This window comes from Mesorhizobium sp. CA10 (assembly GCF_020165285.1).
Taxonomy (GTDB): domain Bacteria; phylum Pseudomonadota; class Alphaproteobacteria; order Rhizobiales; family Rhizobiaceae; genus Mesorhizobium.
On sequence record NZ_JAIUHV010000001.1, the window covers coordinates 227834 to 338592 of the forward strand.

Below are 110759 nucleotides of genomic sequence, written 5' to 3' on the forward strand. Positions count from 1 at the left end.
ATGACCTCGGCGCGCGCGATCAGATCCTCGAGCTCGTTGATGCGGCCTTCATTGAGGCTCTGCGACTCTTTCGCCGCGTGATACTCGGCATTTTCGGACAGGTCGCCATGCGAGCGCGCTTCGGAAATCGCCTCGATGATGCGAGGACGCTCCTCCTGCTGGCGCCAGCGAAGTTCTTCCTTCAATGACGCGAACCCCTCGCCTGTCATCGGGACCTTGATCATAGCCTGACCTTTCTGCCGCCACCCCCGTTTTCGGGAGGGACCTTGTCAATAGGTACAAAAAGAAAACGGTCCGGCAGCCTCGGGCTAACGGAACCGTCTCACCACAATTTCCCTGAATATAGCGATCTTTGCGCGATTTTCACGCCCAAAAATTGAAGTTCGGCAAAATGATCACCGCTTTCGCGGGTCCGGGCTGACGGCGAGCAATAAAAAACCGGCTGCGATTGCCCGCAGCCGGTTCGAGAGGCTTCGAGCCCTGTTCAGCTCCTCAGGAAATGATCGATCTGCTCGGACAGCATGCCGTATTCGCGCGAGCCCTTGCCGGTCCGCTTTTCGATTTCCTGGAGCTGCTGCTGCGCGCCGGCGAGATCGCCGATCTGCAGATGCGCCTCGCCGAGATATTCGCGCACCAGCGTGTAATTCGGGTCGATCCGCAGCGCTTCCTCGTAATAGCCGAGGCCGACCGTGACGCGGCCCGAATGGCGATGCGAATAGCCGAGATAATTGAGGATGCGCGGATCCTGCTTGTTGGCGGCGAGCGTCAGCACCGAGATCGCTTCGTCATAGCGTCCGGCCATCGCCAGATCGTGACCGGCCTCGTAGATGCTGTCGTCATCCAGCATGCCATATTGCGGCTTTACGCATTTGTTCTTCTTCTTGTCCCAGACCTCGCCCTTCTTGCAGGTGGTGGTCGTCTGGCCACCGCTGCTGCCGCCTTCACCAGCCGCAAAAGCCGGCGCAACGAACAGCGGCAGCGCCGCAATAGCCATGACCTGAACAAGCAAACGTCTGCGCATCGAAGCCTCCGTGAGTGTGACAATGCCAGATTAACGCCGCCTTGGCGCGGTTTCATCCCGAAATGCGGGCGACTACCGAACTATTTTGAACGGCCGGACAGAAGCCGATAGCTGCGGACGTGACGCGCGCTTTAATTCCGCTATCATCGGACCAAGCGCATCACGTGGAGAAGGACCGTGCAGCAGCGCCTCGAGAAGGAGTGGGAACTTTCGATCGATCCGGACACGGTGCGCCTGTTCATCCTCAAGGCGAAGGCGCTGAGTGCTGCCGTTAACGAGGACTATGATGACGGCGCTGAGCACGAGGTCGAGTTCGACGGCGACACCCATGACAGCCACCATCATGACGGCCTTGTCGAGGAAGCCTCGGAAGACCTGACCGGGGAAGAATTGCGCGAGTTGATCAACGATCTCAATATCGACGAAGCGGCCGAGCTCATCGCGCTCGCCTGGGTCGGGCGCGGTGACTATGAGGCATCCGAATGGACGGACGCGGTGGCCGCCGCCAGGGAGCGTCCCAGGAAGCGCGCCGCCAAATATCTGCTCGGGCTGCCGATGCTTGCCGACTGGCTGGAGGAAGGCCTTGAAGCCATCGGGGCGTAACGCGCCGGTAACCGATTGTGATCGGCAAGGCAGCCGACACAGGCAACTTCGCAACGCGACCGCCGTTTCCGGGCGATGGCAACGCTGAGCCTTTCACGACTTTGCAGATTGGCGCTGCCTTTGGCGGCTGCGGCGTTGCTGGTTACGCCGGCCATGGCCAAGCATCATCATCGGCATAAAAGACACCTGCCGCCGGCCAGCCAGAGCGCCGCTCCGGCTCCGGAAACGCCGCCGGCGACCCCGGTTCCAGGGTCGCGTCCGCAGGATCTGGAGAACGGCACTGAGAAGTCCGGGCAAGGCAAGCCGCGCGCGGACGGCAGCGACGACTTCCTCAACCAGCAGAAATCGGATCCAAAATGGGACGCCCGTCCGCCGCGTTCGAAGAGCGCTCAATCCGCGCCGCGGATGGAGTCCGAGCCGCAGACGCCGGATGTCGTGCCGACGCCCCCGCAGAAGCCCACCGAACTGGAGCCTGAGCCGCCGGAAACCGCGCCGCAGCCAGCGGAGAAACCCGAACCGCCGGGCGAGGAAAAGATGCTTCCCGATCCGCGCTCGGCCGACATGCCGGCCGAAACGATGCCGGCGGAAGAAACCGCGTGCCGCGAGCGGCTGAAGGCTCTGGGCGTCGAGTTCGAGGAGCACAAGGCCGAGCACGATGCGGAAATCGGCTGCTCGATCCCCTATCCGATAATTCTGAAAACGCTCGGCAAGTCCATCGGCATCAGTCCCGGCACCGAGCTCAACTGCCAGATGGCCGAAGCGGCGGCGCGCTTCATGGCCGAAATCGTCCAGCCCACGGCAAAGGCCGAGCTCGGCGCCGATTTGAAGTCGATCGACCAGGGCTCGGCCTTTGTCTGCCGCCCGCGCAACGGCACCCGCAAACTGTCCGAACACGCCTTCGGCAACGCGCTCGACATCGCCAGCTTCACCTTGTCGGATGGCAGGAAGATCGAGGTCGGGCCGGCGCCGCCGGAGAAGGACGCAAAATTCCTCGACGCGGTGCGCAAGGCCGCCTGCGGGCCGTTCAAGACGGTGCTCGGACCAGGGTCCGACCCCGACCACGCGCTGCATTTCCACTTCGACCTGGAACCGCGCCGCCAGGGCGGCACCTTTTGCCAGTAAGCACGATTTCGAAAGTTTCGGTCACGTCCGGGCAAGTTCAGCGCCGCAATTCCGCCCCAGGCATGAATGCCGGCGCTGATCTTTCCTTTACTGTTGAGGGTTAACCTTGTGTCATTTGGATCATGATCCCAACAGGGATCAGATCTTGGGGACAAGGACGCCTTTCGATGGCTCGAAGACTTGGCGCCATGCTGGCGGCGGCGCAACGGACCAAGCGTGCGCGCATCATGCTCGTCGGGCTGGCCGCGGGCGTCGCCATCGCGGCGATATCGGCCTGTACGACCGGTGACGTCTTTGCGCTGCAGCCGGCAGTCGATGTCGGCAGCCAGACGGCAGCCGTGCCGCAGCCCGACGCGCCGCTATATTCCGGCATGCAACGCCTTGTTCCGTCCAACCCTTACATGACCCAGGCCGCCTATCCGCGCATGGATGAGCCGATGTCGCCGACCGTGCAGATGCCGGCCAGCGAGATCGACTGCCGCAACGAGTTGAAGCGGATGGGCGTGGTCTATCAGGACATTCAGCCGATCCATGAAGGCCAGTGCGGCATCGACTATCCAGTGAAGGTCTCGGCGATCGGCAGCGTCGCCATGAAGCCGGCGGCGACGCTGACCTGCAACATGGCCGCCACCTTTGCCGCCTGGACGAAGAACGAGCTGCAGCCGGCTGCCCGCTGGCGCTATTTCTCCGGCGTGAGGGCGATCCACCAAGGTTCTAGCTATTCCTGCCGTAACATCGCCGGCGAAGGCGTTCTCTCCGAGCACGGCAAGGGCAATGCCCTCGACGTCATGAGCATCGAGCTCAACAATGGCGACGACATCGACGTCCGCAAGCCCGGCCTGTTCGCCTTCCGCACGCGCGGCTTCCTCAACAATGTGCGCGCCGACGGCTGCGAGTATTTCACCACGGTGCTCGGCCCAGGCTACAATTACGACCACCGCAACCATTTCCATTTCGACATCAAGAACCGCAAAAGCGGTTACCGCGCCTGCCGCTGAGGCTGCCTGCCCAAAACGGCCAACGCCGCATAAAATGGTCGCGAAAGGATTTGGGAGCGGTCGGTCGTGGGTGAACGAAGCCTGAGGCGGCGCGCGGCGATCTGGCTGGCGGCGGTTTGCGCCTTCTATCTGGCGCTCGCCTATCTCGCCGCGCCGGAATTCTGGACCTGGCGGGAGCGCGGCTTCCGCACCCGGCCCTTCGAGATGGTGACGCATACGCCGCAGGGCATTCCCGGCGATCCGATCAATGTCGGCCTGATCGGCACCGAGAAGGAAGTTGTCCACGCCTTCGCCGTCGCCGGCTGGGACACGGCCGATGCCGTGACGCTGCGGACCGCGATCGACATCGGCGAAAGCGTCTTGTTTTCCCGCCCCTACCCCGATGCGCCGATGAGCCGCCTTCTGTTCGAGGGCCGAGCCCAGGACCTGGCCTTCGAGAAGCCGGTCGGCGACAGCGCCGACCGGCGCCACCACGTCCGCTTCTGGCAGACGGACACGGTGGGCGACGGCCGCCCGCTCTGGCTGGGCGCCGCGAGCTTCGATCGCGGCGTCGGCCTCAGCCACGATACCGGCGCCGTCACCCACCATATCGGCCCCGACATCGACGCGGAGCGCGACTTCCTGATCGGCGATCTGAAGGCCGCCGACCTGCTGGCCTCCACCAGCGAGATACCCGGGATCGGCGCCACCAAGGCCGGACGCAATGGCGGCGGCGACCCCTATTTCACCGACGGCATGGCCCTTATCGGCGTTCTGAAGACGCAGCAGTGACGGCGCACCGTCACGCGCGCGCTGACGCCGAAGGTGCGCTTCGTGGTCGACGCGCTTGTCGGGCATTTTTCGGCGCCGCTTTGGGATGCCGCCTGAACTGCGCGCCTGTCATGTTCCAAAAATACCCGCGGGCTATTTTCGAACGCACTGCAGCAATGCTATTGACCGCCCATGCTATATGTTGAAATCGCCGTCGTGGCCGTCCTCATTCTGGTGAACGGCCTCTTGTCGATGTCGGAGCTAGCCATCGTCTCGTCGCGGCCCGCCCGCCTCAAGGCGATGATCGACCGCAACGTCAGGGGCGCGGGCCGCGCGCTGGCGCTCGGCTCGAACCCCGGCAAGTTCCTGTCCTCGGTGCAGATCGGCATCACCCTGGTCGGCGTTCTCTCCGGCGCCTTTTCGGGCGCCACGCTCGGCGAAAGGCTGGCGCAATATCTGGCGTCGACCGGCATCCGCGAAAACATCGCCGATCCTGTCGGCGTCGGCATCGTGGTCGCTTTGATCACCTATGCCTCGCTCATCGTCGGCGAGCTGGTGCCGAAGCAGATCGCGCTCAAGGATCCGGAGCGCGTCGCGGTCAGAGCCGCGCCGGCAATGACCATCCTCGCCACCTTCTCGGCGCCGCTGGTCTTCCTGCTCGACCTCTCGGGCCGCGCGGTGCTTTGGCTGCTTGGGCAGGCCGGCGAGACCGAAGAGAAGGTCACCGACGAGGAGATCAAGATGCTGGTCGCCGAGGCCGAGCATCACGGCACCATCGAATCCGACGAGCGCCGCATGATCGCAGGCGTCATGCGTCTCGGCGACCGCGCCGTGCGCGCCGTCATGACGCCGCGCACCGAGGTCGACTGGCTGAACCTGCAGTCCGACGAGACCACGGTCAAAAAACTTCTGATGGATACCCAGCACTCGCGCCTGCCCGTCGGCGACGGCAATGTCGACGCCATGGTCGGCGTCATCCAGACGCGCGACGTGCTGGCCGCCCTTCTCGCCGGCAGGGTGCTGGATCCGCGCCAGCATGTGCGCGCCGCCCCCATCGTGCATGATCAGGCCGACGCGCTCGACGTCCTGCAGAAGCTGAGGGAATCGGACGTGCCGATGGCGCTCGTTCATGACGAATACGGCCATTTCGAAGGCATCGTCACGCCGGCCGACATCCTCGAAGCCATCACCGGCGTGTTCCGCTCCGATCTCGAGGCCGGCGAGGAAGAGAACGCCGTCAAGCGCGACGACGGCTCGTGGCTGCTCGCCGGCTATATGCAGGCCGACGAGATGGCCGAGGTGCTTGGCATCGACCTGCCCGAAAACCGCGACTACGAGACCGTCGCCGGCTATGTGCTGTCGCATCTGCATCATCTGCCGACCACCGGCGAATGCGTCGACGCGCAAGGCTGGCGTTTCGAGGTGGTCGACCTCGACGGCCGCCGCATCGACAAGCTGATCGCCACCCGCCTGCCAGACGGCCATCGCCCCGTGGCGCGCTGAGGCGAAATTTATGTGGTGATCAACTCGCCGTCAGCTTTGAACGGCCAATCTGCTTTCCGGCAAACCGCCACAAGCTGCCGCTCCCGACCATACAGGGTCGCCTCATAGAGAAGGCGCAGATAGCGTTTCGATCATTCCGTCTCATCCGCCGATATAGGCCGCCAATTCGTCAGGGGTTCCCTTGGGAAAGGCCTGCTTCAAATAGTCGAGGAACGCCGATACGCGGACGCTGAGCAAGCGTCGCGACGGATAGAGCGTCCATAGGGCAATGTCCGGGCCGTCCACATCGCCCCAATGCACCAGCGTTCCAGCAGCCAGATCATGACTTACAAGCGAGATCGGCAAACGTCCGGCGCCGACGCCCGCCCGGACGGCATCGCGGAACATTAGGAGCGACGAAAGGCGAAGGACCGGCTCAATCGCGATGCGCGATCGTCCGGTCGGCGTCGCGATGTCCCAGGCTGCAACGCGCTCGCCGGACTCCCGCACGACGGCCGGGACGGCGAGATCGTCAGTCGGTCTGGCGAGGTCCGGACTCGCGACCACGACCAGCCGGTCGCGCAGGAACACCCGTCCGACAAGACTTTCATCGGGCTCGGGATCGACCCGGATCACCAGATCGTATCCCTCCTCGATCATATCGACGGTCCGGTCTTCCGTCGTGACCTCGAGCCGGACTTCCGGATATTTCAGCGCGAACCCGGCGGCCAGCTTCCCCATCGCAGTTTGGGAGAAGAGCAGCGGCGCGCTGATCCGCAGCCTGCCCCGCGGCGTGCGTCCGCCCGAAGCGATCGCCGTCGCGGTTTCGTCCAATTCGGTCAGCAACGCTCCCGTCCGCTCGAAGAGCGCCCGTCCTTCCTCGGTGAGCTTCAGCGCACGCGCCCCGCGCTCGAACAGACGCAAGTCGAGGGCGGCCTCCAGTTCCGCGACTCGGCGAGACAGGGTCGCCTTCGGGCGCCCCGCGGCGCGCGCCGCCTTTCCGAACCCTCCATGCCGGGCAACCAGATTGAAATCAGCGAGGGCGAGAAGGTCCATCTGTTCCACCATTGAGACGATGTGTCCAGATATAGCGCCTATCGGTTCGAATGTGGATCACTCATTTACGGGATGTCTTTTGACCCAAACCCGGAGTGAACCCCATGACCATTCTCGTTACCGGCGCGACCGGCAATGTCGGCAGCCAAGTCGTCAACCAGCTCGTCAAGCGCGGCGCCGATGTCCGTGCGCTTGTCCGCGATCCTTCCAAGGCGAACTTCCCGGCGGGCGTCGCCGTGGTGCAGGGCGACCTGCTCGACGCCGATTCCCTGCGCAGCGCCTTCTCGGGCGTCTCCACTTTGTTCCTGCTTAACGCCGTGGTGCCCGATGAATTCACCCAGGCGCTGATCGCCCTCAACTTGGCCCGCGAGGCAGGCATCGAGCGCATCGTCTACCTGTCGGTGATCCACGGCGAGCTTTACGTGAACGTGCCGCACTTCGCCGGCAAGCTCGCGGTCGAGCGGATGATAGAGCAGATGGGCCTCAACGCCACCATCCTTCGTCCGGCCTATTTCATGAACAACGAGCTCATGATCAAGGACGTGATCCTCAGCTATGGCGTCTATCCGATGCCGATCGGCAGCAAAGGCTTGGCAATGGTCGATGCGCGCGACATCGCCGAGGTCGCGGCAATCGAGTTGCTTCGCCGCGAGCAGGCCGAAATTGCCCTCCCGCTCGACCGGATCAACCTCGTCGGTCCCGACACGCTGACCGGCACGGATGTCGCCGGCGTCTGGACAGAGGTCCTGGGTCGCCAGATCGCCTACCCCGGCGAAGATCTGGCAGGCTTCGAACAGAACCTGCGGCAGTTCATGCCGAGTTGGATGGCGCTCGACATGCGCCTGATGGGCGAGCGCTTCATCAGCGAGGGCATGATTCCCGATGCTGGCGACGTCGACCGCCTGACCAAGCTGCTGGGTCGGCCGATGCGCACCTATCGCGACTTCGCCGCAGAAATCGCTGCCTCGGCCTGACGCCGGAGACAGCCTGCCACCCCAACATCAATCCTAAGGATACAATTATGATCTACTCAACCGCCACCGTCCCGGTGAACCCGGAAGGCGCGACCAGGCTGACCCGTGCACAAGCCTGGGCTGGCCTGGAGCTCAAGGCTCGCGACGCCCGCGAATTCCTGCCGCCAGGCCTCTGCACCCGCTGCGATGTCGTGGAGGAAAGCGCGACGTATTTCGTGCGCGAAGCGACCATTGCGGGTGCAGATCTGCGCGAGATCATCACGCTTGAACCGCAGAGCAAAGTCACATTCTTCCAGGCCGCCGGGCCGCGCGAGGGCGCGATCGTCAACGAACTGTTCGAGGGCGCCGACGGCACGCTCCATCTGCGCTTCTACTGCTATCTCGGCCTGCGCGGCAAAGAGCCGAACGGCCCCGAGGAGCAGGCCGAGCAGGCGCAGTTCGACGGCGACCAGGGCTACAAGGCTGCCCTGCTGTCCACACTGAAGCGCACCCGCGAGCTGCTCATGGAGGGCCGGCTCTGACCATTACTCATGAACATCAACCCGGGACCTTCTCTCGTCCACGGCGCAAGGCAGACAAGTCTCACGATCGGCCTCTGGGAATTTGTTCTGCCGTCAAGGCACTAACACGGCCTTGCCGGTGCGGCGCAAACGCCGCCCCACGTCCTTAGGAGGATATTCGAAAAGCCACTCAGGCCGCCTGGGCTTCGTCGGCGAACACGTCTACCTTGCGCGCCGCACGGCCTGCTAGACGTAGACTCATTGCTGCGTAGCCAGATGCGGATTGAGACGAGTTTGAGGGCGGCGAGACAGCCAGCTCGTCGTATCGGGTGACAATACGGCGGAACTGCTTGGCAGGTCATATGGGCTCATGCTGAGCCTGAATCAGATTCAGCCGCGATATGAAAGTCTCGGTCGGAAACGACCTATTGCGAACCTACGCCAAAGAAGGATATGTTGCCGCGGCGCGCGCAGGCATCCCGCTTCATCATCGCGCATGTTCCATGAAAGCAAAGAATAGATTCGACTCGCTCATGCACGCGGTCTGTGTTGGTCATGGCTATTGTGGAGGAAGGCACGGCGACAAGTTCATGCATGTCACCGATTTTATTCCTCAATCCGGCGATGTTACAGCGGATCAATTCGTGGAATGGGTATTTCTAGCTGAATATGAGAATGAGAGTGAGCGAATGTCTCCCAGATGGGATCGGCATCGCCAGAGGATACGAGGCTATTTTGTTGAGCACATGGGATCAGACGTCGTCGATGCCAGCCAACTAAAATGGGGCGTGGAGGGCTAAGCCAACCCTTTACTCTGCTTCCCACTCATCTCGGTCATACCACATTTATGAGTTCACGACCTAGGATGAACTTCCGGCTTTGGCCGACGTTCACCTGAATGGTCACGAACGTCTTCGTCTTTGGCACCTTGAAAAGAGGGTTTCCCCTGCACGAGCAGGGGTTTGAACGGGGCCGCGTTTCTTGGCAATTGTCGGACGCGTGAGCGGTTTCCAATGCTGATTGCTGGACCTCGCTTCGCTCCGATGATGTTCAACGAACCGGGTGTCGGGTTCCAGGTCGCCGGCGAACTCTACGAGGTCGATGATCGCACCCTCTCGCGCCTCCATGCCATCGTATCCGTGGGCGCGCCCGGCAGTTTGCGCCGATCGAGGTTGAGGCTCTCGAGGGACCGTCGCCCGTAGCGCAGGTCTATATGAAATCCCGGCTTCTCGCAGATCCCGTGCATTCGGGATATCTCGCCTGTTACAATGACCGGCGCTTCGTTCTTCCTGGGAGAACGTAGCGGCTTCGCCCGCCTCCGGACGTTTTGTATTTTCGGTTCAAGAAACGGTTGGCCTGCCACCGCTGGAGCTTTCCCATCCGGCGGCAGCGATCGTGATCAGAGCGGCGCCGAGCAGCAACGGCCTGCGCCGCTTCCTGACGACTCGAGGCCAGTTAGCTTGGCTATTCCCGGACAAAGGTGTCGAGGCTGATGCCGAAGGCGCGCCAGGCTCCTACCTGCTTGCGGGAAGCGGTTTCGCCCTCCTTGCCGGTGATGGTGCTGCCGGCCACTGTCAGCCACATCGTCTCCAGCTTGCCGTCCCGCAAAATGCCAGTGTAGCTCACGGCGGCGGGGCCGGCCGTACCCTCGCCGGCGGCCGTTACTCCAATCACGTCGCCATGCGCGATGCCGGATATCGGCACGGTCTGTCCATGGAAGCTGCTGTCTTCGAGCGCCGTGCGAAACGTGCCTTCAATCCGGCCGCCCTCCTCGCCGGTGATGTCGAGGACAGACCCATACTGATTGCGCCATCTGCCAAGCCAAGGCATTCCGCTCCTCCACGACTGTGCTGTCTTCGTCTTCGGTGGATACGGGCCTGCATCTAACGCGCCGTTCCGAGCGGTCAACAGCGCGGCGGCAAAGGGATCAGCCTGGGATCCAGGCAAGACAGACAGCTCCGCAAATGGAAAGGGGCAGCGCTGGCGCCGCCCCTTTCTCATTGGGAGGACAGTGTCGATCGACCGCTCAGGCGGCCTGGGCTTCGCCGGCGATCGCGTCGGCGGCGCGGGCCGCTTTCAGCACCCTTGCCCACCAGGCGACGTCATTGACCAGCGCGGCGGCCGACTGGTTCAGGTGCTCGAGATCCTCGAGCTTCTTCTCGCCCTGGCGAACCGCAAGGAAATCGCCCCAGGCGATGTGCACCGCCGACTTGACCGGCGCCATCTGCAGCTCGACGGCGATCAGCCGAAGGTGCTCGATCGCGCGCGAGCCGCCGACGCTGCCATAGCCGACAAAGCCGGCCGGCTTCTTGTTCCACTCATTGGCGGCGTAATCGATGGCGTTCTTCAGCACAGCGGTCGGGGCGTGATTGTATTCGGCGGCGGTGAAGATGAAGCCGTCGAACTCGGCGACCTTCTTCTGCCAGCGCTGCGCCACTTCGTTCTGCGACGGCGCCCAGGCGGAGGAAGCGACCTCGTCGAAGAAAGGCAGCGGCCAGTCGCGCAGATCGACGATCTCGACATCGATATCGGCGTGCGACTTGGCGATCTTGGCGATCCACTGCGTCGGCACGTCGGCGAAGCGGGCGGCGCGCGTCGAACCGACGACAATGGCGATTTTGGGCTTGGACATAAGGGGCTCTCCTTGCGGGAATTTCTGGTATCGTTTGGATACCGGCGCTATATGTGATACTGACAAATCGACGCGCAAGGAGGCACTTCTTTGTTACTGAGGCACCCGCACAACACCGAGGACTGCCGGGCCGTTTCGGAAATCCTGCAACGGGTCGGCGACAAATGGACGGTGCTCGTCGTCGGCAAGCTCGGCGGCGGACCAATGCGCTTCAACGAATTGCGCGCCGCTGTCGGCGGAATTTCGCAGAAGATGCTGACCACCACCTTGCGCGGTTTGGAGCGCGACGGCTTCGTCACGCGCAAGGTGTTTCCGACCATTCCGCCACGTGTCGATTACGAGCTCACCCAACTCGGTCACGAGCTCCTCGTGCCGGTCGGCGCGCTCGGCGAATGGGCGCGCAAGAACACCAATCGGGTCCGCGAAGCACGCGCGAAATTTGACGGCCTACAGGCCTGAAGCCCTTGCAATGCAAGGGTTTTTAGCCTGCCGATGAAACCATGGGCCTCAGCGCCGGTTGCATCGCGCTTTCGATTTTGATCGGAGCCTTCGCGGTTCCGCTGGCGGCGTCGCCGGGCAGCCGCTTCGCCAAGGAGACCCGTCTTTAGCCGCCACCGATCAGACGCTTGGGGCAGTGCTGTCGCAGCACGCCGTCGAGCAGCTCTTGAATTGCGCGGCCATCTTGCCGACCGCCGTCCGGTCCCGCATGCAGGCGAGGTGTGGAAGACCTTTGCTGAATTCCATGTAGGCCGTTACGCCGAGCAGGCAGACCAGAGCAACAAGGGCTGCCACGAGCCAGCCGTTCAGCATATGTTGACGCATTGTCTTTCCCCCCGCGCCCACAAGGTGGGGCGTGAAGGCAACCATTGGATGTCGCGAAGCAAATCTCCCACGCCGGCGTTGTTACAGAGCGGCAAGTCTGGGGAGAATCAGTAATCCCGCCGGAGCGTCAGCTCTCGGCCGGAACCGGCTTCGGCTTGCCTTCGCCGTCGAGCGCCACCATGACGAAATCGGCATGGGTGACCTTCTCCATCAAGTCGGAAAGGTAGCGCTGCGCCCAGGCTTCGACCTTGAGCACCATCGAGGTACGGCCGACGCGCTCGACATGGGTGTAGATGCAGAGCGTGTCGCCGATCTTCATCGGCTTGGCGAAGGACATCTCCTTGACCGCGGCGGTGACCACGCGGCCCTTGGCGCGCTCGGCGGCGCGGATTCCGCAGGCAAGGTCCATCTGCGCCATCACCCAGCCGCCGAAGATGTCGCCGGCCGCATTGGCGTCGGACGGCATGGCGAGCGTGCGCAAGGTCAGATCGCCAAGGGGTTTTCCGTCCGCGTAATGCACCATGGCAAAATCCTCAAAGGGCAGCTTATGTTGCGTATCAATGCGACCGCCATGTCGCAAGCTCTGGTAAAAGCGAAATGTGCCCCACCTGCGCCGGTCGCTTTTTTCACAAGCCATGCCGGAAGCCACGGCGACGCCGCAAGCCGGCAATGTCTAGGGTAAGCGCAACAGTGCGGAGCCCGCTTTTCCACCATGCAGACTTACGACTTCATCATCATCGGCTCCGGCTCGGCCGGTTCGGTCGTTGCCGACAGGCTGTCGGCCTCGGGCCGCTTCTCGGTGCTGGTGCTGGAGGCCGGCGGAACCGACCGGCGCTTCTATGTTCAGATGCCGCTCGGCTACGGCAAGACCTTCTTCGACCCGGCCGTCAACTGGAACTACAAGGCGGAGTCCGACCCCGGCCTGGCCGGCAACAGCGACCACTGGCCGCGCGGCAAGCTGCTCGGCGGCTCGAGCTCGATCAATGCCATGGTCTTCATCCGGGGCGCGTGCGAGGATTTCGATGCCTGGGCCGCCGCAGGCAATCCCGGCTGGGCGTATGACGACCTCCTGCCCTCCTTCAAGGCGATGGAAGACAATGCGGCGGGCGCCGACCCGTGGCGCGGCGTCGGCGGCCCCTTGCACATCACGGACTGCACGAACGCGGTGCATCCGCTGACCAAGCGCTATCTTGCCGCCGCTCAGCAGGCCGGGCTGCCGCTCAATCCGGACTTCAACGGCGCCTCCCAGGAAGGCGTCGGCGTCTATCAGATCACGACGAAGAACGGACGCCGCATGTCTGCCGCCCGCGCCTTCCTGCGGCCGGCGATGAAACGCGGCAATGTCCGTGTGGAAACCAACGCCCTGGCGACGAAAATCCTGTTCGAGGGCAAGCGCGCCGTCGGCATCGAATACGAGCAGAACGGGCAGAAGAAGACGGCTCGCGCGGGCCGCGAGGTGATCCTGTCGGGCGGCTCGATCAACTCGCCGCAGTTGCTGCAGCTGTCCGGTATCGGCCCTGCGGCATTGCTGGCCGACCTCGGCATCCCGGTCGTCCATGCCAACGACAACATCGGCGCCAATCTGCAGGACCATGTCGGCATCAACTACACCTTCAAGGGCAAGCTGCCGACGCTCAACCAGGTCCTCAGGCCATGGTGGGGCAAGCTGCTCGTCGGCATGCAATACATCCTCTTGCGCTCCGGTCCGCTGTCGCTGTCGATGAACAATGCCGGCGGCTTCTTCCGCACCGACCCCTCGATGACGCGGCCGAACATGCAGCTCTATTTCCAGGCTTTCTCGACCGTCATCCCGAAGAGCGGCGAGCGTCCGATCCTGACGCCCGACCCCTGGCCGGGCTTCTCGATCGGCCTGTCCAATTGCCGGCCCTCGAGCCGCGGCGAGATCATGATTCGCTCGAAGGACCCGCGCGAGTATCCAAGGATCACGCCCAACGCCTATTCGACCAACGCCGATGTCGACGAGATGCTGGCGGCGGTGAAGTTCGTGCGCAAGATCGCCTCGATGCCGGCCATGGCCGAGATCATCGAGGAAGAGGTTCTGCCCGGCCCGTCGATCCAGTCGGACGCCGACCTGATCCAGGATTTCAGGAAACGCTCCGGCACCGTCTATCACCCTGTCTCGACCTGCCGCATGGGGCCTGATGCGGCGCGCGCCGTCGTCGACCCGCGGCTTCGGGTGCATGGGCTGGACGGTCTGCGCGTCATCGACGCTTCGATTTTCCCCGACAACATCACGGGCAACACCAACGCCGCCGCGATCCTGACCGGATGGAAAGGCGCCGACCTGGTTCTGGAGGATCACAAATGAAAATCACCGACGTGAAGACCTGGGTTGTCGGCAACCCGCCGCCCGGCATCGGCGGCAAGTATTTCATCTTCGTCAAGCTCACCACCGATGGCGGCGTGGTCGGTTATGGCGAGGCTTACAACGCCACCTTCTCCGCGCATGTCACCGCGACGATGATCGAGGACATGGCCGAGCGCTATCTCGTCGGCCGCGATCCGCACGACATCGAGAATCTCTTCCGCCGTGCCTATTCCTCCGGCTTCACCCAGCGCCCCGACGTTTCCGGCATGGGCTGCTTCTCGGCGCTCGAAATGGCCTGCTGGGACATCGTCGGCAAGGAGGCCGGCAAGCCGGTCTACAAGCTGCTCGGCGGCCAAGTGCACGAGACCCTGCGCTCCTACACCTACCTTTATCCGCACACCGGCAGCGTCCATTCGGAAGATGCGCGCGGCAAAAATGTCTACAACGATCCAGACCTGGCTGCGGCCTGCGCGCTCGAATATGTCGAGCAGGGTTTTAATGCCGTGAAGCTCGATCCGGCCGGCCCCTACACCGCCTATGACGGCCATCAGCCGCGCTTGATCGACATCGACCTGTCGGCGCGCATGGTCAAGGCGATCCGCGAAGCAGTCGGTAACAGGGCGGATATCCTGTTTGGCACGCATGGCCAGTTCACCGCCTCGGGCGCGCTGCGCCTCGCCCGCGCCATCGAGCCCTACGATCCGCTCTGGTTCGAGGAGCCGGTACCGCCTGATATGCCCGAGGTGATGGCGCAGGTCGCCCGCGGCACATCCATTCCGATCGCCACCGGCGAGCGGCTGACGACGAAGTTCGAGTTCGCGCGCGTCATCGAGAACCGCGCCGCGACCATCCTGCAGCCGGATCTCGGCCGCTCCGGCGGCATCCTGGAGACCAAGAAGATCGCCGCCATGGCCGAGGCCTACCACATCCAGGTCGCGCCGCACTGCTACTGCGGCCCGATCGTCGGCGCCGCCAACATCCAGCTTGCCGTGACGCTGCCCAATTTCCTGATCCTGGAATCGCTCAAGCAGTGGGACGGTTTCCACGAAAAACTGCTCAAGAAGAAGATCGAATGGCAGGACGGCAACGTCATCCCCTCGAAGGAGCCCGGCCTCGGCGTCGAGCTCGACGAGGCTGTCTGCGACGCCCATCCCTATAGCGGCAAGGAGCTGCATCTGCAGATGATGCAGACGCCGCTGATGCCGTGAGCCTCGCTTACGCCTTCGTCGGCCTTGGCCATCTCGGCGGCAACCTTGCCGCCAGCCTGCTGCGCAACGGCTTTGCCGTCACCGTCTTCGACCGCGACCCGGGGGCGGTCGAGCGCCTTGTCGCGCTCGGCGCCACGGCGGCGGCGAGTCCGGCGGAAGCCGCTGCCCGCGCCGGCAACGCGATCACCTGCCTGCCCTCGCCGAAGGTCAGCGAAACAGTGCTCGCCGGCCCCGACGGATTGCTCCACGGCCTGCCCGCGGGCGGCACCTGGATCGAGATGTCGACCAATGGCCGTGACGAGATTTTACGGCTCGCCGCGCTGGCATCGGCACAAGGCATCGAGACGCTCGAATGCCCGGTGACCGGCGGCGTGCATCTGGCGGCGGCGGGCAGGATCACGGCGCTCGTCGGCGGCGATGCGGCGCTCTACGAACGCCATCGCCCGGCCATCGAGGCGATGTGCGCGAAGTCCTTCCTGATGGGCCCGGTGGGCTCGGCGGCGGTGATCAAGGTCATCACCAATATGCTCGCCTTCATCCATCTCGTCGCCGCCGGCGAAGCGTTGATGCTGGCGAAGCAGGGCGGCCTCGACCTTGCGCAAGCCTACCACGCCATCGTCGCCTCGTCCGGTAACAGCTTCGTCCACGAAACCGAAAGCCAGCTGGTGCTCAACGGCTCCTACGACATCGGCTTCACCATGGACCTGGCGCTGAAGGACCTGGGCTTCGCGCTTGCCATGGGCAGGGATTTCGGCGCGCCGCTCGACCTTGCCACCCGCGTCAACGCTATCTTCGAGGAGGGCAAGCGCGCCTATGGTGGTGGTGCCTGGTCGACCCAGATCGTCAAGCTGCTTGAGGATGCAGTCGGCGTGGAGCTTCGCGCACCGGGCTTTCCGGCGAAGCTCGAACTGTAACCCGGCAGAAATTAGCCAGCTGTTCCAATCGCCTGACCACACCGGCTGAATCGGCCTCTTAACCCGTTGCTTCAACCTCTCAGCGTCAGCGCGCCGGGCAGGATCTCGAATGTCGCCGGAATTCGGCCTGGCGACTCGCCGTCTATGTCGACCAGCGCGCCGTTCTTCTCGGCATCGCCGAGCGGCTCGACCAGCACCTTGCGGCCACGCAGGATGGTGATTGCCGGATGGTTGCGGTGGCGCCCGCCGTAGAGCAGGCGGAGGTCGCGGATCAGCCCAAGCTTGCCGGCGGCCCGCAGGATGATGATATCGAACTGGCCGTCGGCGAGCTCGGCGTCCGGCGCGATCATCATGCCGCCACCGAAGAATTTGCCGTTGGCCACCGCCACCAGCGCCATGCGCGCCTCGACCGGCTCGCCGTCGTCGATGGTGATCCTGACATCCTGAAAACGGTAGCGGATGAACTCCAGCACGGTGCGCCAGAAGAACAGCGCCTTGGCCGAGACCCTGCCCTTGCGCTTGTCGGCATTGACGGCGCGATCCGTCGCGCCGGACAGGCCGAGGCTGGCGATGTTGATGAAGTGGCGGCTGGCCAGCGCGCCGTGGTCGTCGATGTAGCAGATGCGGCCGGCGTCGATTTTTCGCGCCTTGGAATCGGCGATCCGCTTCAGCGCGGCATCGATGCCGCGCGGCAAGTCGAGCCCGCGCGCGAAGTCGATGCCGGCACCACAAGGCAGAAGCCCAAGCGCGGTTTCCTTGCCGGTTTCGTTCCGTGCCTGCAACAGGCCGTCGGCCACCTCGCTGGCGGTGCCGTCGCCGCCTGCCGCGATCACCAGGTCGCACCCGCCGGCGGCGAGATCGATCGCCAGCCGCTCGGCGTCGCCGCTGGCCTGAGTTTCCCGCAAGTGGAAATCGCCGAAATTCCTGTTGAGCGATGCCGCCGCCTCCGCCCAATACCGCTTGAGCCTGCCGCCTCCGGCTATCGGATTGAGAACCACTCCGACTTTCAAGTCGACCTCCCTCGAGGCAAGTGGCGCAAAATGTGCGGCGGCCCTGTGCGGGCATCCAAAGTCTTTTGCCGGCCCAAACTCTTTTGCCGACATTGAAACGCGGACCGGGCGACGGAGCAAGGCTCCAACGTCCAGCGGTCACAGAAAAGCGGGGCAGGCTGTCTAAGCGGTTCGGCCGGCGGATTCCGCGGCTTTTGCCATTGGTCCCCGATAATCCCGCTATCCACAGGCGCGCCGGCATTCCCCAGACCCCTTACCCGGCGTACATTCAACCCATCTCAGGCGGCTACCGAACGCCCAGCCGAAAGGCAAAGCGCAAGGCGGATTTCCTGAGGCCCGTACGGCCCAGAACGAGAGCAGGCTCGCCTGTTGGAGGGACGGATGCCGAGACCTACGGGTGCCGCGGAAAGCGTGCCAACGCCGACGGCGGACCGATGCTGCCATGAAGGCCGGTAAAAACCTTCGATGGCACGCTGGGCGAAGCCCGCAAGGGTGGAGATCGGCGTGGTCTGGAACGGGCGCTGCCCTCGGGTGGCGACTGGCAGGACCGTCAAAATCAAGGCCGGGCTGGCGCGACGACTTCACGGAAGTTGCTGCCGTAACCGGTTCCTGATCTGACAGGGAGGCGCTGGGAGAAATCCCAGCGCCGACTGTCTTTTTGGCCCGCCTCACAGGCTACCGCGCCTCTCGGGCCGTCCGCTGCTGATGCTTCCCGGCCACAGTCGCCGGCCAAGCAACCTTCCGTAACGCATCGACACGCACAATCCACAATCGCGGCCAAATCCCGCCTTGTTCCCCGGCGATTGATCGGTTTGGGAACATTTAAAGGGACAAGACCGTGATCAAGACCGCCCTTGTCGCCATGACCATTGTCGGCTGCGACTGCGACGCCAAGCTCTGCGAATATATCGGCGAGACGCCGGCCAAATGGGCGACGCTCGCCGACTGCGAAGCGGCGATGAAGAGCCAGATGCTGCACCAGCGCAATTTCGACTATCCGCTGGTTTCGGGCATCTGCCGCGTCAAGGGCTCAGCCGCTTCGTCCGAGCTCGCCGCGAAAGCCTCCAGGCCGGATTTGAAGCCCAAGAACCGCGTCGTCGAAACCATCGCCCCGCTGCCGCCCGAGCTCGACCATCGCCCGAGCGCTCCGGTTGGCGCAACGGTGACCGCCAGCGAAACGGAATCGGCAAAGCCCGTGGCCTTCGACGGGTCGGTCGATGGCGGCCGCGCCGTGCTTTACCGCACCAAGGCCGGCTATGCTGTGGTCAAGACCGACCTCAGCCGCGCTGCCGGCGCAACGGTGGACGCGGCGAAGCGCTCGGCAAGCTGGCTGGCCGGATTGACCGGGCTGTAAGCCTGCCCAAGGTTCAGGTCGGCCCGAGCAGAACTGAAGCCATTCCCTTATCATTGCCCGATGACAAAGGCGTAGGGCCGCTTCGCAACCGCCGATCGGATTGATTAAGCCGCCACATTGCCCGAAGATAACGCACCAGGATGTTGGCCTTCACCGGGGGGTGTCATGACAATTGCCGTTCGTATCGCGTTATGCCTGCTGCTGGCGCTCGCCCCCTTGCATGCCAGGGCGGAAGGCGACGACAAGGCTATGGTGATCGCATCCGACGACGCCGAGATGGCGGCGGCGGTCGAGAAGGCGCGATCCAGCCTGGATGAATTCCTGAACCTGTCCGACGCTCCGCCGCCGGGAACCGACAGGTTCAAGCTGAAGGTGATGATCGTCGACGGCAATGCGACAGAGCATTTCTGGGTCATTCCCTTCAAGCGGACCACCAACGGCTTCGTCGGCATATTGGCGAACGAGCCGGAAATCGTCCGCAACGTCGTCCTTGGCCAGAACATAGAATTCACCAGGGACGACATCTCCGACTGGGGCTACACCAGGAACGGCCGCCAGGTCGGCAGCTTCACCGTCTGCGTGATGCTCAAGAAGATGTCGAAGAAAGAGGCCGAGTACATGCGCGCCCAATACGGCTTCGATTGCTGAGGTCTATCGCCCACTTCCCGCCATGGGAAAAATCGCCACCAGTCGGGCCGCGACCCGCTGCTTGAGCACTCCATCCAGAACTTCGATCGGCAGCAGCCGCTCATGGTTGCCTGCACGCAGCCGCACGAAGAAATGCATCCGGTAGGCAGCGATCCTACCCCGCGTGGCCGGATCGGCGCTGACATCGACAACGAATATCGAGCCGATGCGTGCCGGCCATGGCAGTCTGGCGAGCGCAGTGCCGAGGAAATCGCCAAGGCCGTAGGCGATCACGCTGTCGCCGACACGCTCGATGGGCTGCAAGACATGCGCGTGATGCCCGGCGATCAACCGGACGCCGTGATCCGCCAGCCGTCTCGCCAGCGCCCGCGTCGCGAGTCGTGGAAAATGCCGGAACTCCCAGTCCCAGTGCGGCACGGCGCAGATGAGATCGATGCCGGATACGGCGTCGCGCGGCCATTCCGCCGCGCGCATTGAGATGCGCTCTTCGAACGGCGCGGCGTCCGTGTTGCGCCACAGCGTGAAAGCCGCAAAGCCGATCGTCAGCGATCCGGCCGCATGACTCTGGACAGGCCCGCCGGCAACTGTGCCGATGGTCCGGACCCCGAGCCGGTTCAGCGCAGCGAGCGTTTCGTCGAAACCGGCGATGCCCTGATCGAGCACGTGGTTGTTGGCCAGGGACAGAACGAGCCTGTCGCGCGCGATGCCGGCGGCTGCGAGCGCATCGGCCAGGAAATGCTCGCTCATCGCATGATGCGTGCCGAGCCGCGTGCCCATGACCGCGCGTGCTCGTTCGACGATCGGACTTTCGCAATTGCCGATCACGAGGTCGGCGGATGAAAGCAGCGTCGTGATCGCCGGATCGCAATCCGGCGCATCGCGATTGGCGACTGCCGAAATGTCGCCGACGAAGGCCAGCCGCACCTTCCGTGTGGGCTGCGGATCGAGCAACGTCGCCGCGGGCGCCGCGAAGCCGCTTCTGTCGCCGGCAAGCGACGGTCTCAGCAGGCGCGGCAGCCATGACAGTTTATAGGCAAGCGGATAGTTCGACACGGGCCCATCCAGTTTCGCTTTGTGTAGACTGTCTGATGGGCAGGTTGAAGCGGGTTGCTGGCGATGCCGCGGCGGGCATCTCGGACTGACCGAAATCCGTGTATGCTCGCGACGTGGAGCAGTGGAGGGCGAAGACGATGCGTAGAACGATCCTTGCAGCAGCCTTGCTTGCATTCCTGCCGGCGTCCGTCGCCTGGGCCGAGATGCCGGACGAAGCCAAGTCCATGTTCGAGGCGAAGAGCGTGGCCGACCGGAACACGGCGCTGTCGACGTTGGAGGCGGCAGCGGCCAAGGACCCAGCCTCAGCCTATGCGGCCGGCGCCGGCGAATTCTTCACTGCGCTCGAGCTCCTCGCCGGCGGCCTGCATCGCCACGGTTTCGAGAGCCCGAGATCCTTCATGCTGCCGCTGATGCGGTTGCCGGTGCCCGACAATCCCCACCCGCAGCCGCTGACCTACGAAGAATTCCGCGCCATCCTGGTCGCCTTCCGTAACCGGCTGGAGAAATCCGCCGTCACGCTTGGCTCCGTGCCAAAGGATGCCGATATCGGCATGATTGTCGACCTCACCCATGTCGGCATCGACCTCAACGAAGATGGCAAGCTCGCGCCCGACGAAAGCATCACCGCCATCATGGCGTCGCTCTCACGCGGCAGCGTCGAACCGAGCGATGCCGCGCCTTCGCTCACCTTCCGCTTCGACCGCGCCGACGGTTTTTGGCTGCAAGGCTATGCCGAGTTCCTCATGGCGCAGGCCGATTTCTGGCTGGCGCATGATTTCCGCAATGCCTTTGACGGCTCGTTCCACATGCTGTTCCCGCGCGCGAAACTGCCATTGCAGGATACGCTTGTGCCGCTGGACGGCGGCATGAGCGGCAACATGTTCGCCTCGGAATGGCGCTTCGCCGACTTCATCTCGCTGGTGCATCTCGTCAACTGGCCGGTGGTCGAGCCGGAACGCCGGCAGGCCGCGCGACGCCACCTGCTGGAGATGATCCGACTGTCGCGCGAGGACTGGAAATCGATCCTGGCCGAGACCGACAACGATCGCGAATGGCTGCCGGGACCCCAACAGAAAGGCGTCAATCCGCTGACCGGCCTCGAGGTCGGCGAGGAACAGGTGCAGGCCTGGCTCGCCACGTTGACCGTGGCCGAGGATCTTCTTGAAGGCCGCGCGCTGCTTCCGCACTTCCGCATCACCGGCAAGGGCATCAACATGAAGCGCTTCTTCGACGAGCCAAAACCTTTTGACCTGGTCCTTTCGATCACCGGTCCCGGCATCGCGCCCTATCTCGAAAGCGGCAAGATCCTCACCAGCGACGATTTCGACCAGATCCAGCGCGAGTTCGGCGGCGCCGGCTTTTTGACGTTTGCGCTGTGGTTCAATTGAGGACCGCGGTCTTAGGTTCCTCGCCCCCATGAAATGGGGGAGAGGTGGCTCGGCGAAGCCGAGACGGAGAGGGGGGCGCCGGTCCCGCGCGGCGAAAGCGCTTTGAAGAGAAGGGCTTCCGCCTTACGAAACCCCCTCTCCGTCCGCTTCGCGGACACCTCTCCCCCGCCTCTGGCGGGGGAGAGGAACCGAACCTTCGAGGTCGACGCCGTCCCCCTGGCTATCGTCAGAAAATTGCGCCCTGATAAAGCACAGCTTCGGCTTCTTCCGGCGCGAAGCGCCGCGCCAGGGTGCGGAAGGCGCTGTGGACGCCGTCGCGGTCGAGATTGCAGCTTCTGAGGTGGCGGACGGCCAGTGTCGGATCGAATTCGGTGCGTCCGTGCAAGACCCGCTGATTGTCGAAGACCAGCACCTCGCCGGGCTGCAGCTGATGCCGGAACTGGTTCGCCGGATCGCAGATCAGCCGCGTCAGCTCGGCAAGCGCCTCGATCAGACCGTCGATCTCATCGACCGCGCCCGTCTGCGGCGCCAGGCAGCGGTCGTTGAAGCGTATGCCCGTGACGGCGCCGCTCGCGTCGAGGCTGATGACATGCGCCTCGGCGCTGAAGAACACGTCGCCGGCATGCTCGCGATGGAATGTCACGCCATGTCGAGCGAGCAGGTCGAACAGCTCCGGACTGTTTGTACGCATCCGTCCGGCAATTTGAAAACCGTCGACCATCAACGAGGTGCCGCCGCTGCCGGCGCCGGTCCTGATCGCATGGAAGAAGATGAAGCCCGGCGGCGAATAGCGGAACGGCTCGTCGGTGTGCGGAATTTGCGCGCGCGCCGTTTCCCCGGCCACCCGGGCGTCGGGCCGTGAGATGAGATCGAAAACCTTGCCGTAACTAGTCTCGCGCACGGGCCCGTAGCGGCCGGCGACGCGCAGCGTCGCCTCAGGCTCGGCCGGGACGCCGGTCAGCATGGCGATACCATGGTCGCGCAAGGCGCGCAGCGACTGGAAAAGCGCCGCGTCATCCTCCACCACGGCGTCGAAGGCGAAACGCCCAAGCCGCGCGCCGAGATCGCTATTCCACAGTTCCGGCTGAAAGCGTGGCGCGCCGAAATCGCCGCCGCGTCCGGCATGGGCCGCCAGAAAGCCCGCCGCGAAGCGCGAGACATGGCCGTCCCGCCAGACCACGTCCGTCGTCCCATCCGTCGAGATCTCGATCGAGGCCGCGCGAATATCGGCCGGAACATCGGCAGGCGTCAGCCAGCGCTTTCCGGAAGCGGTGTCGCCGCATATCCCGCATTCGCAGGCAAGCCGCAGCCAGCGCATCGACAGCCGACCGACGCTGCCGTCGTCGAATTCCATGGCGATGTGCGGTCCTTCGTTGCGCATCGATCGCAAGGAGCGCGTTGCGAGTGCCTGGCCGGCGGGGACGGACTGCATTTGCATGTCGAGCATGACGACCGCTTTCCTGGATTGAGTTGTCTTCAACAACGGTAGGCCGCAGTCACCTTTTTCTGCAAACGAGTTTGTTTTCGCCAGTTTTGAGATAAGCTCAATCCATGACGCTTCTTCGCGACCTCCCGCTGTCGGCCCTGCGTGCGCTGGCCGCCGCCGCGCGCACCGGCAGTCTGACGCGCGCCGCCGACGAGCTCGGCGTCACGCCGGGCGCCGTCGGCCATCAGCTGCGGCAGCTGGAGGACCGGCTTAGCGTCAAGCTGGTCAGGCGCGAGGGCAACGGCATCGCGCTCACACGCATCGCCGAGGCGGCGCTGCCAGACATCGACCGCGGCTTCGACGCGCTGGCCTCCGGATTGCGGCGGCTGCGGTTCGAGCGCCGTGCCGATACGTTCACCATCGCCGCCGATCCGTCCTTCGCCTCGCTTTGGCTGGCGCCGCGCCTTGGCAATGTCCGCGCGGCTCTCGGCAGGCTGGACGTGCGCATCGTGGTGTCGATCGCGTTGGATTCGATGCTGGAGGAAGGCATCGACCTCGCCATCAGCTACCGCAACAGCACGGCAAGAGATCTCGCATCGGCCGATCTCTTCACCGAAAGGGTGGTTCCGGCCTGTGCCCCGGCGCTGATCCGCAACCGCGCAGATCAAGACAGCGCCGAAGTGCTCGACCGCCTGCCCCTCCTCCACATCGACCAGACCATGGGCGACGACGTCTACCCCACATGGGCAAACTGGTTCGCCGCCGCCGGCCGCCAACGCAAGAACATCGACCACGGACCGCGATTCCCCTTGACCGTGCTGGCCGCGCATGCCGCGATTTCCGGCATGGGCGCGCTGCTTGCCAGCGAACTGGTACTGAGGGAGCATTTCCGCTCCGGCCAACTCGTCGAGATCGCCCGCGTTATTCCCGCGCTGACCATCAAGCGCCGTCTGGTCTGGCCGGTGGATGGACCGAAGGCCCGCCGCGCCGCCGTTGTCGCCGCGGCGCTTGCCGCAATCGCAGACGCTCCCCAGTCCATCGGGTCATGACCCCTCTCCTGACAGCCTTCTGTCAGCAGCGTCCAAGCGCGGCCGGAGCCCTTTCACTCGGCTCTTTCCATTTCGGCCGAGTCCACCCATATTCGGGCCATGGCCAGACATCCTGACAAGAAGACGCCTTCGCAAGACGGCGCGCCGAAGCGGCGCAGCCCGCTGACCGAATTCCTCGATGCCGCCGAGCCGCTGGAGCCCGGCGGTTTCGCGGAAGCGCCGCAGGCCGGCTTTGCCGGCGCGCCGCTGACCGGCTCGATCTCCGATTGGGCCGGGCAGATCGAGCGTGAAGCTGAAAAGCAGCCGAAGGCAAAAGCGCCGAAGAAGATACCCGAGCGCTCGTCGGCGCCCGGCCGCACCGCGCGCGGCACCTCGATGGGCGGCGCTGCCTCGGCGAAGGAGCGCGCGGCCGCTGGCCTCAACCCTGTGGCCGGCCTCGACATCAGCCTGGAGGATGCCGAGTCGGTTTCGTCCGGCGGCGTCACCGCGACGGTCGCGGCGCTGTCGGCGCTGATCGAATCCGGCAATCCGCTGCACAAGGACGGCCAGCTGTGGACGCCGCACCGTCCGGCCCGCCCGGAAAAGTCTGAGGGCGGCATCGCCATCAAGATGGTCTCGGATTTCGAGCCCGCCGGAGATCAGCCGACAGCCATCAAGGACCTCGTCGAAGGCGTCGAGCGGAACGACCGCACCCAGGTGCTGCTCGGCGTCACCGGCTCGGGCAAGACCTTCACCATGGCCAAGGTGATCGAGGAGACGCAGCGCCCTGCTTTGATCCTGGCGCCGAACAAGACGCTTGCCGCGCAGCTCTATGCCGAGTTCAAGAAATTCTTCCCCGAGAACGCGGTCGAGTATTTCGTCTCCTACTACGACTATTACCAGCCGGAAGCCTACGTCCCGCGCACGGACACCTATATCGAGAAGGAATCCTCGATCAACGAGCAGATCGACCGCATGCGCCACTCGGCGACGCGCTCGCTGCTCGAGCGCGACGACGTCATCATCGTCGCCTCCGTGTCCTGCATCTATGGTATCGGCTCGGTCGAGACCTACACGGCGATGACGTTCCAGATGCAGGTCGGCGACCGGCTCGACCAGCGCTCGCTTCTCGCCGACCTCGTCGCCCAGCAATACAAGCGCCAGGACATCAACTTCGTGCGCGGCTCGTTTCGCGTGCGCGGCGACACCATCGAGATCTTCCCCGCCCACCTGGAAGACCGCGCCTGGCGCATCTCGATGTTCGGCGACGAGATCGAACAGATCACCGAGTTCGATCCGCTCACCGGCCAGAAGACCGGCGAATTGAAGAGCGTCAAAATCTACGCCAACTCGCACTACGTGACGCCGCGCCCGACCTTGAACCAAGCCATCAAGTCGATCAAGGAGGAGCTCAAGCATCGCCTGCAAGAGCTTGAAAAGGCTGGCCGTTTGCTGGAGGCGCAGCGGCTGGAGCAGCGCACGCGCTTCGATCTGGAGATGCTGGAGGCGACCGGCTCCTGCGCCGGCATCGAGAACTATTCGCGTTACCTGACCGGACGCCAGCCCGGCGATCCGCCGCCGACCTTGTTTGAATATGTGCCCGACAATGCGCTGATCTTCATCGACGAAAGCCACGTCACCGTGCCGCAGATCGGCGGCATGTATCGCGGCGACTTCCGCCGCAAGGCGACGCTGGCCGAGTATGGTTTCCGCCTGCCGTCCTGCATGGACAACCGGCCGCTGCGCTTCGAGGAATGGGACGCCATGCGCCCGCTGTCGGTGGCGGTTTCGGCGACACCCGGCGCCTGGGAACTCGAGCAGTCCGGCGGCGTCTTCGCCGAGCAGGTCATCCGCCCGACCGGCCTGATCGATCCGCCGGTCGAGGTGCGCCCGGCCAAGAGCCAGGTCGACGATGTTGTCGGCGAGATCCGCGACACGACCCGGGCCGGCTATCGCACGCTGGTCACGGTGCTGACCAAGCGCATGGCCGAGGACCTCACCGAATATTTGCATGAGAACGGCATCCGCGTCCGCTACATGCATTCCGACATCGACACGTTGGAGCGCATCGAGATCCTGCGCGATTTGCGCCTCGGCGCCTTCGACGTGCTGGTCGGCATCAACCTATTGCGCGAGGGCCTCGACATTCCCGAATGCGGCTTCGTCGCCATTCTCGATGCCGACAAGGAAGGTTTCCTGCGTTCGGAAACCTCGCTGATCCAGACCATCGGCCGCGCCGCCCGCAACGTCGACGGCAAGGTCATCCTCTACGCCGACCAGATCACCGGCTCGATGGAACGGGCGATGGCGGAGACCAACCGCCGCCGCGAGAAGCAGATGGAGTGGAACGCCGCCAACGGCATCACGCCGGAATCGGTCAAGTCGCGCATCGCCGACATCCTCGATTCGGTCTACGAGAAGGACCATGTCCGCGCCGACATCTCGCAGTTCACCGACGATGCCGGCGCGATGATCGGCAACAACCTGAAGACGCATCTCGAGGCGCTGGACAAGCAGATGCGCGACGCCGCCGCCAACCTCGACTTCGAGAAGGCGGCGCGCGTCCGCGACGAGATCAAGCGGCTGCGCGAGATGGAACTTGCCATCTCCGACGACCCGCTGGCGCGCGAGGTGGAAAGCCAAAGTCCCGCATCAGGCCGCGAGAAGGGCAAGCACAACAAGGGCGTGGCCAAGCATCGTACGGTCGAGGAACAGGAGCGTTTCCGCAAGCTCGATGAGGCACGCGCCGCCGAGGAGGCGGCAAAGGCTGCCCGGCCCAACCTCTTCCGCAAGCCGCATCTGGACGAGATGGGCGCTGACGGCGCCGTGCCGGTGAAGAAGCCGCTCTTCGCCAAACCGTCGATCGACGACATGGGGCCGGGCACCGATATGACGACCCCGGCCGGCGCGGTGTCGCGTTCGCTGTTCAAGAAGCAGAGCGCGCAGGAAGCGCACGGTTCCGATTTCGGCATCCCCGGCGAGCCGATCAAGCCCCTGTTCAGGAAGAACTCGCTCGACGAGATGACGGTGCGCCGCACAGAGAAACCGGTCGAGGGCAAGAAGCCGGCGAAGCCGCAGCCAACGCCTCCTCAGGCGGGGGAGATGTCCGGCAGGACGGGCGCGAAGGAACGCGACGATAAGCCGATCGTCCGTCAGCGAGCCGGCATCGGCTCCTACGAGGACCCTGGCGACGAGCGGCGTCAAAACCGCCGGCCGGGCAAGACCGGACGGCCGGGGCAGTAGCGCCTTTTCCTTCTCCCCTTGTGGGAGAAAGTGTCGCCGAAGGCGACGGATGAGGGGTGCTCCAGCTTGGCGACACCGTTTGTCCAGCGAAGAGGTCGCGGCCGTCTCACTCCGCTGGAACACCCCTCATCCGTCTCGGCGCTTCGCGCCGATCCACCTTCTCCCACAAGGGGAGAAGGGAAGTGCGGACCACTTGCCTCCGCCCCTCCCCCGGTGTACCCAATTCCCAACTCGAACATCTGGAAAGGAGGGCTGCGTGAACTACTGCCACCACCGTCAGCGCGGCCCTGTCTTTGCCCTGCGAGCTTGCTTGCAGGGCTGACCAGGACGGTCCGGGTTTTCCCGCTTCGATTTTTGGTCTGCCCTTCGTAGTGCCGCTGAACTTGGCCTGATGGCCTAGGGGCGCACCGTCAAAGTGCATTGAGCCGGATTTTCCGGACAGACCAGAGAAATCGACATGGCCCTGATCAGCCTCAAATCCCTCGGCGTCACCATGAGTGCGCCGCTCTTCTCCAACCTCGACCTCATCATCGGCGCCGGCGACCGGCTCGGCATCGTCGCGGCCAATGGCCGTGGCAAATCCACACTTCTCAAATGCCTGGCCGGCGAAGTCGAAGCCACGACCGGCGACATTACCCGGTCGCGCGGCCTGCGCGTCGGCCATGTCGGGCAATCCATCCCTGACGCATTCCTCGGCCGCAGCTTCCATGACGTCGTCGCCGATGCCTTGCCGCCCGAACAGCGCGACAGCGAGTTCTGGCGCGTCGACGTCGTGCTGGATTCGCTCGAGGTGCCGGAAGACATGCGCGGCCGGCCGATGCGCGCGCTGAGCGGCGGCTGGCAGCGTCTGGCGCTGATCGCCCGCGTCTGGGTCACCGATCCCGACGTGCTTCTGCTGGACGAGCCGACCAATCATCTCGATCTCGCCAGGATCAGCCAGCTGGAGGCATGGCTCAAGGCGCTGCCGCGCGATGTGCCGGTCATCATCGCCAGCCACGACCGCGCCTTGCTCGACGCGGCCACCAACCGTACCCTGTTCCTGCGCCCGGAAGAATCGCCGGTGTTCGCGCTGCCCTATTCGCGCGCCAGGCAGGCGCTCGACGAGCTCGACGCCTCGACGGCGCGCAAGTTCGAGCGCGACATGAAGATCGCCCAGCAGCTGCGCAAGCAGGCCGCCAAGTTGAACAATATCGGCATCAATTCCGGCAGCGACCTTTTGACGGTGAAGACTAGGCAGCTCAAGGAACGGGCCGAGAAGCTGGAGGATGCCGCCATACAAGCGCATCGCGAGCGCTCGGCCGGCGCGATCAAGCTGGCGAACCGCGGCACCCACGCCAAGGTGCTGATCACGCTGGAGGACGCGGCGGTCGAAACCCCTGACGGCACGCTGCTGTTCAGGACCGGCAAGCGCCACATCTGCCAGGACGACCGCATCGTGCTGCTCGGCCGCAACGGCGTCGGCAAGACGCGCTTCATCGCGATGATCCGCGACGCCGTCGCCGACCCGGGATCGGTCGCGAACGTCAAGGTGACGCCGTCGACCGTGCTCGGTTACAGCGATCAGGCGCTGTCGGGCATCGATGGCGGCGACACGCCGCTGGCGATGGTCTCGCGCCGCTTCGAGGTCGGCGAGCAGCGCGCCCGCTCGTTGCTCGCCGGCGCCGGCGTCGCGATCGAGATGCAGGAGAGGAAGATCGGCGCTCTGTCCGGCGGACAGAGATCGAGGCTGATGATGCTGGTGCTCAGGCTCATCCATCCCAATTTCTATCTGCTCGACGAGCCGACCAACCATCTCGACATCGACGGCCAGGAAGCATTGGAGGACGAATTGTTGAAGCATCAGGCGAGCTGCCTGCTTGCCTCGCATGATCGCTCCTTCATCCGCGCCGTCGGCAACCGCTTCTGGCTGATCGACAGGCAGCGGCTGACCGAGGTCGACGACCCGGAGGCGTTCTTCCGCTCGGTCGCCGAGATGCCGAACTGAGGCGATACCTCTGTTGGGCCGGCACTGCCGGTCCAACAGGCGTTGCTGCCGGCCTGGCGATACTTTTCCACCTGCTAAAAAAAGCGCATGCTGAACTGCTTAGCCATGGAGGGAATGGGCCATGCGTGCAGTGGAAATCGTCAGCAATCTTTATCAGGCCTACGCGGACCGCGACATCGAAGGCGCCTTGTCTCGGTGCGCTGAAGATGTCGTGTTCCGCTGGATTGCCGATCCCCGGCAATCGCGTCATGCCGGCACCGCGCACGGCAAGCAGGAATTCCTCGCCAGGCTCCTGGCGCTCGATGACGACTTCGAGTACCGGCATTTTGTCCCCGTCGAGCTCATCGACGGCGGCGACAAGGTCGCCGCGCAAGTCGAGATCCACATGACGCGCCGCGCCACCGGCGAGGAGTTCATCATGCGTACCGCCAATTTCTGGACGGTCCGCGACGGCGAGATCATCGAGATGGTGGAATATTACGACACCGCGCTGGCCGCGTCGGTGCTCTGAAAAAAAATCGAGGGCGACCTGTCGGATCGCCGATTGCCGCCTCGTCCTTGGGATGCCGACACGATGATGCCGGCATCAACCAGGGAGAGACATCATGTCGGTACTGTCATCCATCGGCCGTCTTGCCAACCGCTACGTCCAGGCGCGCGCCCGTCATCGCAGCGAGCGCATCCTGCTGTCGCTGCCGGCCGAGCTGCGCAAGGACATCGGCTTTCCGGAGATTTTCGAAACGCGCGAAAGCCGCCGCGCCGCCACCTTCTCGGCGAAGGTCATATAAGTCGTAACTTCGACGCGATCGTTTGCAGCCGGCGCTTGTCGCCGGAGCTGTCTGGGCCAGCTACTCCAAAAATAATTGGCGGGCCATGTAGGATCGCCGCCGCTTCATCCGTCCTGGGGTCGCAAAACCGGATCAACCCGTGAAGAGGAACACGAGAATGAACGACCAGACCCCGCCCCGCGCCAAGGTCCTTGGCGGATTGACCCCCTACCTGCAGGTCGACGGCGCCATCAAGGCCGCCGAGTTCTACAAGAAGGCTTTCGGCGCGGAGGAAGTGTTCGCCTATCCGCCTGACGACAAGGGCCGCACCATGCACATCCATCTCTACGTCAACGGCTCGACGCTGATGCTGGGCGATGCCTATCCCGAACACGGTCATCCGCACCAGGCGGCGCAAGGCTATACGCTGCAGCTGCATCTCGGCAGCGACGACATCGATGCCTGGTGGCAGCGCGCGGTGGATGCCGGCTGCGAGGTCGTCACGCCGCTGCAGGTGATGTTCTGGGGCGACCGCTGGGGCCAGGTGAAAGACCCCTTCGGCGTCGCTTGGGCGATGAATGCTCCGGTGAAGTGAGCCCGCCCACCTCTCCCTGTGGGAGAGGTCGGATTGCCCCAATTTGCCCTTCGCAAATCGGGGCAATCGGGGTGAGGGCTAGTTACCGCCAAGCTGGAACACCCCTCATTCGTCTCGGCGCTGCGCGCCGATCCACCTTCTCCCACAGGGGAAGAGACGCCACAAAGAGGAGAACCGCCATGTCCTATGTCGATGGCTTCGTGCTCGCCGTGCCGAAGGCAAATCTCGATGCGTACAAGAAGATGGCCGAGAACGCCGGCGCCGTCTGGATGGAGCACGGCGCGCTCGCCTATGTCGAATGCGTCGGCGACGATGTCCCCTATGGCGAGCTGACCTCGTTCCCGCGCGCCGTGCAGGCGAAGGACGACGAGGTCGTCATCTTCTCCTGGGTCGTCTACGAGTCCAGGCAGAGCCGCGACGCGGTCATGGCCAAGGTGATGGCCGATGAGCGTCTCAAGATGGACTGGTCCGCCATGCCGTTCGACGGCAAGCGCATGATCTTCGGCGGCTTCCAGCCATTCATCCAGCTTTGAGGAACTCGGCCCTTGCTTCGTCATCCTATGGCGAAGCAAGGAGCGAAGCGACGTAGCGCAGACCATAGGATCCATTCCGTGACCTATGAGTGTTGCAGCGGTGCGGAACAATCTCCGTTCTGTCCTGCCTTTACTCTTCGCGTGAGGTCACGGAATGGATCCTCGGGTCTTCGCGACGCCGCTTCGCGGCTGCTCCGCCCGTGGATGACGAAGCTGAGAGGCTTCGCCAATCCGCTACGCTAGCTTGTCGAGCAGCGGCTTCAGCCGCTCCCCATACCTCTTCCACAGATCGACCGAGCCCTGATACATCGGCTGGCGCACCTGCGCGGCGGAAGCGGTGCGCACCGGCCGGTCCGTCTCGTGGAAGGACAGCACCTTGTCGTCCCAGGGCAGGCCGAGATACGCCATCAGCGCCCGCGACTGCCCTTCCTGGTCGGCGACGAAATCCTCATAGCGCACATCATGCACGACGCCTGGCAGCACCTGGTGCCAATGCGCCATGATGTCGGTGTAGAGATTATGGAAATCGGCGAGTTCGCCGAGGTCGTAGCCGTAGCGGTGGCTGTCGCCGCGGAAATGCACCTTGAAGATCGACAGGCACGTGGCCGCCGCATCGCGCGCGCAATGGACGATCTTGGCCTTCGGCAGCATCATGTGCAGGAAGCCGACCAGCAGGAAGTTGCCCGGCATCTTGTCGGTGACATGGCGGTAGCCCGGATAGCGGCTATGCAGCATGTCGAGATAGGCCTGGCCCGCCTCGGCGAACGCCTTGTCGGGCATATCGGCGATACCGGCGGGGAAGCCGCCCGGCATGCTCATCGGAAACTGCTTGCCGACGGCCGTCTTCAGGATGTTCAACTCGCCCGCGCCAAAGACCGTCGGGTGGCTAGCGATGATCTGCTCGACCAGCGTGGTGCCGGAGCGCGGCATGCCGACGACAAAAATCGGCGTGTCGTCGGAAATGCCGCTTGGCCTGCGCTTCTCGAAGAAGGCTGTATCGAAGGCCGCCTTCATCGCCTCGAATTCGCCGCGCGTGCGCGCGGGATCGTAGTCGATCGCCTTGCGGCGGATGGCATTGCCCTCGGCGAAATAGTCGAAGGCGCGGCCGTAATCCTTGAGGTCGTCATTGACCTTGCCCAGTCCGAAGGAGAGCTGCATACGCGCGAGGCTGCCTTGCGGCGCCTTGGCGTGCTCGGCCTCCATGCCGGAAAGCTCCTTGTCGCGCTCGGTCTGGCGCTTGACCTGCGAGAGCAGCAGCCAGGCTTTCGACATGTTCGGGGCGATCGCCAACGCCTGGCGGGCGAAATCGGCCGCCTCGCCGAGCTTGCCCTTCTCCATCATCGCGACGCCAAGCCCATAGAGCAACTCGGCGTCCTTCGGCCGGATCGACAGCGCCTCGCTAAACAGCTTGATCGCCTCATCCAGCCGCCCGGCCTCCTGCATCGTCTCGGCAAGGCCGATGCGCGCGCGGACATGGAACGGGTTGCGGCCGATGGTGCCGCGATAGATCTCCTCAGCCGCGTCGAGCTGTCCGAGCTGCTTCAGCGACGAGCCGAGATTGTCGCGCGCGGCCAGTTGGTCCGGCCGGATATCCACCGCGCCGCGGAAGAAATCGATCGCGGCGGCGACGCGCCCGAGATCGCGCATGACCGTGCCCATATTGTTAAGGAAGTCGGCATTCTGGGGCTGCAGCGTCACGGACTGCTCGATGAGATCGAGCCCTTCCTCGCTCCTGCCGCTCTGGTGCAGCAGCAGCCCGAGGAAATGCAGCGCAGCGGCATGGTTCGGCTGCTGCCCCAATACCTGCCGGTAGAGGCCCTCGGCCTCCTGGCGCCGGCCGGCCTGGTGCAGCTGCAGCGCCTTTTGCACATAGGGATCGAGCGGGTTCACCGAGCCACCTGGCCTGCCACCGGCGTTTGCCGCTCTTCTGCGATCTTTGTTAATGGGAAACCTGCCGTATTTGTTGGTCCGCCGGACCTAAGCCATGCGGGCAAGAGATTCAAGACAAAGCGTCAGCGCGCCTCGCGGTGTCCATCTGCGCGAATGGACACCGCGGTCCTCTCAGCACGGGCCGTCGCCGACGATGCGATAGTCCGCCGCGCGCGCCTCGCAGGCGTTCGGGAAGGTGCGCATCTGCCCATGGCGCCTGGCGCAGACCGGCGCGTATTCGCGCGTGCAGAAGGCTTGTTCGCCACCACCGCCACCGCCGTCGCGGCAAGGACCGTCCCGCACGATGCGGTAGCCTTCCCTTTCAGCCAGGCAGGCATTGGCAAAGGTCTGCCGGTCGCCGCCGCGCCGGGCGCAGACCGGTTGGTACTGCATGGTGCAGAGCTGCGGATGCGGCCGGGACGGCAGCGGGCGCGGCTCATCGTCGACGACGACGGTGCAGGCTGCCAGCAGCGCCGACAGCGTGAAAACGACAACGCCCTGCCATAACACCGCAAGAAGCCGCATATACCCCTCCTCCATCCCCGACGCGTGATGCCGGCTCGCGGTATCCTCGCATCCTGCGCGCTAAACGCAACCGTCGTTTGTGGAGCCGCGGAACCTGTCGTCGCTGCCTTGGCCCATGCTTGGCTCGCCTCTGGCCGATGACCGGTGATGGGGCGGGGTCTATCGAGGCCCAGCGTTGGACGTGCCGCTGGCCGCCCGCGAGCGTCGTCTTGCAACCATCACGTTTCCGTGTAATAAAAATCATGTTCGGGCATTTGCGACCCGGAGAGCGGAACGTTTTGGACGACCTTTCCCCGATAAGTGTGAATCTCTGACAACCCCGTTTTTCGGCGGGGGGTTTGACCATGCGCGAATGCATGACCGCCGAAGCAACCACCGGGATTTGCCCAAGGCGCGAGGCAGCGGGCAAACCACCAAGACTGACACGGGTGAAGGAGTTTTCCCCAATGGCCCAGACCGGTACTGTAAAGTTCTTCAATGCCACCAAAGGCTTCGGCTTTATCACGCCGGATGGTGGCGCCAAGGACGTGTTCGTCCACATTTCCGCGATCGAGGCCTCTGGCCTGCGCACGCTGGTCGACGGCCAGAAGGTCACCTTCGACGTCGAGCCGGACCGCATGGGCAAGGGCCCGAAGGCGGTCAACCTGCGCGCCGCCTGATCCGCCGAGACAGCCTATCGTTGCGGATGCAATGGTGCGGCAGGATCATGAGCCGGCTTCAGGACAGGCCTGAATTTGCGAAGGCGCGACCGAAAAGGTTGCGCCTTTTTTGCGCGCAAATGCTTGGATCGGCAGGCGAAAACTTTCTCTTGCCGATAGCGCTAAAATAAAGGACAAATTTCCTCTCGGGCAGTTTGCCGGCCCGAGACTTGACTTGATGGGATCAAAGGAGTTTCCCATGCCGCAGACCGGCACCGTCAAATTCTTCAACCATGCCAAGGGCTTCGGCTTCATCACGCCCGATGATGGCGCGAAGGATGTCTTCGTCCACATCTCGGCTGTGCAGGCGTCGGGCCTTCCCGGTCTTGAGGATGGGCAGAAAGTGACATTCGACACCGAGCCGGACAAGCGCGGCAAGGGTCCGAAGGCCGTCAATCTGTCGGTCGGCTAAGCCGGCTCGCGACGGATCCGGCGGAAGCTTTTCAGGCGGGACCGCTCCCGCCCCGGAACGGATTGTGCCTAGGTCCGGAAAGGTCGCCGGCTTCGAAAATCGCCAAGCCTCGCAAACCGCCGAGGCTCGAAAAATCCCCAGGCCTCGAAAAATCGTTTACGCCGATTTCTGTTCAGCCTCCGTTCAGCCACGGTCTTCTATTAACCTTGCTAAAGCCGGTCCGTATCCCCCGAAAAACGCGCGGGTCGGCGCTAAGGAGACCGAAAATGAACCGTTTTCTCAGGACCGCCATCCTCAGTGTTGGCATTGCCGCGACCACCTTGGCCACCTTCTCGGCGGCCAATGCGGACGACTGGCGCTGGCACCATCATCGTCATCATGGCGGTGACGCCCTCGCCGCCGGCGTTGTCGGCCTCGCGGCCGGCGCTCTGATCGGCAGCGCGCTCAGCAACCCCGGGCCGCGCTATTACGAACCGGCCTATGGTGACGATTATTATGTCTACCGGCCGGTGCGCCGCTACTATGTTCAGCAGCCGCGTGTCGTCTACGCCGACCGCTACGCCGAGCCGTGGACCCGCGGCTGGTACGAGTATTGCTCGGACCGCTACCGCAGCTTCAATTCGCGGACCGGCACTTTCACCGGCAGTGACGGCGCTCAGCATTTCTGCGTCGCCAATTAAGAAAACCCAGGTTCCCTACCTTAAAAAGCGCCGCCCTTGGGCGGCGCTTTTTTGAATAACTCGCCAACGATGGCTATGCCGAGATTCAGGTCAGGCCGAGCCGAGAGCGATGGGTTCCGAGAACCGGAGCGGAGCGTACTTACAATACGTGAGCACCGGAAGCGCAGGAAACTGACGCTCGCAGGCCGGCATCACCTGAATATCGGCATAGCCTAGGTCAGAAACGGATTGGTCCGCCGTTCATCGCCAAGGCGGCTACCCGGGCCATGGCCGCAGATGAAACCTATGTCGTCGCCTAGCGGCAGAAGCTTGTCCTTGATTGAGGCGATCAGCGCTGCGTGGTCGCCGCCGGGCAGGTCGGTGCGCCCGATCGAGCCGCGGAACAGCACGTCGCCGACATGCGCGAATTTGGCCGCCCGGTTGTAGTAGACGACATGGCCCGGCGCATGTCCCGGGCAATGCAGCACTTCGAACACATGGTTGCCGAACGACACCGTTTCGCCTTCGGTGAGAAAACGGTCCGGCACGCAATTGCGCACCGGATCGGTGAGGCCGAAACGTTTGGCCTGGTTCTCGAGATTGGCAAGCAGCGGCTTGTCGGCCTCATGTGGGCCGATAATGTCGATACCCAGCGCGTCCTTCAGGTCCATCGCGCCGCCGGCATGGTCGATATGACCGTGCGTGATCCAAATTGCGCCGGCGGTGATGGCATTGTCCTTCAGCGCCGACAGTATCTGGTCGACATCGCCGCCGGGATCGACCACGACGCCCGACCTGTCGTCCATGTCGAAGAGAATGGTGCAGTTCTGCTGGAAGGGCGTGACCGGCACGATACCGGCATTGAGCTGACCCATGGCATTCCTTTCCCTTCCTTCGAAGTGTTCCCCTGATGTAGACAGCCCGGCGAACCTCGTCCACCATTGTCCGAACTTCGGGAGGAAATGCGCGGCCGAGGCCGCTGGCCATGTTTCCAAAGGAATGGGCGGCCGAGGCCGCCGGCTTGGTAATAAAGAATGGGCGGCCGAGGCCGCCCATGGCAAAGTCCGAAAGACCGGACCTATTTCTTCATCGCATTCATGACCGCGCCGACGATGCCGGTCAGTATCGCGCCACCGCCAACGCCGCCGAGGAGGTTCTTCAGGTCGAGCGCGCTGCCGATGCCGCCCGCCGCCGCTGCCGCGTCAACGCCGCCGCCGCCGAGCAGGCTGCCGAGAATGGCCGCGCCGCCGACGCCGCCGATCGCACCGCTGAGGATTTTGGTAAGTTGGCCCATCGCCGCCTGCTTGAACGCCGCGCCAACCGCCTGGCCACCGATAACGCCGGCAATTACCTGTACAACGATCTGAATAATCGTGTTGCTGTCCATGTAACTAGTCCCTCCATAGCCGCCAGCCTCCTCGGGCCGACGCCATCATGAGACGCCGAATTGTTCGAAAGTCAAATGCGCGCGCGCTTAAATAAAAGGGGCGGCTCGAAAACCGCCCCTATTGCATAAAAAAGCTGTGACTATCTCTATTCTGCAGCGATTGCGTGCTTTGGCTGCACCGCGGCGGAATAGTCATTCATCAATGTCTTGGCGATCTCGCCGACCTCGAATCGGTATGGACCGATCTCGGAAACCGGCGTGACCTCGGCGGCGGTGCCGGTGAGGAAGCACTGCTCGAAACCTTCGAGCTCCTCCGGCATTATGGCGCGCTCGATCACCTCGAAACCGCGGTCCTTCGCCAGGCCGATCACCGTGCGGCGGGTTATGCCGTCCAGGAAGCAGTCGGGCGTCGGCGTATGGATCTTGCCGTCCTTGACGAAGAAGATGTTGGCGCCCGTCGCTTCCGCCACCTGGCCGCGCCAATCGAGCATCATGGCGTCGGCGTAGCCCTTGGCCTCGGCGGCGTGCTTGGACAGCGTGCAGATCATGTAGAGGCCGGCGGCCTTCGACTTGGACGGCGCGGTGCGCGGATCGGGCCGGCGCCACTCGGCGACGTCGAGCCGAATGCCCTTGAGCTTCTGCGCGGGATCGAAATAGCTCGGCCACTGCCAGATGGCGATGGCGCAGTTGATGCGGTTGTTCTGCGCCGAAACGCCCATCTGCTCGCTGCCGCGCCAGGCGATCGGACGCACATAGGCGTCCTGAAAACCCTGCTTCTTCAGCAGCGTGCGGCAGGCCTCGTCGATCTCGGCGACCGGATAGGGAATCTTGAAGCCGAGCAGGCGCGCCGATTCATGCAGGCGCTCATTGTGCTCGGTCAGCTTGAAGATCTGGCCGCCATAGGCGCGCTCGCCCTCGAAGACGGCACTGGCATAGTGCAGGCCATGGGTCAGCACATGGATCTTGGCGTCGGCCCATTTGACGAACTCGCCGTTCATCCAGATGAAGCCTTCCAATTGATCGAAGGGAACGGATGCCATGGAAACCTCCCGCGGGCAGGCGCCCGCAAATCGTTGTGTTTATGACCTTTCGAACCGGCCCCGCACAGGATCCGAAACGCTGGCCAATGCTTGAAAGCGTAGGCGGATATTCAATCCGTGGCAAACTCAGGAAGTTCCGGAAAAACGGCTTCCTCTTGCCTTTTTGTTCGCAATCCGCCGAAAAGCTTGTCAAAAATTATCATTGCCCGGAAATTACGTCAATAGTACTGACGTAATTCCCGCCTCGCATGGAGAAACGATGACGAGCCCCGCAGCCGGAAAACCGATCAGGACGGCCATTGCCGATGAGGACGGCATCGACTTCGCCATCATCGAGCTGTTTTTCTTCGCCTATCGCGATTTCACCTCCGACCCGGACCAGATCCTCGCCGATTACGGCTTCGGCCGCGCCCATCATCGCGTGCTGCACTTCGTCAACCGCAGGCCGGGCCTCACCGTCGCCGAGCTGCTCGATGTGCTGAAGATCACCAAGCAGAGCCTGGCGCGGGTTTTGAAGCAGTTGATCGACACCGACCACATCGTCCAGGTGCAGGGTCCGCGCGACCGCCGGCAGCGCGAGCTTTACCCGACCGCCAAGGGTCGCGCCCTAGCCCTGGCGCTGGCGCGGCCACAGTCGCGCCGCATCCGTGCGGCATTGGAGGATTCCGGAACCACCGAACGCGCCACGATCGAGCGTTTCCTGGAAGCGATGGTCAATCCGGAACTAAGAGCGCAGATTGACATTGTGCCTGCGCAAACATCGGGGAAGAACCATGGAGACCATTGAGAAGGTCGATCATCCGTCAGCGCCCGACGATGACGCGCCGCATCTTCTGGTCGTCGACGACGACACGCGTATCCGCAACCTGCTCAAGCAGTATCTGTCCGAGAACGGTTTTCGCGTCACCGTGGCCGGCAATTCCGGCGAGGCCAGGCGCAAGCTCGCCGGCCTCGACTTCGACCTTCTGGTGCTTGATGTGATGATGCCGGGCGAGACCGGCGTCGACCTCACCAAGGCGCTGCGGGCCGAGAAGAACGTGCCGATCCTGATGCTGACGGCGCTGTCCGAGACCGACAGCCGCATCACCGGACTGGAAGCCGGCGCCGATGATTACCTGCCGAAACCGTTCGATCCGCGCGAGCTGATCCTGCGCATCAACAACATCCTGCGCCGTGGCGGCCCGGCGGCAACGCCGAAGGTGGAGCAACTGGTGTTCGGGCCCTACACATTCCAGATCGCCAAGCGTGAATTGAAGCGCGGCGGCGAGGCGCTTAAGCTGACCGACCGCGAGCAGGAGATCCTCGCGATCTTCGCCGCGCGGGCGGGCGAGACCATACCGCGCCATGAGCTGGTGGGCGATGAATCGGATGTCGGCGAGCGCACCATCGACGTGCAGATCAACCGGCTGCGCCGCAAGATAGAGCGCGATCCATCCAATCCGGTGTGGCTGCAGACGGTGCGCGGTATTGGGTATCGGCTCAGCGTCGAATAGGTTACCGTCGAAGGCCCTTTGCTGAACGGCCATCGACGAGCGGAAGGGCGAATGGCGACCACGCAACTGGACAAGCCGAAAGGAAGCGGTCCCGGCGATCTCGCATTGCGGACGCTGAGGGCGATGCCGCGTGCCTGGAACCGGTTCTGGCGCCTGGTCGCGCTCTATATGCCGAAACGGCTTTACGCCCGCTCGCTGATCATCGTGATTGCGCCGATGATCCTGCTGCAGTCGGTGGTCGCCTTCGTCTTCATGGAGCGCCATTGGCAGACGGTCACGCAGCGCCTGTCGCAGGCGACCATCTCGGACATAGCGGCCGTCATCGACATGATGGAGACCTATCCGCACGACGCTGACTACGCCAACATCATCCGCATCGCCCAGGACCGCATGCAGTTGAAGGTGGATCTGCTGCCGCCGGACCCGCTGCCGCCGCCCGGTCCCAAACCGTTCTTCTCGATCCTCGACGAGGCCTTGTCGTCGGAGATCACGAAGCAGATCAACCGTCCGTTCTGGATCGACACCGTCGGCAACTCCAACGTCGTCGAGGTTCGCGTCCAGCTTGAAGGCAAGGTGCTGCGCGTCTTCGTGAGGCGCAGCCAGGCTTATGCCTCGAACACCCACATCTTCCTGATCTGGATGGTCGGGACCTCGCTGGTGCTGTTGATGATCGCCATCCCGTTCCTGCGCAATCAGATCAGGCCGATCCTGACGCTCGCCGAGGCCGCCGAGAGTTTCGGCAAGGGTCGACCGATGCCGCGCGATTTCCGCCCGCGCGGCGCCGAGGAAGTCCGTCGCGCCGGCTTCGCCTTCATCCAGATGCGAGAGCGCATCGAGCGCCAGATCGAGCAGCGCACCGCGATGCTGACCGGCGTCAGCCACGACCTCAGGACCATTCTCACCCGCTTCAAGCTGCAGCTGGCGCTGGCCGGCGGCAAGTCCGAGACCAAGGCCGCGCTGAACCAGGACATCGACGACATGCAGTCTATGCTGGAAGGCTATCTCTCTTTTGCCCGCGGCGAGTCCGCGGAGGATACAGGCCGCTTCGACCTTGAGACCTATTTCCAGAAGCTCGGCGAGGAAGCGCAATTGCGCGGCTGCAAGCTCGCGACGACGCTGGTCGGCGATCCGACCGTGCATGTGCGGCCGAACGCCTTTGCCCGTTTGCTGTCGAACGTCATCGGCAATGCTTTCCGCTATGCCAAGACCGTCGAGGTCCACGCCAATCATGGCCGCGGCTCGCTCACCGTCACCATCGACGACGATGGACCGGGCATCGCGCCCGACAAGCGCGAAGAGGTGTTCAAGCCTTTCCTGCGGCTCGACGAGGCGCGCAATCTCGATGCCAGCGGCACCGGCCTTGGCCTGTCGATCGCCCGCGACATCGCCCGCAGTCACGGCGGCGACGTCGGCCTCGAGGACAGCCCGCTCGGCGGCCTGCGCGCAGTGATCAAGGTGCCTGCGTAAGTCCAGCCGAGACAGGCTTCATCCGCCCGTCATGAAATCATGGTCAAGAGCGCGCATGAAGCGCGCGACCTCTGTTGATTCGGCCCTGCCGCATCGCTTCGATCCGGCCCCTGCCCGGGTGCGCTGGAGCGAGGCGCGAGCGGCTGCCTGGTTGCCGTTCCGGCACCGCGCCGGCGCGCTCAGGAATTATTACGGCAAAGGATCGCCATGCGTATCGGGATCGCCATGCGTATCCTGATGATCACCGACGCGTGGCGGCCCCAGGTCAACGGCGTGGTGCACACGCTGGAACGCCTCACCGAGGCGCTGAAACCCTTCGACGTCGAGCTCGATTTCCTGACGCCGAACCTGTTTCGCACCTTGCCGATGCCGACCTATCCCGACATCCGCTTGGCGCTGACCACGCCTAGCCGCGTCGCGCGCGTGATCGAGGCCGCCAAGGCCGACCACATCCACATCGTCACCGAGGGTCCGCTCGGCATCATGGCGCGCCGCCATTGCCGAAAAGTGGGCCGCCCCTTCACCACCAGCTACCACACGCGCTTTCCCGAATATCTCAGCGCCCGCCTGCCGGTGCCGGAGAGCTGGGCTTACAATTGGCTGCGCGACTTCCACAATTCCGGACAGGGCACGCTTGTCGCCACGCAATCGCTGGCGGACGATCTCGCGGCACGCGGCTTCAACAAGCTGAGGCCCTGGACGCGCGGCGTCGACACCGACCATTTCCGGCCCAACAAGCGCAAGGAAACCGGATTCCCCCGCCCGGTATTCTTGTCCGTCGGCCGTGTCGCAATCGAAAAGAACCTGACCGCCTTCCTCGATCTCGACCTGCCCGGCAGCAAGGTTATCGTCGGCGAAGGACCGGAACTGGCAAAGCTCAAGGCGCGCTATCCCAACGCGCATTTCCTCGGCCACCGCCCGAACGACGAGCTGGCCGAGATCTACGCGTCGGCCGATGTCTTCGTCTTTCCGAGCCGCACCGACACCTTCGGCAACGTCATCATCGAGGCGCTGGCCAGCGGAACGCCGGTCGCCGCCTATCCGGTGACCGGACCGATCGACATTGTCGGCGATGGCGTCGGCGGGGCCGTGTCGAACGACCTAGGCGAGGCGGCGATGAAGGCGCTTCACGTCGATCGCGCCGAAGCGCGCCAGCGCGCGATGCGCTACAGCTGGCAGGCCTGCGCCGAAATGTTCATCGACGCCGTCGACGAAGCGCTGGGCATGCCAAGCAAGCGCGCCGATCAGGACAGAGCGGCTCCAGTTCGCTCCAGGCTCGCCCTAGAATAGGCGCCCGCCGTCCGGCACCTTGCGCTCGATGGCACCGAGCACGACCGCGCCCTCTTCGTCGGGAAAACCCAGCGTCAGCACTTCCGACATAAACGGGCCGATCTGGCGCGGCGGGAAATTGACCACCGCGAAGACCTGGCGGCCGATCAGCGTTTCCGGCGCGTAGTATTTGGTGATCTGCGCCGACGACTTCTTCACCCCGATCGCCGGGCCGAAATCGATCTTCAGCTTGATCGCCGGCTTGCGCGCCTCCGGAAACGGCTCGGCCTCGATGATCGTGCCGGCACGGATGTCGACACGGTCGAAATCGGCAAAGCTGATCTCGGGCTTGCGCTCGCTGCTGGAGCTCATCGGTGATATCGGCTTGGTTCAGGCGTTACCATGGGTCTCAAAGAGCACGCTGGACAGCGCGTCCTTGGCCGATGTACCCGACCAGACGACGAACTGGAAGGCCTGGAAATAGCATTCGCAGGCCTCCAGCGCCGACGACAGAAGCACCTCGACCTGCTGGCTCGACGGCTCGACCCCGCCGGCAAGCAGCAGCGACTGCCGGAACATGATCGCGCCTTCCTGCTCCCACAGATCGAAATGCCCGAACAGCATCTGCTCATTGATCAGCGAAAGCAGCCGCATCACTTCCAGCGCGCGCGTCTCCGGCACCTTGATGTCGAAGGCGCAGGCCAGATGCAGCGCCTCGAAATCCTCCATCCAGGAAAAGGAGACGTGATAGTCGGTCCAGCTGCCGGCCACCGAAATCGAAATCTCGTCGTCGCCGGCGCGCTCGAAGGACCAGTCGTTGTTGTGGGCCACCTGCTCGATGACATCCACCGGGTGGATTTCGCGGGAGAATTCGAGTTCGAGGAGTTCCATGAATGCTTCCTGTGTTCAGGGGAGCGCCACACGCTCCGCGGGGCACACACGACGAACAATCTTGTCTAGAACTCGGACGGTCAGGACTTTCCAACACAAAGACCCAACCGGACCCCACCGCCCGGCGCATGACCCTGCTTCGAATCATGCAACAAATTCAGTCTATTGATCGGGAGTCGCGTGAACAGCCCAATTTTTCGCACTGCGCCATCCGCATGTGGAAAGGTGGCTGTCACGAAGATTCATGCAATGCCGGTAAACGATTCACGGCAAAGCGATTTTTCGGATCGCGCTATGTGGAAAAGTTTAACGATTATTTTTTTGCGCGGGGCTTCGCGGCACCCGCTGGTGCGGCTTGTCCGGTCAGCTCGGCGAGCCTGGCCTCGAGCGCCTCGACGCGCGTCGCCAGCTGAATGTTGTCTTCCCGCGCCTTGACCGCCATCTCGCGCACCGCCTCGAACTCTTCGCGCTGCACCACATCCATGGAATTCAGCATGCGCTCGGCCTGGGCCCGGAACGCCGTCTCCACTTCGCGCCGCACGCCCTGCGCGGCACCCGCGGCATCGGTCATGATCTTTGCGAATTCATCGAGAATGCGGTTCGGTCCAGTCGCCATGGCAGATCCTCGCTTGTCGTTTTGACGTAGTGGGGCGCGGCGCGGAATGCAAGCGTGCCTGATGACGAGCGGTTCATGTTAGCGCAGCGCTCAATACCTATTATTACGTCGACAAGAGCCCCTAGGAGCATGTCATGGCAATCAGTGCAGATCTCGGTGACCGCCTGGAAGACGTCGTGAACCGGCTCGTCAAAACCGGTCGCTACAATTCGAAAAGCGAGGTGTTGCGCGAGGGTGTCCGCCTCGTTGAAGAAAGGGAGAAACGACTCGCCACGCTCGATGCAGCCCTCGCGCGAGGCGTCGCTGACGCAGACGCAGGACGCGTGAAACCTGGCGTGGACGTGTTCGATCGCCTGGAGAGCAAATATAAGGCGATGGCCGAGAAGCGTAGGTGAAACTGCTGGTATTTGCCGACCAGGCCGAGGGTGACCTTGAGGCTATCGGCGATCACATCGCCAGCGACAATCCATTCCGGGCGATGACCTTCGTTCGCGAATTGCGCAATGCCTGCATTGAGCTATGCACAATGCAGGAACGTTGTCAGTTGGCCCCACGCCATCAGTCCTCCGGTATCGTGACGGTCGGCTGCGACATTGACCTTGCCTTGACCGCGCCAAAACCCTGCCGCATGGTCCGCGCCCAATCGTGACCGTCACCGGGGACCCGTTTTGAGCGAATATTTCCTGCTGCCGCTGGCCTCCCTGCCCTTCCCCAATATCGATCCGGTCATTGTCCATATCGGGCCGCTGGCGGTGCATTGGTACGGCGTCGGCTATATCGTCGGCATCCTCTTTGCCTGGTGGTACGCCAAGCGCCTGGTCACCAACCCGCGCCTGTGGCCCAACGGCAATCTGCCGATGAAGCCCGAGGTTCTCGACGACTTCATTGTCTGGGCGGCGATCGGCGTCGTGCTCGGCGGGCGCACCGGCTACGTGCTCTTCTACGACCTGCCGCGCTATATCGCGCATCCGCTCGACATCTTCGCGGTCTGGCAGGGCGGCATGTCGTTCCACGGCGGCCTGCTTGGCGTCATCCTCGCCATGACGCTGTTTTCGCTCAAGCGCCGCATCCCCACCTGGACATTGTTCGATGTGGTGTCGGCGGGCGTGCCGGTTGGGCTGGGCCTGGTCCGGGTCGCCAACTTCATCAATTCGGAGCTTTGGGGCCGGCCGTCGGACGTGCCCTGGGCGATCGAATTCCCCAATGGCGGCCCGTTCACCCGCCACCCCAGCCAGCTCTACGAGGCGCTGCTCGAAGGGCTCGTGCTTTTCCTGGTGCTGCGCTTCCTCACCAACTCGCGGCTCAAGCTGAAGACGCCGCGCTTCGTCGGCGGCGCCTTCATCTGCGGCTACGGCCTGTCACGCATCTTTGTCGAGTTCTTCCGCGAGCCCGACCAGCAGCTCGGCTATCTGCTCGGCACCGGCTGGCTGACCATGGGCATGATCCTGTCCACGCCGATGCTGCTCGCCGGTATCTGGGCCATGGTCACCGCAAGGCCGGCGGCCGAGCCGCGGGCGGCATGACCCGGCTGAAGGAGCGCATCATAGGCCTGATCGGCGCGGCGGGGCCGATCCCGGTCAGCGAATATATGGCGCTCTGCCTGTTCGATCCCGACGCCGGTTACTACACGACGCGCGAGCCCTTCGGCGCCGCCGGCGACTTCATCACCGCGCCAGAGATCAGCCAGATGTTCGGCGAGCTTGTCGCCGTCTGGCTCTATCAGGCCTGGCAAGGTGCCGGCCGGCCGTTGCCCGCGACCTTCGCCGAGATCGGTCCCGGCCGCGGCACCCTGATGAACGACATGCTGCGCACCTGGTCGCGGCTCGACCCGGCGCTCACCGGTAAGGCTTCGTTTGCCCTCATCGAGACCAGCCCGCGCCTGGCTGAGATCCAGAAGCAGACGCTTGCCGACCAAGACGCAAAGCTAGCCTGGCACCAGACCATCGACACGCTGCCGCGGCAGCCGCTCTTCATCGTCGGCAACGAGCTGTTCGACGCGGTGCCGATCCGGCAGTTCGTCCATGTCGGCGAAAGCTGGCGAGAGCGCGTGGTCGGCCTCGATGGCGCCGATGAACTCCGTTTCTTCGCCGGCGCGGGGTCTGTCGATCCGGCACTGCTGCCGGCCGCCGCGACCGATGCGCCGCAAGGCGCCATCGCCGAAATCGCGCCCGCCCGTTCGGCGCTGATGGCGGTGATCGCCGAACGCATCGCCGGCCAAGGCGGTGCCGGCCTGTTCATCGACTACGGCCACCTCCGGCCGGGGATCGGCGACACCTTCCAGGCGCTGCGCCGGCATCGGCGCGAAGACGTGCTGGCCAACCCAGGTGAAGCCGATCTCACCGCCCATGTCGATTTCACCCCCCTTGCCGATATGGCGCGCGCTCACGGCCTCGATGTGCAATTGTCGACCCAGGGCGAATTCCTGCTCGGCATGGGCTTGCTCGAGCGCGCCGGCACGCTCGGCGCCGATGCCGATGCCAAGACTCGTCAAGCCATTTCGGAAGCGGTCGAACGCCTGGCCGGCCGCGACGCGATGGGTGAGCTGTTCAAGGTCATGAAGGTCCTGCCGGCGGCCAAAGCCGCCTGAGATCGACGAGCGGCTTCACCGGCTGGTCCGCTTCGTACTCCGAACTTCGCCTTGACGAGACCGCCCCGCACGGACGACAAACCCACCATGCTGAATCAGACCAGACCCGATCCAGTGCGCTCGCCGCTGCTTGAAAAGGCGCAAGGCATGCGCCACGGCTATTTCACGCGCATCGGCGGCGTCTCCGACGGCATCTATCGGGGGCTCAACATCGGCACGGGCTCCAGCGACGATCAGACACTGGTCGCCGAGAACCGGCGGCGCGTTGCCGCCTGGATGGGCGTGCCGGCGGATCATCTGTTGACCGCGCACCAGGTCCATTCGCCGGATGTCGTCGTCGCCAGGGAACCCTTCGCTGGTCCTCGCCCAAAGGCCGACGCCATCGTCACCGACCGTCCGGGCATCGCAATCGGCGCCTCGACCGCCGATTGCGGGCCGGTTCTCTTCGCCGATGCCGAGGCGCGCGTCATCGGTGCCGCCCATGCGGGCTGGAAGGGTGCCTTCACCGGCGTGCTCGAGAATACCGTCGCCGCGATGGAGAGCCTCGGCGCCAGCCGCGAGCGCATCGTCGCCGTGCTCGGTCCTTCCATCGGCCCCGACAATTACGAGGTCGGGCCGGAATTCGTCGCCCGCTTCGTCGAGGCCGACACCGGCAATCATCGCTATTTCAGGCCATCGAGGACCGCCGGGCACTCGATGTTCGATCTCAACCGATATACGGTCGACCGGCTGCGCAAGGCCGGCGTGACCGCCGAGGGGCTTGGCCGCTGCACCTATGCGGAAGAAGACCTGTTCTATTCCTACCGGCGCACCACACACCGCAAGGAAGCGGATTACGGGCGCCAGGTTTCGGCAATCGTTCTGGAGAAAGAATAATGGCGCTGCATTTCGAACGTTCGGAATTCGACGCGCGGCGCGACCGGCTGCTGATCGAGATGGCCGAGAAGAAGCTCGACGCCGTGCTCCTGTTCGCGCAGGAGAGCATGTATTGGCTGACCGGCTACGACACGTTCGGCTTCTGCTTCTTCCAGTGCCTGGTGGTGAAGGCCGACGGCTCGATGGTGCTGCTCACCCGTTCGGCCGATCTGAGACAGGCGCGCCATACCTCGACCATCGAGAACATCGTGCTGTGGACCGATCGTCAGGGCGCCAATCCGGCGATCGACCTGCGCAACCTGCTCAACGACCTCGATCTGCTCGGCGCCCGCATCGGCGTCGAATACGACACCCATGGCTTGACCGCCTACAATGGCCGCCGCCTGGACGAGCAGTTGCAGACCTTCGGCCAGATCGCCGATGCTTCCGGCATCGTCGGCCGGCTGCGCCTGTTCAAGAGCCCGGCCGAGATCGCCAAGGCGGAAAAGGCCGCCAATCTTTCCGACGACGCGCTGGATGCCGCCCTGCCCCTGATCAAGCAAGGCGGCGACGAAGGGCTGATCCTTGCCGCCATGCAGGGCGCGGTCTTTGCCGGCGGCGGCGACTATCCCGCCAATGAGTATATCATTGGCTCCGGCGCCGATGCCTTGCTCTGCCGCTACAAGGCCGGCCGCCGCAAGCTCACCAAGAACGACCAGCTGACGCTCGAATGGGCCGGCGTCTTCCACCACTACCATGCCCCCATGATGCGCACCGTTTTGACCGGCAAGGTATCGAAACGTCATCAGGAATTGTTCGACGCTTCCCGCGCCGCCCTGCTCGCGGTCGAAAAGGCGATGGCGCCGGGCAACACTTTCGGCGATGTCTTCGACGCGCATGCCCGCACGCTCGAAGCGCACAATCTGACCAAGCACCGGCTGAACGCCTGCGGCTATTCAGTGGGCGCCCGCTTCACGCCGTCCTGGATGGACATGCCGATGTTCTACCAGGGCAACACGGAACCGATCGCGCCCAACATGACGCTGTTCGCGCACATGATCATCATGGACTCCGAGACCGAAACCGCGATGACGCTTGGCCGCACCTACCTCACCACGGAATCGGCGCCGAAGCCGCTGTCGCGCCATGATCTCGACTTGATCGTGCAGTGAATCCATAATCGTTCGTTCACGCGGGGGCGTTCGCCAGCAGGGAGTTTTCAGGCAAATGAGACGATCGCAGGTGACGACCGTGTCATTGCTTGCGGCGCTGGCGCTTGGCGCCTGCACCAATGCCAAGGACGTCCTCGAACCTTCGGCGATCACCCCGCCGGCGGGCTCGGCCCAGTCCTCGGCCGCTTCGCAGGGCACATCGACGACGGCCACAACCCCGACCACGACCGCGCCCGCCCCTTCGCCCGCGCCTTCCACCACAGCATCGCCCGCGACATCCAGGACACCGGCCCAGACCGCGGCTGTCGCCAAGACGCGGCTGCAGGTGGCCCCGATCGTCGGCGCGTCCGTGGAGGCTGCGGCGCCCTTGACGGCGGAACTGCAGGCCCGTGCGCGGCAACGCGGCCTGACGCTTGTCGGCAGCACCGACCAAACGGCCACGCATGTGCTGAAAGGCTATTTTTCGACAATGTCCGAGGGCAAGGACACGACCGTCATCTATGTCTGGGACATCTACGACCCCTCCGGCAATCGCCTGCACCGCATCAATGGCCAGCAGAAGGCGCCCGCGGCCGGCAGCGGCGAGGGCTGGCCCACGGTGGCGCCCGCGACCATGCAGGCCATTGCCGACCAGACGATCGACCAGTTCGCCGCCTGGCTCGGCAGCGGCGGCGCCGGTTGACCGGACCGGCGCGGGCCGAACTGTTGCCGGCCAAACTGTTGCCGGCTTGCGATGTTTTCCGTGTTTGTTGCGGTCGCCGGAAGGATTCCCCACGACGAGGCTTGCAATACCGGCCCGGCCCGCTAAAAGCCCGCTTAAAAGGCGCATGAGAGTCTCTCCGGCCTCTCCATCCTTCACCAGGAACGGTGCATGAAGCTTTTCGCGGGCAATTCCAATCGGGTGCTGGCCGAGGCGGTCGCTCGCTATCTCAACGTCCCGCTGGGCAAGGCCAGCGTCAGGCGCTTCGCCGACCAGGAGATCTTCGTTGAGATCCAGGAAAACGTGCGCGGCGAGGATGTCTTCATCCTGCAATCGACCTCTTATCCGACCAACGACCATCTGATGGAACTGCTCATCATGATGGATGCCTTCATGCGCTCCTCGGCGCGGCGCATCACGGCGGTCATCCCCTATTTCGGCTATGCAAGGCAGGACCGCCGCGCCTCGGGCCGCACGCCGATCTCGGCCAAGCTGGTCGCCAACATGATCACCCGCGCCGGCGCCGACCGCGTGCTGACGCTTGATCTCCATGCCGGCCAGATCCAGGGTTTCTTCGACATCCCGACCGACAATCTGTTCTCGGTGCCGGTGATGGCCCGCGACGTGAAGGCCAAGTACAAGCAGCTTGGCAATGTCGTCGTCGTGTCGCCGGACATTGGCGGCGTGGTGCGGGCGCGCGCGCTGGCAAAGCGCTTCGACGCGCAACTCGCTATCGTCGACAAGCGCCGCGAGCGTCCCGGCGAATCGGAAGTCATGAACATCATCGGCGCCGTCGCCGGCAAGGACTGCCTCCTGATCGACGACATCGTCGATTCCGGCGGCACGCTTTGTAACGCGGCCGACGCGCTGCTGGCCAATGGCGCGACCTCCGTCACCGCCTACATCACCCATGGCGTGCTCTCCGGCGGCGCCGTTGCCCGTATCGCCGGCTCGAAGCTGCAGGAACTGGTGATCACAGATTCCATTCAGCCGACGCAGGGCGTGCTCGACGCCCCCAACATCCGGGTCATTTCGATCGCCGACCTGCTGGGCGAAGCGATCTCGCGCACCGCGACGGAAGAATCGGTCTCGAGCCTGTTCGATTGATCAGAAACTGGTTTCCGCGGGCGCATAGCGCAGCAGCGTGACCCCTTGGGCAAGGCGCTTCGTGCCGAGCGGCATTAACGCCAGCGACCGGCCGGACTGGAAATAGGGCTTGCCGCCGCCCAGCACGACCGGATGCACGTAAAGCCGGTACTCGTCGATCAGGCCGGCACGCGCAAGGTGCCCGGCAAGGTCGGCGCCGGAGACCGAAATCTCGCCATCTGTATCCGTCTTGAGGGTCCTTGCCACCGCCTCCGCGTCAGCCTTCACCAGGCGGGCATTCGGCCCGACCTCCTGAAGCGTGGTCGAAAACACGACCTTCGGCGTCTCCCGCCACGCGCGGGCAAAATCCCGCTCGACCTCCCCAGCCGCGATATCGCGTTCCGGGTTGTCCCAGAAGCGCATGGTTTCATACATTCTGCGCCCGCAGAGCGCGATCGACGTCCGCCTCATCTCGTCGTTGAAATGCCGATGCAATTCTTCCTCGGGAACCGGCAGGTCGATGTCTCCGCTCGGCCCGGCGATGTAGCCGTCCAGCGATGTCAGCATGGCATAGACGAGCGTTGCCATGGGGGCCTCCGATTTTGCGTTTCTCGGAAAAGAAACATAACTGATTGCAAATTGCAATCAGAATTGGCGCCTATGCCGAGAACCGGCACACCGGCTCAATGCCGCCGGGCGCTGTTTCACGCGGCGATCGGACCGCCTGTGCGGCGCGGGTTCTCACCGGCATCGCGCGCCCTGCGCATATAGCCGCGCGGCGATGTGCCGAGCATGCGCTTGAACATCGTGATGAAGGCCGGCACGCTGTCATAGCCGAGATCGAGCGCCACCCTGGTGATCGGCTCGCCGTCGGCGAGCCTTGGCAACGCCGCGAAAAGGCAGGCCTGCTGGCGCCAGGTCGACAGCGACAGCCCGGTCTGGCGATGGAAGGCGCGGGTGAAAGAGCGCCGGCTCATGCCCGCGGCATCCGCCCATTCGTCGATCGTCGCATGCGGCGAAGGGGCCGCCACGAAACGCCGGCAAAGCGCCGCGAGCTTCGGATCGGACGGGAAAGGCAAGCCGAGCGGCCGTTCCGGCAGGTTCGGGATCTCGTGCAGCAGCAGTCCCATGACGAGCGCCGCCCGCCCTTCGAGCTCGCCGCCCTGCGGCAGCTTCTCCGATTCGACGATCAGGCTGTGCATCAGCTCGGTAATGCCGACGACGCGCAAGCTGTCCGGCAGGCCGGCAATGGCGCCCGGCATCACATAGACCGAGCGCATCGAGACGTCGCCCAGCATCTCGACGGAATGCTCGATGCCGGCTGGTATCCACATCGCATGGTCGGGCGGCACCATCCAGCGCCCATGCCTGGTCGTCACCAGGACCACGCCGACCAGCGCGTGCAGCAACTGGCTGCGGCTGTGGCGGTGCTGCGGCACGTGATAGCCGTCCGGGTATTCGGTCGGCAGCGCGACCGCCGGCCCGACAGCCTGTTCCAGCCATTGCCAGCGGCTTTCATGCAGCCGGCCGAGCTCGGCGGCGTCGCCCTTGAATATCTCCTTGCCATGCGGCATCGATGTGGCCCACTTGCGAAACTATTGGACCAAACCACGAAAGAAGTCGCTTGGCAACGGGCCTATAAGGCCGGCTGCGGTTCGGCCCGCCCAGAGCATGATCCCGAAAAGTGGGAACCGGTTTTCGGAAAAGATCATGCTCCAACAAGAGACTACGGAGCATTGCCTTGACTGATACGACCGCCACCTCCGTCGCCGCACCGGCGTCGGCAAGCAACATCTCGGCGCAAGCGACGGCCTTCACCGTCATTCTTGCGGTGAGCTTCTGCCACTGCGTCAACGACATCATGCAGTCGCTGCTTTCGGCGATCTATCCGCTGCTCAAGGACAATTACGGTCTCGATTTCTGGCAGATCGGCCTTTTGACCTTCACCTTCCAGGTGACGGCCTCGCTGCTGCAGCCGGTGATCGGCATGATCACCGACAAGAAGCCGATGCCCTACTCCTTGCCTTGGGGCATGGCCTCGTCGCTGGTCGGCCTGGTGGTGCTCGCCCATGCCGGTCATTACTGGCTGCTCCTGATCGGCGCCTCGCTGATCGGCATCGGCTCGGCGATCTTCCATCCGGAATCCTCGCGTATCGCCCGCTTCGCCTCGGGCGGCCGCTTCGGCCTGGCGCAATCGCTGTTCCAGGTGGGCGGCAATTTCGGCCAGGCCATGGGCCCGCTGCTCGCCGCCTTCATCGTCGTGCCGTTCGGCCAGACCAGCATTTCCTGGTTCGCCGTCGGCTCGCTGATCGGCATCGTCGTGCTGTGGCAGGTCGGCGGCTGGTACAGCCGGCTGCGCGCCTCGCTGGCAACCCGTAAGCAGGCTGCCCATGTCTCGCCCTTCGCGCGCAAGAAGGTCATGTGGGCGTTGGCCGTGCTGACGCTGCTGGTGCTGACCAAGAACGCATATATCGCCTCGCTCTCCAGCTACTACACCTTCTACGCCATGCATAAATTCGGCGTTTCGGTGCAGATGAGCCAGGTGATGCTGTTCCTCTTCCTCGGCGCCTCGGCGCTGGGCATCCTGCTCGGCGGCCCCTTCGGCGACCGCTACGGCCAGAAGGCGATGATCTGGTTCTCGATCGTCGGTGTGCTACCCTTCACGCTGGCGCTGCCCTACGCCAATCTGGAATGGACGATGGTGCTTACCGTGCTGATCGGCCTGGTCCTGTCGTCGGCCTTCTCCAACATCGTCGTCTTCGCGCAGGAGCTGGTTCCGGGCCGCGTCGGCATGATCGCCGGCATCTTCTTCGGCTTCGCCTTCGGCATGGGCGGCATCGCCGCCGCGGTGCTCGGCGTCGTCGCCGACATGAAGGGCATCGACTTCGTCTACCAGATCTGCTCGTACCTGCCCTTCCTCGGCCTGCTGACGGTGTTCCTGCCCAACATGAAGGAAGCGCGGAAGGCCTGAGCCGATCGGGTCAGCGGCCAAGCTGCCGTTCAACAAAAGATCGCCGCCGGGTTCGGAGCCTTGAAGGTTTCGGAGCCGGCGGCGGCGTCCCATGGCGCGACGCTTGCTTTATCCAACAAGCAGCTTCTTCCCTCGCCGCCCTCGCGACGAGATCAGCTCCTTCCCCTCAAGCCCAGGCGTTGCAAAAGGCCGTGAAGAAAGCGACCCCGGCCATCGGGTGGCTTCGCCGCCGGCTGGCGTTGCCGCCTCGGCAGCGCTGCGAACAGCTCGGGAAGCTTTCGGAGCGTCGAACTCCAAAGCAGCGTGTCGAGCTGTGCGATGTCCGCCGAATTCAGCTCTTCAGGCTCGCTTCTGAGCGCCTGGGCAAGCACATCCCGGAAGTCTTCCGGCCTGTCCGCCAGCCGGACATTCGGCCAATGCTGGAATTGCTCGTAGCCGCGCAACGCGAAGGATGTCGCCACGACCGGCTTGCGGTTGTACAGCGCTTCCGCGGTCTTGATGTTCGTGCCGCCGCCCTCGACGATCGGAAGCATCACGACGTCGGCAAGCTCGATCAGCGCGCCGAGGGTCGCGCCGTCCTGCATGCCGAGCAGCTCGATCCGGGCATTGTCGGCGCCACGGTGCCGCAGGAATCCGGGATCGTTGCGGATCTGGTCGGCAACGCCGCCAACCACCACAATCCGTTCCGAGGCTGAGAGAAAACCAAGGTCCGGATCCGTCATCTGGAGAAAACCGCGGGCGTTGGGCGGATGGCCCGACCCGACGAACAGCGCCGTGCGCACGCCGGCGAACCGCGATGCCCAACGATCGAGGCCGACGGGCGTTTCCCGCGGCCATACGCCGTTGGCGGCGACCACCACCCTTGGATTGAGCTTGCGAAAATGGGCTGCATCCTGCTCACTGACCGCGACCACCAGGTCCGCCTTTGCGGCAAGATCGGACTCGATGTCCGCCGCACGTCGAGCGCTCCAGAGGTCCGTTCCCGCGCCGGCAATCGCGGCCTCTTGCGCCAGCAAGTGCTGTTCGACATTGTGCGAGCTGTAGACGATTGAAAAATTCGCCTCGGGCGAGCACGTTTGAACATACTCACGCAAAGCCGGCCAAAGCCAGCCCTGCTCCACGGCAATGACATCCGGCCTGAAGTCGTCGAGAAATCTTGCGATTTCAAGGCGATGGGAGCTGCTGCGCGCGATGAATTCGGCGGTGGCGACATCGGAACGCCATTTGCGCCTGGCCATCTGCTTGCGAAACCGGCGCGGCATCTCGATGAAAAGATCGCCGGCCTCCATTTCCCGCCTGGCGCCGCGGTTGGGAGTAACGAGGACATGGCCTGTTTCCCATCCACAATCCCGCAGGACCTTGTGGATGGCGTTCGCCCGCAGCTGGCCGCCCTGGACCGGCTGCCGGATCGGATACGTTCCCAGCGAAACATATCTCATCGGATCAGCGTGATGCTGCAATCGCCGGCATCAAGCAGCGATCCTACGACGGCACTCATTTTTTTGCCCCCTTCTTCAGAGGCGACAGTACCATTTTTCGGTGCCGAGTCTGGAGATGATATCGGCGGCCGGGCGCTGACTTCTCGCCGATATCGAAAGGACGGCATAGGGACAATATCGAGCGTCCCCGCCCAACCGCGAAACGATGATCCGTCATCTTACAGCACCCGCCCGAGGGCGGGTGCTTTCGCGTTTTGGCGGCCAGCCTCAGGCCTTGAAGAAGGCGAGCAGGTCGGCGTTGATGACATCCGCATGGGTCGTTGCCATGCCGTGCGGAAAGCCCTTGTAAACCTTGAGCTCGCCCTTCTTGAGCAGCTTGATCGAGAGGAGCGCGGAGTCGGCGATCGGGACGATCTGGTCATCGTCGCCATGCATGACCAGCACCGGCACGTCGATTTTCTTCAGGTCCTCGGTGAAGTCTGTTTCTGAGAAGGCCTTGATGCAGTCGTAATGCGCCTTGGCGCCGCCCATCATGCCCTGGCGCCACCAATTGTCGATGACACCTTCGGAAGCCTGGGCGCCGGGACGGTTGAAGCCGTAGAACGGGCCGGCCGGCACGTCGTGGAAGAACTGTGCCCGGTTGGCCGCCAGCGCCGCGCGGAAACCGTCGAACACCTCGATCGGCAGGCCGCCGGGATTGGCCGGCGTCTTCAACATGATCGGCGGCACCGCGCCGATCAGCACGGCCTTGGCGACGCGGCCTCCGCCGCCATGTTGCGCGACATAGCGCGCGACCTCGCCGCCGCCTGTCGAATGACCGACGTGGATTGCATCCTTGAGGTCGAGATGTTCCGCGAGCGCCGCCACATCCGCGGCATAGGTGTCCATCTCATTGCCGGTATCGGTCTGGCTGGACCTGCCATGGCCGCGCCGGTCATGGGCGATGACGCGGTAGCCCTGTGCCAGGAAGAACAGCATCTGGGCGTCCCAGTCGTCGCTGCTCAGCGGCCAGCCATGGTGGAAGACGACCGGCTGGCCAGTCCCCCAGTCCTTGTAGAAGATCTGTGTTCCGTCCTTCGTGGTGATCGTGCCGCTGCCCGAACCCGACTTGGTCTGCGAGGTCATCTCAATCTCCTTATATTAGCGCGATAAACAGTATCGCGATAACCATCTCGTAATGAAGATTGAAAGCCTTGTCCACGAAAAAATGTATCGCGATACCATTTCCCGTGATACATAAAGGATGCTCAGTCGGCAAAGGAATGCGCCGTGCCTCTCCCGTTGGACAATCAGCTCTGCTTCACCCTCTACGCCACCAGCATGGCGATCAACCGCACCTACAAGCCGATGCTGGACGAGATGGGGATCACCTATCCGCAATATCTCGTGCTCAATGCGCTGGGAGAGACGGACGGCATGTCGGTGGGCAGCATCGCGCATCGGCTGGCCCTCGAATCGAGCACCATCACGCCGCTTGTGAAACGCATGGAACAGGCAGGACTTGTCACCCGCCAGCGCAGCCAGACCGACGAGCGCCAGGTGCAGGTCGATCTCACCGCCGCCGGACGTGCTCTGCTCGTCCGGTGCAATTGCCTGAACGAGACCCTGATCGAGCGCTCAGGCATGACGCTGGCTGAACTCGATGCTCTGAACCGGCAAATCCAGGCCTTGCGCAATGCTTTAAGCGGCGGCCAGATGGTGGACACCGCCTAGGCCTAATTGAGATTCAAAGTCGGGCTGGCATCACCTGAATATCACCCTAGTGCAGGCCGAACTCGCGTAGCAACTCCTCGCGATAGCGCACGAAGCGGCTTTCGCTGCGCTCGCGCGGCCGCGGTAGGTCGACATCGATCAGTCGCGCCGCGCCGCCTTTCTCCCTGGGCAGGATCAGCACCCTGTCGGCAAGATAGATCGCCTCTTCAAGGTCATGGGTCACCATGACCATGGTGACATTCTCCTCGCTCCAGATGCGCGCCAGCTCCTCCTGCATGGAGATCTTGGTCATGGCGTCGAGCGCCCCGAGCGGCTCGTCGAGCAGCAGGATTTCCGGCTGCACCGTCAGTGCCCTGGCTATGCCGACGCGCTGCGCCATGCCGCCGGAGAGCTGCGTGGGATATGCATCGCTGAATTCGGCAAGGCCGACCAGGGCGATATAGAAACGCGCCCGCTTCTCGGCCTCCGCCTTGGCAATGCCGCGCACTTCGAGACCGAAGGCGACATTGCCGAGCACCGTCAGCCAAGGCAGCAGCCGCGGCTCCTGGAAAATTACCGCCCGCTCTTCGCCGACGCCCTCAATCCGCTTGCCGTCGATCGCGACGGCGCCGCCATCGGCCCGCTCCAGCCCGGCAAGGATGCGCAGGAGCGTCGTCTTGCCGGAACCGCTTGCGCCGACAATGACCAGGCATTCGCCGGAGCGGATATCGAGATTGAGCGAGCGCAGCACGGCAAGCTGCCGCCCGGCGAGAGCGAAGGATTTCGACAGGTCGCGGATCGTGACATCGCCGCCGCGTGCCGTGGGCATGGTTTGCGTCTCCGTGCTCAATTGGTCTTGGTTTCGCCGAGACGGTAGAGAATGTCGGAAGCCTTGAGCTTGCCTTTCGGCAGCCGGCCGTCGCGCTCGAGGATATTCACCCAGAACTCGACGTCGCGGTCGGTCACCGCCGCCTTTTCGCGCAGGCCGAAGCCGGTCCAGTAGCGCGCCAGCTCGCCATTCTCGCCACGCCTGTTGAGAATGTCGGCGAGCAGCTTGCGCGTCTCGTCCGGATTTTGCCGCGACCAGTCCGACGCGCGCGCCGACTGTTCGACGAAGTTGCGGGCCGCCTCCGGATTCGCCGTGATGAAATCACGACGCAGCACGACGAAGCCACCGGCGATTTCGCCGAGCACGTCGGTATCGTTGAAGACGCCGCGCACGCCGCCATTGCTGACCAGTTGGCCGGCAAAGGTCGCTTGCCAATAGCCCAGCCCGGCAATATCGACCTGACGCGAGCGCAAGGTCTGTTCGAGCTGCGGCCCGGGCACCACGACCAGCTTGGCCGCGTCCGGCGGCAGGCCAACGCTGTGCAGCGCCTCGCGCACCGTATAGTCGAGATGGGCGCCGAGCGTGTTGACCGCGATCGTCTTGCCGGCAATGTCGGCGATCGATTTGATCGGACTGTCTTCCAGCACGTAGAAGACACTCTTCACGTCCTTGTTGATGCCGTTGCTGGGATAAGCCGCGACGAAGTCGTTGCCGCCGGCGATCGAGTTGATCACCGCCGGCGTGGCTGCCGAGCCCAGGTCGACGCTGCCGGACGCGAGCGCGAACAGCGATTCCGGGCCGCCCGCGGCATAGCCGACATTTTCGAGCTCGATGCCGAGGCCCTTGAAATAGCCGAGCGCGTCGGCCAGCTCATGCGGGGAGATGCTGCCGCGGCTGGCGAGATAGCGGATCTTGATGGATGCGGCTTGCGCCATGGCGATCGACGGCAGGCCGGCGAGAATGCCAGCAGCAAGCGGAGCGCGCAGGAGAAGCGAACGGCGGGTGATGCTCATGATCAAGCCTTTCGTTGTTTTGGAAGTGACGGTGAAGGTTTGGCTGCTTAGCCGGCTGAAACATTCCAACGACACAGCCGCCGCTGCAGGACGACCAGCACCTGGTTGGCGATCAGACCGAGACCCGCCAGGATGACGATCGCCGCGAACATCAGCGGAATCTGGAAATTGTACTGGGCATTCATCACCTGGAAGCCGATGCCCTTGTTGGCGCCGATCATCTCCGAAGCGATCAAGAGCAGCAGCGCGGTCGTGGCGCCGAGCCGCAGGCCGACGAAGATCGACGGCACTGCGCCCGGCAGCACGACGCGACGGAAAATCGTCAGCCGCCGGGCACCATAGGCGCGCGCCATTTCGAGCAGCTTCGGGTCGACCTCCTTGACGCCGCTGATGGTGTTGAGCAGCAGCGGAAACAGCGTCGCCCAGAAGATGACGAACACTTTCGAAGCTTCACCCAGTCCCAGAAGCAGGATGAACACCGGGTAAAGCGCCAGCGCCGAGGTCTGACGGAACAGCTGCAGGATCGGGTCGAGCGCGGTTTCCACGGCACGCGCCTGGCCCATGACCAGGCCAAGCGGAATGGCGACGACGACGGCCGCCGCGAATGCAAGGCCGGCACGCTGCAGGCTGATGGCTATGTCGCCGAGCAGGCTGCCGCCAATGAGACCCTTCCAGAGCGCCGCGACGATTGTGTCGACCGGCGGCAGCACGGCCGAATTGACCCAGCCGCTGCTCGCTGCCACCTGCCAGAACACGAGGAAGCCGAGCAGCACGCCATAACGCGACAGGATTCGCGCCGAAGTCCGCGTCAGGAGGTGCAGCGGCTCCATGCCGGTGCCGCTGCCACCCTCATGCCGGCCGATACCGACCGTCTTTTCGATATGCTGCAAAGTCATCGTCTTGCCCTCTCGCGTCAGGAATCATTCGGCGGCGAGCACGGTCGAGCGCGCGGCCGCCCACGGATTCTGCGGTCGCCTCAGGCCAAGATTTTCGCGCAGCGTCCTGCCCTCGTAAGCGGTGCGGAACAGGCCGCGACGCTGCAGCTCCGGGATCACCAGGTCTACGAAGTCGTCGAGCGCGCCGGGCAGCCATGGCGGCAGGATGTTGAAGCCGTCGGCGCCCTCGCTCGTGAACCATTCCTCCAGCTGATCCGCGACTTGGGCGGCGCTGCCGATGACCGTGTAATGGCCGCGCGCGGTCGCAACCCACTGATAGAGCTGGCGGATCGTGAAATTATGCTCGTCCGCAATCTGGCGGATCAGCGCCTGGCGGCTCTTCATGCCTTCGGTCTCCCTGCTCGGCGGCAGCGGGCCGTCGAGCGGATAGTCCCTGAGGTCGAGCGTCTGGCCGGCAAGTCCGTTGAGCAGCGCCACGCCGTCCTCCGGCAGGATCAGGTCGTTAAGCTGCTGGTATTTGGCACGGGCCTCCTCTTCGGTGCGGCCGACGAAGGGCGCCACGCCCGGCATGATAAGCACCTGCGCCGGATCGCGCCCGGTCGCCGCGACGCGCGCCTTGATGTCGCGATAGAATTCCTGCGCCGAGGCAAGGTTCTGATGCGCCGTGAATATCACCTCGGCCGACGCCGCCGCGAGCCCGCGACCGTCCTCCGACTGTCCCGCCTGCACGACCACCGGATGACCCTGCACCGGACGCGGCACGTTGAGCGGCCCCTTGACGCTGAAATGCGCGCCCTTGTGGTTCACGTCATGCAGCTTGTCCTTGTCGTAGAAACGGCCCGTCTTCTTGTCGCGAATGAAGGCGTCGTCTTCCCAGCTGTCCCACAGCGCCTTGACCGTTTCGACATGCTCATGCGCCCGCGCATAGCGCTCGGCATGATTGGGCTGGACGTCACGATTGAAGTTGCGCGCCGTGTCGTCGCCGGCCGACGTCACCACGTTCCAGCCGGCGCGCCCGTTCGACAACAGATCGAGCGAGGCGAATTTGCGCGCGAGCGTGTAGGGTTCTTCATAGGTGGTCGAGGCGGTGGCGATGAAGCCGATATGCGTGGTCAACGGCGCCAGCGCGGCAAACAGTGTCACCGGCTCGAAACCGGCGATCTTGGCGTTGCCGCCTTCACGGGCGCCGAGGCCGATGGTGAGATTGTCAGCCAGGAAATAGGCGTCGAACAGGCCCCGCTCGGCGGTCAGCGCGAGTTGCTTGTGGAACTCGAAATTGGTCGCGCCATCGGCCGGCGCGTCCGGATGACGCCAGGCCGCGACGTGCTGGCCGCCGCCGGGCAGAAAGGCGCCGAGCTTGATCTGTCTGGATGTGCTGGAGCTGGTCATGGCTGATCCTTCGGGTTCCAAAACGACTGCCTGAATTCAGGCGGCGAGGCCGACGCTGCGAGTTTCGCCAACGATGCGCAAAACCTCGGTAACGGCCTGGCGGGCGCGGGCTTGGGTGGCTTCCGACACCAGCACGCCGTCGGTGAAATCCTTATCGGAAGCGTAGATCGCGGTCGGCATGGTGAGCGCTTCGAAGAATCCGAACAGCGGCCGCAGCTGATGCTCGACGATCAGCGAATGGCGCTCGCCGCCGCCCGTGGCAACGAGAATGATCGGCTTGCCGCGCAGCGACGACGGATCGAGCAGATCGAACAAGTGCTTGAAAAGTCCGGTATAGCTGCCTTTGAAGGTCGGCGACCCCACCACCAGAACGTCGGCGCCGAGCAATTGCTCAACGATATTGCGCGCCGTTTGATCGAGATCGGAAATGCGCCGTGCCGACGGGAACGATAGACCGAGATCTTCAATGTCATGGACCGCCGAGGCCGCCCCGATGCGGCCAGCCGCTTCGTCCGCGATCTGCGTGATAAATGCCTTGGTCTTTGACGGACGGGTCAGATTGCCGGAAAATCCAACCACCAGCTTCTTTGTCATGTTCGGGCTCTCCTCGCGGACATTTCTTCATTAAGGCTACAGATTTTGTAGAATTAAATGAGCGAGAAGATTTCAAAACGCGCCGCGCAAACGGATTGAGTTTGCGCGGGAGAAGCGTTGATTGGTTCAGCCCATGCGGGTCAGGCCTCGACCTTGACCGGAGCCAGTGGAGGCGCCTGAAGTCCCTGGAACGGGTCGCGCCAGGCATCGATCGCCTCGAGCCGGCCATACCAGCGGCGGATAGACGGGTAGTCGTCGAGCGGCAATCGGGCGGCATCGTTGAAAGGCAGGAACGTCGCCATGCGGAAGTCGGCATAGGAGACGGAATTGCCGACCAGCCAATCGCGTCCGGCAAGCTCAGGCTCGAGGATCGCGGCGGCGGCGTGGAACTGCCTCAGTCCCTCCTCGACCAGCGCGCGGTCGATAGGACCAAGCCCATAGCGCTGCTTGGTCCCACGCTCGAAATGCACCATGTCGCAAGCGAAAGCGAACCGTTCCTTGCCCCAGCTGATCCAGCGGATCATGTCCGGCTCGTCCTGCCCGCCGCGCCAGAAATCCGAATGCGTCTCGCGCGAAAGCCGGCAGGCGATGGCGTCGGTCTCCCAAAGGCTCCATCCCGGCCCGACCAGGATCGGCAAGGTCAGATTGGGGTTCAGCGCGCGATAGCGTTCGGCCTGCCCCGGCGCCATGGGCGATGCGAACTCGAACGCGATCTCCGCCTTGAGATGGCGCGCCGTCGCGACCGCGAGGCGAGGATTGGGATTGCGGCTGAACAGAAGCTTCATATTGGTCCCCATGGATTTGGCCACATGCCCGCAGGACGGCTGAGAACTGCGCGTTCCTACATTTGCCGCAAGTCGGATTTCCGGTTTATCCTTTCGGCACCGGAACCGCCCGCAACCCGCCCGGCCAACCGCTTGCACCCTTGCCCGCCTTCCGCTATAGAGCCGCCACCCGCGTAGACACCCTTGGAGGCAACGCGGAGGAAGGCCGGCCAGGCCTGCATGATCCCCAAGACGCTTTTGGATCGCCAAACGCATCGACAGATCGTGCAAGGCCGCGACGGCTTTCGACGTTTACGGACGGGTTTGCCGGCCGCGAACGCTCCACAACACGCGAAAGGAAATGCCATGAGCCACGATGCTTATGAGCTGAAAGCCGAAGCGCGCGAACAGGTCGGTAAGGGGTCCGCCCGTGCAGTTCGTCGCGACGGTAAAGTGCCTGCAGTTATCTATGGCGACAAGCAGCCTCCCCTGGCGATTGCGCTCAACTACAAGGACATCTTCTACAAGATCCATGGCGGCGGGTTTCTGACCACGATCGCCACGATCGATGTCGACGGCAAGAAGATCCAGGTCCTGCCGAAGGATTTCCAGCTCGACCCGGTCAAGGATTTTCCTGTCCATGTCGACTTCCTGCGCATCGGCAAGGACACCGAAGTCAATGTCGACGTGCCTGTCCACTTCATCAATGAAGACAAGTCGCCAGGCATCAAGCGCGGCGGCGTGCTCAACATCGTTCGTCACGAAGTCGAGTTCCACTGCCCGGCCAACGCGATCCCGGAGTTCATCACCGTCGATCTCACCGGCACCGACATCGGCGATTCGATCCATATCTCGGCGGTCAAGCTGCCGGCCGGCGTCAAGCCGGTCATCTCCGATCGCGATTTCACCATCGCGACCGTTGCCGGCTCGTCGGCGATGAAGCCGGAGACGGAAGCGACCACGGAAGCTGTGGAAGAGACGGCGGCCCCGGAGGCCGAAGAGAAGTAATTCTCCGAGCCGGATGATTTCATCCGGCTCTAAACCAAAGAAATAGAGCATGATGTTTTCCGAAAACCGCTTCCCACTTTTCGGCATCGTGCTCTAAGTCTGGAGGCGGCGATGCTTGTCTTTGCAGGCCTCGGCAATCCGGGCGCGAAATACGAAAACAACCGGCACAATGTCGGCTTCATGGCGGCGGACGCGATTGCCCGCCGCCATTCCTTTTCGCCCTGGTCGAGAAAATTCCAGGGCCTGGTCTCAGAAGGCACGCTCGGCGGCGAAAAAATCCTGCTGATCAAGCCGCAGACCTTCATGAACCTCTCCGGACAGTCAGTCGGCGAAGCGCTGCGCTTCTACAAGCTCGAGCCATCCGCCCTCACCGTCTTCTACGACGAGATCGACCTTGCTGCCGGCAAGCTCCGGGTCAAGGTGGGCGGCGGCTCCGGCGGCCATAACGGCATCCGCTCGCTCGACCAGCATGTCGGCAACGCCTTTCGCCGGGTGCGCATCGGCGTCGGCCATCCCGGCGTCAAGGAGATGGTGCACGGCCATGTGCTTGGCGATTTCGCCAAGGCCGACCGCGAGTGGCTCGATGTCCTGCTGGACGCAATCGCCGACGCTGCCGGCTTGCTCGCCAAGGGCGACGACAGCTCGTTCATGAACCGGGTCACGCTCGCCTTGCGCGACAAGCTTGTGCCGACCGGCGACGACGACCGCCCGCCGCCCAAGGCGCCGAAGCAGCAAAGCCATGTCCGCCAGGCGCGCCCGCAGCAGCCAGCGGCAAAGCTCCCAGAAAGCGGCCCGATGGCTGCCATGCTGAAGAAGCTCTTTGGCAAGGACTAAAGCATGTCTCCCGAAAGTGGGAACCGGTTTCGGGGTAAAGACATGCACAAAATCAAAAGACTAAAGCGCAGGGAGCGAATCTAAAAGATCGCGACGCGCTTTAGGCCCTGTCACGATAGAGGCATGGGGCTTGACGTTCGTCACCCCTATCGCCCATAGCCCTCACCAAAATCGAATTTCCGACAGGATTGGACGAACATGGGTTTCAAATGTGGCATCGTTGGCTTGCCCAACGTCGGCAAGTCCACGCTGTTCAACGCGCTGACCAGGACGGCCGCCGCACAGGCCGCCAACTATCCTTTCTGCACCATCGAGCCGAACACCGGCGAGGTGGCGGTGCCCGACCCGCGCCTGCAGAAGATCGCGGCGATCGGCAAGTCGAAGGAGATCATCCCGACCCGCATCTCCTTCGTCGATATCGCCGGCCTGGTGCGCGGCGCCTCCAAGGGCGAAGGGCTGGGCAACCAGTTCCTCGCCAACATTCGCGAGGTCGACGCCATCGTGCATGTGCTGCGCTGCTTCGAGGATGACGACATCACCCATGTCGAAGGCCGTATCGACCCTGTCGCCGACGCCGAGACGGTCGAGACCGAGCTGATGCTCGCCGACCTCGAAAGCCTCGAGCGCCGCATCGCCCAGATCCGCAAGCGCGCCGCCGGCAAGGACAAGGAAGCCATGGCCGTCCTGCCCATGATGGAGGCCGCGCTCGAGCTTCTGCAGGCCGGCAAGCCGACGCGCTTCCTGCTCAACGGCATCCCCGCGGAGGACCTGCGCATCCTGCAGGGGCTGAACCTGCTCACCTCGCATCCCGTTCTCTATGTCTGCAACGTCGCCGAAGCGGACGCCGCCACCGGCAACGAGCACACCAGGGCAGTGGAGAAGATGGCGGCCGCGCAGGGCGCCGGCACGGTGGTGATCTCGGCGGCGATCGAGGCTGAAGTCGCCCAGCTTTCAGACGAGGAGGAAATGGAATTCCTTGCCTCGATCGGCCTCGATGAGCCGGGCCTCAACAAGGTGATCCGCGCCGGCTACGAGCTCCTGCATCTGATCACCTATTTCACCGTCGGGCCGAAGGAGACGCGCGCCTGGACGATCCACAAGGGCGATAAGGCGCCGCAGGCGGCTGGCGTCATCCACACCGATTTCGAGCGCGGCTTCATCCGCGCCCAGACGATCGCCTACAACGACTTCGTCACGCTGGGCGGCGAGGCAGCCGCCAAGGAAGCCGGCAAGGCGCGCGACGAGGGCAAGGAATACGTCGTCCAGGACGGCGACATCATGCTGTTCAAGTTCAACACCTGATCTCCAGGGAGACCCGGCGATGATAAAGACCTTCGTCGTGGACAATGATCGCCTGCGCCTCACGGAGGACCTTGCGGCGGACGGCGACAGGATCGTCTGGGCCGATCTTTTCAACCCAACCAAGGAGGAAGAGGCGCGCATCGAGAGCTGGCTGGGCATTGCCATCCCGACCCGCGAGGAAATGGAAGAGATCGAGATTTCGAGCCGGCTCTATGTCGAGGACGGCGGCTACTTCATGACCGCCGTGCTGCCGGCGCAGACCGAGGCCGACGATCCCTTGATGTCGCCGGTGACCTTCGCGCTCGCCGGCAAGAGGCTGATCACCATCCGCTATCATGAGCCCAAGGCCTTCAAGACTTTCCCGCAGCGCGCCGAGAAGGTGGCGACCGGCTGCACCAGCGGCGACACCATCCTGATCGGCCTCCTCGAGGCGATCGTCGATCGCCTGGCCGACATCCTCGAGCGCGCCGGCCGCGAGGTGGAAACGATCTCGCGCGACATTTTCGAGGCGCGCTCGACCAAGGCCTCGAAGCGCAACCGCGATTTCCAGGAGCTCCTCAAAGGCATCGGCCGCAAGGAGGACATCGCTTCGTCGGTCCGCGACAGCCTGATCTCGTTGCAGCGCCTGGCCGGCTTTCTCGCCCATGTCGCTGACCAGACCAAGATGAGCAAGGATGTGCGCGCCCGCATCAAGACGCTGTCGCGCGACGTGCTCTCGCTTGCCGACCATGCCACCTTCCTGTCGCAGAAGATCTCCTTCCTGCTCGACGCCACGCTCGGCATGATCTCGATCGAGCAGAACGCCATCATCAAGATCTTCTCGGTCGCCGCCGTCATCTTTCTGCCGCCGACGCTGGTCGCCTCGATCTACGGCATGAACTTCGACATCATCCCCGAGCTCAAATGGGAGTTCGGCTACCCCTTCGCCATCGCCCTGATGGTGGTCTCGGCGATCCTGCCCTTCTGGTATTTCCGCCGCCGCGGCTGGCTCTGACGGACTTGGCCGGCGACGGCTGGCTTACCAGAAATCACTTGACCAAATCGACTTGGGCCGGCATCCGGGTTTTCCGATCCTTGCGGATCGCGTTCGTCAACCGGATTGCCGATCATGACCGGAAAGACCTGGGCCTATGAGGATTTCGCCGAGGGCGCCTCGCTCGACCTCGGCAGCAAGGACGTAAGCGCCGCCGAGATCATCGAATTCGCCTCGGAGTTCGATCCGCAGCCGATGCATCTCGACGAGGAAGCCGGCAAGGCGAGCATCCTCGGCGGGCTTTCGGCTTCGGGCTGGCATACCTGTGCGATGTTCATGCGCATGCTATGCGACGCCTTCCTGCTCGATTCGACCTCGCAGGGCTCGCCCGGCATCGAGCATGTGAAATGGAAGAAGCCGGTGCTGGCCGGCGACAGGCTTACCGGCACGCTCACCATACTTTCCAAGCGCCAGTCGAAATCGAGGCCGCAGCTCGGCTTGATCACCATGCGCAGCGAGCTCGTCAACCAGCGCGGCGAAAGCGTCTTCGAACTCGAAAACACTGGCATGTTCCTCGCGCGTGATGCCGCAAGGGACCTGTCATGACCCTGGACGAGTATTTCCTGATCGGCGAGACCGTCACGCTCGGCTCGCATAAATTCGAAGCCGACGAGATCAAGGCGTTCGCCAACAAATACGATCCGCAGGTCTTCCACGTCGATGAAGAGGCGGCGAAGAAGAGCGTGCTTGGCGGGCTCTGCGCCTCAGGCTGGCACACTGCCGCCACCTGGATGAAATACAATCTCGAAAAGCGCATGGAGACCGAGGGCGTGCGCTGGACAGGCCCAGGTCCGCAGCCCGAGTTCGGCCCCTCGCCCGGCTTCCGCAATTTGAAATGGCTGAAGCCGGTCTATGCCGGTGAGACCGTGACTTTCACGCGCACCGCGCAGGCGCACCGACCGCTCGCCGGGCGCCCAGGCTGGAACCTGCTGACGCTGCGTTCGGAAGGCTTCGATTCGACCGGCGACAAGGTGATTGAGTTCGACAGCGCCGTTCTGGTGAAGGTGGGATAGCGCCTCTCCTTCTCCCCTTGTTGTGGGAGAAGGTGGATCGGCGCGCAGCGCCGAGACGGATGAGGGGTGTTCCAGCGAAGTGCGACGTTGGCGTTCCCTGGAACACCCCTCATCCGTCGCCTTCGGCGACACCTTCTCCCCCAAGGGGAGAAGGGGAAGATCAATGCCCCTCGAACCCGATCAACGTCCTCACCGGCACGTCTAGCGCTTCCAGCTTCTGGCGGCCGCCGAGATCGGGCAAGTCGATGACGAAGCATGCCGCGACGATGTCGGCGCCGATTTGCCTCAGCAGCTTCACCGCGGCTTCCGCCGTGCCGCCGGTGGCGATCAGGTCGTCGACCACGATCACCTTCTCGCCCGGCGAGACGCCGTCCTTGTGCATCTCCATCTCGTCCAGGCCGTATTCGAGGCTGTAGGCGACGCGCACCGTCTCGTAGGGCAGCTTGCCTTTCTTGCGGATCGGCACGAAGCCTGCCGAAAGCTGGTGCGCCACAGCGCCGCCGAGGATGAAGCCCCGCGCCTCGATGCCGGCGATCTTGTCGATCTTCAATCCGGCATAGGGATGGACCAGCTCGTCGATGGCGCGGCGGAAGGCGCGCGCGTCGCCAAGCAGCGTGGTGATGTCGCGAAACAGGATGCCGGGCTTGGGATAATCCGGAATGGTGCGGATGGCCGCAAGCAGCGTGTCTTCGAGGGAGGATTTCATCGAGGCTTTCCGCGTGTCCGGCTGTCGGATTTGGCGGCGTCGGCCTTTGCTGCCCGACGCGACCGACAAGGGCTACCGCGATGTCGCGCCAGAGACAAGCACATCCGGCAAAGGATCGGCACCGATCGGCCTCGACCATAATGAAAAAGGGCGCCCGCGAAGGCGCCCTTCGAAAAGCAGGCGCTACCGAGCGGCTACATGCCGAGATCCGAGCGCAGCTCGGAGCGCGCCACTTCGTACTCGGCCTTGAAATCTGGACGGTTGAGCAGGACCGCGGCGATCACGCTGCCGGAGATCTTGCCCATCTCGATGTCGGACGGATAATGGATGCCGCCGACCACGCGGTTGTGGGCGAATTCGGCCGCGCGCGCCATGATCTCGGCGCGCTTTTCGGGGACCATGTCGGCAAGGACGATGCCCATCATGGTGCCGACCGTCGCATGGCCAGATGGCCAGGAACCGGAGCTCGACAGCTTCACGACCGGCTTGACCAGATCGCTGAGCTGATGCGGCCGCGGCCGCTTCCAGACATCCTTGGCGGGATCGACGACGGCGCCTTCGGTCGCCACGACGCGATCGAAGAAGGCACTGAACTTCGGCAGCTTCTCCTTGTTGAAATTCGGGCCCATGACGTCGGCGAAGCGCCAGATATTCTCCTCGGCGTCGGCGATGGCGCGCTTTTCCATTTCCGGCGTGCGCGTCACCTGCAGCGTCAGCACCTCGCCGAGCTCGGCTTTGGTTTCCGGCGAGTCATTGGCCGGTGGCGGCGGCAGGATCATCGTCAGGTCGATGTCCTTGCTGGTGACGAAAGGCTGGGCCTCATCGGCATGGGCGACATATCCGGTGACAAGCAGCAGGAAACCCGCCGCGAGCGATACATATCTTTTCATGGGTGCGATCCTTTGCTGAGTGCGAGGCAGGATCGCCACGAGCGATGACGGTCATGTGACACGCCCCGGTTTGCGCGCGCCGAAATACAAAAGGGCGCCTTGTGGCGCCCTTTCAAAATTCTTGCGATCGACGCCGCCTCAGTGCGCCACGTCGGCCCACACCCTGCGCTTGGTCATGTAGACCAATGCGCCGAAGACCAGCAGGAATATCATGACGCGGAAGCCTGTCTTCTTGCGATCCTCGAGATGCGGCTCGGCCGCGAACATCAGGAAGGCCGAGACGTCGCGCGCATACTGGTCGACAGTCTGCGGCGAGCCGTCGTCATAGGTCACCTGGCCGTCCGAGAGCGGCTTGGGCATCTTCAACGACACGCCGGACAGGAAGTACGGGTTGTAGTGCGTGCCTTCCGGGATCACCATGCCGGCCGGCGGCGTCTGGTCGTAGCCGGTGAGCAGCGAGTGGATGTAGTCCGGGCCGCCCTGCGCATACTGGGTGAAGATGTCGAAGATGAAGCGCGGGAAGCCGCGCTCGACGCCGCGCGCCTTGGCAAGCAGCGACATGTCGGGCGGCGCGGCGCCGCCATTTGCGGCAGCGGCGGCCTCTGTGTTCGGGAACGGCGCCGGGAAGTGATCCGACGGCTTGCCGGGACGATCGAACATGTCGCCGGCATCGTTCGGGCCGTCATGGATGGTGTATTCGGCGGCCAAGGTCTTGATCTGCGCCTCCGAATAGCCGAGCCCTTCCAGCGTGCGGAAGGCCACCAGGTTCATCGAATGGCAGGCCGAGCAGACTTCCTTGTAGACCTTCAGGCCGCGCTGCAGCTGCGCCTTGTCATAGGTGCCGAACGGACCGGCGAAGCTCCAGCTCATTTCCTTCGGTTCGTTGATCGGGAAATGCGTCGGAGCGGCCGCGTTGTGTTCCTCTTCGGCGGCGATGGCAGCGGTGCCCGCGACCACCAAGCCAAGCAGCGCCAGCGAGGTGAGAATCTTCTTCATACCCAAAATCCCCTCAGATTCTCAGCCCGTGATTTCCGGCGCGGCGGTAGCGCGTGCCGGATGCCCGCTGCCCTTTTTCTTTTCAAGCACGGCCTCGGTGATCGAGTTCGGCAGCCTGCGCGGCGTCTCGATCAGGCCGAGCACCGGCATGACGACCAGGAAGAAGGCGAAGTAGAACAGCGTCGCCATCTGCGCCATGAACACATAGCTGCCTTCCGCCGGCTGCGAGCCCAGCCAGCCGAGCAGGATGGCGTCGGCTACGAACAGCCAGAAGAACAGCTTGTACCATGGACGATAGACCGCCGAGCGCACCTTGGAAGTGTCGAGCCACGGCACCAGGAACAGCATGGCGATGGCGCCGAACATGCACAGCACGCCGCCGAGCTTGGAGTTGATCGGGCCGATGTTGAAGGTGATGGCGCGCAGGATCGCGTAGAACGGCAGGAAGTACCATTCCGGAACGATGTGAGCCGGCGTCTTCAGCGGATTGGCGACCGTGTAGTTGTCCGGATGGCCAAGAAAGTTCGGCAGGTAGAAGACGAAATAGGCGAAGACGAACAGGAACACGATCATGCCGAACGCGTCCTTGATGGTGGCGTAGGGCGTGAAGGCCACGGTATCGGTCTTCGACTTGACCTCGATGCCGGTCGGGTTCGACTGGCCCACGACATGCAGCGCCCAGATGTGCAGCACGACCACGCCGGCGATCATGAACGGCAACAGATAATGCAGCGCAAAGAAGCGGTTCAGCGTCGGATTGTCGACGGCGAAGCCGCCGAGCAGCAGTTCCTGGATCCAGTTCCCCACCAGCGGAATGGCGCTGAAGAAGCCGGTGATGACGGTAGCGCCCCAGAAGCTCATCTGGCCCCAAGGCAGCACGTAGCCCATGAAGCCGGTGGCCATCATCAAGAGGTAGATGATGCAGCCGAGGATCCACAAGAGCTCGCGCGGCGCCTTGTAGGAGCCGTAGAACAGGCCGCGGAAGATATGGATGTAGACGGCGACGAAGAAGAATGAGGCGCCGTTGGAATGGAGATAGCGCAAGAGCCATCCGGAATTCACGTCGCGCATGATCTTCTCGACCGAATCGAAGGCGAGATTGGTGTCGGAGGTGTAGTGCATCGCCAGCACGATGCCGGTCAGGATCTGCGCGGCCAGCATGATCGACAGGATGCCGCCGAACGTCCACATGTAGTTGAGGTTGCGCGGCACCGGATAGGCGACGAAGCTGTCATGGACCAGCCGCGGCAGCGGCATGCGGGCGTCGAACCAGCGCTCGATACCGGTCTTGGGCGTATAGGTCGAGTGTCCCTCGCTCATCGAAATGTCCCCTGCCTCAACCGATAAGGATCTTGGTATCGGAAATGAACTTGAATACCGGGATCGCCATGTTCTCCGGCGCCGGGCCTTTGCGGATGCGGCCGGCGGTGTCGTATTGCGAACCGTGGCACGGGCAGAACCAGCCGCCGAAATCGCCTTCCTGGCCGAGCGGGATGCAGCCGAGATGCGTGCAGACCTGCACCATCACCATCCAGGCTTCCTTGCCGGGCGTGGTGCGGTTGGCGTCGGTCGCCGGCGCGTCGGACGGCAGGTTGGCGTTGCGTGCGATCGGATCCTTGAGATCGGCGAGATTGACGGCCGCGCCGTCCTTCATTTCCTTTTCGGTGCGGTTGCGCACCACCACCGGCTTGCCGCGCCACTTGACGACCAGCGAGCTGCCGGGCTGCAGTGAAGAAACATCGACCTCGACCGAAGCCAGCGCCAGGGTCGAGGCATCGGGGCGCATCTGGTCGATGAACGGCCACGCGACGGCTCCGGCGCCGACAACGGCGGCCATGCCGGTGGCTACGTAGAGAAAATCGCGACGGTTGGGATCGTGGATATCGGTTGCGCTCACGGGTGCCTGATCCTTTCGCCTCTTCCTAACCGGAGGCCGAGCCTTGTCCCCGCTCAATCGCACCTGCCCGACAGCGCATGGCGAACAGGCTAGCGAATTCCTCCGGCATTTGGAGTTCGGTTTATGCGTGCGGCCCGTTTTTGTCCAGCGGGGTGAGACCACAAGGGCAGATTGTCGCGGGGATGCGCGGCGGCCCAGGCCGACGCGTCCCCGCCAGGCCGCCGGACAGGGTGAAACAGCGGGAAATCCGGGGTCAATCGAGCCGGTGTTCGCCTCGACATCGGCTCCTGGCCCGGTCTATTCTGGCGTCATGGCGCATGTCATTGAACGCGACAGCTGGGCCGAAGCCCCCGACCGCTGGAAAGGCGAGCTGCAATGCGGCCAGTTCGGCGCCAATTCCTGCCTGATCTTCAACTATCAGCCGACGGTCGGCGGCGGCCCGCGCCTGCACAAGCACCCCTATGCGGAAATCTTCGTCATCCGCTCCGGCACCGGCCTGTTCACGATCGGCGACCAGGAGATCAAGGCCACGGCCGGCCAGATCCTGATCGTGCCGCCCGACACGCCGCACAAATTCACCAATCTCGGGCCTGGCCCGCTCGAAAGCACCGACATACACGAGAACGGCCACTTCATCACCGAATGGTTGGAATGATTCTTCCGATCGTCGGACCGGGCCTGTCCGAACGCTGATTGCAGCCTAGTTCCATCGAGCTGGCATCGATGGAGATGAAGCATGCGACAGCGCACCGTTGAGGTCGAGGGGCTGGCTATCGCGATCCGGGACGCAGGGCCGCCCGATGCGCCGGGCCTTCTGCTGCTGCATGGTTGGCCGCAAAGCTCCCATGCTTTTGAGGCAATCGTCGACGAGCTGGCCGGCGACCAGCGCGTGGTCGCGCCGGACTTGCCGGGCATCGGCGGTTCACACGGCGCGCCCGAGACCGGAGAAAAGGCATATCTGGCCAGACTGATGAAGGGGCTGATCGCCGTTTGCGGCTTGCGGCAGGTCATCGTCGCCGGTCATGACGTCGGCGGGCAGATCGTCTTCGCGCTGTTGCGCGACGAGCCCGAAAATTTGTCCGGCGCGGTGATCATGGACGTCGTTATCCCCGGCGTGGCGCCGTGGCAAAATGTCATCCGCAATCCGCGTATCTGGCATTTCGCCTTTCATGCGATCCCGGCCTTGCCCGAGATACTGGTGAGCGGCCATGAGCGCGCCTATTTCGATTTCTTCTTCGATATTCTTTCGAAGGAAAAATCGGCGATCCCTGCGGAAGCCAGAGACATCTATGCCAAAGCCTATTCGCGGCCGGAAAGCCTCAAGGCCGGCTTCGACTGGTACCGCGCCTTTGCCGCGGACGCCAAGGTCAATTCCCACCCATCCGCGACGCCGATCGCCACGCCGGTTCTTTATCTCAGAGGCTCGGCCGAATCCGGCGACATCGCCGACTATCTCGACGGCTTGAAGGCAGCAGGCCTATCCAATGTCGAAGGCGACATCATCCCGGGTAGCGGCCACTTCGTCGCCGACGAGAATCCCGGAGCCCTTGCTGCGCGATTGGCGCGTTTTCGCCAGGAAATCGGCGCCTAGCTGGCGCCGAGCCTGACCAGCACCGCGCGCGGGATGTCGTATTCGCGGATCACGGCGTCATGCTTGCGCAAACCGCAAAGCTCGCGCTGGATGAAATAGGCATGGACGGCCGCTGCCGCCTCCTTGAGCAGCCGGTTGCGATGCTCGCCCTCGCCGCTCTCGCGCAATCTGGCAAGAGTTTCCTCGACACGCCGGCCGGCGCGGCCGAGCGCTGCGGCCTTCTCGGCGAGGATTTCGTGGCCGAGCAGATCGAGCGCGCTTTCCTGCGCGCCTGACCGTCCGAAATTCATAGGCATGCGTACCGACATGATGTCGTTCTACTCCGCTGGCCGCGTCTCTTCCAGCGCGCTTTCCTCGTTGAACAGGAAGCCGCCGGACTGCCGCTTCCAGAGCCGCGCATAGAGCCCGTCGAGCGCCACCAGCTCGTCATGCGTGCCCTGTTCGACGATGCGGCCGCCGTCCAGCACCACGAGCCGGTCGAGCGCTGCGATGGTCGACAGCCGGTGCGCGATGGCGATCACGGTCTTGTTCGCCATCAGTCTGGTCAGGTTCTCCTGGATCGCCGCCTCGATGTCGGAATCGAGCGCCGAGGTTGCTTCGTCGAGGATCAGGATCGGCGCATCCTTGAGGAAGACGCGCGCGATGGCGACGCGCTGCCGCTGGCCGCCGGAAAGCTTCACGCCGCGCTCGCCGACATAGGCCTCGTAGCCGGAGCGCTCGCGGTTGTCGCGCAGCCCCAGGATGAAGTCATGCGCCTCGGCTTTCCTGGCCGCGGCCATCACCTGCGCATCGGTCGCGTCCGGCATGCCGAGCTTGATGTTGTCGCGCAGCGAGCGGTGGAAAAGTGCGGTATCCTGGCTGACCACGCCGATATTGCTGCGCAGCGAGTTCTGCGTCACATGCGCGATGTCCTGGCCGTCGATCAGGATCTGGCCGCCCTCGAGGTCATAGAGGCGCAGGATCAGGTTGGCCAAGGTCGTCTTGCCGGCGCCCGACGGGCCGACCAGCCCGACCTTCTCGCCCGGATGCACGACGAGGTCGATGCCGTCGAGCACGCCGGCCCCCTTGCCATAATGGAAGGTGACGTTCCTGACGTCGATGCTGCCACCGGCGACGACCAGTTCCTTGGCGTCCGGCGCGTCGGTCAGGCCGAGCGGCTGCGAGATCAGCGCCTTGGAATTCTCCAGCACGCCGAGATTCCTCAGGATGCCGTTGAGCTGCATCATCAGCCTTCCAAGCAGCATGTTGAGCCTGAGCACCAGCGACAGCGTGAAGGCGACGGCGCCGACCGTGATCGAGCCTTCGACCCACAGATAGATGGCGAACGCGGCGATCGCTGTGATCATGATGCCGGAGAGCATGGTCAGCGCCATGCGCACGCCGGTCAGCCGGCGTGTGAACGGCCGCAGCGCGTCGAGATAGATGCCGAAGCCGCTGCGAATATAGCGATCGTCGCCGTCGGCCGAAAACAGCTTCAACGTCTGCACGTTCGAGTAGGAATCGACGATGCGGCCGGTGATCATCGAACCGGCCTCGGCGGTCGCCTCGGCATGCTTGCGGATCGCCGGCAGATAGAGTTTCGCCAGCCAGCCGAAGGCAGCGATCCAGATCACCACCAGCACCGCCAGCCGCAGATCGAGACCGGCGACCAGCGCGAGCGTTGTCACCGTGTAGACGATCATGAACCAGACCACCTCGATAAAGCTCTCCATCAGGTCGCCGGTCGCCTGCCCCGCCTGCCAGACTTTTGTTGCGATGCGGCCGGCGAAATCGTTCTGGAAGAAGGCATAGGATTGGCGCGAGACGTGCCGGTGCGCCTGCCAGCGCACCAGATTGTAGAATCCGGGCGTGATCGTCTGCTCGTCGACCAGCGCCGACAGGCCGACCACCAGAGTGCGGATGAACAGAACCACGGCGCCCATGAACAGGAGCTCGGGACCGGCGGCCGCCCACAGCGCGTGCCAGCTGCGCTCGCCAGGCAACTGGTCGAGGATATCGACCAGCCTCCCGACGAAATAGAACAAGCCTGCCTCGACCAGCGGCGCGATGCCGCCGATGATGAGCATGGCGAAGAAAGCGAGCTTGGCCTGCCCGACATAGTGCCACAGGAAGCCGCCGACGCTGGCGGGTGGCCGAAGATTCACGGGCTCGCGGAACGGATAGACCCAGCCCTCGAACCAGCGATAGACACCTTTCATCATTCCGCGGCTTCACCTTTCGCCGCCAGATCGTCGGCGGCCTGCTTTTCCTCGAGCAGGAAACCGCCCGACTGGCGCCGCCAGAGCTGGGCATAGAGCCCACCCTTGGCGATCAAGGTCTCATGCGAGCCGTCCTCCACGATGCGTCCCTTGTCCATCACCACCAGCCTGTCCATCGCCGCGATGGTCGACAGCCGGTGGGCGATGGCGATGACGGTCTTGCCCTGCATGAGCTTGTAGAGGTTCTCCTGAATGGCGGCTTCCACTTCCGAATCGAGCGCGGAGGTGGCCTCGTCGAGAATGAGGATCGGCGCGTCCTTCAGCATAACGCGGGCAATTGCGATGCGTTGCCGCTGGCCGCCGGACAGCTTCACGCCGCGTTCGCCGACAAGCGCCTCATAGCCGCTCTGCCCATACGGATCGGTCAGTGCCGCGATCACATCGTCGACCTGAGCGGCTTTTGCGGCGCTAAACATGGCCTCGTCGCTGGCCGACTGGCGTCCATATTTGAGGTTCTCGCGAACGGATCGATGCAAGAGCGACGTGTCCTGGTTGACGAAGCCGATCGCCGCGCGAACGCTCTCTTGCGAGACGTGGCGGATGTCCTGTCCGTCGATCAGCACCTTGCCGTCCTGGACGTCGAACAGCCGCAGCACGAGATTGACCAGCGTCGACTTGCCGGCCCCGGAGCGACCGATCAGGCCGACCCGCTCGCCCGGCGCGATCTTCAGCGACAGATTGTCGATGACGCCGCCTTTGCCGTCCTTGCGCCAGTAGTTGAAATTCACCCGGTCGAACTCGATGCCGCCGGCGGTCACGACGAGGGCCGGTGCGTCAGGCTGGTCCTGCATGGTGATGGGACGCGCGATCGTCGTCATCGAATTGCTGGCAACGCCGATCTGCCGGAAAACGTTGGCGCCGACATCGAGGATCCTGCCGGAGATATTGGCGATCTGCAGCGCGAACGGTATCGCGGTCGCCACGGCTGCCGTAGTCATGGTCCCCGCGTTCCAGCCGGCCAGCGCCAGCCAGCTTATGGCGATGAGCAGCGCCGCGTTGAGGACGAACAGGGCCGACCACATCAGCGTGAAAACGCGCATCAGCTGGTAAAACGTGTCGGCATGCTCGACCACCGCCTGCGAGACATATTTGTCCTCGTGCTCGCCGGTCGAGAACGTCTTGAGCGTCAGGATATTGGTGTAGCTGTCGACCATGCGGCCGCTCACCTGCGACCACCGCTCCGACAGTTGGGAGGAGCGCTGCGTGATCTTCGGCATCGCAGACCAGAAGATGAAGCAGTAGAATACCAGCCATACCGCCACCACAGCCAGCAGCAGCGCGTCGAGCCGCGCCAGCACGACGATGGCGACCGCGACGAAGACCAGCGCGTACCAGACCGCATCGACGGTGAGGTTGACGCTCATCTCCACCGAATCGCCGCTCTGCATGACCTTGGTTCCGATGCGGCCGGCGAAGTCGTTCTGGAAGAACGACCAGTCCTGGCGCACGACGTGCCAATGGCTCTGCCAGCGGATAAGATCGATGAGGTTCGGCGCGATGGCGTGGTTGCGGATGAGACCATCGACAACCATCGACAGCGGACGCAGCAGCACGACGATCGCCATCATGACGAGCAACGGCATGTGCGCAGCGAAGAAATCGCCTGGCTTGGTGCTGGAGAGCAGGCCGACGATCAGGCCGACGAAAATCGGCAGCATCGCGTCCACTACCGCCGCGAGGGCAACGATGATCATGCGCAGCCGATAGGCGGCGCGAAACTGTCTTATGAAATACCAGTAGAACCGCCAAAGCCCCATTGGCGGCTGCCTGTCGTCGGCCAGCGCCACCGGCGAATAACGGCTTTCGAACCAGGTGAAGATGCGGTCGAACATTTTTCTCTCATCGCGCCGGAAATCCGCCGGTAACCGATCTGGTCGCCAGCAGGCCTCTGGCGAGGTCGTGGTTACGCCCGGGATCGATTCCCCGCAATCGCCGTAACCTTGATGCCGGAGCGGCTCGACGGCTCACAGAACCGCCAGGCCGCTCGAAGTCTTTGTTTTGCGCAATTCCGGACGGAATTGCTGCAATCGCGATCGCGTTACTCCGCAGCCATCTCGGATCGAAGCGACCTGGCATCGGGCTCAGCCGGCGCGTCATCAAGCAGGAAGCCGCCGGACTGGCGTTGCCAGAGCTGGGCGTAGAGCCCGCCCCTGGCGACGAGTTCCTCATGCGACCCTTCCTCGATGATGCGGCCCTCGTCCATGACGACGAGCCTGTCCATCGCCGCGATCGTCGACAGGCGGTGCGCGATGGCAATGACGGTCTTTCCCTGCATCAGCTTGTAGAGGTTCTCCTGGATGGCCGCCTCGGCTTCCGAATCGAGTGCCGACGTCGCCTCGTCGAGGATCAGGATCGGTGCGTCCTTCAGCATGACGCGGGCAATCGCGATGCGCTGCCGCTGGCCACCGGACAGTTTGACGCCGCGGTCGCCGACATGGGCATCGAATCCCTTGCGGCCGTTATGGTCCGAGAGCCCGCCGATGGAAATCGAGCGCCTCCGCCCGGCGCGCCGCCTCGATGAGCATTTCGTCGGTCGCGTCCGGCCGGCCATAGAGGATGTTCTCCTTTACCGAGCGGTGCAGCAGCGAAGTGTCCTGCGTGACCATGCCGATCTGCGCGCGCAAAGAATCCTGCGTCACCGCCGCAATCTCCTGGCCGTCAACGAGGATCCTGCCGCTTTCCAGGTCGTAGAAGCGCAACAACAGGTTGACCAGCGTCGACTTGCCGGCGCCGGAGCGGCCGACAATGCCGACTTTCTCGCCGGGCTTTACCGTCAGCGTCAGGTTCTCGATGACGCCCTTCTGCTTGCCGTAGTGGAAGCGGATGTCGTCAAAGCGGATTTCACCCTGGCTGACGGCGATGTCCTTCGCGCCGGGCCGGTCTTCGACGAGACGCGGCAGCGAGATCGACTGGATGCCGTCCTGCACCGTGCCGATATTCTCGAACAGGCCCGACATCTCCCACATGATCCACTGCGACATGCCCCACATGCGCAGCACCAGGCCGATGACCACGGCGACCGCGCCGATCGTCACCGCCTGGCCGAGCCAAAGCCACAGCGAGATCGCCGTCACCGAGAACAGCAACAGCGAATTCAGGATATAGAGCAAGCCATAGAGCACCGTCACCAGCCGCATCGAGCGGTAGACGGTGCCGAGGAAGCTCGCCATGCCTTCCCTCGCGAAGGTCGCCTCGCGCCGCGCATGCGAAAACAGCTTCACCGTCTGGATGTTGGTGTAGCTGTCGACGACGCGGCCGGTCATGGTCGAACGCGCATTGGCCTGCTCCTCGCCGACCTTGCCGAGCCGCGGAATGAAAAAGCGCAGCAGACCGATATAGCCGGCCAGCCATACGGCGAGCGGCGCCGCCAACCGCCAGTCGGCCGAGCCGACGATGAACAGCATGCCGAGGAAGTAGACGACGACGTAATTCAGCACGTCGATCAGCTTGATCACGCATTCGCGCACGGCGAGCGCGGTCTGCATCAGCTTGGTGGCGATGCGGCCGGCGAACTCGTCCTGATAGAAGGCCATCGACTGCTTGAGCAGATAGCGGTGCACCTGCCAGCGGATGCGCATGGGATAATTGCCCATCAGCGTCTGCTGGTTGAGGAGCGAATGCAGCCATACCGTTCCCGGCAGCGCGAACAGCACAACGAAAGCCATGCCGGCAAGCTTCCAGCTCTCGGTCTGCAGGAAGGTTTCGCGGTTTTGCGCCGACAGCCAGTCGACAATGCGGCCGAGGAACCCAAACATCCAGACTTCGGTAAAGGCGATCGCCGTCACCAGCACCGCGTCGAGGATGATGTAGGGCCAGGCGCCGCGCGTGTAATGCACGCAGAAGGCGATCAGCGTCTTCGGCGGCTCGACCGGCTCCGCGGCGGGAAACGGATCGAGCCTGTTTTCAAACCAGCGGAACATTCCAGGCACTCGACTATCTAGGCGCTCACGCGGCGCGGGATTGATGGGCAAGGCTTTGCGGCCGCGCGGCATTGCGGGCCGGCGATACGGAATCATCCGCATCGCCGGCCCTGTCCCGCGCAATATAGGGTTTCGCCGGCATTTCGCCGACAGGCTCGTTTGACGTCCCTGACGGCCCGGAACTTCCGGACGAAAGGGCGGAACCTGCCCGGCTCCTGTCGCCCGGCCGGATCAAGCGGATGATCCGGCGCACCAGCGTGGGCCGGCTGTGATCGGGCACCGCGCGCGAGAAATCGACGTCCGGCAGCATGCCGCGATGCGGCCTGCGCCGTTCCTCGGCATGCACGGCCGACGAATAGGTCTCGCCGATCAGCAGCGCCCAGGTAGCCGCCTTGCGCTCGTGCAGGCTTCTTGAACCAGGTATTTTGTAGGGATCGAACATCGGCCCGTCCTCCATATGCAAATGCGTTAAAAAGGGTAATGCGGCCTCGACCATCGGCATTCGGCCGAAGGCGCGGATCGAATCGGCCGGGAGACGACCAGCGTCGGTCCCGACACGCTCAGCTGGGGCGCGGCGCCCCTTTGGCAGTTTGAAAAACATCGCAAGATTCCTTCGAAGGCCGAAACTGGGTTCGGCGGGAATCGGTGCGATGAGGACTTAAAGTGTCAGAACAATCGTCGTACCGAAACCGCCTGCGGGCATACGTGAGCCCCGGATGGGAGCTGGATGTGCATGGGCATCATGTGTTCCCCTCCATACGGTTCGGGTTGACGATGGTGGGCATATACTCGACTTCGCAGAAAATGGCCATCCGCCAGTCCAGAAATTGCCGAAAGCGGGAGATGCCTGTGGCCGATCTGCCACTTATTAGCAGGATACGGAAATGAACGATCGTCTCCGCATCGCGCTCTACCAGCCTGATATCGCCGGCAACACCGGGACAATCCTGCGCTTCGCCGCCTGCCTCGATATCGGCGTCGATATCATCGAGCCGGCTGGTTTCCCGCTCTCCGACCGGGCGCTGAAACGCGCCGGCATGGACTACCTCGAAATGGCGGCGCTTTCCCGCCATGCCGACTGGCACGCCTTCGAGGGGTGGCGAAAGACCAACGCGCGCCGCCTCGTGCTGCTCACCACCAAGACCACGGCCGCCTACACCGACTTTGCTTTCGCTGCCGGCGACATCCTTCTGTTCGGCCGCGAATCCGCCGGCGTGCCGGACCAGGTCCACCAGGCGGCGGATGCGCGACTGACCATCCCGATGCGGCCCGGAGCGCGCAGCATCAATGTCGCGCTGTCCGTCGCCATGGTCGCGGGCGAAGCGCTGCGCCAGCTCGGCTAGAACCTCGAGCCCTTCTTCATTGCCGCGCGCAGGGTCCACTCGCGGCGTCATTCTCACCCAGGCGCACATCGCCTTCTCCTGCAATTGTCCCATCGACGTTTCTTAGCTACAAGCTCAACTTAACTTGAGGTCAAGCGGAAAAATCGAGATGGCTCCGGTAAGGGAATTGACGGTCGGCCAGGTGGCCGTGCGCAGCGGCGTTGCGGTATCGGCGCTGCATTTCTACGAGGCGCGCGGCCTGATCCGCAGCCACCGCACCTCCGGCAACCAGCGGCGCTACAGCCGCGACGTGCTTCGGCGCGTGGCGATCATCCGCGTCGCCCAGGAGGTCGGCATCTCGCTTGCCGACATCGCCCGGGCGTTCCAGTCGCTGCCGGAAGAGCGCACACCGAACCGCGAGGACTGGAACCTGCTTTCGACAGCCTGGCGCGACGAGCTCGACCAGAAGATCGCCCAGCTCAAGAAATTGCGCGACGGCCTGACCGATTGCATCGGCTGCGGCTGCATGTCGATCGACAAATGCCCGCTGAGGAACAAGGAAGATCGGCTGGCCAAGGAGGGGACGGGGGCGAGACGGCTGGCGGTGCGCTGACAGTCTGCCGCCAAGGTGCATTGAGATTCAGGTCAGGCCGAGTCGAAAATGGTGGCTTCCGAGAACCGGAGCGGAGCGTACTTAAAGTACGTGAGCACCGGAAGCGCAGGAGCCGCCATTTGCAGGCTGGCCTCACCTGAATATCAATGCACCTTAATCGGCCGCCGGCAGCCGCCGCATGGTGAATTCGATCACGTCGCCCGGGCGCTCGAACCAGCTTTCGATCTCGGTCCAGTAGGCCTGTTTCGGAAAACGCTCGAACCACTCCTTGGCCTTGAGGCGCGCATCCGGGCGCGGCAGCACGAAGGTTTCGCGCAGGAAACCATCGCGCGGCTGGTTTTCGCGCTCAGCCCGTGAGCGCTCCAGCCTCTTGCGTAAGCCATCCAGCGGCGGTCTTGCCGGGGTGCGCACGAAGGAACTCCCTTGCACCTTGGTCAGACAGGACTTGACCCTTCCTCTCAAGAGATTAGGGATCGCGCCCTGAAAAGACGAGTCATTTGTCAGGCAAGCGCGCCTGCGACTGGAGACCGAATTGGAAAGACCTGACCTTCCCGTGGGCCTGCCGGCCGACATCGAGCAGAAGAAGATGAAGGCACGTCTGTGGTTCGAGGCCTTGCGCGAGCGCATCTGCGCCACTTTCGAGCAGATCGAGCAGGAACTCACCGGCCCGCAAGCGTCATGGTCGCCCGGCCATTTCGAGAAGACCCCCTGGGAGCGCGACGAGGGCCGCGGCGGCGGCGGCACCATGTCTATGATGCGCGGCCGCGTCTTCGAGAAGGTCGGCGTCCACACCTCGACCGTCCATGGCGAATTCTCGCCCGAGTTCAGGAAGCAGATACCCGGCGCCGAGGAAGACCCGCGCTTCTGGGCGAGCGGCATCTCGCTGATAGCACATCCCTGGAACCCCAACGTGCCGGCCGTGCATATGAATACCCGCATGGTCGTCACCACGCGCCAGTGGTTCGGTGGCGGCGCCGATCTGACGCCGGTGCTCGACCGCCGCCGCACTCAGGACGATCCCGACACGATCGCCTTCCATCGCGCCATGCAGTTTGCCTGCGAGAAGAACGCCGCCGTCGCCGACTATCCCAAATTCAAATCGTGGTGCGACGAGTATTTCTTCCTGCCGCACCGCAACGAGCCGCGCGGCATCGGCGGCATCTTCTTCGACTGGCTGCATTCTGACGAGGACAGGGGCGGCTGGGACGCCGATCTCAATTTCGTCCAGGATGTCGGACGTTCTTTTCTCGTCGTCTATGCCCATCTGGTGCGGGGCAATTTCAACCAGAACTGGACTGATGGCGAGCGCGAGGAACAGCTCATCCGGCGCGGCCGCTACGTCGAATTCAACTTGCTTCACGATCGCGGCACCATCTTCGGCCTCAAAACCGGCGGCAATGTCGCCTCGATCCTGTCCAGCCTGCCGCCCGAGGTAAAATGGCCGTAACGATCCGGTGAGCGCGGCGACGGCCGCATTGCTGTCCAATTCGCCGAATCTTGGCCGGCAATGTGGCAGGGACGATATCTTTTTCGTCTAATATCCTTTTGAAAAAATTGAGCTATTTAAGATCGCCGGGTCGGGAAGCGCCGGCGGTCGAAGCGGAGATCATCTCGTCTCCCTCCGGCCGTGAGCCGGCGCGACTTGACGACCCTGATCACGAGAGGTGCCTCGCCGAATCGGGCACCCGCATTCCAGGAGAGCACGCCATGCGCAAGCTTATCGTGACCGCAGCAACCGCCGCCCTTCTCGCCTCCGGCGGCGCCGCGCTCGCAGCGGTCAAGCACACCACCGGCACCGTCAAGAGCTTTGACGGAACGGCCATGAGCCTTGTTCTGGACGACGGATCCACTTTCAAGCTGTCCAAGGCCTTCAAGGATCCCGGCATCCAGGCCGGCGAGAAGGTTCGCGTCTCCTGGGACATGAGCGGCAAGAACAAGATTGCCGAGGCCGTCAAGATCATGAAGTGAAGGCCTGCCCGTCAAAGGCAGATCGAGTTCTCAGGCGGCAAGGAAGGCGGGGCAGCACTGCTCCGCCTTCCTTTTTTGGAGAGAAAAGCAGTCTGCCGCGGGCTGCGATGCAACCGAAACCGGTCGCATGTGTTATGGTTTTCCAGCAGAACGAGGAAGGGAAAGTCCCATGAAGGAATTCCAATGCGGGTCGCTTGTCCCCGGCTGTGACTGGCATACGCGCGCCGAGGAAGAAGCCGAGGTGATGCGCCGTGCCGTCGAGCACATGCGCGAGACGCATGGCGAGACCGTCATCCGCGAGACGATGATCGAGGCGATACGCTCCCGCATCCAGAAGGTTCGCGACGCGGCCTGAGGGGACTCCTCACCTTCGAACAGATCGACCGGCAGCGAAATCAGGACGGCTCAGGGCCTGAGCATGTTCCATCGCGAGTTGCGAACCAATTTGCCTGAGTCGATCCCGGAAGGTCCGGACCGGCCCGGCATTTCAAACAGATACTTATATTCGAGTCGTCTCATTTAAGTTTGCGGTAACGGAATTCGTGCCACCGTCGGGCAAATGATCCGGCTGCAGGGCTGGCCGAGAAACTCGCCGCCACCCAAGGCGCTGACCGGATCGGTGGGGCGAGGTGTTTCGCGCATGCGCGAACGATCCGGCAAGAGGGGCACATCGTGCGAGGCGGCGCTGCTGCTGTGCGCATGTCTCGGCGCGTCTCCCGCGACCGCCCAGGAAATGATGACCACCTCGCTGATCGGCATGCATCAGGGGTCGCCGCTGAGCGACCGTGCCCGAGGCCTCGGCGGTGGCGGCTATGAGCTGCAGAATGGAAGCTGGGTCTCATTCAACCAATGGTACCACACGAACTGGGTAGACATGCATGTCGACCTGCTCACCCAGGTTACCGAAAACACCGGCATCCTTTGGGGGTTCGGGACCGGCGAACAAGGCGACAAATACACCATCGGGCCCAGCCTGAAGCTCGGTTTCCTCACCCAGACGCATCCGAATCCGAACAGCACCCTGTCGCTGTCCGTAACGTCGATCATCGGCGGAAACCTCACCGAGAAACCTTGCCTGGCCGACTACGGGGATTTGGGCTCGTACAGTGTCAATTGCCGGCTCGCAGCCGGTGAGATGGCGCCGCAGGAAACCCTGAAATACCTGGTTAGCGCCAAGCCTGAGAGCATGCATCTGTGGCTGAATTATCGTCTCACTTTCTGATCGCCGGGAGCCGCGAATGAAAAGTCCATCTCGTCCCGAAACGCGCGATCGCCCGTCCTGGTTCTTGTTTGGCTGGAGTTGGAACATGTCTGCTGGTCACCTGAAATTCGGCCTCGTTGCCGCCCTTGCCATCCTTTCGGCGCCCATTGCCTCGGCGCAGGAGGGCCTCGGCGCGGACGAGACGGCGGCGCTCTGCCATGGCGGCGGCTCCATCTGCATGAGCGCAAAGATACCGGTCGCGCGCACGACGCAAACGATACAGAACTGGATGAGCCCCGACGTCGGCGCGGCATGGGCCGCCGGCTACAAGGGCAAGGGCGTCACCATCACGATGGTCGACGACTTCAGCAGCACCTCGCGCTTTTCCGGCAATTTCGGGATCGGCGTGCAGACCCAGCGACACGGCGAATGGACGCGCGAGGAAGCAAGCATGATTGCTCCCGCCGCGACCATCCGCTCCAAGGATTTCTCGACCGGCACGGCCGTTTCGCTGGCACGCGGTCTTAATGTGCTGAACCTGAGCTACGGCATGTACACAACCGCGGGCTACAGCGCGAACCAGATCTGGTGGGCTCCAGAGGAGTCCTCGATCATCTCCTACGCCACCAAAGGTTCGGCCATCGTCTCGAAGGCGGCCGGCAACGACGCGGTCGCTGTTGGCGGGGTCACTGGTGGCCAGCAGGACTATCTCGACCTTGCTTTGATCGGCAAACCGACCGCGATCTTCGTCGGCGCGCTGTCGACGAACGGAACCACAGCCAACAAGGCCCAGCTCGCCTGGTATTCCAATTATGCCGGCTCCGACCAGGCTGTGCAGAGCCACTTCCTGGTGGTCGGTGTCGAGGGTGACAAGACCGGGCTCTACGGAACGTCTTTTGCCGCGCCGATCATCTCCGGCTATGCTGCGATCATCGGCAGCAAGTTCACCAAGGCGACGCCCGTCCAGATCACCAACGACCTGCTCAATACGGCCCGCACCGACACGCTGGCCAATTACGACCCGTCCGTCTACGGCAAGGGCGAAGCAAGTCTCTCGCGCGCTCTCGCTCCTGTGGCCATACACTGACAGGCACCGGCCGTTCCGGCCCGTCTAGCTCTCCAGCGCCTGCGCGGCGCGTTCCACCAGCGCGCCGCGTTCCAGGGTGAAGCCGGACTCGACCCATTCCTTCTCGAGGTTCTTCAGCGTGGCGCCGAGCTTCGGTCCTGGCGACGCGCCAAGCGCGGTCAGGTCGGCGCCTTTTATCGGAAACACCGGCTTTTCCCATTTCAGCGTGAAATTGAGCAGGCGTGAAAAGCCGCCGGCTTCCATCATCGCTTGATTGTCCTCGACTGCGCGTGTCCGCGCGGCGGCAAGCGCCAGCCGAATGCGGTCGATATAGCCGTTGCGGTCGCCGTAATAGAGTTTCTTGGCCAGCTCGGTCTCCGTCGCCTTGGCATCCGGCGCGATGGTCAGTGCCCAATGCCGCAGGCGGCCGGCCTCGTCGTTCGACAATCGCAGCCGCTCGCCAAGCGTCTTCATGCGCACGGCATCGGGCGGGACGATCGCCTCCAGCCTCAGCACAGGATCGGCGGCCCAGCCGAGATCTTTTCCAGTTTTGACCAGGCCATGGATGGCGTCGATGCCCCACTTCTCGCTTTCCGGCAGCACGGCGGTGAGCACGCCTGCCTGGCGCATCCATAAGAGCGCGCGCGAGGGATCGGGAGCCGACAGCAGCTTCTTCAGCTCGGACCAGACGCGTTCGGCCGAAAGCCGGGCAAGTCCGTCCTTCAGCCTGGCACAGGCCTTCAGCCCTTCCGCGTCCGGCCGTCCGTCGCCATACCAGGCAAAGAAACGGAAAAAGCGCAGGATGCGCAGATAATCCTCGCGGATGCGCGCCTCCGCGTCGCCGATGAAACGCAGCCGCCTCCCCTCTATATCGGCGACGCCGCCGACGAGATCGACGACCGTGCCGTCCGCTTCGGCGTAGAGCGCGTTGATGGTGAAGTCGCGCCGCTCGGCGTCCGCTTTCCAATCGCGCCCGAAGATCACCTTTGCCCGCCGGCCGTCGGTCTCGACATCGGCCCTGAGCGTCGTCACCTCATAAGGCTTGCCGCCGGCGATCACCGTGATCGTGCCATGCTCGATGCCTGTCGGCACCGTCTTGAAACCGGCCGCCTCCGCGCGCCGGACCGTTTCCTCAGGCACGGTGGTCGCGGCGATGTCGATGTCGGCGACCGGCTGGCCGATCAGCGCATTGCGCACCGCGCCGCCGGCGACACGCGCTTCCTCGCCGCCCTGCTTCAGCGCGGCAAGAAGCTTCTGCAGATGCTTGTCGGCCAGCCAATCGGCCTTGCCCGAGAGTGACGCCTCAGCGGTCAACCATAAAGCCTTTCATAGAGCGTGCGGATTATGCCGGCGGTGACGCCCCAGATACGCTGGCCGCCATAGGGCATCTCGTAGAAGAACCATTCGAGCTCGTTCCACATGCGGCTGTCGCGCGCGTGGTTGGCCGGATCCATCAGGAAACTCAGGGGCACCTCGAAAGCCGCGTCGACCTCATCGGCATTGAGCGTCAGCGAAAAACCCTGGCGCACGATGGCAAGCACCGGCACGATGCGGTAGCCGCTGCCGGCGACGTAGTCGGGCATGCGGCCGATGATCTCGACGAAATCCCGTTCGAGGCCGATCTCCTCGAAGGTCTCGCGCAAAGCGGTTGCCTCGGGGCTTGCATCGGTCGCATCAATGGTGCCGCCTGGAAAGGCCACCTGGCCGGAATGGCTGCGCAGTTTCTCGGCGCGCTTGGTGAGCAGCACCATGGCGCCCTCGGCGCGGTCGACCACGGGAATCAGCACCGCCGCGTCGCGCAGCGGCTTGATGTGTTTGAGCCTGGGATGGCCGGGATTGAAGCGATGATCGCCGAATTCGTCGCCGGGGACGATCGCCGCTTGCGCCGCGACGCGCGCCCGAAAATCCGCGACCGAAAACGCCGCCGGCGTAACCTGGTCCATCACGCGCTCAGCCGCTTCAGTTTCTCGGCCGGCATGATCGGATAGACCTCTCCGCCCGAGCGAATGGCGAACATCGCCTTGCCGCCGATGTCGATCTCCTCGCCATGCTCGACCAACTCATACATCACCGGACGCGCCACCAGCGCTTCCAGTCGTCCGCGCACCAGCACATAGGGTTTCAGTCCGCCGGTTTCGTCCTCGTCGACGAAGCGCAGCGCATGGCCGGGGCCGGCGGCGACGACATCGCCGACATTCGTGCGGAAGGTGACAACCTGGTCGTTCCCGCTCCCGGACACGTTCATTTCGACGGCGATGAAGGGCGCGTCGACGACGCGGATCCCAACCCGCTCGACCGGCGTCACCAGATAGGTCTTGCCGTCGTCATCCTTGCGCAACACGCTGGAAAAGAGCTGCACCAGCGGCATGCGGCCGATCGGCGTGCCGAGATAGAACCAGGTCCCGTCGGCCTTGATCTCCATGTCGAGGTCGCCGCAGAACTCCGGATTCCAGCGCTCGACCGGCGCCGGCCCCTTGCCGGCCCGGGCCGCGCGGGAGATTAGCGCCTCCAGGCCGCGCGCTTCTGTGGCGCCGATCAGGCTCTGTTTGCTCACGCTGTGCTCGCCAGCGCTCTGTTCGTCGGGCGTTTGTTCACGATGTTCGCTGCGTTCGGCCATGGTCACGAAATAGTCACTGTTGTCCCGATTGTCAGCCTTGTCCGCCCGAGTCTGTGATTTAAGTTCAATTACAGGCGCCAGGTGAGGCCGAATCGCGGCATTCTGCGGCATCGAGAGTGCAGGCCGGCATTTCCAACCACAAGGATCGAACGGCATGAGCGTGATGATCAAGGAAAGCCCGATCAGCGAAAAAGCGATGATCGAGGAAGCCGAAAAGGCGCTGGCCGATATCTCCAGGATCCGCGACGCGGTCGGCAGGGTGATCTTCGGCCAGGAGGCGGTCGTCGAGCGCACGCTGGTGGCTCTGCTGGCCGGCGGTCATGCGCTGCTGGTCGGCGTGCCGGGTCTCGCCAAGACCAAGCTGGTCGAGACACTAGGCATCGTGCTCGGCCTCGATTCGCGCCGCGTCCAGTTCACGCCCGACCTGATGCCGTCGGACATCCTCGGTTCCGAAGTGATGGAACAGGACGAGTTCGGCAAGCGCTCCTTCCGCTTCATTTCCGGGCCGATCTTCACGCAATTGCTGATGGCCGACGAGATCAACCGCGCTTCGCCGCGCACGCAATCGGCGCTGCTGCAGGCGATGCAGGAATATCACGTCACCATCGCCGGCGCCCGCCACGACCTGCCCGCGCCCTTCCACGTGCTGGCGACGCAGAACCCGCTGGAACAGGAAGGCACCTATCCGCTCCCCGAAGCTCAGCTCGACCGTTTCCTGATGCAGGTCGACATCCTCTATCCCGAGATAGAGGCGGAACGCCGCATCCTGCTGGAAACCACCGGCGTCGACGAAGCCAAGGCCGACAATGTGCTGCAGCCGGCACGGCTGAGGGAAATCCAGACGCTGATCCGGCGCATGCCGGTGCCGGAAAGCGTCGTCGAGGCGATCCTCAAGCTGGTGCGTTCGGCCCGGCCCGGCCAGGGCAATGCCGAGACCGACAAGCATGTCGCCTGGGGGCCGGGCCCGCGCGCCAGCCAGGCGCTCACCCTGTGCGCCCGCGCCCGCGCCCTATATGATGGCAGGTTGGCGCCTTCGGTCGACGACGTTCGCGCCTTGGCCGAACCGGTGCTGCAGCATCGCATGGCGCTGACTTTCGCCGCCCGCGCCGAAGGCACTTCCGTGCGCGACGTGGTGGCGAAGCTGGCAAAAGGCATCTGATGGGTCGAATAGGCGAGGTCCAGACACCGGTTGCGACGCGCGACGCGCTCGCCCGTGGCCGGTTGCGGGCTTCATTGGTGCCGGACCTGCTGGTCGAGGCGCGCCGTATCGTCAATACGGTGATCGCCGGCTGGCATGGCCGTCGCAAGCGCGGCATCGGCGAGAATTTCTGGCAGTTCCGGCCCTATGTCGAAGGGGATTCCTCGCGCATCGACTGGCGCCGCTCAGCGAGAGACGACCATACCTATGTGCGCGATCGTGAATGGGAAGCCGCGCACACCGTCTGGCTCTGGGCCGACCCCTCGCCTTCCATGCTCTACAAATCGGCCGCGGCAAGCGTCTCCAAGCAATCGCGCGCGCTGGTGCTGGCGCTCGCCTTGGCCGAGCTCTTGTCGCGCAGCGGCGAGCGCATTGCCTGGCCGGGCCTGACCGACCCGTTCACCGCCCGCAACGGCGCCGAGCGGATCGCCGCCCAGCTCAGCCACGCCGCCGCGCTCCCAGCCAAGCCCGATCTGTCGGCCATCCGCCGTTTCTGCGACGTCGTGCTGGTCAGCGATTTCCTCGATCCGGTCGAGGAAACCATGGCCTGGCTCGACGTGCTCGCCCGCCACGGCGTGCGCGCGCATCTGATCGAGGTGGCCGATCCGGCCGAAGAAACCTTCCCCTATGCCGGCCGCACCGAGTTCACCGATCCCGAGACCGGCGACAAGCTGACCGCCGGCCGCGCCGAGATGCTGGCCGAGGAATATCGCCTGCTTTACCGGGCCCGCCGCGAGGAACTGGCCGCCTGGTGCAAGCGTCTCGGCTGGAGCTACACCGTCAACCACACCGACCGCCTCGCCTCCGAGGCGCTGGTGCGCGTCCACATGGCGATGACCGCCGACGGCACCAATTTCGGAAGGGCGGTCGCATGAGCTGGCTGCCGCTTTCCTTCGGGGCGCCCATGGTGCTGTGGGGCCTTCTGGCCCTGCCGGTGATCTGGTGGCTGCTGCGGCTCACCCCGCCCAGGCCGCAAACGGAAGTTTTTCCGCCGCTGAGAATCCTCGCCCGGGTCCTGAGGCGCGAAGAAACCCCGCAGCAAAGCCCATGGTGGCTGACGCTGCTTCGGTTGCTGATGGCGGCGCTCATCGTCACGGCGCTGGCCGAGCCGGTCTTCAACCCGCGCGAAAAACTGCCGGCGGAGGGCGCCGCCCTGGCGCTTGTCGTCGACAATGGCTGGGCGAGCGCCGCCGACTGGGACAAGCGCGTGGCCACCGCCGAGCGGCTGATCGCCGATGCCGGTTCGAACGGCGTGCCGGTCGTGATCGCCTTCACCGCCGAGAAGCCCAATGCCGAGATCGGCCCTTTCGACGCTTCGGGCGCGCTCGATCACCTGCGCGCCGCCAAGCCGCGGCCGATTCCTACCGACAGGCCCGCCGTCTACGCCCGCGTCGCCGCCGCGTTGGAGCGCCTGCCGGGTGCCAGCGTCGCGGTGCTCGCCGATGGGCTTGCCGCCAAAGGCGACGAGGCCGCTTTCAGGACGCTGCTCGAAAAGAATGCGACACGGCTGGTCTGGGCCACGTCCGACCGGCCTTCCGTGACCGGCCTGATTGGTGCCGACAACCAGGTCGATGGTTTCGCTTTGAGCGCCATTCGCGCGCCGGGCAATCCGGCGCCGGCGCAGGTCACCGCTGGCGCCTTCGACGACAAGGGCCGCCGCATCGCCGATGCGACGCTGACCTTCGCGCCGGGCGAAGCCACCGCCACGGGGACGATGGCGGTTCCCTTCGAGCTGCGCAACGACTTCGCTTCGATCGCGCTCGACGGCGAGCACCAAGCCGGCGCCGTGCGCGTGCTGGACGAGAACTCCAAACGCCGCCGCGTCGGCCTTCTGTCGCAGGCCGAAGCCGACCAGGCGCAGCCGCTTCTGTCGCCGCTCTATTACATCCGCCGCGCCCTGCAGCCCTTTGCCGACCTGGTCGAGCCGTCGAGCGCCGATCTCGCCGACGCCATTCCGCAGCTTCTCGACCAGAAGCCGGCAATGATCATCATGGCCGACGTCGGCACCATCCCGGCGCAGGTCAAGCAGCGGCTGGTCGACTGGGTCGACAAGGGCGGCACGCTGGTCCGTTTTGCCGGTCCCCGGCTTGCCGCGTCCGGCAATGACGACGACCTTTTGCCGGTCAGGTTGCGCAGCGGCGAGCGCGCGCTGGGCGGCGCGCTGTCGTGGACGACGCCGCAGGCGGTGACCGAATTCCCGAAGAGCGGCCCCTTCGCCGACCTCTCGCCGCCCTCCGAGGTGACGGTGAGCCGGCAGGTTCTGGCCGAGCCGACGCCCGACATCGTCGAGCGTACCTGGGCCACGCTTGCCGACGGCACGCCATTGGTGACGGGCATGAAGAAGGACAAGGGCACGCTGGTGCTCTTCCATGTCACGCCCGAGGCGACCTGGTCGAACCTGCCGATCTCCGGCAGCTTCGTCGAGATGCTGCGGCGCGTCGTGCAATTGTCGCGCAACCAGGGAGCCGCGATCGCCAATGCCGAAGCCGCCGCCGCGTCGCTCGCGCCCTACCGCATGATCAGCGCCGACGGCATGCTGACGCCGCCCTCGCCGGATGCCCGACCGCTGGTGCCCGGCGCCGGTCCGCTGCCGGTGACGCTGGAGAATCCGCCCGGCCTTTACGGCTCCGAGACGGGCGTCTTCGCACATAATCTGCTCGATGCGTCGAGCACGCTTACGCCGCTGGTCCGTCCGCAGGTTTCGCTGCCGGTGACAGCCATCCCCTATGCCTTCGATGAATCGGAGAACCTGAAGGGGCCGCTGGTCGCCATCGCGCTGCTGTTGATGGTGCTCGACACTTTGGCCGTGTTCTGGATGGGCGGCCTGCTGGCGCGCCGGCCGCGCCGCGCAGGCACGGCGGCGACCGCCGCGGCCGTTCTGGTCGTGCTGGGCGGCCTCTTCGGCCATTCCGATCTTGCCCGCGCCGACGATTCCAAGCCCGGCGACACCCAGGCGATCGAGGATATTTCGAAAACCCGCATCGCCTATGTCATCACCGGCGAGCCGGGCGTCGATTCGATCAGCCGCGCCGGCCTCGAAGGCCTCACCCGTTTCCTCATCGAGAAGACGGCGCTCGAGCCCGGCCCGCCGGCCGGCGTCGACATCGCCAAAGACGAGCTGTCCTTCTTCCCGCTGATCTATTGGCCGATCGATGCGACGGCGCCCATGCCCAGCCAGGCGGCGATCGCCCGCATCGACGCCTATATGCAGCAGGGCGGCACGGTTCTGTTCGATACGCGCGACCAGTTTTCGAACGGCATCGGCGCCGGCTCGGCAAGCCCGGCGACCGAGCGGCTGCGCGACATCCTCGGCAATCTCAACGTGCCGCCGCTAGAGCCGGTGCCGTCGGACCACGTGCTGACCAAATCCTTCTTCATCCTTCCGGAGTTCCCCGGCCGCTTCAACGGTAGCCCGCTCTGGGTCGAGGCCTCGCTCGACGCCAGCAACACCGAGAACCGCCCCGTGCGCACCGGCGACGGCGTGTCGCCGATCATGATCACCGCCAATGATTTCGCCGGCGCCTGGGCGGTCGACGAGAACGGCGATCCGATGCTGCCGACCGTGCCGCCGGATCCGATGCAGCGCATCTACGCGCTGCGTGCCGGCGTCAACATCATGATGTACATGCTGACCGGCAACTACAAATCCGATCAGGTGCATGTGCCGGTGCTGCTCGAACGACTGGGGCAGTAGATCATGAACTGGTCCATCTCCTTCGAACCGCTCCTCTCCTGGCCGGTCTTCGGCCTGCTCTTCGTGCCGTTGCTCTTGCTGGCGCTGGTCGGCCTGTGGTTCCGCCAGCGCGGCTCGGCATTGCGCTTCATCGCGCTGCTTGCGCTTACCGCTTCATTGCTCAATCCCGTTTTCCTCGCCGAGGAGCGCGAGGCGCTGAAGAGCGTCGTCGCCCTCGTCGTCGATCGCAGCCAGAGCCAGGACATTGGCGACCGCACCAAGCAGACCGACGAGGCGCTGGCCGGCCTGCAGCAGCGTCTTGCCCGCTTCAAGCAGTTCGATGTCCGTGTCGTCGAGGCCGGCAAGTCCGAAGCCGCCGACGAGCGCACCGAAACCAGGCTGTTCAGCGCGCTGGAAGGCGTCTTCCGCGACGTGCCGCCGTCGCGCATCGGCGGTGCCGTCATGATTACCGACGGCGAGGTGCATGATGCGCCTGCCGGCGCGCCGGAGTTCAACGCGCCGCTGCATGCGCTGATCACCGGCAAGGAGCATGAGAAGGACCGCCGCATCCGCTTCGAGAACGCGCCGCGCTTCGGTCTCGTCGGCAAGCCGCTCGACATGACCTACCGCGTCATCTCGACGGAAGGCGATGGTGCTCCGGTGGACGTGCGCGTCTCGGTCAATGGCGAGCAGGTCTCGGTCGAGCACGCGACCGTCGGCCAGCCGATGAAGCTCTCGGTCACCATACCCAATGCCGGCCGCAACATCGTCCAGCTCGGCATCGACCGGGAGCCCGGCGAGCTGACCGACGCCAACAACCGGGCGATTGCCCTGGTCGACGGCATCCGCGAGAACCTGCGCGTGCTCCTGGTTTCCGGCGAACCGCATGCCGGCGAGCGCACCTGGCGCAACCTTTTGAAGTCGGACGCGTCGGTCGATCTCGTCCACTTCACGATCCTGCGTCCGCCGGAAAAACAGGACGGAACGCCGATCAATGAGCTGTCGCTGATCGCGTTCCCGACGCGCGAGCTGTTCGTCGAGAAGATCAAGGATTTCGATCTGATCATCTTCGACCGCTACCAGCACCGCGACGTGCTGCCGATCCTCTATTACGACTACATCTCCGAGTATGTCGAAAAGGGCGGCGCGCTGCTGATTGCCGCCGGCCCCGAATATGCCGGCGAGAACTCCATCGCCCGCACGCCGCTCAATGCCGCTCTGCCGGCCATGCCGACCGGCGAGGTGGTGGACAAGGCCTTCTACCCGCGCCTGACCGATCTCGGCCAGCGCCATCCGGTGACGCGCGGGCTCGACGGCTCGGCAAGCGAGCCGCCGCATTGGAGCCGCTGGTTCCGCACCATCGGCGTCAAGAACCCGGAAGGCGAAGTGGTGATGAAAGGCGCCGACGATCGGCCCCTGCTTCTGCTTGCTCGCAAGGGCGAGGGCCGTGTCGGCATGCTCCTGTCCGATCAGGGTTGGCTGTGGGCGCGCGGCTTCGAGGGCGGCGGGCCGCATGTCCAGCTTTATCGCCGCATCGCCCACTGGCTGATGAAGGAGCCGGAACTGGAAGAAGAACGGCTAACCGCCGACGGCCGCGGCATGATGCTCGAAATCCGCCGCCAGACGATGAGCGATGATCCCGGTCCCGCCCAGGTCATCACGCCGTCCGGCAAGGCGGTGGCGGTGAAGCTCGAGAAAGCCGAGCCCGGCATTTTCACCGGCAGCCTGCAGACCGGCGAGATCGGCCTTTACCAGATCGGCAATGGCGACCTTACCGCGCTTGCCCATGTCGGCCCGATCAACGCGCCGGAATTTTCCGACGTGATCTCGACCGAGGATCGGCTGAAGGCGCCCGCCGAGGCGACCGGCGGCAGCGTGCGGCGGCTGGCTCCGTCGTCGACGCTCGGCAATCTCGCCGGCGGCTTGACACTGCCGTCGATCGTTCCCGTCCGCTCTTCAGCGGCCGCGTCGGGCGACGACTGGATCGGCCTGCGCACCACCGAAGACAGCACGCTCAAGGCCGTGTCGCGCGTGCCGCTGTTCGGCGGCTTCCTCGGCCTCGGCCTCCTGCTGCTCGCCATCGGCTCGATGTGGTATCGCGAAGGGCGGTGACGCCACCTTCTTCCTTCTCCCCTTGTGGGAGAAGGTGGATCGGCGCGCAGCGCCGAGACGGATGAGGAGTGTTCCAGCGGAGTGAGGCGTCGGCGTTCCCTGGAGCACCCCTCATCCGGCCGCTTCGCGGCCACCTTCTCCCACAAGGGGAGAAGGGAAAGCGCCTGCCCCTACTCTTCCGGTTCTGTGGTGAACAGCAGCGGATAGCCCTTGGCCTTGCCGGCGTCGGTCGCCCGCGTCGCCTTGGTCTCGGCGATATCACGCGTAAACACCGCGACGACGCACACGCCGCGCGTATGCGCGGTGATCATGACGCGATGCGCCTGATCCTCACTGAGCTTGAATTCGCCCTTGAGCACCGTCACCACGAACTCGCGCGGCGTGAAATCGTCATTGACGAGGATGACTTTGTAGAGCTTCGGCCGCTCGGTTTTCGGCTGCGTCTTAGTGCGGGGTTTGAGGACGGTTTCGGGCATCGGATCCACCAGCGAGAACTGGGCTCTCTCGCTCTCATTCTGTCACGCAGCAAATATACGTCCAATTCCACGCGCGGTAATGCCGGCCTGGACCGTCACCCCTATGTGGGGAATCACTGCCGAAGGGTCAACGGCCCTGGCGCCCGACCTGGCGGCGCAACGCGGTGCCCGATCTGCCGGAACCTGCGCCGCCATCCATGTCAGAGCCGCGTTCGACGAAGGCGAAGAACATCCAGCCGACAAAGCCGATCACCGTCGCACCGGCCAGCAGGATCAGGACCCAGGACTGCGCCGGCGTGATGTAGTCGAAGCTTGAAGAGATCAGCGGAGCGAACAGCTCGGGCTCCGTCCTGCCGCTGGCCGGATCCGGCACGGGGCTTGCGGTAAAGATGATCAACGATCGTGCCGCCGCGGTGGCGATCAGGCCGCCGAGGGTCAGCGAACGCATCAGGGACGAAAACCGCTTCTTCATGCGGACTGTCCTACAGCACCGGCATTGCGATCGGGTTAAGGATAGGACTGAGCGCGGTGGAAACCTGCTGGTTTCGGGCTCCCTGCCGCAAGCAAGCCGCCCCTGCCGAAATCGACCGGAGCGGCTTCGTCTAGTGGCGCAGAGCGCTGGATCAGGGCTTCTTGGCAGCCGGCTTCGCAGCAACGGGCTTCGCAGCCGACGCTTTCTTCTTGACCGGGCACTTGTGCGTCTCGGTCACTTTGCAGGCCTTCTTGGCAGCGACCTTCTTCATCGGCTTCGCAGCCGTGCTATCCGCCGGAGCAGCCGTGGTGGTCGCGGTCGAAGCAGCCGGGGCAGCCGTCGTCGTGGCGGCGGCGTTGCCGAGCGCCGGCATCGCGAAGGCGAGAGCAACACCGAGGCCGAGGGCGGAGAGGATGGACTTCTTCATGGCTTCATTTCCTTTTTCTTGCGGGTCTGGGTGGGTGTCACTGAACGGGATCGATCGGTGCCACTCCAAGCAGCTTCAAAGCATTTGCGAGCATCCGGATTCCCTGTGCCTGCTTCTTGTTGGCGCAGAACCGGTTTCCCCTTCTTTGCAGTGCTTTCGCCGCGGTGACCTGCGTTGCCGCGGCATGGGTTTCGAGAGCTTCGTCAACCTGACGGCTCAGATTGGTGCAGCGCTCGGTCCGGGTGAGCGGAGCGACGACCTTTGCGGTGGAGGCGCCGTCCGCGGCTGTGATGAGCGATATGCTGAGCAAAGCACCCATCACGCTGATCCAGAACCTCTGCATTGGTCTTGTCCGTTACTCCGGAAACTCGCGTCGCAGCCGATGACCTGACCGCCACGGCACCGTTTATGCCCTTGAAATTTTTCACCAGTTTTTCCCAACTGTAGAATTTTGTTTCTGGATTGTTTCTGAGGAATCCGCCCGGCGCGGCGATCGCGGCCACTGGCCAAGATGTGGCCCGAATTCTATCGTGTGGGTTGTCTCGAACGGATATCCAGCAAGAGCCGGCAAAGAGAATGATAGGTTTCGAGTGAAATCCGATGCGCACATACTGATCGTCGACGACGACAAGGGCATACGCGACCTGCTGCAGGAGTTCTTCCACAAGCGCGGGCTGCAAACGACGGTGGCCGGGGACGGCACCGAGATGGAAGCGATCCTGCGCCGCACGCCGGTGGACCTGATCATTCTCGACGTGATGCTGCCCGGCAAAAGCGGACTTGAGCTTTGCCGCGAGATCCGTGCCAATTACACCACGCCCATCATCATGCTGACCGCGGTCACGGAAACGACCGATCGCGTGGTGGGCCTGGAAATGGGCGCCGACGACTACGTGCCCAAGCCCTTCGATCCGCGCGAGCTGTTGGCCCGCATCCGCGCCGTGCTGAGACGCAACGGCAGCGCCGAGCCGCGTCGGCCCGCCGCCAGGCAGGTCTACCGCTTTGCCGGCTGGACCATGGATTGCGCGCGCCGCCGCCTGACGGCGCCCGACGACGTCCGGGTTGAGCTGACGATGGCGGAGTTCAACTTGCTGCAGACCTTCGTCAAGAGCGCGCAGCGCGTGCTTACCCGCGAGCAGCTGATCGAGCTGTCCGGCGGCGACACCGGCTACAGCTTCGACCGCAGCGTCGACATTCTGGTGAGCCGGCTGCGCCGCAAGATGGAAGACGATCCGAAAACGCCGAAACTGATCCTGACCGTGCGCAGCGGCGGCTATCAGTTCCTGCCCGAGACGACGGCCGAATGAGACGCTTCCTGCCGCAGACCCTGCCAGTCTGGGTGCTGCTCATCGTCATTGCCGGTCTCATGCTGAGCCAGGTGACGACGCTTTACATCGTCGCGCGCGATCGGGCCGCCGCCAACGGCGTCGTCGATCTCTACCGGTTGAACGACCGCGCCTATTCGCTGGTGCAGCTGATGCATGACGCCACGCCCGAAGAGCGCAAGGCAACCGCCTCCGGCCTGTTCAACTCGACCTATGCGCTGACGGTTTCGGACACGCCCGCCGTCACCTCTTCGATCGCCGGCGACGACCAGCTTGCCGAGTTGGAGGATATCCTGGTCGGACGCTTGTCGAAGTTCGGCATCACCGATGCGCGCGTGCGGCGCGATCCGGCCACCCAGGAGGCCGATGTCCCAGACGGGCAGGCGGTGAACAAGGATGTCGGCCAGGTCGAGCGCGACCTGCTGGTCTTGGCCGCGGATTTCGCGCAAAGCGACAAGCTGACCGCCTCGCTGCGCTTTTCCGACGGGCAGTGGCTGAATTTCACCGAACCGATCACGCCGGCGGGACCGATTCTGAGCCTCGACAGCCTGCCGCTTTACTCACTGATCGCCGGCTTGATCATCATCATGTCGATCTGGTCGCTGCGCCGGCTGACCGCGCCCTACCGGATGATGGAAACGGCGGTGACGCGCATTGGCAACGATCTGAAAAGCCCGCCGATCGCCGAAAGCGGCAGCCGCGAGATCCGCGCGGCCGCAAAGGCGATAAATGCCATGCAGATGCGGCTGCGCGATTATGTCGAGGACCGCGAGCATCTCGCGGCAGCACTGGCGCATGATCTGCGCACGCCGCTGACCCGGATGCGCCTGCGCCTCGAACTGTTGCGCAGGTCGCCCGCGCGCGAGGCGCTGGCGCACGACCTCGCCGACATCGAAAGCATCGCCAGCTCGGTCATCGACTTCGCCAAATTCGAGGTGACAGAGGAAAAGGCCGAGCGGATCGATTTCTGGTCGCTGGTGGAATCGGTGGCGGACTCCTTCGACGGCGCGTCCTTCGACGAAGGCGTGGTCCCGTCGCGCGGCCTGATCTGCGTCGCGCGGCCGGTGGCGCTGCGGCGCTGCATCACCAATCTCATCCAAAATGCGGTGACCTACGGCAAAAAGGCGCATCTCGGCGTGCGGCGATCGGGCGACATGATCACGCTTTCGATCCGCGACGAGGGCCCCGGCATCCCGCAGGCGAAGCTGGACGCGGTGTTCGGCTCCTTCGTGCGGCTGGAGGAATCGCGCAACCGCACGACCGGCGGTCTAGGCCTCGGCCTCACCATCGCCCGCAACATCGCGCGCGCCGCCGGCGGCGAGGTAGATCTCTCCAACTACCCCGGTGGCGGGCTGTTGACGGAGCTGCGGCTGCCGCTGGCAGCTTGAGTCAGGAGTGGGCTCTGTCCGCCACTGGCGCCACTGGATCAGCCGAACCATCCTTGTGATAGTGCGGCCCGCCTGGTCATGAGGGAAATCCACCCATGTTCTACGCCGTCCTTGCCTACCATGTCGAAGACACCGTGCAGTCCTGGTCGCCAGATGAGGATGCGGCATTGATGAAAGACCTGCTTGAGGTCAACGACAGGCTGACGCGCGAGGGCAAGCTCGGGCCCGCGGCCAGGCTCGGCGCGACGGCCAAGGCCGTGACGCTGCGCGGTCCGGGCGACGGCTTGGTGATCGACGGTCCCTTCGCCGAGACCAAGGAGCAGTTGCTCGGCCTCTATGTCCTCGACTGCGCGACCCAGGACGAAGCGATCGCCGCGGCGCGCGATCTCAAGCGCGTGAACCCAAGCGCCGTCTACGAGATCCGACCGATCATGCTCTATCTTCCGGGCGCCACGCTGCAGGCTGGTTGAAATACGCTTAGGTCCGCGTTTCACATTAATGTCGCGGTAGCCGCGATTTCCCGTCCCAGCCGGAGCATCTCCGCGACCAGCAGGTCGAGATCGTCCCGGCGAGTGCGGTGATTGGCGATTGCCACCCTCAGGCAATGCCGGCCCTGCACCGTGGTGTCGGACAAGGCCGCGATGCCCTCCTCCTGGAGTCTCAACATGATCTCGGTGTTGAACGCCTTGAGCTTTTTTTCCGACGCGCCATCCAGCCGGTGGCGGAAGCTGACGATGTTGATGGTGGTTGGCGCCATCAGTTCGAGCGCCGGCTCCGCCTCGATCAGGCGGGTGAGGTGGCGGGCCTGGGCGATGTTCTGGTCGATAAGGCGGCCGAACTTCTCGACGCCATGCTCCTTCAGCGCCATCCAGATCTTGAGCGCACGGAAGCCGCGTGACGTTTGAAGCCCATAATCGTGCAGCCACTCTCCGGAGGCGAGGCCCCGCGGCGTCGATTCCAGATATTCCGGCGTCACGGCAAACGTGTTGCGGTGCTGGGATGCGTCCCGCACCAGGGCGCAGCCGGCTTCGAACGGCGCGTGTAGCCATTTATGCGGATCGAGTGCGATCGAATCCGCCTGTTCGATGCCGGCGACGAGCGATCGGTTCTTAGGCGCGATCGCGATGAGCGCGCCGATGCAGCCGTCGACATGGAACCAGAGATCCTCTTCGGCCGCCACGCTCGCCAGCGCCCGCAGGTCGTCGACCGCGCCGGCGTTGACGGTGCCGGCGGTGCCGATCACGCAGGCCGGCCTGAAGCCCGCTTCGCGGTCCTCCGCGATTGCCGCCTTGAGCGCGGCGATATCGATGCGCAAGCCGGCATCGGTCTGGATGCGCCGCAGCGCCTGATTGCCGAGGCCGAGCGCCTCCACAGCCTTGCGATGACAGGAATGGACCTGGTCCGAGGCGTAGTAGCGCAACGGCTTCGGCATGGCGCCGACACCCCGCTCGCGCACGTCGACGCCTGCCTTGACGTTGCGCGCCACGGTCAGTCCGATAATGTTGGCCATCGAGCCGCCGCTGACCAGGGTGCCGCTGGCCGAGACTGGGAAACCGACCATCTCCTTCATCCAGTTGACGACCTGGCTGTCCATCAGTGCGGCGGCATGGTTGCCGCCGCCGAGATTGGAGCCCTGGATCGCCGCCAGGAAATCGCCGAGCGCGCCGGTGAAGTTGCTGGATCCCATATACCAGGACCAGAAACGCGGATGGATGTTGCCCATCGGGTAAGGCATCACGTTGCGGGCGACGTCGTCATAGACGTCAGCCGCCGGCGCCGGCGAGCGCGGCAAAGGTGCGCCGAAGAATGCCCGCACCTCGGCCGGCATCTCGCACCAGACCGGCCGGTTGCGGACATCCTCGAGATAGGCGATGGCATCGTCGAGGATTCGGTGCGAGAGCTCTCCCACATCGGCCCAATCCGGCGGATCGAGCGTTTCCTCCGCGTTGGTCGCTTCCGGAAATATATCCATCTCGCCTCTCCCGCCGGCGTGGGTCAACCCGCGCATAAAAGAACGACGCCGGCATGCGGGGGCGGCGTCGCGTTTCTGTTCTCAGCCTTCGAACTGGCAGCTCGGCGTCGAGCGCGACAGCGCCGTCTCCTCGGCGTCCATCTCGGCCTCGATGCCGTCGAAAAGCGGCGTCGACATGTAGCGCTCCCCCGTGTCGGGCAGCATGCACAGGATCACCGAGCCGGCGGGGGCCTTGCCCGCGATCTGCCGCGCCACGGCGAAAGTGGCGCCGCCGGAGATGCCGGTGAAGATGCCCTCCTGCCGCGCCAACGCCTTCGTCCATTTGATGCCTTCGGGACCGGGGATCGGCACCACCTCGTCATAATAGCGTTGGTCGATCGCCTCCTGCAGCACGTTGGGGATGAAGTCCGGCGTCCAGCCCTGGATAGGATGCGGTTCGAAGGCCGGATGGCTGGCTGACGGCGCGCCGCCGGCGCCGCGCTCCTGGGCCTTGCCGCTGCCGATCAGCTGCGCGTTCGCCGGCTCGGCGAGCACGATCTTCACCTCCGGCCGCTCGCGGCGCAGCACGCGGCCGACGCCGGCCACCGTGCCGCCCGTGCCGTAGCCGGTGACGAGCACGTCCAGCCTCGAGCCGGCGAAGTCATTGATGATCTCGCGCGCCGTCGTCGCCTCATGAATGGCGGCATTGGCCTCGGTCTCAAACTGGCGCGCCAGGAACCAGCCATTGGCCTCGGCAAGCTCGACTGCCTTCTTGTACATACCGAAGCCCTTCTGGGCGCGCGGCGTCAGTACCACCTTGGCGCCAAGCATGCGCATCAGCTTGCGGCGCTCGATGGAGAAGCTGTCGGCCATCGTCACCACCAATGGGTAACCTTTCTGCGCGCAGACCATGGCAAGGCCGATGCCGGTGTTGCCGCTCGTCGCCTCGACGACGGTCTGGCCAGGTTTGAGCTTACCGCTGCGCTCGCCTTCCTCGATGATGTTGAGGGCCAGCCGGTCCTTCACCGAGGCCGCCGGATTGAAGAACTCGGCCTTCACATAGATCGTCGCGTGACCCGGCCCGAGATTGTTAATGCGGATGACCGGCGTGTCGCCGACCGTGTCGAGAATGCTGTCGAACAGACGGCCGCGCCCGGCCGTGGTCCTGATTTTCAACTGATGCAACATGGGCTTTCTCCTCGAAATCTCACGTGCCGGTTACAAACCGGCGAATTGGGCGGCGCAGTTTCGACACCTTGCCGCGTTAGTTGCGAGTGACTTGCCGACAATTCGGCAAAGGCCGCGTCCGGCTCGAAATTCGCCGCCGGATGCGCCCTGTCGTGTTTGGTGATAGAACATGGACCAACTGTTCGACGTGGGAGCGAGCGTGGAAACGGACGTGGAATCCGTTCGGTCGGCTCTGAAAAGCATGGCAGCCAGCCTTTCGATCAGGCTGCTCGGCCCGCTTGCGATCATGCGCGACGATGTTCCTGTGGTGTTGCCATCGTCACGCAAGCTGCGCGCGCTGCTGGCCTATCTAGCGCTGGCGCCCCACCCAGTCAGCCGCAGCCGTCTTTGCGAACTTCTCTGGGACGTGCCCAACGATCCGCGCGGCGAGCTGCGCTGGTGCCTGAGCAAGCTGCGTGCCGCGCTTGACGAACCGGGCTTGCGTCGGATCGAGACGGAAGGCGACACCGTGGCGCTTCGCCTCGGCGATGTGAGCGTCGATGCCGTCGAGGCCGCTGCCGCCGTGGCGGAAGGCATTGAGACGCTTGGCCTCGACCGCCTGCGGACGCTTGCGCAACTGTTCGCCGGCGACTTCCTTGATGGCCTGGAACTCGATCGCAGCCCGCATTTCGGCAGCTGGCTGACGGCGCAGCGCCGCCGTTTCAGCGCATGCCATGTCGCGGTCCTGGAGCACATTATCGGCCTTGTCCCGCAGGGAGCCGATGAGGCAGGCCCCTATATCGACAAATGGCTGGAACTTGCGCCCTTCGACGGCCGCGCACATGTGGCGCTGCTGGAAAATCTGGCACGGCGCGGACAGATCGGCGCCGGCGAGGAGCATCTTGCCACCGCGGCGGAGCTGTTCCATTCGGAAGAGCTGGATTTCACGCCATTGCGCGAGGCGTGGCAGGAGATAAGAGCCCGGAACGCCGGCGCAACGCCATGCGCCCGATCCGGGCCGGCTTTCCCGGTTTCGGAATCGCCGGTCGCCGCGGACGAATCCGAGCCCGTTGCGACGCGCCGGGCTTCGCTCGCGGTGATGCCGTTTGCGGAGAGCGCCGGCACTGGCGGCTTCCGTGGCGGGCTGGCCGATGGCCTCACGCATGACATCATCACGCGGCTTGCCAAGCTGCGCGATTTCTTCGTTATCGCCCGCGGCTCTGTGTTCGCGCTCGCCGAGAAGAACATCGCGCCGGAAGACGCCGGGCGCAGGCTGAATGTCGACTATGTCGCGACGGGCTCGGTGCGGGCTCTGCCGGGCCGGTTCATCGTCTCGGTCGAGCTTGTCGAGGTCCGCACGGCAAGGATCGTTTGGGCCGAGACCTTCGAGCACAAACCTGACGACATCTTCATCGTCATCGAGGATATCGGCAACAGCATCGTCTCATCGCTCGCCGCCGAGATCGCGACGGTGGAACGCAACCGCGCATTGCTTAAGGCGCCAAACTCGCTCAATGCCTGGGAGGCTTACCATCGCGGCCTTTGGCACATGTATCGCTTCACCCGCCAGGAAAACGAGCTGGCGCAGCATTTTTTCGGCGAGGCGCTGAAGCTCGATCCCACTTTCGCGCGCGCCTATGCCGGCATGTCCTTCACCCACTGGCAGAATGCTTTCCAGCGCTGGGGCGACCGCGACCGCGAGACCGCACTTGCCTTCGAAAGCGCCGGCCAGAGTCTTTTGGTCGACGACCGCAACCCCGCCGCCCATTGGGCGATGGGCCGCGCGCTATGGCTGCGGGGCGAGCAGGACGGCTCGCTGCTGGAGCTCGCGAGCGCCGTTGACCTCAGCCCCAATTTCGCGCTCGGCCACTACGCGCTGTCCTTCGTCCATTCGCAGTCGGGCGACCCGCAATCGGCGATCGGCTCATCCGACCATTCGCGTCATCTCAGCCCCTTCGATCCGCTGCTGTTCGGCATGATGGGCGCGCGCGCCATGGCGCATGCGAGGCTGGGCGAATTCGAAGCGGCGGCCGAATGGGCGCTGAAGGCGGCCGCAAGGCCAAACGCCCATGTCATCATCCTGGCGATCGCCGCCCATTGCCTGGCGCTGGCCGGCCGGCAGGAGGAGGCGCGAACCTTCGCCGCCGCTATCCGCAACGCCTTGCCGAACTATCGCGCCGACGATTTCATCGCGACATTCCGTTTCGATCGCGATGGAGAAGCCCTGTTCCGGAACGGCGCCAAGCTCATCGGGCTGAACTGAACCTGGCCGGCGCGCCTAGAGCAATTCCAGGAAAAGTGTGAGCGGTTTTCCGTCCGGAATTGCGTAAAAAACAAAGAGATAGGGCGTTTCGCCGTTTCCGTGAAACGGTGAAACGCACTAGTGCATGTCGCCCAGAAGTGCGACGCGCTTTAATGCATCAGCGGGCCGCTGGCTTTCCGCCAGGCGTCGATGCCGCCCTGGATATGGCGGGCGCTGGTAATCCCGACATCCTGCGCCGCTTGCACCGCCATCGCCGAGCGCTCGCCGAAGGCGCAGTAGAACAGGATCTGTTTGCTGGTCGATTTCGCCAGCTCGTGCAACATGCCGCCGGCGGCGATGTTTTCCTGCAGCCGCGCATAGGGAAGATGGATCGCGCCGGGGATGACCCCGTGCCGCTCGCGCTCGGTTTGCTCGCGCAGGTCGATCAGCGCCACGTCGGGTCGCCCGACCAGCGCCAGCGCCTGCTCCGCGCTGACCGCCCAGCCGCGGCTGGCGATGTCGTCCTGATGCAGCCCGACCCGCATGTTGGCGGGCACGGCCACATCCATCATTTTCGGGTTGGACAGATTGAGATTGTTCATGATGTTCACATACTCGTCGACCGACTTCACCTGCAGGCGCGGATTGAAGGCCTTTTCCTCGCCGATCGTCGACACGGTCTCGCCCTTATAGTCATGCGCCGGGAAGATCAGCGTCTCGTCGGGCAGCTTGAGCAGGCGGCCGAAGATCGATTCATATTGCTGGCGCGGATCGCCGTTCTGGAAGTCGGTGCGGCCGGTGCCGCGGATGAGCAGCGTGTCGCCGGTGAACACACGATCCGGCAGGATGAAGCTGTAGGAATCGTCGGTGTGGCCCGGCGTGTAGATGACGTCGAGCGCCAGGCCTTCGATGCCTAGCTTGTCGCCGTCGGCAAGCCGCATCGACACCACGTCGGCCTTGGTCTGCTCGCCCATGACAGTCACGCAATGCGTCTTGTCGCGCAGCGCGCCGAGTCCGGTGATGTGGTCGGCATGAAGATGCGTGTCGACTGCCTTGACCAGCCTCAGGTCCAGCTCATTGACCAGCTGCAGATATCGCTCGACCTTCTCCAGCACCGGATCGATGATCAGCGCCTCGCCGCCGCGCCGGCTGGCAAGCAGATAGGAATAGGTGCCCGAAACGGAATCGAAGAGCTGACGGAAGATCATTCGCGCCTCTTTCGCCTGACGCCGGTTGTTCGGCTGCCGGCCAGTCTAGAACAAGCGCGAGGTGCCCGCCAGCGGCACAACTCGCGCCCGTCCAAAAGGCTGAAACCTACCGCCTCAGCACGGCACTCAGCACGTCCCTGATGCCAATCGAGCCGACGAAGCGCGAGCCTTCGTCGAACAGCGCCACCGGCGCCGTCTGCGACCGGTGCATGGCGAGCATCACCCTTTTCAGCGGCGTGCCGGGGTTGGCCCAAAACACCTGGGCGCCCTCCTCCGGCTGGCGCTCGACATCGGCGCAGGACACCCACACCGCCGGCTTGCCGTCGCGCTCGGCCGCCGCCACAAGGCCGTGGTCGTCGATCTTGAAGCGTGTCGTCTTGCGCCGGTCGAGCCACACCCAGCCGTTATCGCCCTGCTCCAGGTCGCGGCGGTCCCGCATCACGTTCCACGCCGTCAGCACCGACAGCGGATTCACATTGGCGATGAAGTCGCGGACATAGTCGTTGGCAGGGCGCAAGACGATGTCTTCCGGCGCGCCGGTCTGGACGATGCGGCCGCCCTCCATGATCGTGATGTGGCTGCCGATCTTCAGCGCCTCCTCGAGGTCGTGGCTGACGAAGATGATGGTCTTCTTCAGCTCGGCCTGGAGCTGCAGCAATTCGTCCTGCAGCTTGGTGCGGATAAGCGGGTCGAGCGCCGAGAACGGCTCGTCCATCAACAGGATCGGCGCCTCGGTGGCGAAAGCCCGGGCGAGACCGACGCGCTGCTGCATGCCGCCCGAAAGCTCATGGGCATATTTCTTCGACCATTGGTCGAGATGGACAAGCTGCAGCTGCTTCTGTACCCGCGCCTTGCGCTCGGCTTCCGGCACGCCAGCAAGCTCGAGGCCGAAGCCGACATTTTCCTCGACCGTGCGCCAGGGCAGCAGGCCGAACTGCTGGAATACCATGGCCACCTGCTTCTGGCGCAACCGCCGCAAGGTCGCCTCGTCGCAGGTGACGACATCGACCACACGATCGCCGTCCTTGACCAGCACTTGGCCGCGCGACACCACATTGAGCCGGTTGACGGCCCGCAGCAGCGTCGACTTGCCGGAGCCGGACAAGCCCATCAGCACCGAGATTTCGCCTTCATGCACGGTCAGGCTGGCGCCGGCGCAACCGAGCACGTTACCGGTCTTTTCGAGAATCTCGGCGCGCGTTGCGCCCTGGTCGATCATCGCCAGCGAGCCTGCCTGATCAGCGCCGAAGACGATGTCTACATTCTTGAAATCAACCGCGACGGTCATTTCTTGCCTCCAACGCCGATGCGGGTCATGCGGTCGAGCACGATGGCGAGCACGACGATCGCGAGGCCCGCCTCAAGCCCGAGATCGATGCGGCGCGAGCCGAGCGCCCGGTTGATTTCCGTGCCGAGGCCGCCGGCGCCGATCAGGGCGGCGAACACCACCATCGACAGCGACAGCATGATCGACTGCGTCAGACCCGCCATGATGGTCGGCAGCGCCGAGGGCAGCTCCACTTTCCACAGAAGCTGGCGCTTGGTGGCGCCGAACGCCTCGCCCGCTTCGATGATTGCCTTGGGCACCGAAACGACGCCGAGATGGGTGAGCCGAACGGCCGTCGGGATGACGAAGATGATGGTGACGATGAGGCCGGGCGCATTGCCGAGCCCGAACAGGGTGAGCACCGGTATCAGGTAGACGAAGGTCGGCAGCGTCTGCATCAGGTCGAGCACCGGCAGCATGACGCGGTAGACCTTCGGCTTGTGCGCCGCCCAGATGCCGAGCGGCACGCCGATCGCCATTGCCATTGCGGCGGCGGCAACGACCAGCACCAGCGTCTGCACCGTCTGTTTCCACAGATTCTGGTTGATGATGAAGATCAGGCCGAGGAAGACGCCGATGGCGAGCGGCCGCGAACGCTGTAAGAGCCAGGCGATGAACGCGATGACCAGGGCCAACAAAACCGGCGGCACCATGAGCAGGAGGCTCACTGCTCCGTCGAGGATGAAATTCAGACCGTTTGAAAATGCGCGGAAGATGGTGTCGAAATTGTCGGTCAGGAAACCGAAGAAAGCCTTGCCCCATGGCCCGATCGGAATTTTGTAGTCGGTCAGGAATTTAGAAATCGGATCCATCTTTCCCCTCTCGGCTTCGCCGCGCTCGCCGCACGGTTATCCTCTCACGTCTCCAGGCATATGAAAAAGGGCAGCCTCTTCGAGGGCTGCCCTTTTTCGGAAATCATGCCGGTCCCAAGCGGATCAGCCCCCGAGCGCGGTCTTGACGGCAGCCGCCGCGTCGCCGCCATCAAAGGTTGTGACGCCGGCGATCCAGGGCGCCACCGCGTCCGGATGCTTCTTCAGCCAATCGGTCGCCACCGTCTGCGGATCGCCACCCTTGAGGATCGCGTCCATCATCTCGCCTTCCATGTCGAGATTGAACTTCAGGTTGGCGATGAACTTGCCGGCGTTCGGGCATTCAGTGGTGTAGCCCTTGCGCACGATGGTATAGACGGTGGCGGCGCCGAAGCCGCTGTCGCCCATGCCGTCGAGATAGGTGATCTTCATGGCGCCCATCACCGGATGCGGCGTCCAGCCGAGGAAGGCGATCCACTCATTGTTCTTCATCGACTGCTCGGCCTGCGTCAGCATGCCGGCCTCCGAGGATTCGACCAGCTCGAAGCCTTCGAGGTTGTCCTTCGGGTTCTTGATCATGTCCAGGATGATGCGATTGCCGTCATTGCCGGCCTCGATGCCGTAAATCTTGCCGTTGAACTTGTCCTTGAACTTGCCGAGATCGGTCAGCGTCTTGACACCGGCATCCGCGACATAGGTCGGCACGACGATGCCATAGCCTGCGCCGGTCAGGTTGGTGCTGATCGTCTCGATCGAGCCTTCCTTGGTGTAGTCCTTGATGTCGTTGGTCATCGACGGCATCCAATTGCCGAGGAAGACGTCCAGGTCCTTGTTCTTCAGCGAGGCCATGGTCACCGGCACCGAAAGCTGGATCGTCTGCGGCTCATAGCCGAGCGCGGTGAGCAGCACCGAGGCGAGGCCCGTGGTGGCCTGGATGTCGGTCCAGCCGACATCCGACAGCCGCACGGCCTTGCAGCTCGCCGGATCGCCGGCATAGGCGGCGGTTGTCGACAGAAGCGCCGCAAGGCCGAGGCCTGCGACGAAAGATTTCATACGCGACATGAACTTATCTCCCATTGGATTTTCGAGGCAAAGCGAAGTCACGGTTCTTGCGCCCGCCTTGTTTCGTCAGCCAAACACCATTTTGATGTTGTTTCAAGCGGTTCAACGTCGCGACGAACGGCGCGCGCTGGCCATTAAGCGACATGACAGCTTTTTGAACGACATCGAGTTTTTGGTGGACGGAGCCGGTGCCCTCTCCCCGAGCCGCGGCAAGTCGGCTTAGGGTGTGTCGAGATTCAGGTCGGGCCGGCCTCGCCTGAATCCCGACACACCCAAAAGAGCGACATGGCCAAGCTTTACTTCCACTACGCCACGATGAACGCCGGCAAGACGACGATGCTCTTGCAGGCGTCCTACAATTATCGCGAACGCGGCATGTCGACGATGCTGTTCGTCGCCGGCCACTATCGTAAGGGCGACACCGGGCTGATCTCGTCGCGCATCGGTCTCGAATCCGAGGCAGAGATTTTCCGCGACGGCGACGACCTCTATGCCACGGTCGCCGAGCACCATCGGCATGGCCCTGTGCATTGCATCTTCGTCGACGAGGCGCAGTTCCTCGAGGAAGAGCAGGTCTGGCAGCTCGCCCGCATCGCCGACCGTCTAGGCATTCCGGTCATGTGCTACGGCCTGCGCACCGACTTCCAGGGTAATCTGTTCTCCGGCTCGCGCGCTCTGCTCGCCATCGCCGACGACCTGCGCGAGGTCCGCACCATCTGCCGTTGCGGCCGTAAGGCGACGATGGTGGTGCGCCTGGGGCCCGACGGCAAGGTGGCGAAGCAGGGCGAGCAGGTGGCGATCGGCAAGGACGTCTATGTCTCGCTCTGCCGAAGGCATTGGGAAGAGGAGATGGGCCGGGCCGCGCCCGACGACTTCATCGGCTTTGTCAACCGCTGAGCCGAAAGCCTGCATAGAGCAATTCCAGGAAAACTGCGTAGCGGTTTTCCGTCCGAAATTGTGTAAAAACAAAGACTTAGAGCGGTTCGGCGATTCCGTGAAACGCTGAACCGCTCTAGAGCTGGATGTCGTCCGAAAACCGCTTCAAACCCTGACCGGCGCCGGTGAAACCGGCATCGCCGCCGCAAGATATTTGCCGGCGCTGTTTCATGGCCGTTCGCAAAAACAAGACCTTAGGGCATGTCAGCAAAAGCTGTTCGATGATGGTGCGCGTTACTAGGCGCCATGCGCACGCTAGCCTTGCCTTTCAAGGACCTAACCAATTCTTTTGTTTTGACGCTTCCCTTTGTCTTCCTTCTTTCAATCCCTTGAAGCCCCACATATATTCGCCGCCACGACACGGAAACGGATGCCGAAGCGGGAGGCCCCAATGGCGACATTGCAGAATTTCGATGCCGAAATTGCCAAGACCAAGCAGGTCGTGCAGGACATGCGCAGCAAAATCGAGCAGTCCGGCACCGTGCTCGATACGCTTGCTCAGGCCGACAAGAAGATCGGCGACGCCAATTTCGACATCGAGAACGCCCGCATCGAGGACGTGCTCAAGCAGCAGAAAGTCATGGAAGGCAATATTGCCGACCTGATCATCGGGCTCGAGGACGCAACCAATGTCTTCGGCGCCGAGTTCGAAAGCATGAAGAACTACACCGGCTGGGAAAATTTCGTCGGTGTCTTTTCGGCGCAGCGCAAGCAGCGCATGCGCACCGACCGCGTCCGCAACATGTCGCTTGCCGGCAATCTGCAGGAGCTGCTGGCCAAGTCGGACACCATCGTCGGCATCCTGAAGGCGCAGAAGCAGGTCCTCGACCAGCGCTACAAGACCTCCGAGGCCAGCCTTTCGCAGGTTATCGAACGCCGCAAGATGACGATGACCAACCTTGAAGCGGTGCAGAAGCGCATCGAGGAATTGAACCCGA

At 64.0% G+C, this 110759-nt stretch carries 117 protein-coding genes and 1 pseudogene (2 of these 118 running past the window's edge); 66 read left to right on the plus strand and 52 right to left on the minus strand.

Annotated elements, in window-relative coordinates; translation table 11 throughout:
- Both greA and LB535_RS01050 read right to left on the minus strand, forming a co-directional pair.
- A protein-coding gene (gene greA, locus LB535_RS01045; RefSeq protein ID WP_095766573.1) for a transcription elongation factor GreA crosses the window boundary here: on the minus strand, positions 1-224 show its 5' portion. Its footprint begins 250 nt before the window's first position; the window shows 224 of its 474 coding nt (coding positions 1-224); its start codon is at positions 222-224; the stop codon falls past the left edge of the window.
- Between the two features lie 260 nt (positions 225-484).
- The gene (locus LB535_RS01050; RefSeq protein WP_095766572.1) at positions 485-1021 is read right to left on the minus strand and encodes a tetratricopeptide repeat protein; all 537 of its coding nucleotides are present in this window, start codon (positions 1019-1021) and stop codon (positions 485-487) included.
- Positions 1022-1198: 177 nt separating this feature from the next.
- Here LB535_RS01050 and LB535_RS01055 point away from each other — a divergent pair, with 177 nt between their 5' ends.
- The 5 genes from LB535_RS01055 to LB535_RS01075 all read left to right on the plus strand — a co-directional run bounded on the left by LB535_RS01055 (position 1199) and on the right by LB535_RS01075 (position 5997).
- Positions 1199-1624: a DUF3775 domain-containing protein gene (locus LB535_RS01055; RefSeq protein WP_224531280.1), complete on the plus strand. Its 426-nt coding sequence runs from the start codon at positions 1199-1201 to the stop codon at positions 1622-1624.
- Positions 1625-1699: 75 nt separating this feature from the next.
- Positions 1700-2746 carry an extensin family protein gene (locus LB535_RS01060; protein WP_411969513.1) on the plus strand — a complete coding sequence of 349 codons (1047 nt, stop codon included), beginning with the start codon at positions 1700-1702 and terminating at the stop codon, positions 2744-2746.
- A 188-nt stretch (positions 2747-2934) separates the two neighbouring features.
- Entirely contained in the window at positions 2935-3744 is an 810-nt protein-coding gene (locus LB535_RS01065) for an extensin family protein (RefSeq protein ID WP_411969519.1), read from the plus strand.
- A 66-nt stretch (positions 3745-3810) separates the two neighbouring features.
- Positions 3811-4515 carry an LssY C-terminal domain-containing protein gene (locus LB535_RS01070; RefSeq protein WP_224630875.1) on the plus strand — a complete coding sequence of 235 codons (705 nt, stop codon included), beginning with the start codon at positions 3811-3813 and terminating at the stop codon, positions 4513-4515.
- A gap of 171 nt (positions 4516-4686) precedes the next feature.
- The gene (locus LB535_RS01075; RefSeq protein ID WP_095766567.1) at positions 4687-5997 is read left to right on the plus strand and encodes a hemolysin family protein; all 1311 of its coding nucleotides are present in this window, start codon (positions 4687-4689) and stop codon (positions 5995-5997) included.
- Positions 5998-6138: 141 nt separating this feature from the next.
- Here the strand turns inward: LB535_RS01075 and LB535_RS01080 are convergent, their stop codons facing one another.
- The gene (locus LB535_RS01080) at positions 6139-7032 is read right to left on the minus strand and encodes a LysR family transcriptional regulator (protein ID WP_224631176.1); all 894 of its coding nucleotides are present in this window, start codon (positions 7030-7032) and stop codon (positions 6139-6141) included.
- A gap of 104 nt (positions 7033-7136) precedes the next feature.
- Between LB535_RS01080 and LB535_RS01085 the strand changes: the two genes are divergently transcribed.
- From LB535_RS01085 to LB535_RS28950, 4 genes are all read left to right on the plus strand, one after another.
- Positions 7137-8006: an SDR family oxidoreductase gene (locus LB535_RS01085; protein ID WP_224630876.1), complete on the plus strand. Its 870-nt coding sequence runs from the start codon at positions 7137-7139 to the stop codon at positions 8004-8006.
- A 47-nt stretch (positions 8007-8053) separates the two neighbouring features.
- On the plus strand, positions 8054-8527 hold the full coding sequence (locus LB535_RS01090) for an SRPBCC family protein (protein ID WP_224630877.1): 474 nt from the start codon (positions 8054-8056) through the stop codon (positions 8525-8527).
- A gap of 407 nt (positions 8528-8934) precedes the next feature.
- Complete coding sequence (locus LB535_RS01095; RefSeq protein ID WP_224630878.1) at positions 8935-9306, plus strand: hypothetical protein; 372 nt, start codon at positions 8935-8937, stop codon at positions 9304-9306.
- A 162-nt stretch (positions 9307-9468) separates the two neighbouring features.
- On the plus strand, positions 9469-9708 hold the full coding sequence (locus LB535_RS28950; RefSeq protein ID WP_318012248.1) for a gamma-glutamylcyclotransferase: 240 nt from the start codon (positions 9469-9471) through the stop codon (positions 9706-9708).
- Between the two features lie 262 nt (positions 9709-9970).
- On the opposite strand, the gene LB535_RS01100 is transcribed toward LB535_RS28950, so the two are convergent.
- Together LB535_RS01100 and LB535_RS01105 are read right to left on the minus strand one after the other, a co-directional pair.
- Entirely contained in the window at positions 9971-10336 is a 366-nt protein-coding gene (locus LB535_RS01100) for an avidin/streptavidin family protein (protein ID WP_224630879.1), read from the minus strand.
- A 196-nt stretch (positions 10337-10532) separates the two neighbouring features.
- A complete protein-coding gene (locus LB535_RS01105; RefSeq protein WP_095766563.1) occupies positions 10533-11138 on the minus strand; it encodes an NADPH-dependent FMN reductase in 606 nt (201 codons plus the stop codon).
- 90 nt (positions 11139-11228) lie between these two features.
- Between LB535_RS01105 and LB535_RS01110 the strand changes: the two genes are divergently transcribed.
- The gene (locus LB535_RS01110) at positions 11229-11597 is read left to right on the plus strand and encodes a winged helix-turn-helix transcriptional regulator (protein WP_140629822.1); all 369 of its coding nucleotides are present in this window, start codon (positions 11229-11231) and stop codon (positions 11595-11597) included.
- 159 nt (positions 11598-11756) lie between these two features.
- Here LB535_RS01110 and LB535_RS01115 read toward each other — a convergent pair whose 3' ends face one another.
- Both LB535_RS01115 and LB535_RS01120 read right to left on the minus strand, forming a co-directional pair.
- Positions 11757-11960, minus strand: a complete 204-nt coding sequence (locus tag LB535_RS01115) for a hypothetical protein (protein WP_224630880.1) — start codon at positions 11958-11960, stop codon at positions 11757-11759.
- 127 nt (positions 11961-12087) lie between these two features.
- Complete coding sequence (locus LB535_RS01120; protein ID WP_042646168.1) at positions 12088-12483, minus strand: acyl-CoA thioesterase; 396 nt, start codon at positions 12481-12483, stop codon at positions 12088-12090.
- 189 nt (positions 12484-12672) lie between these two features.
- On the opposite strand from LB535_RS01120, the gene LB535_RS01125 reads away from it, so the two are divergent.
- From LB535_RS01125 to LB535_RS01135, 3 genes are read left to right on the plus strand one after another with little or no spacing between them, the layout of a single operon-like run.
- Positions 12673-14289 (plus strand): GMC family oxidoreductase, encoded by a 1617-nt coding sequence (locus tag LB535_RS01125; RefSeq protein ID WP_224630881.1) that lies wholly within the window; start codon positions 12673-12675, stop codon positions 14287-14289.
- Positions 14286-15497, plus strand: a complete 1212-nt coding sequence (locus tag LB535_RS01130; RefSeq protein ID WP_224630882.1) for a mandelate racemase/muconate lactonizing enzyme family protein — start codon at positions 14286-14288, stop codon at positions 15495-15497. The genes LB535_RS01125 and LB535_RS01130 overlap by 4 nt, the downstream gene beginning before the upstream one ends.
- Entirely contained in the window at positions 15494-16411 is a 918-nt protein-coding gene (locus LB535_RS01135; protein ID WP_224630883.1) for an NAD(P)-dependent oxidoreductase, read from the plus strand. Before LB535_RS01130 ends, LB535_RS01135 begins: the two co-directional genes overlap by 4 nt.
- Before the next feature lie 71 nt (positions 16412-16482).
- Here the strand turns inward: LB535_RS01135 and LB535_RS01140 are convergent, their stop codons facing one another.
- Positions 16483-17421, minus strand: a complete 939-nt coding sequence (locus LB535_RS01140) for a diacylglycerol/lipid kinase family protein (RefSeq protein WP_224630884.1) — start codon at positions 17419-17421, stop codon at positions 16483-16485.
- Positions 17422-18259: 838 nt separating this feature from the next.
- On the opposite strand from LB535_RS01140, the gene LB535_RS01145 reads away from it, so the two are divergent.
- Both LB535_RS01145 and LB535_RS01150 read left to right on the plus strand, forming a co-directional pair.
- Positions 18260-18775, plus strand: a complete 516-nt coding sequence (locus LB535_RS01145) for a hypothetical protein (protein ID WP_224630885.1) — start codon at positions 18260-18262, stop codon at positions 18773-18775.
- A 165-nt stretch (positions 18776-18940) separates the two neighbouring features.
- Positions 18941-19423, plus strand: coding sequence for a YegJ family protein (locus LB535_RS01150; protein WP_224630886.1), 483 nt, complete (start codon positions 18941-18943; stop codon positions 19421-19423).
- A gap of 3 nt (positions 19424-19426) precedes the next feature.
- On the opposite strand, the gene LB535_RS01155 is transcribed toward LB535_RS01150, so the two are convergent.
- The gene (locus LB535_RS01155; protein WP_224630887.1) at positions 19427-20476 is read right to left on the minus strand and encodes a CapA family protein; all 1050 of its coding nucleotides are present in this window, start codon (positions 20474-20476) and stop codon (positions 19427-19429) included.
- Between the two features lie 137 nt (positions 20477-20613).
- Here LB535_RS01155 and LB535_RS01160 point away from each other — a divergent pair, with 137 nt between their 5' ends.
- Positions 20614-21864: a hypothetical protein gene (locus LB535_RS01160; protein WP_224630888.1), complete on the plus strand. Its 1251-nt coding sequence runs from the start codon at positions 20614-20616 to the stop codon at positions 21862-21864.
- 226 nt (positions 21865-22090) lie between these two features.
- Here the strand turns inward: LB535_RS01160 and LB535_RS01165 are convergent, their stop codons facing one another.
- On the minus strand, positions 22091-23311 hold the full coding sequence (locus tag LB535_RS01165; protein WP_224630889.1) for a clavaminate synthase family protein: 1221 nt from the start codon (positions 23309-23311) through the stop codon (positions 22091-22093).
- 104 nt (positions 23312-23415) lie between these two features.
- On the opposite strand from LB535_RS01165, the gene LB535_RS01170 reads away from it, so the two are divergent.
- From LB535_RS01170 to LB535_RS01200, 7 genes are all read left to right on the plus strand, one after another.
- Positions 23416-24339 carry a LysR substrate-binding domain-containing protein gene (locus LB535_RS01170; protein ID WP_224630890.1) on the plus strand — a complete coding sequence of 308 codons (924 nt, stop codon included), beginning with the start codon at positions 23416-23418 and terminating at the stop codon, positions 24337-24339.
- Positions 24340-24438: 99 nt separating this feature from the next.
- The gene (uvrB, locus tag LB535_RS01175) at positions 24439-27561 is read left to right on the plus strand and encodes an excinuclease ABC subunit UvrB (RefSeq protein ID WP_318012249.1); all 3123 of its coding nucleotides are present in this window, start codon (positions 24439-24441) and stop codon (positions 27559-27561) included.
- Between the two features lie 457 nt (positions 27562-28018).
- Complete coding sequence (locus tag LB535_RS01180) at positions 28019-29545, plus strand: ABC-F family ATP-binding cassette domain-containing protein (protein WP_224630891.1); 1527 nt, start codon at positions 28019-28021, stop codon at positions 29543-29545.
- A 121-nt stretch (positions 29546-29666) separates the two neighbouring features.
- A complete protein-coding gene (locus LB535_RS01185; protein ID WP_224630892.1) occupies positions 29667-30056 on the plus strand; it encodes a nuclear transport factor 2 family protein in 390 nt (129 codons plus the stop codon).
- A gap of 94 nt (positions 30057-30150) precedes the next feature.
- A complete protein-coding gene (locus LB535_RS01190; RefSeq protein ID WP_095766547.1) occupies positions 30151-30333 on the plus strand; it encodes a hypothetical protein in 183 nt (60 codons plus the stop codon).
- 157 nt (positions 30334-30490) lie between these two features.
- A complete protein-coding gene (locus LB535_RS01195) occupies positions 30491-30907 on the plus strand; it encodes a VOC family protein (protein WP_095766546.1) in 417 nt (138 codons plus the stop codon).
- A gap of 179 nt (positions 30908-31086) precedes the next feature.
- Positions 31087-31440, plus strand: a complete 354-nt coding sequence (locus LB535_RS01200; protein ID WP_095766545.1) for a DUF1428 domain-containing protein — start codon at positions 31087-31089, stop codon at positions 31438-31440.
- Between the two features lie 234 nt (positions 31441-31674).
- On the opposite strand, the gene LB535_RS01205 is transcribed toward LB535_RS01200, so the two are convergent.
- Together LB535_RS01205 and LB535_RS01210 are read right to left on the minus strand one after the other, a co-directional pair.
- Complete coding sequence (locus LB535_RS01205; protein WP_224631178.1) at positions 31675-33309, minus strand: tetratricopeptide repeat-containing sulfotransferase family protein; 1635 nt, start codon at positions 33307-33309, stop codon at positions 31675-31677.
- Positions 33310-33501: 192 nt separating this feature from the next.
- Positions 33502-33894, minus strand: coding sequence for a Kazal-type serine protease inhibitor domain-containing protein (locus tag LB535_RS01210; protein ID WP_224630893.1), 393 nt, complete (start codon positions 33892-33894; stop codon positions 33502-33504).
- 446 nt (positions 33895-34340) lie between these two features.
- Here LB535_RS01210 and LB535_RS01215 point away from each other — a divergent pair, with 446 nt between their 5' ends.
- The 3 genes from LB535_RS01215 to LB535_RS01225 all read left to right on the plus strand — a co-directional run bounded on the left by LB535_RS01215 (position 34341) and on the right by LB535_RS01225 (position 35684).
- Positions 34341-34553 (plus strand): cold-shock protein, encoded by a 213-nt coding sequence (locus tag LB535_RS01215; protein WP_006202520.1) that lies wholly within the window; start codon positions 34341-34343, stop codon positions 34551-34553.
- Between the two features lie 238 nt (positions 34554-34791).
- Entirely contained in the window at positions 34792-35004 is a 213-nt protein-coding gene (locus LB535_RS01220; RefSeq protein ID WP_008877668.1) for a cold-shock protein, read from the plus strand.
- Positions 35005-35270: 266 nt separating this feature from the next.
- Positions 35271-35684: a BA14K family protein gene (locus LB535_RS01225; protein WP_095766542.1), complete on the plus strand. Its 414-nt coding sequence runs from the start codon at positions 35271-35273 to the stop codon at positions 35682-35684.
- Positions 35685-35896: 212 nt separating this feature from the next.
- Here LB535_RS01225 and LB535_RS01230 read toward each other — a convergent pair whose 3' ends face one another.
- From LB535_RS01230 to LB535_RS01240, 3 genes are all read right to left on the minus strand, one after another.
- Positions 35897-36538: an MBL fold metallo-hydrolase gene (locus LB535_RS01230; RefSeq protein ID WP_140838645.1), complete on the minus strand. Its 642-nt coding sequence runs from the start codon at positions 36536-36538 to the stop codon at positions 35897-35899.
- Positions 36539-36741: 203 nt separating this feature from the next.
- Positions 36742-37050 (minus strand): hypothetical protein, encoded by a 309-nt coding sequence (locus LB535_RS01235; protein WP_095766540.1) that lies wholly within the window; start codon positions 37048-37050, stop codon positions 36742-36744.
- A 146-nt stretch (positions 37051-37196) separates the two neighbouring features.
- Entirely contained in the window at positions 37197-38090 is an 894-nt protein-coding gene (locus tag LB535_RS01240; protein ID WP_140838647.1) for a branched-chain amino acid aminotransferase, read from the minus strand.
- Between the two features lie 259 nt (positions 38091-38349).
- Here LB535_RS01240 and LB535_RS01245 point away from each other — a divergent pair, with 259 nt between their 5' ends.
- The 4 genes from LB535_RS01245 to LB535_RS01260 all read left to right on the plus strand — a co-directional run bounded on the left by LB535_RS01245 (position 38350) and on the right by LB535_RS01260 (position 42340).
- Entirely contained in the window at positions 38350-38877 is a 528-nt protein-coding gene (locus LB535_RS01245; RefSeq protein ID WP_140647554.1) for a MarR family winged helix-turn-helix transcriptional regulator, read from the plus strand.
- Positions 38864-39583, plus strand: coding sequence for a response regulator (locus tag LB535_RS01250; protein ID WP_095766537.1), 720 nt, complete (start codon positions 38864-38866; stop codon positions 39581-39583). Before LB535_RS01245 ends, LB535_RS01250 begins: the two co-directional genes overlap by 14 nt.
- 51 nt (positions 39584-39634) lie before the next feature.
- Positions 39635-41050 (plus strand): ATP-binding protein, encoded by a 1416-nt coding sequence (locus LB535_RS01255; protein WP_095766536.1) that lies wholly within the window; start codon positions 39635-39637, stop codon positions 41048-41050.
- 225 nt (positions 41051-41275) lie between these two features.
- A complete protein-coding gene (locus LB535_RS01260) occupies positions 41276-42340 on the plus strand; it encodes a glycosyltransferase family 4 protein (protein WP_224631179.1) in 1065 nt (354 codons plus the stop codon).
- Here LB535_RS01260 and LB535_RS01265 read toward each other — a convergent pair.
- The 3 genes from LB535_RS01265 to LB535_RS01275 all read right to left on the minus strand — a co-directional run bounded on the left by LB535_RS01265 (position 42332) and on the right by LB535_RS01275 (position 43826).
- Positions 42332-42691, minus strand: a complete 360-nt coding sequence (locus LB535_RS01265) for a tRNA-binding protein (protein ID WP_224630894.1) — start codon at positions 42689-42691, stop codon at positions 42332-42334. The genes LB535_RS01260 and LB535_RS01265 overlap by 9 nt on opposite strands.
- Before the next feature lie 18 nt (positions 42692-42709).
- Positions 42710-43210: a YbjN domain-containing protein gene (locus LB535_RS01270; RefSeq protein WP_040989643.1), complete on the minus strand. Its 501-nt coding sequence runs from the start codon at positions 43208-43210 to the stop codon at positions 42710-42712.
- Positions 43211-43523: 313 nt separating this feature from the next.
- On the minus strand, positions 43524-43826 hold the full coding sequence (locus LB535_RS01275; RefSeq protein ID WP_040990372.1) for an accessory factor UbiK family protein: 303 nt from the start codon (positions 43824-43826) through the stop codon (positions 43524-43526).
- A gap of 134 nt (positions 43827-43960) precedes the next feature.
- Here LB535_RS01275 and LB535_RS01280 point away from each other — a divergent pair, with 134 nt between their 5' ends.
- The 8 genes from LB535_RS01280 (at position 43961) to LB535_RS01315 (ending at position 50247) form a co-directional block, all read left to right on the plus strand.
- Entirely contained in the window at positions 43961-44221 is a 261-nt protein-coding gene (locus tag LB535_RS01280; RefSeq protein WP_224604483.1) for a type II toxin-antitoxin system ParD family antitoxin, read from the plus strand.
- Complete coding sequence (locus LB535_RS01285; protein WP_224604481.1) at positions 44218-44475, plus strand: type II toxin-antitoxin system RelE/ParE family toxin; 258 nt, start codon at positions 44218-44220, stop codon at positions 44473-44475. Before LB535_RS01280 ends, LB535_RS01285 begins: the two co-directional genes overlap by 4 nt.
- Before the next feature lie 19 nt (positions 44476-44494).
- Positions 44495-45349: a prolipoprotein diacylglyceryl transferase gene (gene lgt / locus LB535_RS01290; RefSeq protein ID WP_224630895.1), complete on the plus strand. Its 855-nt coding sequence runs from the start codon at positions 44495-44497 to the stop codon at positions 45347-45349.
- Positions 45346-46413 carry a class I SAM-dependent methyltransferase gene (locus LB535_RS01295; protein WP_224630896.1) on the plus strand — a complete coding sequence of 356 codons (1068 nt, stop codon included), beginning with the start codon at positions 45346-45348 and terminating at the stop codon, positions 46411-46413. Before lgt ends, LB535_RS01295 begins: the two co-directional genes overlap by 4 nt.
- Before the next feature lie 87 nt (positions 46414-46500).
- On the plus strand, positions 46501-47289 hold the full coding sequence (gene pgeF, locus LB535_RS01300) for a peptidoglycan editing factor PgeF (RefSeq protein ID WP_095766532.1): 789 nt from the start codon (positions 46501-46503) through the stop codon (positions 47287-47289).
- Positions 47289-48440, plus strand: a complete 1152-nt coding sequence (locus tag LB535_RS01305) for a M24 family metallopeptidase (protein WP_224630897.1) — start codon at positions 47289-47291, stop codon at positions 48438-48440. Before pgeF ends, LB535_RS01305 begins: the two co-directional genes overlap by 1 nt.
- Positions 48441-48495: 55 nt before the next feature.
- A complete protein-coding gene (locus LB535_RS01310) occupies positions 48496-49122 on the plus strand; it encodes a hypothetical protein (RefSeq protein ID WP_095766530.1) in 627 nt (208 codons plus the stop codon).
- A 189-nt stretch (positions 49123-49311) separates the two neighbouring features.
- Positions 49312-50247: a ribose-phosphate pyrophosphokinase gene (locus LB535_RS01315; RefSeq protein WP_095766529.1), complete on the plus strand. Its 936-nt coding sequence runs from the start codon at positions 49312-49314 to the stop codon at positions 50245-50247.
- Here the strand turns inward: LB535_RS01315 and LB535_RS01320 are convergent, their stop codons facing one another.
- Both LB535_RS01320 and LB535_RS01325 read right to left on the minus strand, forming a co-directional pair.
- Positions 50248-50814 (minus strand): dihydrofolate reductase family protein, encoded by a 567-nt coding sequence (locus LB535_RS01320; RefSeq protein ID WP_224630898.1) that lies wholly within the window; start codon positions 50812-50814, stop codon positions 50248-50250.
- Positions 50815-50930: 116 nt separating this feature from the next.
- Positions 50931-51800, minus strand: a complete 870-nt coding sequence (locus LB535_RS01325; RefSeq protein WP_140838663.1) for an AraC family transcriptional regulator — start codon at positions 51798-51800, stop codon at positions 50931-50933.
- A 167-nt stretch (positions 51801-51967) separates the two neighbouring features.
- On the opposite strand from LB535_RS01325, the gene LB535_RS01330 reads away from it, so the two are divergent.
- Positions 51968-53197 carry an MFS transporter gene (locus LB535_RS01330; protein ID WP_224630899.1) on the plus strand — a complete coding sequence of 410 codons (1230 nt, stop codon included), beginning with the start codon at positions 51968-51970 and terminating at the stop codon, positions 53195-53197.
- A 152-nt stretch (positions 53198-53349) separates the two neighbouring features.
- Here LB535_RS01330 and LB535_RS01335 read toward each other — a convergent pair whose 3' ends face one another.
- Together LB535_RS01335 and LB535_RS01340 are read right to left on the minus strand one after the other, a co-directional pair.
- Complete coding sequence (locus LB535_RS01335) at positions 53350-54636, minus strand: glycosyltransferase (protein ID WP_224630900.1); 1287 nt, start codon at positions 54634-54636, stop codon at positions 53350-53352.
- Between the two features lie 267 nt (positions 54637-54903).
- Positions 54904-55761, minus strand: coding sequence for an alpha/beta fold hydrolase (locus tag LB535_RS01340; RefSeq protein ID WP_095766525.1), 858 nt, complete (start codon positions 55759-55761; stop codon positions 54904-54906).
- Between the two features lie 144 nt (positions 55762-55905).
- Between LB535_RS01340 and LB535_RS01345 the strand changes: the two genes are divergently transcribed.
- Positions 55906-56349, plus strand: a complete 444-nt coding sequence (locus tag LB535_RS01345) for a MarR family winged helix-turn-helix transcriptional regulator (protein ID WP_224630901.1) — start codon at positions 55906-55908, stop codon at positions 56347-56349.
- A 46-nt stretch (positions 56350-56395) separates the two neighbouring features.
- Here the strand turns inward: LB535_RS01345 and LB535_RS01350 are convergent, their stop codons facing one another.
- The 6 genes from LB535_RS01350 to LB535_RS01375 all read right to left on the minus strand — a co-directional run bounded on the left by LB535_RS01350 (position 56396) and on the right by LB535_RS01375 (position 61834).
- The gene (locus LB535_RS01350) at positions 56396-57157 is read right to left on the minus strand and encodes an ABC transporter ATP-binding protein (protein WP_224630902.1); all 762 of its coding nucleotides are present in this window, start codon (positions 57155-57157) and stop codon (positions 56396-56398) included.
- 17 nt (positions 57158-57174) lie between these two features.
- Positions 57175-58170, minus strand: a complete 996-nt coding sequence (locus LB535_RS01355) for an ABC transporter substrate-binding protein (RefSeq protein ID WP_224630903.1) — start codon at positions 58168-58170, stop codon at positions 57175-57177.
- Between the two features lie 47 nt (positions 58171-58217).
- Positions 58218-59066 (minus strand): ABC transporter permease, encoded by an 849-nt coding sequence (locus tag LB535_RS01360; RefSeq protein WP_224630904.1) that lies wholly within the window; start codon positions 59064-59066, stop codon positions 58218-58220.
- A gap of 24 nt (positions 59067-59090) precedes the next feature.
- Positions 59091-60455 carry an LLM class flavin-dependent oxidoreductase gene (locus LB535_RS01365; RefSeq protein WP_224630905.1) on the minus strand — a complete coding sequence of 455 codons (1365 nt, stop codon included), beginning with the start codon at positions 60453-60455 and terminating at the stop codon, positions 59091-59093.
- 36 nt (positions 60456-60491) lie between these two features.
- On the minus strand, positions 60492-61049 hold the full coding sequence (msuE, locus tag LB535_RS01370; protein WP_224630906.1) for an FMN reductase: 558 nt from the start codon (positions 61047-61049) through the stop codon (positions 60492-60494).
- Between the two features lie 140 nt (positions 61050-61189).
- Positions 61190-61834 carry a glutathione S-transferase family protein gene (locus LB535_RS01375; RefSeq protein WP_224606078.1) on the minus strand — a complete coding sequence of 215 codons (645 nt, stop codon included), beginning with the start codon at positions 61832-61834 and terminating at the stop codon, positions 61190-61192.
- 345 nt (positions 61835-62179) lie between these two features.
- On the opposite strand from LB535_RS01375, the gene LB535_RS01380 reads away from it, so the two are divergent.
- The 6 genes from LB535_RS01380 (at position 62180) to LB535_RS01405 (ending at position 67003) form a co-directional block, all read left to right on the plus strand.
- Entirely contained in the window at positions 62180-62821 is a 642-nt protein-coding gene (locus tag LB535_RS01380; protein WP_095766518.1) for a 50S ribosomal protein L25/general stress protein Ctc, read from the plus strand.
- Between the two features lie 111 nt (positions 62822-62932).
- Positions 62933-63655: an aminoacyl-tRNA hydrolase gene (gene pth / locus LB535_RS01385; protein ID WP_224630907.1), complete on the plus strand. Its 723-nt coding sequence runs from the start codon at positions 62933-62935 to the stop codon at positions 63653-63655.
- 198 nt (positions 63656-63853) lie between these two features.
- Positions 63854-64957, plus strand: coding sequence for a redox-regulated ATPase YchF (gene ychF / locus LB535_RS01390; protein ID WP_224630908.1), 1104 nt, complete (start codon positions 63854-63856; stop codon positions 64955-64957).
- Between the two features lie 19 nt (positions 64958-64976).
- The gene (corA, locus tag LB535_RS01395; RefSeq protein WP_224630909.1) at positions 64977-65951 is read left to right on the plus strand and encodes a magnesium/cobalt transporter CorA; all 975 of its coding nucleotides are present in this window, start codon (positions 64977-64979) and stop codon (positions 65949-65951) included.
- 114 nt (positions 65952-66065) lie between these two features.
- Positions 66066-66536 carry a MaoC family dehydratase gene (locus LB535_RS01400; RefSeq protein ID WP_224630910.1) on the plus strand — a complete coding sequence of 157 codons (471 nt, stop codon included), beginning with the start codon at positions 66066-66068 and terminating at the stop codon, positions 66534-66536.
- The gene (locus tag LB535_RS01405) at positions 66533-67003 is read left to right on the plus strand and encodes a MaoC family dehydratase (protein WP_095766513.1); all 471 of its coding nucleotides are present in this window, start codon (positions 66533-66535) and stop codon (positions 67001-67003) included. The genes LB535_RS01400 and LB535_RS01405 overlap by 4 nt, the downstream gene beginning before the upstream one ends.
- Before the next feature lie 160 nt (positions 67004-67163).
- Here LB535_RS01405 and LB535_RS01410 read toward each other — a convergent pair whose 3' ends face one another.
- From LB535_RS01410 to petA, 5 genes are all read right to left on the minus strand, one after another.
- Complete coding sequence (locus LB535_RS01410; RefSeq protein WP_140838687.1) at positions 67164-67709, minus strand: adenine phosphoribosyltransferase; 546 nt, start codon at positions 67707-67709, stop codon at positions 67164-67166.
- 194 nt (positions 67710-67903) lie between these two features.
- Positions 67904-68599 carry an acid phosphatase gene (locus LB535_RS01415; protein ID WP_224630911.1) on the minus strand — a complete coding sequence of 232 codons (696 nt, stop codon included), beginning with the start codon at positions 68597-68599 and terminating at the stop codon, positions 67904-67906.
- 138 nt (positions 68600-68737) lie between these two features.
- Positions 68738-69595, minus strand: coding sequence for a cytochrome c1 (locus tag LB535_RS01420; protein WP_095766511.1), 858 nt, complete (start codon positions 69593-69595; stop codon positions 68738-68740).
- Positions 69596-69616: 21 nt separating this feature from the next.
- Positions 69617-70915 carry a cytochrome b gene (locus LB535_RS01425; RefSeq protein WP_140838693.1) on the minus strand — a complete coding sequence of 433 codons (1299 nt, stop codon included), beginning with the start codon at positions 70913-70915 and terminating at the stop codon, positions 69617-69619.
- A 16-nt stretch (positions 70916-70931) separates the two neighbouring features.
- The gene (petA, locus tag LB535_RS01430) at positions 70932-71492 is read right to left on the minus strand and encodes a ubiquinol-cytochrome c reductase iron-sulfur subunit (protein ID WP_095766509.1); all 561 of its coding nucleotides are present in this window, start codon (positions 71490-71492) and stop codon (positions 70932-70934) included.
- A gap of 310 nt (positions 71493-71802) precedes the next feature.
- On the opposite strand from petA, the gene LB535_RS01435 reads away from it, so the two are divergent.
- On the plus strand, positions 71803-72147 hold the full coding sequence (locus LB535_RS01435) for a cupin domain-containing protein (protein ID WP_224524611.1): 345 nt from the start codon (positions 71803-71805) through the stop codon (positions 72145-72147).
- A gap of 81 nt (positions 72148-72228) precedes the next feature.
- Positions 72229-73083, plus strand: a complete 855-nt coding sequence (locus LB535_RS01440; protein WP_224630912.1) for an alpha/beta fold hydrolase — start codon at positions 72229-72231, stop codon at positions 73081-73083.
- Here the strand turns inward: LB535_RS01440 and LB535_RS01445 are convergent.
- The 5 genes and pseudogenes from LB535_RS01445 to LB535_RS01465 all read right to left on the minus strand — a co-directional run bounded on the left by LB535_RS01445 (position 73080) and on the right by LB535_RS01465 (position 79703).
- Positions 73080-73391, minus strand: coding sequence for a DUF6665 family protein (locus LB535_RS01445; protein ID WP_140838699.1), 312 nt, complete (start codon positions 73389-73391; stop codon positions 73080-73082). The two genes, LB535_RS01440 and LB535_RS01445, sit on opposite strands and share 4 nt — an antisense overlap.
- Positions 73392-73400: 9 nt before the next feature.
- Entirely contained in the window at positions 73401-75284 is a 1884-nt protein-coding gene (locus LB535_RS01450; protein ID WP_224630913.1) for an ABC transporter ATP-binding protein, read from the minus strand.
- The gene (locus LB535_RS01455) at positions 75281-77173 is read right to left on the minus strand and encodes an ABC transporter ATP-binding protein (protein ID WP_224630914.1); all 1893 of its coding nucleotides are present in this window, start codon (positions 77171-77173) and stop codon (positions 75281-75283) included. Before LB535_RS01455 ends, LB535_RS01450 begins: the two co-directional genes overlap by 4 nt.
- A 206-nt stretch (positions 77174-77379) precedes the next feature.
- A pseudogene (locus LB535_RS01460) lies at positions 77380-79261 on the minus strand (ABC transporter ATP-binding protein).
- A gap of 25 nt (positions 79262-79286) precedes the next feature.
- Positions 79287-79703 (minus strand): hypothetical protein, encoded by a 417-nt coding sequence (locus LB535_RS01465; RefSeq protein ID WP_224630915.1) that lies wholly within the window; start codon positions 79701-79703, stop codon positions 79287-79289.
- Positions 79704-80145: 442 nt separating this feature from the next.
- On the opposite strand from LB535_RS01465, the gene LB535_RS01470 reads away from it, so the two are divergent.
- Complete coding sequence (locus LB535_RS01470) at positions 80146-80604, plus strand: tRNA (cytidine(34)-2'-O)-methyltransferase (RefSeq protein ID WP_224524600.1); 459 nt, start codon at positions 80146-80148, stop codon at positions 80602-80604.
- Between the two features lie 148 nt (positions 80605-80752).
- Positions 80753-81196 (plus strand): redox-sensitive transcriptional activator SoxR, encoded by a 444-nt coding sequence (gene soxR, locus LB535_RS01475; protein ID WP_140838707.1) that lies wholly within the window; start codon positions 80753-80755, stop codon positions 81194-81196.
- A 153-nt stretch (positions 81197-81349) separates the two neighbouring features.
- On the opposite strand, the gene LB535_RS01480 is transcribed toward soxR, so the two are convergent.
- On the minus strand, positions 81350-81607 hold the full coding sequence (locus tag LB535_RS01480; protein WP_095766723.1) for a hypothetical protein: 258 nt from the start codon (positions 81605-81607) through the stop codon (positions 81350-81352).
- A gap of 121 nt (positions 81608-81728) precedes the next feature.
- On the opposite strand from LB535_RS01480, the gene hemF reads away from it, so the two are divergent.
- The 5 genes from hemF to LB535_RS01505 all read left to right on the plus strand — a co-directional run bounded on the left by hemF (position 81729) and on the right by LB535_RS01505 (position 85452).
- Positions 81729-82643, plus strand: coding sequence for an oxygen-dependent coproporphyrinogen oxidase (gene hemF, locus LB535_RS01485; protein ID WP_224630916.1), 915 nt, complete (start codon positions 81729-81731; stop codon positions 82641-82643).
- A gap of 260 nt (positions 82644-82903) precedes the next feature.
- Positions 82904-83164 (plus strand): DUF1344 domain-containing protein, encoded by a 261-nt coding sequence (locus tag LB535_RS01490; RefSeq protein ID WP_224626806.1) that lies wholly within the window; start codon positions 82904-82906, stop codon positions 83162-83164.
- Positions 83165-83333: 169 nt separating this feature from the next.
- Complete coding sequence (locus tag LB535_RS01495) at positions 83334-83519, plus strand: DUF1059 domain-containing protein (RefSeq protein ID WP_095766497.1); 186 nt, start codon at positions 83334-83336, stop codon at positions 83517-83519.
- Positions 83520-83723: 204 nt separating this feature from the next.
- On the plus strand, positions 83724-84386 hold the full coding sequence (locus LB535_RS01500) for a hypothetical protein (protein WP_224630917.1): 663 nt from the start codon (positions 83724-83726) through the stop codon (positions 84384-84386).
- 85 nt (positions 84387-84471) lie between these two features.
- Positions 84472-85452 carry a S8 family serine peptidase gene (locus LB535_RS01505; RefSeq protein WP_224630918.1) on the plus strand — a complete coding sequence of 327 codons (981 nt, stop codon included), beginning with the start codon at positions 84472-84474 and terminating at the stop codon, positions 85450-85452.
- A gap of 24 nt (positions 85453-85476) precedes the next feature.
- On the opposite strand, the gene LB535_RS01510 is transcribed toward LB535_RS01505, so the two are convergent.
- Genes LB535_RS01510 through LB535_RS01520 form a run of 3 tightly spaced genes read right to left on the minus strand, consistent with a single transcriptional unit; the run spans position 85477 to position 88048 of the window.
- Entirely contained in the window at positions 85477-86745 is a 1269-nt protein-coding gene (locus LB535_RS01510; protein WP_140838712.1) for a CCA tRNA nucleotidyltransferase, read from the minus strand.
- Entirely contained in the window at positions 86742-87374 is a 633-nt protein-coding gene (locus tag LB535_RS01515) for a CoA pyrophosphatase (protein WP_140838715.1), read from the minus strand. Before LB535_RS01515 ends, LB535_RS01510 begins: the two co-directional genes overlap by 4 nt.
- Positions 87374-88048 carry a DUF1285 domain-containing protein gene (locus LB535_RS01520; protein WP_411969520.1) on the minus strand — a complete coding sequence of 225 codons (675 nt, stop codon included), beginning with the start codon at positions 88046-88048 and terminating at the stop codon, positions 87374-87376. The genes LB535_RS01515 and LB535_RS01520 overlap by 1 nt, the downstream gene beginning before the upstream one ends.
- A 154-nt stretch (positions 88049-88202) precedes the next feature.
- On the opposite strand from LB535_RS01520, the gene LB535_RS01525 reads away from it, so the two are divergent.
- The 4 genes from LB535_RS01525 to LB535_RS01540 are packed head-to-tail and all read left to right on the plus strand — an operon-like array spanning position 88203 to position 95031.
- Positions 88203-89207 carry an AAA family ATPase gene (locus tag LB535_RS01525; RefSeq protein WP_095766493.1) on the plus strand — a complete coding sequence of 335 codons (1005 nt, stop codon included), beginning with the start codon at positions 88203-88205 and terminating at the stop codon, positions 89205-89207.
- Positions 89207-90121 (plus strand): DUF58 domain-containing protein, encoded by a 915-nt coding sequence (locus LB535_RS01530; protein ID WP_224630919.1) that lies wholly within the window; start codon positions 89207-89209, stop codon positions 90119-90121. Before LB535_RS01525 ends, LB535_RS01530 begins: the two co-directional genes overlap by 1 nt.
- Positions 90118-92940 carry a DUF4159 domain-containing protein gene (locus LB535_RS01535; protein ID WP_224630920.1) on the plus strand — a complete coding sequence of 941 codons (2823 nt, stop codon included), beginning with the start codon at positions 90118-90120 and terminating at the stop codon, positions 92938-92940. Before LB535_RS01530 ends, LB535_RS01535 begins: the two co-directional genes overlap by 4 nt.
- Before the next feature lie 3 nt (positions 92941-92943).
- Positions 92944-95031 carry a hypothetical protein gene (locus tag LB535_RS01540; protein WP_224630921.1) on the plus strand — a complete coding sequence of 696 codons (2088 nt, stop codon included), beginning with the start codon at positions 92944-92946 and terminating at the stop codon, positions 95029-95031.
- 170 nt (positions 95032-95201) lie between these two features.
- Here the strand turns inward: LB535_RS01540 and clpS are convergent, their stop codons facing one another.
- The 4 genes from clpS to LB535_RS01560 all read right to left on the minus strand — a co-directional run bounded on the left by clpS (position 95202) and on the right by LB535_RS01560 (position 96749).
- A complete protein-coding gene (gene clpS, locus LB535_RS01545) occupies positions 95202-95507 on the minus strand; it encodes an ATP-dependent Clp protease adapter ClpS (RefSeq protein WP_140546186.1) in 306 nt (101 codons plus the stop codon).
- A gap of 127 nt (positions 95508-95634) precedes the next feature.
- Complete coding sequence (locus LB535_RS01550) at positions 95635-95979, minus strand: hypothetical protein (RefSeq protein WP_224630922.1); 345 nt, start codon at positions 95977-95979, stop codon at positions 95635-95637.
- A 151-nt stretch (positions 95980-96130) separates the two neighbouring features.
- Positions 96131-96406, minus strand: a complete 276-nt coding sequence (locus LB535_RS01555; RefSeq protein ID WP_140838736.1) for a hypothetical protein — start codon at positions 96404-96406, stop codon at positions 96131-96133.
- 37 nt (positions 96407-96443) lie between these two features.
- On the minus strand, positions 96444-96749 hold the full coding sequence (locus LB535_RS01560) for a hypothetical protein (protein ID WP_095766486.1): 306 nt from the start codon (positions 96747-96749) through the stop codon (positions 96444-96446).
- A gap of 247 nt (positions 96750-96996) precedes the next feature.
- Between LB535_RS01560 and LB535_RS01565 the strand changes: the two genes are divergently transcribed.
- The 3 genes from LB535_RS01565 to LB535_RS01575 all read left to right on the plus strand — a co-directional run bounded on the left by LB535_RS01565 (position 96997) and on the right by LB535_RS01575 (position 99589).
- The gene (locus tag LB535_RS01565) at positions 96997-97713 is read left to right on the plus strand and encodes a response regulator (RefSeq protein ID WP_224630923.1); all 717 of its coding nucleotides are present in this window, start codon (positions 96997-96999) and stop codon (positions 97711-97713) included.
- Positions 97710-99119, plus strand: coding sequence for an ATP-binding protein (locus LB535_RS01570; RefSeq protein ID WP_224630924.1), 1410 nt, complete (start codon positions 97710-97712; stop codon positions 99117-99119). The genes LB535_RS01565 and LB535_RS01570 overlap by 4 nt, the downstream gene beginning before the upstream one ends.
- Before the next feature lie 95 nt (positions 99120-99214).
- Complete coding sequence (locus tag LB535_RS01575; RefSeq protein ID WP_224630925.1) at positions 99215-99589, plus strand: YciI family protein; 375 nt, start codon at positions 99215-99217, stop codon at positions 99587-99589.
- 20 nt (positions 99590-99609) lie between these two features.
- Here LB535_RS01575 and LB535_RS01580 read toward each other — a convergent pair whose 3' ends face one another.
- Together LB535_RS01580 and LB535_RS01585 are read right to left on the minus strand one after the other, a co-directional pair.
- Entirely contained in the window at positions 99610-101091 is a 1482-nt protein-coding gene (locus LB535_RS01580) for a pyridoxal phosphate-dependent decarboxylase family protein (protein WP_224630926.1), read from the minus strand.
- Between the two features lie 81 nt (positions 101092-101172).
- On the minus strand, positions 101173-102258 hold the full coding sequence (locus LB535_RS01585; RefSeq protein WP_140838746.1) for a PLP-dependent cysteine synthase family protein: 1086 nt from the start codon (positions 102256-102258) through the stop codon (positions 101173-101175).
- Between the two features lie 241 nt (positions 102259-102499).
- Between LB535_RS01585 and LB535_RS01590 the strand changes: the two genes are divergently transcribed.
- Positions 102500-104500: a BTAD domain-containing putative transcriptional regulator gene (locus LB535_RS01590; RefSeq protein ID WP_224630927.1), complete on the plus strand. Its 2001-nt coding sequence runs from the start codon at positions 102500-102502 to the stop codon at positions 104498-104500.
- Positions 104501-104649: 149 nt separating this feature from the next.
- Here LB535_RS01590 and LB535_RS01595 read toward each other — a convergent pair whose 3' ends face one another.
- The 4 genes from LB535_RS01595 to LB535_RS01610 all read right to left on the minus strand — a co-directional run bounded on the left by LB535_RS01595 (position 104650) and on the right by LB535_RS01610 (position 108885).
- On the minus strand, positions 104650-105687 hold the full coding sequence (locus LB535_RS01595; RefSeq protein WP_224630928.1) for an MBL fold metallo-hydrolase: 1038 nt from the start codon (positions 105685-105687) through the stop codon (positions 104650-104652).
- Between the two features lie 106 nt (positions 105688-105793).
- The gene (gene choV, locus LB535_RS01600) at positions 105794-106975 is read right to left on the minus strand and encodes a choline ABC transporter ATP-binding protein (RefSeq protein ID WP_224630929.1); all 1182 of its coding nucleotides are present in this window, start codon (positions 106973-106975) and stop codon (positions 105794-105796) included.
- Entirely contained in the window at positions 106972-107826 is an 855-nt protein-coding gene (choW, locus tag LB535_RS01605; protein ID WP_095766478.1) for a choline ABC transporter permease subunit, read from the minus strand. The genes choV and choW overlap by 4 nt, the downstream gene beginning before the upstream one ends.
- Before the next feature lie 123 nt (positions 107827-107949).
- Positions 107950-108885 carry a choline ABC transporter substrate-binding protein gene (locus tag LB535_RS01610; protein ID WP_224630930.1) on the minus strand — a complete coding sequence of 312 codons (936 nt, stop codon included), beginning with the start codon at positions 108883-108885 and terminating at the stop codon, positions 107950-107952.
- On the opposite strand from LB535_RS01610, the gene LB535_RS01615 reads away from it, so the two are divergent.
- From LB535_RS01615 to LB535_RS01625, 3 genes are all read left to right on the plus strand, one after another.
- Positions 108884-109108, plus strand: a complete 225-nt coding sequence (locus tag LB535_RS01615; RefSeq protein ID WP_140546564.1) for a hypothetical protein — start codon at positions 108884-108886, stop codon at positions 109106-109108. The genes LB535_RS01610 and LB535_RS01615 overlap by 2 nt on opposite strands.
- 62 nt (positions 109109-109170) lie before the next feature.
- A complete protein-coding gene (locus LB535_RS01620; RefSeq protein WP_095766475.1) occupies positions 109171-109782 on the plus strand; it encodes a thymidine kinase in 612 nt (203 codons plus the stop codon).
- Positions 109783-110212: 430 nt separating this feature from the next.
- On the plus strand, positions 110213-110759 hold the 5' portion of the coding sequence (locus LB535_RS01625; RefSeq protein WP_224524557.1) for a hypothetical protein. It continues 542 nt past the right edge of the window; the window shows 547 of its 1089 coding nt (coding positions 1-547); it begins with the start codon at positions 110213-110215; its stop codon lies off the right edge, out of view.

Excerpts from the sequence above, each read along its gene's own strand:
- LB535_RS01080 (WP_224631176.1), bottom strand. The coding sequence starts at position 7,032 with ATGGACCTTCTCGCCCTCGCTGATTTCAATCTGGTTGCCCGGCATGGA.
- LB535_RS01295 (WP_224630896.1), top strand. The coding sequence starts at position 45,346 with ATGACCCGGCTGAAGGAGCGCATCATAGGCCTGATCGGCGCGGCGGGG.
- LB535_RS01225 (WP_095766542.1), top strand. The coding sequence starts at position 35,271 with ATGAACCGTTTTCTCAGGACCGCCATCCTCAGTGTTGGCATTGCCGCG.
- LB535_RS01255 (WP_095766536.1), top strand. The coding sequence starts at position 39,635 with ATGGCGACCACGCAACTGGACAAGCCGAAAGGAAGCGGTCCCGGCGAT.
- LB535_RS01415 (WP_224630911.1), bottom strand. The coding sequence starts at position 68,599 with ATGAAAAGATATGTATCGCTCGCGGCGGGTTTCCTGCTGCTTGTCACC.
- LB535_RS01550 (WP_224630922.1), bottom strand. The coding sequence starts at position 95,979 with ATGAAGAAGCGGTTTTCGTCCCTGATGCGTTCGCTGACCCTCGGCGGC.
- LB535_RS01590 (WP_224630927.1), top strand. The coding sequence starts at position 102,500 with ATGGCAGCCAGCCTTTCGATCAGGCTGCTCGGCCCGCTTGCGATCATG.
- LB535_RS01535 (WP_224630920.1), top strand. The coding sequence starts at position 90,118 with ATGAGCTGGCTGCCGCTTTCCTTCGGGGCGCCCATGGTGCTGTGGGGC.
- LB535_RS01260 (WP_224631179.1), top strand. The coding sequence starts at position 41,276 with ATGCGTATCCTGATGATCACCGACGCGTGGCGGCCCCAGGTCAACGGC.
- LB535_RS01165 (WP_224630889.1), bottom strand. The coding sequence starts at position 23,311 with ATGCTCGACATGCAAATGCAGTCCGTCCCCGCCGGCCAGGCACTCGCA.
- choV (WP_224630929.1), bottom strand. The coding sequence starts at position 106,975 with ATGACCGTCGCGGTTGATTTCAAGAATGTAGACATCGTCTTCGGCGCT.
- LB535_RS01085 (WP_224630876.1), top strand. The coding sequence starts at position 7,137 with ATGACCATTCTCGTTACCGGCGCGACCGGCAATGTCGGCAGCCAAGTC.
- LB535_RS01405 (WP_095766513.1), top strand. The coding sequence starts at position 66,533 with ATGACCCTGGACGAGTATTTCCTGATCGGCGAGACCGTCACGCTCGGC.
- clpS (WP_140546186.1), bottom strand. The coding sequence starts at position 95,507 with ATGCCCGAAACCGTCCTCAAACCCCGCACTAAGACGCAGCCGAAAACC.
- LB535_RS01355 (WP_224630903.1), bottom strand. The coding sequence starts at position 58,170 with ATGAGCATCACCCGCCGTTCGCTTCTCCTGCGCGCTCCGCTTGCTGCT.
- LB535_RS01380 (WP_095766518.1), top strand. The coding sequence starts at position 62,180 with ATGAGCCACGATGCTTATGAGCTGAAAGCCGAAGCGCGCGAACAGGTC.
- LB535_RS01200 (WP_095766545.1), top strand. The coding sequence starts at position 31,087 with ATGTCCTATGTCGATGGCTTCGTGCTCGCCGTGCCGAAGGCAAATCTC.
- LB535_RS01525 (WP_095766493.1), top strand. The coding sequence starts at position 88,203 with ATGAGCGTGATGATCAAGGAAAGCCCGATCAGCGAAAAAGCGATGATC.
- LB535_RS01185 (WP_224630892.1), top strand. The coding sequence starts at position 29,667 with ATGCGTGCAGTGGAAATCGTCAGCAATCTTTATCAGGCCTACGCGGAC.
- LB535_RS01105 (WP_095766563.1), bottom strand. The coding sequence starts at position 11,138 with ATGTCCAAGCCCAAAATCGCCATTGTCGTCGGTTCGACGCGCGCCGCC.
- LB535_RS01540 (WP_224630921.1), top strand. The coding sequence starts at position 92,944 with ATGAACTGGTCCATCTCCTTCGAACCGCTCCTCTCCTGGCCGGTCTTC.
- LB535_RS01310 (WP_095766530.1), top strand. The coding sequence starts at position 48,496 with ATGAGACGATCGCAGGTGACGACCGTGTCATTGCTTGCGGCGCTGGCG.
- LB535_RS01490 (WP_224626806.1), top strand. The coding sequence starts at position 82,904 with ATGCGCAAGCTTATCGTGACCGCAGCAACCGCCGCCCTTCTCGCCTCC.
- LB535_RS01245 (WP_140647554.1), top strand. The coding sequence starts at position 38,350 with ATGACGAGCCCCGCAGCCGGAAAACCGATCAGGACGGCCATTGCCGAT.
- ychF (WP_224630908.1), top strand. The coding sequence starts at position 63,854 with ATGGGTTTCAAATGTGGCATCGTTGGCTTGCCCAACGTCGGCAAGTCC.
- LB535_RS01420 (WP_095766511.1), bottom strand. The coding sequence starts at position 69,595 with ATGAAGAAGATTCTCACCTCGCTGGCGCTGCTTGGCTTGGTGGTCGCG.
- corA (WP_224630909.1), top strand. The coding sequence starts at position 64,977 with ATGATAAAGACCTTCGTCGTGGACAATGATCGCCTGCGCCTCACGGAG.
- LB535_RS01560 (WP_095766486.1), bottom strand. The coding sequence starts at position 96,749 with ATGCAGAGGTTCTGGATCAGCGTGATGGGTGCTTTGCTCAGCATATCG.
- LB535_RS01120 (WP_042646168.1), bottom strand. The coding sequence starts at position 12,483 with ATGGTGCATTACGCGGACGGAAAACCCCTTGGCGATCTGACCTTGCGC.
- LB535_RS01465 (WP_224630915.1), bottom strand. The coding sequence starts at position 79,703 with ATGTTCGATCCCTACAAAATACCTGGTTCAAGAAGCCTGCACGAGCGC.
- LB535_RS01270 (WP_040989643.1), bottom strand. The coding sequence starts at position 43,210 with ATGGAACTCCTCGAACTCGAATTCTCCCGCGAAATCCACCCGGTGGAT.
- soxR (WP_140838707.1), top strand. The coding sequence starts at position 80,753 with ATGGCTCCGGTAAGGGAATTGACGGTCGGCCAGGTGGCCGTGCGCAGC.
- LB535_RS01455 (WP_224630914.1), bottom strand. The coding sequence starts at position 77,173 with ATGTTCGACCGCATCTTCACCTGGTTCGAAAGCCGTTATTCGCCGGTG.
- LB535_RS01435 (WP_224524611.1), top strand. The coding sequence starts at position 71,803 with ATGGCGCATGTCATTGAACGCGACAGCTGGGCCGAAGCCCCCGACCGC.
- pth (WP_224630907.1), top strand. The coding sequence starts at position 62,933 with ATGCTTGTCTTTGCAGGCCTCGGCAATCCGGGCGCGAAATACGAAAAC.
- LB535_RS01130 (WP_224630882.1), top strand. The coding sequence starts at position 14,286 with ATGAAAATCACCGACGTGAAGACCTGGGTTGTCGGCAACCCGCCGCCC.
- LB535_RS01315 (WP_095766529.1), top strand. The coding sequence starts at position 49,312 with ATGAAGCTTTTCGCGGGCAATTCCAATCGGGTGCTGGCCGAGGCGGTC.
- LB535_RS01265 (WP_224630894.1), bottom strand. The coding sequence starts at position 42,691 with ATGAGCTCCAGCAGCGAGCGCAAGCCCGAGATCAGCTTTGCCGATTTC.
- pgeF (WP_095766532.1), top strand. The coding sequence starts at position 46,501 with ATGCTGAATCAGACCAGACCCGATCCAGTGCGCTCGCCGCTGCTTGAA.
- LB535_RS01570 (WP_224630924.1), top strand. The coding sequence starts at position 97,710 with ATGAGACGCTTCCTGCCGCAGACCCTGCCAGTCTGGGTGCTGCTCATC.
- LB535_RS01050 (WP_095766572.1), bottom strand. The coding sequence starts at position 1,021 with ATGCGCAGACGTTTGCTTGTTCAGGTCATGGCTATTGCGGCGCTGCCG.
- LB535_RS01440 (WP_224630912.1), top strand. The coding sequence starts at position 72,229 with ATGCGACAGCGCACCGTTGAGGTCGAGGGGCTGGCTATCGCGATCCGG.
- LB535_RS01230 (WP_140838645.1), bottom strand. The coding sequence starts at position 36,538 with ATGGGTCAGCTCAATGCCGGTATCGTGCCGGTCACGCCCTTCCAGCAG.
- msuE (WP_224630906.1), bottom strand. The coding sequence starts at position 61,049 with ATGACAAAGAAGCTGGTGGTTGGATTTTCCGGCAATCTGACCCGTCCG.
- LB535_RS01115 (WP_224630880.1), bottom strand. The coding sequence starts at position 11,960 with ATGCGTCAACATATGCTGAACGGCTGGCTCGTGGCAGCCCTTGTTGCT.
- LB535_RS01410 (WP_140838687.1), bottom strand. The coding sequence starts at position 67,709 with ATGAAATCCTCCCTCGAAGACACGCTGCTTGCGGCCATCCGCACCATT.
- LB535_RS01575 (WP_224630925.1), top strand. The coding sequence starts at position 99,215 with ATGTTCTACGCCGTCCTTGCCTACCATGTCGAAGACACCGTGCAGTCC.
- LB535_RS01075 (WP_095766567.1), top strand. The coding sequence starts at position 4,687 with ATGCTATATGTTGAAATCGCCGTCGTGGCCGTCCTCATTCTGGTGAAC.
- choW (WP_095766478.1), bottom strand. The coding sequence starts at position 107,826 with ATGGATCCGATTTCTAAATTCCTGACCGACTACAAAATTCCGATCGGG.
- LB535_RS01375 (WP_224606078.1), bottom strand. The coding sequence starts at position 61,834 with ATGAAGCTTCTGTTCAGCCGCAATCCCAATCCTCGCCTCGCGGTCGCG.
- LB535_RS01235 (WP_095766540.1), bottom strand. The coding sequence starts at position 37,050 with ATGGACAGCAACACGATTATTCAGATCGTTGTACAGGTAATTGCCGGC.
- LB535_RS01340 (WP_095766525.1), bottom strand. The coding sequence starts at position 55,761 with ATGACCTCGCAGACCAAGTCGGGTTCGGGCAGCGGCACGATCACCACG.
- LB535_RS01305 (WP_224630897.1), top strand. The coding sequence starts at position 47,289 with ATGGCGCTGCATTTCGAACGTTCGGAATTCGACGCGCGGCGCGACCGG.
- LB535_RS01470 (WP_224524600.1), top strand. The coding sequence starts at position 80,146 with ATGAACGATCGTCTCCGCATCGCGCTCTACCAGCCTGATATCGCCGGC.
- LB535_RS01250 (WP_095766537.1), top strand. The coding sequence starts at position 38,864 with ATGGAGACCATTGAGAAGGTCGATCATCCGTCAGCGCCCGACGATGAC.
- LB535_RS01160 (WP_224630888.1), top strand. The coding sequence starts at position 20,614 with ATGCGTAGAACGATCCTTGCAGCAGCCTTGCTTGCATTCCTGCCGGCG.
- LB535_RS01615 (WP_140546564.1), top strand. The coding sequence starts at position 108,884 with ATGAACTTATCTCCCATTGGATTTTCGAGGCAAAGCGAAGTCACGGTT.
- LB535_RS01495 (WP_095766497.1), top strand. The coding sequence starts at position 83,334 with ATGAAGGAATTCCAATGCGGGTCGCTTGTCCCCGGCTGTGACTGGCAT.
- LB535_RS01280 (WP_224604483.1), top strand. The coding sequence starts at position 43,961 with ATGGCAATCAGTGCAGATCTCGGTGACCGCCTGGAAGACGTCGTGAAC.
- LB535_RS01450 (WP_224630913.1), bottom strand. The coding sequence starts at position 75,284 with ATGATGAAAGGTGTCTATCGCTGGTTCGAGGGCTGGGTCTATCCGTTC.
- LB535_RS01215 (WP_006202520.1), top strand. The coding sequence starts at position 34,341 with ATGGCCCAGACCGGTACTGTAAAGTTCTTCAATGCCACCAAAGGCTTC.
- LB535_RS01350 (WP_224630902.1), bottom strand. The coding sequence starts at position 57,157 with ATGCCCACGGCACGCGGCGGCGATGTCACGATCCGCGACCTGTCGAAA.
- uvrB (WP_318012249.1), top strand. The coding sequence starts at position 24,439 with ATGGCCAGACATCCTGACAAGAAGACGCCTTCGCAAGACGGCGCGCCG.
- LB535_RS01125 (WP_224630881.1), top strand. The coding sequence starts at position 12,673 with ATGCAGACTTACGACTTCATCATCATCGGCTCCGGCTCGGCCGGTTCG.
- LB535_RS01335 (WP_224630900.1), bottom strand. The coding sequence starts at position 54,636 with ATGAGATATGTTTCGCTGGGAACGTATCCGATCCGGCAGCCGGTCCAG.
- LB535_RS01275 (WP_040990372.1), bottom strand. The coding sequence starts at position 43,826 with ATGGCGACTGGACCGAACCGCATTCTCGATGAATTCGCAAAGATCATG.
- LB535_RS01325 (WP_140838663.1), bottom strand. The coding sequence starts at position 51,800 with ATGCCGCATGGCAAGGAGATATTCAAGGGCGACGCCGCCGAGCTCGGC.
- LB535_RS01425 (WP_140838693.1), bottom strand. The coding sequence starts at position 70,915 with ATGAGCGAGGGACACTCGACCTATACGCCCAAGACCGGTATCGAGCGC.
- LB535_RS01505 (WP_224630918.1), top strand. The coding sequence starts at position 84,472 with ATGTCTGCTGGTCACCTGAAATTCGGCCTCGTTGCCGCCCTTGCCATC.
- LB535_RS01220 (WP_008877668.1), top strand. The coding sequence starts at position 34,792 with ATGCCGCAGACCGGCACCGTCAAATTCTTCAACCATGCCAAGGGCTTC.
- LB535_RS01580 (WP_224630926.1), bottom strand. The coding sequence starts at position 101,091 with ATGGATATATTTCCGGAAGCGACCAACGCGGAGGAAACGCTCGATCCG.
- LB535_RS01500 (WP_224630917.1), top strand. The coding sequence starts at position 83,724 with ATGATCCGGCTGCAGGGCTGGCCGAGAAACTCGCCGCCACCCAAGGCG.
- LB535_RS01195 (WP_095766546.1), top strand. The coding sequence starts at position 30,491 with ATGAACGACCAGACCCCGCCCCGCGCCAAGGTCCTTGGCGGATTGACC.
- LB535_RS01365 (WP_224630905.1), bottom strand. The coding sequence starts at position 60,455 with ATGACCAGCTCCAGCACATCCAGACAGATCAAGCTCGGCGCCTTTCTG.
- LB535_RS01520 (WP_411969520.1), bottom strand. The coding sequence starts at position 88,048 with ATGGCCGAACGCAGCGAACATCGTGAACAAACGCCCGACGAACAGAGC.
- LB535_RS01585 (WP_140838746.1), bottom strand. The coding sequence starts at position 102,258 with ATGTTGCATCAGTTGAAAATCAGGACCACGGCCGGGCGCGGCCGTCTG.
- LB535_RS01090 (WP_224630877.1), top strand. The coding sequence starts at position 8,054 with ATGATCTACTCAACCGCCACCGTCCCGGTGAACCCGGAAGGCGCGACC.
- LB535_RS01100 (WP_224630879.1), bottom strand. The coding sequence starts at position 10,336 with ATGCCTTGGCTTGGCAGATGGCGCAATCAGTATGGGTCTGTCCTCGAC.
- LB535_RS01180 (WP_224630891.1), top strand. The coding sequence starts at position 28,019 with ATGGCCCTGATCAGCCTCAAATCCCTCGGCGTCACCATGAGTGCGCCG.
- LB535_RS01445 (WP_140838699.1), bottom strand. The coding sequence starts at position 73,391 with ATGTCGGTACGCATGCCTATGAATTTCGGACGGTCAGGCGCGCAGGAA.
- LB535_RS01190 (WP_095766547.1), top strand. The coding sequence starts at position 30,151 with ATGTCGGTACTGTCATCCATCGGCCGTCTTGCCAACCGCTACGTCCAG.
- LB535_RS01515 (WP_140838715.1), bottom strand. The coding sequence starts at position 87,374 with ATGGACCAGGTTACGCCGGCGGCGTTTTCGGTCGCGGATTTTCGGGCG.
- LB535_RS01620 (WP_095766475.1), top strand. The coding sequence starts at position 109,171 with ATGGCCAAGCTTTACTTCCACTACGCCACGATGAACGCCGGCAAGACG.
- LB535_RS01360 (WP_224630904.1), bottom strand. The coding sequence starts at position 59,066 with ATGACTTTGCAGCATATCGAAAAGACGGTCGGTATCGGCCGGCATGAG.
- LB535_RS01210 (WP_224630893.1), bottom strand. The coding sequence starts at position 33,894 with ATGCGGCTTCTTGCGGTGTTATGGCAGGGCGTTGTCGTTTTCACGCTG.
- LB535_RS01150 (WP_224630886.1), top strand. The coding sequence starts at position 18,941 with ATGACAATTGCCGTTCGTATCGCGTTATGCCTGCTGCTGGCGCTCGCC.
- LB535_RS01595 (WP_224630928.1), bottom strand. The coding sequence starts at position 105,687 with ATGATCTTCCGTCAGCTCTTCGATTCCGTTTCGGGCACCTATTCCTAT.
- LB535_RS01240 (WP_140838647.1), bottom strand. The coding sequence starts at position 38,090 with ATGGCATCCGTTCCCTTCGATCAATTGGAAGGCTTCATCTGGATGAAC.
- LB535_RS01320 (WP_224630898.1), bottom strand. The coding sequence starts at position 50,814 with ATGGCAACGCTCGTCTATGCCATGCTGACATCGCTGGACGGCTACATC.
- LB535_RS01060 (WP_411969513.1), top strand. The coding sequence starts at position 1,700 with ATGGCAACGCTGAGCCTTTCACGACTTTGCAGATTGGCGCTGCCTTTG.
- LB535_RS01170 (WP_224630890.1), top strand. The coding sequence starts at position 23,416 with ATGACGCTTCTTCGCGACCTCCCGCTGTCGGCCCTGCGTGCGCTGGCC.
- LB535_RS01530 (WP_224630919.1), top strand. The coding sequence starts at position 89,207 with ATGGGTCGAATAGGCGAGGTCCAGACACCGGTTGCGACGCGCGACGCG.
- LB535_RS01400 (WP_224630910.1), top strand. The coding sequence starts at position 66,066 with ATGACCGGAAAGACCTGGGCCTATGAGGATTTCGCCGAGGGCGCCTCG.
- LB535_RS01065 (WP_411969519.1), top strand. The coding sequence starts at position 2,935 with ATGCTGGCGGCGGCGCAACGGACCAAGCGTGCGCGCATCATGCTCGTC.
- LB535_RS01610 (WP_224630930.1), bottom strand. The coding sequence starts at position 108,885 with ATGTCGCGTATGAAATCTTTCGTCGCAGGCCTCGGCCTTGCGGCGCTT.
- LB535_RS01555 (WP_140838736.1), bottom strand. The coding sequence starts at position 96,406 with ATGAAGAAGTCCATCCTCTCCGCCCTCGGCCTCGGTGTTGCTCTCGCC.